Origin of the sequence: Vibrio sp. Sgm 5 (assembly GCF_026241575.1) — a bacterium.
GTDB lineage: Bacteria > Pseudomonadota > Gammaproteobacteria > Enterobacterales > Vibrionaceae > Vibrio > Vibrio jasicida.
Genome location: NZ_JAPHPY010000021.1, coordinates 1 through 93,443 on the forward strand (window position 1 = coordinate 1; position 93,443 = coordinate 93,443).

81 protein-coding genes and 3 pseudogenes are annotated in these 93,443 nt (G+C 45.0%); 49 read left to right on the top strand and 35 right to left on the bottom strand.

Annotation, left to right across the window (positions count from 1 at the left end):
- Positions 1 to 91 precede the first annotated feature (91 nt).
- Positions 92 to 454 carry a RidA family protein gene (locus OQJ86_RS13035; RefSeq protein WP_005534602.1) on the top strand — a complete coding sequence of 121 codons (363 nt, stop codon included), beginning with the start codon at positions 92 to 94 and terminating at the stop codon, positions 452 to 454.
- Between the two features lie 117 nt (positions 455 to 571).
- Here the strand turns inward: OQJ86_RS13035 and OQJ86_RS13040 are convergent, their stop codons facing one another.
- Positions 572 to 1,363, bottom strand: a complete 792-nt coding sequence (locus OQJ86_RS13040) for a PhzF family phenazine biosynthesis protein (protein ID WP_265988021.1) — start codon at positions 1,361 to 1,363, stop codon at positions 572 to 574.
- Positions 1,364 to 1,831: 468 nt separating this feature from the next.
- Here OQJ86_RS13040 and OQJ86_RS13045 point away from each other — a divergent pair, with 468 nt between their 5' ends.
- Positions 1,832 to 2,365, top strand: a complete 534-nt coding sequence (locus OQJ86_RS13045; protein WP_005435484.1) for a YbhB/YbcL family Raf kinase inhibitor-like protein — start codon at positions 1,832 to 1,834, stop codon at positions 2,363 to 2,365.
- Between the two features lie 37 nt (positions 2,366 to 2,402).
- The gene (locus tag OQJ86_RS13050; protein WP_265988022.1) at positions 2,403 to 3,185 is read left to right on the top strand and encodes an AraC family transcriptional regulator; all 783 of its coding nucleotides are present in this window, start codon (positions 2,403 to 2,405) and stop codon (positions 3,183 to 3,185) included.
- A gap of 16 nt (positions 3,186 to 3,201) precedes the next feature.
- On the opposite strand, the gene OQJ86_RS13055 is transcribed toward OQJ86_RS13050, so the two are convergent.
- The 4 genes from OQJ86_RS13055 to OQJ86_RS13070 form a co-directional block, all read right to left on the bottom strand.
- Positions 3,202 to 3,420, bottom strand: coding sequence for a hypothetical protein (locus tag OQJ86_RS13055; RefSeq protein ID WP_038875496.1), 219 nt, complete (start codon positions 3,418 to 3,420; stop codon positions 3,202 to 3,204).
- A gap of 154 nt (positions 3,421 to 3,574) precedes the next feature.
- Complete coding sequence (gene arsB / locus OQJ86_RS13060; RefSeq protein WP_102389474.1) at positions 3,575 to 4,630, bottom strand: ACR3 family arsenite efflux transporter; 1,056 nt, start codon at positions 4,628 to 4,630, stop codon at positions 3,575 to 3,577.
- Positions 4,631 to 4,716: 86 nt separating this feature from the next.
- Positions 4,717 to 5,058: an ArsR/SmtB family transcription factor gene (locus OQJ86_RS13065; protein ID WP_265988023.1), complete on the bottom strand. Its 342-nt coding sequence runs from the start codon at positions 5,056 to 5,058 to the stop codon at positions 4,717 to 4,719.
- Positions 5,059 to 5,286: 228 nt separating this feature from the next.
- Positions 5,287 to 5,418 (bottom strand): hypothetical protein, encoded by a 132-nt coding sequence (locus OQJ86_RS13070; protein ID WP_258070517.1) that lies wholly within the window; start codon positions 5,416 to 5,418, stop codon positions 5,287 to 5,289.
- Between the two features lie 227 nt (positions 5,419 to 5,645).
- Here OQJ86_RS13070 and OQJ86_RS13075 point away from each other — a divergent pair, with 227 nt between their 5' ends.
- The gene (locus tag OQJ86_RS13075) at positions 5,646 to 7,418 is read left to right on the top strand and encodes an SgrR family transcriptional regulator (RefSeq protein ID WP_042605684.1); all 1,773 of its coding nucleotides are present in this window, start codon (positions 5,646 to 5,648) and stop codon (positions 7,416 to 7,418) included.
- A gap of 9 nt (positions 7,419 to 7,427) precedes the next feature.
- Here OQJ86_RS13075 and OQJ86_RS13080 read toward each other — a convergent pair whose 3' ends face one another.
- Complete coding sequence (locus OQJ86_RS13080) at positions 7,428 to 8,303, bottom strand: LysR family transcriptional regulator (protein WP_265988026.1); 876 nt, start codon at positions 8,301 to 8,303, stop codon at positions 7,428 to 7,430.
- Between the two features lie 128 nt (positions 8,304 to 8,431).
- Between OQJ86_RS13080 and OQJ86_RS13085 the strand changes: the two are divergent.
- Both OQJ86_RS13085 and OQJ86_RS13090 read left to right on the top strand, forming a co-directional pair.
- Positions 8,432 to 9,400, top strand: a pseudogene (locus tag OQJ86_RS13085) (aldo/keto reductase).
- 9 nt (positions 9,401 to 9,409) lie between these two features.
- Positions 9,410 to 9,796: a GlcG/HbpS family heme-binding protein gene (locus tag OQJ86_RS13090; protein ID WP_265988027.1), complete on the top strand. Its 387-nt coding sequence runs from the start codon at positions 9,410 to 9,412 to the stop codon at positions 9,794 to 9,796.
- Between the two features lie 226 nt (positions 9,797 to 10,022).
- On the opposite strand, the gene manA is transcribed toward OQJ86_RS13090, so the two are convergent.
- The 3 genes from manA to mngA form a co-directional block, all read right to left on the bottom strand.
- Positions 10,023 to 11,216 carry a mannose-6-phosphate isomerase, class I gene (gene manA / locus OQJ86_RS13095; RefSeq protein WP_265988028.1) on the bottom strand — a complete coding sequence of 398 codons (1,194 nt, stop codon included), beginning with the start codon at positions 11,214 to 11,216 and terminating at the stop codon, positions 10,023 to 10,025.
- Between the two features lie 115 nt (positions 11,217 to 11,331).
- On the bottom strand, positions 11,332 to 13,986 hold the full coding sequence (mngB, locus tag OQJ86_RS13100) for a mannosylglycerate hydrolase (protein WP_265988029.1): 2,655 nt from the start codon (positions 13,984 to 13,986) through the stop codon (positions 11,332 to 11,334).
- 421 nt (positions 13,987 to 14,407) lie between these two features.
- Positions 14,408 to 16,342, bottom strand: a complete 1,935-nt coding sequence (mngA, locus tag OQJ86_RS13105; RefSeq protein ID WP_265988030.1) for a PTS 2-O-a-mannosyl-D-glycerate transporter subunit IIABC — start codon at positions 16,340 to 16,342, stop codon at positions 14,408 to 14,410.
- Positions 16,343 to 16,655: 313 nt separating this feature from the next.
- On the opposite strand from mngA, the gene OQJ86_RS13110 reads away from it, so the two are divergent.
- The 7 genes from OQJ86_RS13110 (at position 16,656) to OQJ86_RS13140 (ending at position 23,142) form a co-directional block, all read left to right on the top strand.
- A complete protein-coding gene (locus OQJ86_RS13110; protein ID WP_020194774.1) occupies positions 16,656 to 17,375 on the top strand; it encodes a GntR family transcriptional regulator in 720 nt (239 codons plus the stop codon).
- 475 nt (positions 17,376 to 17,850) lie between these two features.
- Positions 17,851 to 18,294, top strand: coding sequence for a PTS sugar transporter subunit IIA (locus OQJ86_RS13115; RefSeq protein ID WP_005425097.1), 444 nt, complete (start codon positions 17,851 to 17,853; stop codon positions 18,292 to 18,294).
- Positions 18,295 to 18,306: 12 nt separating this feature from the next.
- Positions 18,307 to 19,728 (top strand): PTS mannitol transporter subunit IICB, encoded by a 1,422-nt coding sequence (locus OQJ86_RS13120; protein ID WP_102848030.1) that lies wholly within the window; start codon positions 18,307 to 18,309, stop codon positions 19,726 to 19,728.
- A gap of 47 nt (positions 19,729 to 19,775) precedes the next feature.
- On the top strand, positions 19,776 to 21,047 hold the full coding sequence (locus OQJ86_RS13125; protein ID WP_265988031.1) for a zinc-binding dehydrogenase: 1,272 nt from the start codon (positions 19,776 to 19,778) through the stop codon (positions 21,045 to 21,047).
- Between the two features lie 59 nt (positions 21,048 to 21,106).
- The gene (locus OQJ86_RS13130; RefSeq protein ID WP_005435522.1) at positions 21,107 to 21,625 is read left to right on the top strand and encodes an MltR family transcriptional regulator; all 519 of its coding nucleotides are present in this window, start codon (positions 21,107 to 21,109) and stop codon (positions 21,623 to 21,625) included.
- Positions 21,626 to 21,634: 9 nt separating this feature from the next.
- Positions 21,635 to 22,369: a nucleoside/nucleotide kinase family protein gene (locus OQJ86_RS13135; protein WP_265988034.1), complete on the top strand. Its 735-nt coding sequence runs from the start codon at positions 21,635 to 21,637 to the stop codon at positions 22,367 to 22,369.
- A gap of 26 nt (positions 22,370 to 22,395) precedes the next feature.
- Positions 22,396 to 23,142, top strand: coding sequence for a phosphatase (locus tag OQJ86_RS13140; protein WP_265988035.1), 747 nt, complete (start codon positions 22,396 to 22,398; stop codon positions 23,140 to 23,142).
- Between the two features lie 86 nt (positions 23,143 to 23,228).
- On the opposite strand, the gene OQJ86_RS13145 is transcribed toward OQJ86_RS13140, so the two are convergent.
- Both OQJ86_RS13145 and OQJ86_RS13150 read right to left on the bottom strand, forming a co-directional pair.
- A complete protein-coding gene (locus OQJ86_RS13145; RefSeq protein ID WP_265988036.1) occupies positions 23,229 to 23,981 on the bottom strand; it encodes a hypothetical protein in 753 nt (250 codons plus the stop codon).
- An 87-nt stretch (positions 23,982 to 24,068) separates the two neighbouring features.
- Positions 24,069 to 24,404 (bottom strand): helix-turn-helix transcriptional regulator, encoded by a 336-nt coding sequence (locus tag OQJ86_RS13150; RefSeq protein WP_038875463.1) that lies wholly within the window; start codon positions 24,402 to 24,404, stop codon positions 24,069 to 24,071.
- 140 nt (positions 24,405 to 24,544) lie between these two features.
- On the opposite strand from OQJ86_RS13150, the gene OQJ86_RS13155 reads away from it, so the two are divergent.
- From OQJ86_RS13155 to OQJ86_RS13165, 3 genes are all read left to right on the top strand, one after another.
- Positions 24,545 to 24,856, top strand: a complete 312-nt coding sequence (locus OQJ86_RS13155; protein WP_038875460.1) for a hypothetical protein — start codon at positions 24,545 to 24,547, stop codon at positions 24,854 to 24,856.
- 719 nt (positions 24,857 to 25,575) lie between these two features.
- Positions 25,576 to 26,733 carry an amino acid permease gene (locus tag OQJ86_RS13160; RefSeq protein WP_265988037.1) on the top strand — a complete coding sequence of 386 codons (1,158 nt, stop codon included), beginning with the start codon at positions 25,576 to 25,578 and terminating at the stop codon, positions 26,731 to 26,733.
- A 237-nt stretch (positions 26,734 to 26,970) separates the two neighbouring features.
- A complete protein-coding gene (locus tag OQJ86_RS13165) occupies positions 26,971 to 27,294 on the top strand; it encodes a hypothetical protein (RefSeq protein WP_132696824.1) in 324 nt (107 codons plus the stop codon).
- Positions 27,295 to 27,375: 81 nt separating this feature from the next.
- Here the strand turns inward: OQJ86_RS13165 and OQJ86_RS13170 are convergent, their stop codons facing one another.
- The 4 genes from OQJ86_RS13170 to OQJ86_RS13185 form a co-directional block, all read right to left on the bottom strand.
- On the bottom strand, positions 27,376 to 29,247 hold the full coding sequence (locus OQJ86_RS13170) for a methyl-accepting chemotaxis protein (protein ID WP_005435536.1): 1,872 nt from the start codon (positions 29,245 to 29,247) through the stop codon (positions 27,376 to 27,378).
- A gap of 467 nt (positions 29,248 to 29,714) precedes the next feature.
- Entirely contained in the window at positions 29,715 to 31,079 is a 1,365-nt protein-coding gene (locus OQJ86_RS13175; RefSeq protein ID WP_005435537.1) for a YjiH family protein, read from the bottom strand.
- Between the two features lie 470 nt (positions 31,080 to 31,549).
- Positions 31,550 to 32,221 carry a YoaK family protein gene (locus OQJ86_RS13180; RefSeq protein WP_009706176.1) on the bottom strand — a complete coding sequence of 224 codons (672 nt, stop codon included), beginning with the start codon at positions 32,219 to 32,221 and terminating at the stop codon, positions 31,550 to 31,552.
- Between the two features lie 200 nt (positions 32,222 to 32,421).
- Positions 32,422 to 32,823, bottom strand: coding sequence for a GFA family protein (locus OQJ86_RS13185; protein WP_054822137.1), 402 nt, complete (start codon positions 32,821 to 32,823; stop codon positions 32,422 to 32,424).
- Between the two features lie 149 nt (positions 32,824 to 32,972).
- Here OQJ86_RS13185 and OQJ86_RS13190 point away from each other — a divergent pair, with 149 nt between their 5' ends.
- Entirely contained in the window at positions 32,973 to 33,602 is a 630-nt protein-coding gene (locus OQJ86_RS13190; RefSeq protein WP_265988038.1) for a hypothetical protein, read from the top strand.
- A 123-nt stretch (positions 33,603 to 33,725) separates the two neighbouring features.
- Positions 33,726 to 35,012, top strand: a complete 1,287-nt coding sequence (locus tag OQJ86_RS13195; RefSeq protein WP_027726583.1) for a peptidoglycan DD-metalloendopeptidase family protein — start codon at positions 33,726 to 33,728, stop codon at positions 35,010 to 35,012.
- Positions 35,013 to 35,046: 34 nt separating this feature from the next.
- Here OQJ86_RS13195 and OQJ86_RS13200 read toward each other — a convergent pair whose 3' ends face one another.
- The 3 genes from OQJ86_RS13200 to OQJ86_RS13210 all read right to left on the bottom strand — a co-directional run bounded on the left by OQJ86_RS13200 (position 35,047) and on the right by OQJ86_RS13210 (position 38,756).
- On the bottom strand, positions 35,047 to 36,867 hold the full coding sequence (locus tag OQJ86_RS13200; protein ID WP_041056977.1) for a putative bifunctional diguanylate cyclase/phosphodiesterase: 1,821 nt from the start codon (positions 36,865 to 36,867) through the stop codon (positions 35,047 to 35,049).
- Positions 36,868 to 37,132: 265 nt separating this feature from the next.
- On the bottom strand, positions 37,133 to 37,918 hold the full coding sequence (locus OQJ86_RS13205; RefSeq protein ID WP_265988039.1) for an ABC transporter ATP-binding protein: 786 nt from the start codon (positions 37,916 to 37,918) through the stop codon (positions 37,133 to 37,135).
- A 79-nt stretch (positions 37,919 to 37,997) separates the two neighbouring features.
- Positions 37,998 to 38,756, bottom strand: coding sequence for a siderophore ferric iron reductase (locus OQJ86_RS13210; protein ID WP_265988040.1), 759 nt, complete (start codon positions 38,754 to 38,756; stop codon positions 37,998 to 38,000).
- 219 nt (positions 38,757 to 38,975) lie between these two features.
- Between OQJ86_RS13210 and OQJ86_RS13215 the strand changes: the two genes are divergently transcribed.
- The 4 genes from OQJ86_RS13215 to fhuB all read left to right on the top strand — a co-directional run bounded on the left by OQJ86_RS13215 (position 38,976) and on the right by fhuB (position 45,254).
- Positions 38,976 to 39,884 carry an AraC family transcriptional regulator gene (locus tag OQJ86_RS13215; protein ID WP_045414631.1) on the top strand — a complete coding sequence of 303 codons (909 nt, stop codon included), beginning with the start codon at positions 38,976 to 38,978 and terminating at the stop codon, positions 39,882 to 39,884.
- Between the two features lie 207 nt (positions 39,885 to 40,091).
- Positions 40,092 to 42,215 carry a TonB-dependent siderophore receptor gene (locus tag OQJ86_RS13220; RefSeq protein ID WP_265988041.1) on the top strand — a complete coding sequence of 708 codons (2,124 nt, stop codon included), beginning with the start codon at positions 40,092 to 40,094 and terminating at the stop codon, positions 42,213 to 42,215.
- Between the two features lie 91 nt (positions 42,216 to 42,306).
- Positions 42,307 to 43,260 (top strand): iron-siderophore ABC transporter substrate-binding protein, encoded by a 954-nt coding sequence (locus OQJ86_RS13225; RefSeq protein ID WP_265988042.1) that lies wholly within the window; start codon positions 42,307 to 42,309, stop codon positions 43,258 to 43,260.
- Positions 43,260 to 45,254 (top strand): Fe(3+)-hydroxamate ABC transporter permease FhuB, encoded by a 1,995-nt coding sequence (fhuB, locus tag OQJ86_RS13230; RefSeq protein ID WP_265988043.1) that lies wholly within the window; start codon positions 43,260 to 43,262, stop codon positions 45,252 to 45,254. Before OQJ86_RS13225 ends, fhuB begins: the two co-directional genes overlap by 1 nt.
- Positions 45,255 to 45,412: 158 nt before the next feature.
- Here fhuB and OQJ86_RS13235 read toward each other — a convergent pair whose 3' ends face one another.
- Entirely contained in the window at positions 45,413 to 46,300 is an 888-nt protein-coding gene (locus OQJ86_RS13235) for a LysR family transcriptional regulator (RefSeq protein ID WP_265988044.1), read from the bottom strand.
- Positions 46,301 to 46,411: 111 nt separating this feature from the next.
- On the opposite strand from OQJ86_RS13235, the gene OQJ86_RS13240 reads away from it, so the two are divergent.
- The 3 genes from OQJ86_RS13240 (at position 46,412) to OQJ86_RS13250 (ending at position 48,334) form a co-directional block, all read left to right on the top strand.
- A complete protein-coding gene (locus OQJ86_RS13240; protein WP_265988045.1) occupies positions 46,412 to 47,605 on the top strand; it encodes a multidrug effflux MFS transporter in 1,194 nt (397 codons plus the stop codon).
- A gap of 113 nt (positions 47,606 to 47,718) precedes the next feature.
- A complete protein-coding gene (locus OQJ86_RS13245; RefSeq protein WP_038865307.1) occupies positions 47,719 to 48,066 on the top strand; it encodes a hypothetical protein in 348 nt (115 codons plus the stop codon).
- A 133-nt stretch (positions 48,067 to 48,199) separates the two neighbouring features.
- Positions 48,200 to 48,334 carry a hypothetical protein gene (locus tag OQJ86_RS13250; protein WP_095760458.1) on the top strand — a complete coding sequence of 45 codons (135 nt, stop codon included), beginning with the start codon at positions 48,200 to 48,202 and terminating at the stop codon, positions 48,332 to 48,334.
- Positions 48,335 to 48,405: 71 nt separating this feature from the next.
- On the opposite strand, the gene OQJ86_RS13255 is transcribed toward OQJ86_RS13250, so the two are convergent.
- The 3 genes from OQJ86_RS13255 to OQJ86_RS13265 all read right to left on the bottom strand — a co-directional run bounded on the left by OQJ86_RS13255 (position 48,406) and on the right by OQJ86_RS13265 (position 51,289).
- Positions 48,406 to 49,020: a glutaredoxin family protein gene (locus tag OQJ86_RS13255; RefSeq protein ID WP_038865309.1), complete on the bottom strand. Its 615-nt coding sequence runs from the start codon at positions 49,018 to 49,020 to the stop codon at positions 48,406 to 48,408.
- Between the two features lie 62 nt (positions 49,021 to 49,082).
- Positions 49,083 to 49,922: a DMT family transporter gene (locus tag OQJ86_RS13260; protein ID WP_265988068.1), complete on the bottom strand. Its 840-nt coding sequence runs from the start codon at positions 49,920 to 49,922 to the stop codon at positions 49,083 to 49,085.
- Positions 49,923 to 50,320: 398 nt separating this feature from the next.
- Positions 50,321 to 51,289 (bottom strand): porin, encoded by a 969-nt coding sequence (locus OQJ86_RS13265; protein WP_265988046.1) that lies wholly within the window; start codon positions 51,287 to 51,289, stop codon positions 50,321 to 50,323.
- A 567-nt stretch (positions 51,290 to 51,856) separates the two neighbouring features.
- Here OQJ86_RS13265 and OQJ86_RS13270 point away from each other — a divergent pair.
- Together OQJ86_RS13270 and OQJ86_RS13275 are read left to right on the top strand one after the other, a co-directional pair.
- Entirely contained in the window at positions 51,857 to 52,906 is a 1,050-nt protein-coding gene (locus tag OQJ86_RS13270) for a porin (protein WP_265988047.1), read from the top strand.
- Positions 52,907 to 53,112: 206 nt separating this feature from the next.
- Positions 53,113 to 53,727 carry a fumarylacetoacetate hydrolase family protein gene (locus tag OQJ86_RS13275; protein ID WP_265988048.1) on the top strand — a complete coding sequence of 205 codons (615 nt, stop codon included), beginning with the start codon at positions 53,113 to 53,115 and terminating at the stop codon, positions 53,725 to 53,727.
- 8 nt (positions 53,728 to 53,735) lie between these two features.
- On the opposite strand, the gene OQJ86_RS13280 is transcribed toward OQJ86_RS13275, so the two are convergent.
- The 3 genes from OQJ86_RS13280 to OQJ86_RS13290 form a co-directional block, all read right to left on the bottom strand.
- Positions 53,736 to 54,047 carry an AzlD domain-containing protein gene (locus OQJ86_RS13280; protein ID WP_005435565.1) on the bottom strand — a complete coding sequence of 104 codons (312 nt, stop codon included), beginning with the start codon at positions 54,045 to 54,047 and terminating at the stop codon, positions 53,736 to 53,738.
- Entirely contained in the window at positions 54,044 to 54,787 is a 744-nt protein-coding gene (locus tag OQJ86_RS13285) for an AzlC family ABC transporter permease (protein WP_186175520.1), read from the bottom strand. Before OQJ86_RS13285 ends, OQJ86_RS13280 begins: the two co-directional genes overlap by 4 nt.
- A 71-nt stretch (positions 54,788 to 54,858) precedes the next feature.
- Positions 54,859 to 55,686 (bottom strand): AraC family transcriptional regulator, encoded by an 828-nt coding sequence (locus OQJ86_RS13290; protein WP_009706163.1) that lies wholly within the window; start codon positions 55,684 to 55,686, stop codon positions 54,859 to 54,861.
- Between the two features lie 250 nt (positions 55,687 to 55,936).
- Between OQJ86_RS13290 and OQJ86_RS13295 the strand changes: the two genes are divergently transcribed.
- Together OQJ86_RS13295 and OQJ86_RS13300 are read left to right on the top strand one after the other, a co-directional pair.
- Positions 55,937 to 56,569: a LysE family translocator gene (locus OQJ86_RS13295; protein WP_265988049.1), complete on the top strand. Its 633-nt coding sequence runs from the start codon at positions 55,937 to 55,939 to the stop codon at positions 56,567 to 56,569.
- Between the two features lie 88 nt (positions 56,570 to 56,657).
- Entirely contained in the window at positions 56,658 to 57,077 is a 420-nt protein-coding gene (locus OQJ86_RS13300; protein ID WP_265988050.1) for a GNAT family N-acetyltransferase, read from the top strand.
- A 95-nt stretch (positions 57,078 to 57,172) separates the two neighbouring features.
- Here OQJ86_RS13300 and OQJ86_RS13305 read toward each other — a convergent pair whose 3' ends face one another.
- Positions 57,173 to 58,867, bottom strand: coding sequence for a phospho-sugar mutase (locus tag OQJ86_RS13305; RefSeq protein WP_265988051.1), 1,695 nt, complete (start codon positions 58,865 to 58,867; stop codon positions 57,173 to 57,175).
- Positions 58,868 to 59,196: 329 nt separating this feature from the next.
- On the opposite strand from OQJ86_RS13305, the gene coxB reads away from it, so the two are divergent.
- From coxB to OQJ86_RS13325, 4 genes are read left to right on the top strand one after another with little or no spacing between them, the layout of a single operon-like run.
- Complete coding sequence (gene coxB / locus OQJ86_RS13310; RefSeq protein WP_265988052.1) at positions 59,197 to 60,360, top strand: cytochrome c oxidase subunit II; 1,164 nt, start codon at positions 59,197 to 59,199, stop codon at positions 60,358 to 60,360.
- On the top strand, positions 60,357 to 61,997 hold the full coding sequence (gene ctaD / locus OQJ86_RS13315; RefSeq protein ID WP_265988053.1) for a cytochrome c oxidase subunit I: 1,641 nt from the start codon (positions 60,357 to 60,359) through the stop codon (positions 61,995 to 61,997). The genes coxB and ctaD overlap by 4 nt, the downstream gene beginning before the upstream one ends.
- Positions 61,998 to 62,018: 21 nt before the next feature.
- Entirely contained in the window at positions 62,019 to 62,624 is a 606-nt protein-coding gene (locus tag OQJ86_RS13320; RefSeq protein WP_265988054.1) for a cytochrome c oxidase assembly protein, read from the top strand.
- 11 nt (positions 62,625 to 62,635) lie between these two features.
- Complete coding sequence (locus OQJ86_RS13325; RefSeq protein ID WP_265988055.1) at positions 62,636 to 63,520, top strand: cytochrome c oxidase subunit 3; 885 nt, start codon at positions 62,636 to 62,638, stop codon at positions 63,518 to 63,520.
- A 2-nt stretch (positions 63,521 to 63,522) separates the two neighbouring features.
- Here the strand turns inward: OQJ86_RS13325 and OQJ86_RS13330 are convergent, their stop codons facing one another.
- Positions 63,523 to 63,759, bottom strand: a complete 237-nt coding sequence (locus OQJ86_RS13330) for a DUF2909 family protein (protein WP_005425979.1) — start codon at positions 63,757 to 63,759, stop codon at positions 63,523 to 63,525.
- On the opposite strand from OQJ86_RS13330, the gene OQJ86_RS13335 reads away from it, so the two are divergent.
- From OQJ86_RS13335 to cyoE, 4 genes are read left to right on the top strand one after another with little or no spacing between them, the layout of a single operon-like run.
- The gene (locus OQJ86_RS13335) at positions 63,758 to 64,525 is read left to right on the top strand and encodes an SURF1 family protein (RefSeq protein ID WP_265988069.1); all 768 of its coding nucleotides are present in this window, start codon (positions 63,758 to 63,760) and stop codon (positions 64,523 to 64,525) included. The two genes, OQJ86_RS13330 and OQJ86_RS13335, sit on opposite strands and share 2 nt — an antisense overlap.
- The gene (locus OQJ86_RS13340) at positions 64,522 to 65,058 is read left to right on the top strand and encodes a hypothetical protein (RefSeq protein ID WP_038865337.1); all 537 of its coding nucleotides are present in this window, start codon (positions 64,522 to 64,524) and stop codon (positions 65,056 to 65,058) included. Before OQJ86_RS13335 ends, OQJ86_RS13340 begins: the two co-directional genes overlap by 4 nt.
- Positions 65,059 to 65,070: 12 nt before the next feature.
- Positions 65,071 to 66,090 (top strand): COX15/CtaA family protein, encoded by a 1,020-nt coding sequence (locus OQJ86_RS13345; protein WP_038865339.1) that lies wholly within the window; start codon positions 65,071 to 65,073, stop codon positions 66,088 to 66,090.
- Positions 66,083 to 66,997, top strand: coding sequence for a heme o synthase (gene cyoE, locus OQJ86_RS13350; RefSeq protein WP_038865341.1), 915 nt, complete (start codon positions 66,083 to 66,085; stop codon positions 66,995 to 66,997). The genes OQJ86_RS13345 and cyoE overlap by 8 nt, the downstream gene beginning before the upstream one ends.
- Positions 66,998 to 67,434: 437 nt before the next feature.
- Here the strand turns inward: cyoE and OQJ86_RS13355 are convergent, their stop codons facing one another.
- Entirely contained in the window at positions 67,435 to 68,415 is a 981-nt protein-coding gene (locus OQJ86_RS13355; RefSeq protein WP_038865343.1) for an OmpA family protein, read from the bottom strand.
- 460 nt (positions 68,416 to 68,875) lie between these two features.
- On the opposite strand from OQJ86_RS13355, the gene aroG reads away from it, so the two are divergent.
- From aroG to OQJ86_RS13370, 3 genes are all read left to right on the top strand, one after another.
- Positions 68,876 to 69,928 carry a 3-deoxy-7-phosphoheptulonate synthase AroG gene (aroG, locus tag OQJ86_RS13360; RefSeq protein WP_038865345.1) on the top strand — a complete coding sequence of 351 codons (1,053 nt, stop codon included), beginning with the start codon at positions 68,876 to 68,878 and terminating at the stop codon, positions 69,926 to 69,928.
- Between the two features lie 184 nt (positions 69,929 to 70,112).
- Positions 70,113 to 71,285, top strand: a complete 1,173-nt coding sequence (locus OQJ86_RS13365; RefSeq protein ID WP_265988056.1) for an MFS transporter — start codon at positions 70,113 to 70,115, stop codon at positions 71,283 to 71,285.
- A gap of 218 nt (positions 71,286 to 71,503) precedes the next feature.
- Entirely contained in the window at positions 71,504 to 73,066 is a 1,563-nt protein-coding gene (locus OQJ86_RS13370) for a methyl-accepting chemotaxis protein (protein WP_042600362.1), read from the top strand.
- A gap of 115 nt (positions 73,067 to 73,181) precedes the next feature.
- On the opposite strand, the gene tkt is transcribed toward OQJ86_RS13370, so the two are convergent.
- On the bottom strand, positions 73,182 to 75,173 hold the full coding sequence (gene tkt, locus OQJ86_RS13375; RefSeq protein WP_265988057.1) for a transketolase: 1,992 nt from the start codon (positions 75,171 to 75,173) through the stop codon (positions 73,182 to 73,184).
- 80 nt (positions 75,174 to 75,253) lie between these two features.
- Entirely contained in the window at positions 75,254 to 76,204 is a 951-nt protein-coding gene (tal, locus tag OQJ86_RS13380; RefSeq protein ID WP_038873776.1) for a transaldolase, read from the bottom strand.
- A gap of 464 nt (positions 76,205 to 76,668) precedes the next feature.
- Between tal and OQJ86_RS13385 the strand changes: the two genes are divergently transcribed.
- Both OQJ86_RS13385 and OQJ86_RS13390 read left to right on the top strand, forming a co-directional pair.
- Positions 76,669 to 77,670 carry a sugar-binding transcriptional regulator gene (locus OQJ86_RS13385; protein ID WP_265988058.1) on the top strand — a complete coding sequence of 334 codons (1,002 nt, stop codon included), beginning with the start codon at positions 76,669 to 76,671 and terminating at the stop codon, positions 77,668 to 77,670.
- Between the two features lie 126 nt (positions 77,671 to 77,796).
- A complete protein-coding gene (locus OQJ86_RS13390) occupies positions 77,797 to 79,092 on the top strand; it encodes a glycoside hydrolase family 18 protein (RefSeq protein ID WP_265988059.1) in 1,296 nt (431 codons plus the stop codon).
- A gap of 66 nt (positions 79,093 to 79,158) precedes the next feature.
- Here the strand turns inward: OQJ86_RS13390 and OQJ86_RS13395 are convergent, their stop codons facing one another.
- The 5 genes from OQJ86_RS13395 to OQJ86_RS13415 all read right to left on the bottom strand — a co-directional run bounded on the left by OQJ86_RS13395 (position 79,159) and on the right by OQJ86_RS13415 (position 85,391).
- Positions 79,159 to 81,450 carry an EAL domain-containing protein gene (locus tag OQJ86_RS13395; RefSeq protein WP_265988060.1) on the bottom strand — a complete coding sequence of 764 codons (2,292 nt, stop codon included), beginning with the start codon at positions 81,448 to 81,450 and terminating at the stop codon, positions 79,159 to 79,161.
- A gap of 21 nt (positions 81,451 to 81,471) precedes the next feature.
- Positions 81,472 to 82,302, bottom strand: a complete 831-nt coding sequence (locus OQJ86_RS13400) for a sulfurtransferase (RefSeq protein WP_265988061.1) — start codon at positions 82,300 to 82,302, stop codon at positions 81,472 to 81,474.
- Positions 82,303 to 82,357: 55 nt separating this feature from the next.
- Positions 82,358 to 82,657: a hypothetical protein gene (locus tag OQJ86_RS13405; RefSeq protein WP_265988070.1), complete on the bottom strand. Its 300-nt coding sequence runs from the start codon at positions 82,655 to 82,657 to the stop codon at positions 82,358 to 82,360.
- Between the two features lie 151 nt (positions 82,658 to 82,808).
- The gene (locus tag OQJ86_RS13410) at positions 82,809 to 83,270 is read right to left on the bottom strand and encodes a hypothetical protein (RefSeq protein ID WP_265988062.1); all 462 of its coding nucleotides are present in this window, start codon (positions 83,268 to 83,270) and stop codon (positions 82,809 to 82,811) included.
- A 12-nt stretch (positions 83,271 to 83,282) separates the two neighbouring features.
- Complete coding sequence (locus OQJ86_RS13415) at positions 83,283 to 85,391, bottom strand: LruC domain-containing protein (protein ID WP_265988063.1); 2,109 nt, start codon at positions 85,389 to 85,391, stop codon at positions 83,283 to 83,285.
- Between the two features lie 662 nt (positions 85,392 to 86,053).
- Between OQJ86_RS13415 and OQJ86_RS13420 the strand changes: the two are divergent.
- The 7 genes and pseudogenes from OQJ86_RS13420 to ribB all read left to right on the top strand — a co-directional run bounded on the left by OQJ86_RS13420 (position 86,054) and on the right by ribB (position 93,163).
- A pseudogene (locus OQJ86_RS13420) lies at positions 86,054 to 87,486 on the top strand (aldehyde dehydrogenase family protein).
- A gap of 15 nt (positions 87,487 to 87,501) precedes the next feature.
- Complete coding sequence (locus OQJ86_RS13425) at positions 87,502 to 88,419, top strand: acyl transferase (RefSeq protein WP_265988064.1); 918 nt, start codon at positions 87,502 to 87,504, stop codon at positions 88,417 to 88,419.
- 35 nt (positions 88,420 to 88,454) lie between these two features.
- Positions 88,455 to 89,521: pseudogene (locus tag OQJ86_RS13430) on the top strand (alkanal monooxygenase).
- 26 nt (positions 89,522 to 89,547) lie between these two features.
- Positions 89,548 to 90,522, top strand: coding sequence for an alkanal monooxygenase (locus tag OQJ86_RS13435; protein WP_265988065.1), 975 nt, complete (start codon positions 89,548 to 89,550; stop codon positions 90,520 to 90,522).
- A gap of 85 nt (positions 90,523 to 90,607) precedes the next feature.
- Positions 90,608 to 91,741 carry a long-chain fatty acid--CoA ligase gene (locus OQJ86_RS13440; RefSeq protein ID WP_265988066.1) on the top strand — a complete coding sequence of 378 codons (1,134 nt, stop codon included), beginning with the start codon at positions 90,608 to 90,610 and terminating at the stop codon, positions 91,739 to 91,741.
- A gap of 5 nt (positions 91,742 to 91,746) precedes the next feature.
- A complete protein-coding gene (gene fre, locus OQJ86_RS13445; RefSeq protein WP_265988067.1) occupies positions 91,747 to 92,448 on the top strand; it encodes an NAD(P)H-flavin reductase in 702 nt (233 codons plus the stop codon).
- Positions 92,449 to 92,470: 22 nt separating this feature from the next.
- A complete protein-coding gene (ribB, locus tag OQJ86_RS13450; RefSeq protein ID WP_171374447.1) occupies positions 92,471 to 93,163 on the top strand; it encodes a 3,4-dihydroxy-2-butanone-4-phosphate synthase in 693 nt (230 codons plus the stop codon).
- The last annotated feature ends 280 nt before the right edge of the window (positions 93,164 to 93,443 follow it).

The window sequence follows — 93,443 nt, forward strand, 5'->3', positions numbered from 1 at the left end:
GTTCTCTCTTGGTTGAAAGATCTGATCGCAGAACCAGCTTTTAGTTCACTTCTATTTTTATCCCGAGTTCAGGTTAATTAAGAGAAATAACATGACAATTCATCGTATTAATCCATGTAAACGTTGGTCTGATGTAACGGTATTCAACGGTATTGCCAACTTTGTTGAGGTGGCAGAAGCAGATACAACTGCAGATATGAAAGGACAAGTACAACAGATTTTCGACCAAGCCGAGCAAATGCTAGCCAGTGTTGATAGCGATAAGTCGCGCATCTTATCTGTGACGATTTACGTGACAGATTTTGCTAACTTCGATGCCCTTAACGAAGTATGGGATGCGTGGTTCCCTGAGGGCTGCGCACCGAGCCGTGCTTGCGTCAAAGTTGAATTGGCGAATCCTGAACTATTGGTAGAAATGGCTTTTGTTGCTGCTGCAGGTGAGAAGTTCCAGTAGCTCGACGTCACTCCAGTCAAACCATCAAACCCAGCGTTATCCTCAAGCCCAGTGTTATATAGTTCAATAACGCCGGGCTTTGTTCTATTGGGCTAATGCTAAAGACAAGCTAAAGGTCTACACAAAAATCTTACCTTTCATGTAAAGCACGCCGTCGCCAGATACTCTTACTTGTTCGCCAATAACTTCGCAATGAAGAATACCTCCGCGCTGAGAAGCTTGGTAAGCGACCAGTGATGTTCTGCCTAATTCTTCTGCCCAGAACGGTGCTAATCCAGCGTGAATCGAGCCGGTTACGGGGTCTTCGTCGCCACCATTTGCAGGCCAAAAGTAACGCGATACAAAGTCTTGTTGATCGCCTTTCGCAGTAACGACCACATCGTAAGGAGCGAGAGTCTTGAGATGTTCTGAACGGTATTGAACCTCAAGTACCTCCTGTTGGCTGTCGACTACCACGAAGTACGCTTGGGGGCTAAGCAGTACGTGTTCCACATCGCAACTTAAGCCTTCAATTAATGCCGAGGGAATATCAGAAACGGCTTTTGGAGGACGAGCAGGGAACGTCATTTCAATCTTACCTTGCGCATTCTTTTCTACGGTGAGCGTTCCTACTTCCAGAGTATGAAATTCAATCGTGCCACTAATGCCAAGCTCATCAAACAGCACTAACGACGAGGCTAGCGTTGCGTGCCCACAAAAGTCGATTTCAGTAATCGGAGAGAACCAACGAATCTCATATTGGTTTGCGCCAATGGATTTTAGAAAGGCCGTTTCCGATAAGTTGTTTTCTGTCGCGATACTTTGCATCAACTCTGGAGCAAGCCATTCCTCTAACGGCACCACCGCTGCAGAGTTGCCTTTGAATTGCGTATCGGTGAAGGCGTCCACCACGTAGATATCCAGTTTCATTTACGCTTCCTTGTTTGCTTTGGGCTAATGAGCATATACCCAAGTAACCTCGAGATGCTAGGTTCAGCGAGAATGACTTGGTTTGTAGACGCGGCGGCGATTTAAAGGTCTAGTGGATCTAAATCAAGAATCGACAACAAAGTATACAAGCCAAATCCCTTACTATTTGCAAAGAGGTCCCTTTGGGAGCGTGTCATTGCCCCGATTGCTGCGTCAAACAACTTTGAAAGAGCTGGCTATTACGCTGCGTTGTTTTCCTTGAACTCGAGTCAATGACAGCGCTCTGAATCCTGCATCTTGAAGTCACTTGGGCAGACACCAAATAGGTCGCCAGTAAGCACGAATTTGAAAATATTACGAAAAGTATCACTGATTAGCTTAAAATGAATGCTATTGATACTTAATGATGGGTTGCTGTTTCTTTTTGGACATACACTTATTCCGAACTTAAGAAATAGGAGCATCATCATGAAAGCAATCACTACATCGGTTTTGGCATTAAGCTTATTGGCAGTTGGTTCAGCGCAAGCATTTGAGTTAACCAGTAAAGATATCCAAGAAGGTCATCCTATGGCGAAGACCTTCGAATACAACAGTTGGGGCTGTAATGGTGGCAACCAATCTCCACAATTGATGTGGAAGGATGCGCCAGCCGGAACTAAGAGTTTTGCAATCACGGCTTATGACCCTGATGCACCTACTGGCAGTGGTTTCTGGCACTGGGTTGCGTTTAACATTCCAGCTTCAGTTAGCGAACTGCCACGCGCAGTGAACATTGAAAAATTGGGCGGTAAAGAGTCACGTATTGACTACGGAACAGTTGGTTTTGGTGGCGTTTGCCCACCAGAAGCAGATGGCATGCACCGCTACCAATTCACGGTTTGGGCATTGCCAACAGAGAAGCTAAACCTAGATGAAAACACACCAGCTGCTGTGGTTGGTTTTACGCTTAACAGCATGGCGTTAGACAAAGCAAAACTGACGGCGACGTACACACGTTAAGCCGTAATAGATAGATGATAAAAAACGAGGGGAATAGATGAGCCATCAATATCGAGTCACGTTGTTTCGTGCCGAGCAGTTACAGAAACTGCGTAATGTGAAGATCCATTCCCCAAGTATTATTCAGATCATCACAGGCAGTAAGCGTCTTTTCTGGAAAGAATCGGCGCTGGATCTTTCCAATTCTGAGCTGCTGCTTTGTGAGGCTTCTGCATCGCTGAGTTTTGAGAACTTACCGCAAAAAGGTAAGTTTCTCTCTAGAATGTTCAGCTTTCACTGCTTGCCGTCAGAAGCAATGCTTGAACTGAGTGCAAGCATTGATAAGGGTGAAGAAAAGCCGACATTAGAAGCCGATAAAGCCTTGGAAGACACGCTCAATGCTCTGTTCTCGTTTGACCAACAAACCATGAGCAAAGATACCCAAACCTTCTGGGTAATGGGGTTATATCAACAACTTGCCGAGCGTGGTGTGTTGCATCATTTGTTTGCGAGTGCGAATACAACATTCAGCCAGAAGCTGAGCCGTTATTTGTCGTATTCCCCGGGAGAGGAACACACTTTAGAGCTGGTGGCTGAGCGTTTTGCCATGAGCCGTGCGACCATGATTCGTAAGCTCAAGCAAGAGGGTACTCAGTATCGGGAAGTGCTTGCAGAAGTTCGCTTAAATCATGCGCTGCACTTAATGCAAAACGGTCACTACAGCGTGGCGATGCTGGCGCAATTATGTGGATATCAATCTGAAGGGCGTTTTAGCCAGCGTTTTAAAGGTAAATTCGGCCTAACACCGAGTGATTACATCAAAACGGTGGTCGTCAATTAATGTGTCCTGAATAAAACTAAGCGCGTTTTACTGAGCTTAATGTGCTCGAAGACTTAGAATCCGCAATCGCAAGATCGGACAAGAGTTGTTGCAGTAGTTCTGCTGCATGAACGTTCGCGCGCACTTTGTCGACATCGGTCAAAGTTGTGCTGTCTTCCTCTTCTAGACATTTAATCGTCTGTTGTGAAAGCTTGAGAACAGCATGCCACTTCAGTTTTTTATATTCTAAATTCATTACTCAAACTCCTATATGAATTTCTAATTTAAAACATTGTTCAAAACTTTGAGTTAGCAAATTGGATTTTGTTGATCTCATCATGCCTAGCATGGAAAACAAAAAGCGCCCGTCGCTTTAACGACGGGCGCTTTCAAGTCACTATAACCTTTGGTTATTTGTAGTATTTCTTTTTCATTTTGAGTGCTACGTTTACCAAAGCAATCAATACAGGCACTTCGATCAGTGGACCAATGACACCAGCAAAAGCTTGGTCTGAGTTTAGGCCAAACACCGCGATAGAAACCGCAATTGCCAATTCAAAGTTGTTGCCCGTTGCCGTGAAAGCAATCGATGCGTTTTTGTCGTAGTCGATGCCCATTTTCTTACCAACGAAGAAGCTGACAAAGAACATCAACACAAAGTAGATAGCCAGTGGAATTGCTACACGGAATACATCCATTGGCAGTTCAAGAATCATTTCACCTTTCAAGCTGAACATCAGTACGATGGTCGCAAGCAGGGCGATAAGCGTAATTGGTGAAATGCGTGGGATGAACACGTCGTTGTACCACTGCTCACCTTTCGCAGCGACCAGCCATTTACGGCTTAGGAAGCCCGCTAGGAATGGGATACCAAGGTAAATCAAAACGCTTTCCGCGATGTCCATCATTGAGATATCAACCACGAAACCTTCGTAACCAAAGACTGGTGGTAATACAGTGATGAACAACCATGCCATCACACTGTAAGTCACGATTTGGAAAGCGCTGTTTAGTGCAACTAGGGCTGCGCCGTATTCTTTGTTACCGCCACCGATATCGTTCCATACCAATACCATCGCAATACAACGAGCAAGACCGATCAGAATGATACCAACCATGTAACCCGGATGATCACCTAGGAAAGTCAATGCAAGGATGAACATCAAAATAGGGCCGACAATCCAGTTCATGACCAAAGACAGCGTGATCGCTTTTCTGTCTTTAGTGACGGTACCTAATAGGTTGTAATTTACTTTTGCCAGAGGCGGGTACATCATTAAAATCAAACCAATCGCTAGTGGGATGTTTGTGCTGCCCACTGACATTGATTCATTCCATTCAGCAACCTGCGGAAAAGCAGCGCCAATACCTACACCGATTGCCATTGCCACAAAAATCCAAACCGTTAAATAACGATCGAGGAAGCTCATTTTGTTGCTGGCACTATTTAAAACTTGAGTAGTCATAGTGGTCTCTTTATTCGTTTATCGTCGAAAGGCGATAGTTAAAGGTATAGTTTATCTCTGCACACCTGACCAGTGTGCAAAGTCAATTAATCAAATAACTTGGAAAATCCTAGATTGAACTTATCAAACGCGTCGCGTTGAATGCGGTAACAAACCTTAGGTGGGTTTGGCTCCGCGCTGATAAAGCCTGCTTGCTTGAGAATACGCAAGTGCTCGGAAACAGTAGATTGTGCAAGACCCAGTTCAGAAACCAAATCACTGTTCAAACAACCGCCCATGGTATGGAGAGTGTGCAGGATATGCAGAATGCGCAAACGTGCTGGATGTGACAAAGCTTTTGCTTGTGCTGCTAGAGTTTGTTCTTTCTCGAGCTGTTGTTGTGTTGTCTGAAAAACAACTTCGCACGTGTCGTTGCACTTATCACTCATTCGCTGGCCTTAATAGTTAATCGTCGAATTGCGATAAAGTGTACGCCTGAAGAGCTAAGGATGCAACTACAGAATCGAAACTAAGTAAAAACGCAAGGCAAGTATGAATAATTTGCGGGGTTTAATTGCAAAGCTAGGTCATTGGCTTGAGGAAAAAGAAAAGCAGAACTTAAAGATACAACGAAGTGGGGGTGTAGTATCAGGAGCTAAGTTCTGCTTAAGGTTCGTTTACCAGTTGAAGAAATCGTTCATTGTTACCAGAGCCATTACTTCAAGCTTGTTGTCCGAATGCGCAACGCGCTCTCGGAAATAGGTTGCCATCGTAGGCATGTCTTTCGCTGATCGAAATCGGAATCGCATAGTGTTTCCTCCTTGTTGCTGACAGGGTCAGTATGCGAAGAAAAGAGGAGCTGAAAAAGAGAGTAGATTTCTGTGGTTTATTCCTAGTTAGCCCCAGAAGGTGCGCTAACTCACCGATTTTTGTGTTAGTGGGGGTAAAAAGGGGAACAAAGTGTTTGGAAGTTTTCTTATTTTCTCTCGGATAAGTTGAGTAAAATAAACCTATATCCACTTTTTGAGGGCGCGCGGTGTCTGATCTCAACTTGTTCCGCTACTACCAACGACTCACTCCCTTTGGCGTGGGGAGTGAAGCCAAAACCACATTGCAGGAAGTCGCTGACTTGCTGTTCACTTCTCCTCGCCATGCACGCAGCTTACTGTCGCAAATGCAGGAGCAAGCATGGTTGAGTTGGCTGCCAAAAGCGGGACGAAATCAGCGTTCAACGTTATTGCTGAACATCGAGTTGAGTGCGTTAAAAGAAAGCCTCGCACTGGAGCGAATCAAGCTGGGTAAATACGAAAAAGCGTTGGCGATTCTCGATGAAGATGAAGCTGCGTTTGGACGTTTGCTCAAAACCACTTCTGGGGCGTCTGTTCAAGAAGGTCGACTCAACATTCAGCTCACCTACAAACGTATGTTTGAGCGTATTGTTCCTCATCAACTGCACCGCAGCAGTGAGCGCTTCTTCTTGCGTCAAATCTACTGTTGTTTGGTATCCAGTGACTACAACGGAGTGGTGAAGCCAGAGCTTGCTCATCATTGGCGTTACGACGAGAAAAGTTACGAATGGACCTTTTATCTGCGCCCGGGCTTAACCTTTCACAATGGTGCACCGATTGATGCAGATACCGTTGTTAGCCTGTTTGCTAAGCTCAGTTCTCTTGAGTTGTATGAGAAAGAGCTCGCTCATGTCGATAACATTACCGCGCCAAACCCACTTAAGGTTGTGTTTACCCTCAGCAAGCCAGATTTGGGTTTTGCTGGGCTTATTTCGGGCGTGAAGTACGGCATCCAACCCGTTAGCCAAGTGAACGTTGCCAATAACAACTTGGTCGTTGGCAGTGGTCCTTTCTCTGTGATTGAACACAGTGCTCATCGATTAAAACTACAAGCTTTTGACGGCTATTACGCCTGTCGAGTTCTGACCGACATGGTGACAATCTGGATCGTCAATGATGAGAAAATGGAGAACCCATCCCTAGCTGCAAATACACCGCCGAAGCAGGTAGAGAAAGCGGACGACGAGCTTGCCGACAGCATGTGCGGGCACTATATGTCGACACAAGATGCGGAAGTGGCTCCGGCGAGTCAGCGCAGTCGCACCGAGGACGGCTGCTTGTTCGCCTTGTTCAATCAACATGCAAAGTATCCTCTGTCTCAAGCGCAGCGTCGTTACATCGCCGAGTTGATTCAACCGGAGCGCCTTGCTGATGTGATGCGCAAAGAAAAAATCGTGTTTGGCAGCGTGCCTGCTTACAACATGTTGCCAACGTGGAAGCCCGTATTAAGACCGTTTGGTGAAGAAAGCAAACTGCCTAAACATATCACCATCGCAGGATACAACTACACAGCATTGAGACGATGTGCGCGTGCAATTGCTAACCTACTTGAAGGGACGGGAAGCAAAGTCGGCATTGTGATGTATTCCTACCGAGAGCTAAGCGAAAAAGCCAAAAACGGCACGCTAGATGAAACCTTGGTGGTGACGAACATCAACTTGGATGACAACCGTCATGCATCGGCGTTTACCAACTTCTTTAGCAATACCGTGTTGCACCACACTTTGGGTGAAGAGAATGCGACTTGGTTGGATGAGCAATTAGAGAAAGTGCGCGCGTATACTTCGCTGGAAGGTTATCTCAAAGCGCTTGAACCTATTGCTTCCACACTCGTCAGCGAGTATTGGATTGCACCTATGTTCCACCATACGCAAACTTTGCGCTTCCAAGGCGTATTAGAAGACGTTGCACTAACTAACTGGGGATGGCCAGATATCCGCTCGGTGTGGTCAGCGGATTAACTGCCTTAGTTATCTAGCAAAGTGCTGCTTCACGAATTCAATGAAGGCCTTGGTTTTCGCCGATTGATAGATGAGTTGCGGATACACTAAGTAAACCGTGTTGTGCTGGTAGTCAGTTTCTTGCGATAGAACCTGTACTAGTCGGCCATTATCAACGTCTTGCTCGACAAAGTAACTTGCTAATCGCGCAACGCCATTGCCAGACAGGGCTGATTCTTTGAGTAAGCGGTTTTCATTGCTAGAAAGCCAACCTTGGGTTTGAACCGTTCCCGTTCTTAAAGGCCATTCTTTTTGATGCAACGTGGTTAAGCATTGATGGCTTTTTAAATCATCTAATGTCTCCGGCGTGCCTTGTTCGCGCAGATACAGAGGAGAGGCAACCAGCCAGTGGTGGTAGTCCAAAAGGTGATGCGCAATCATATTCTCGGGCGGCGTTCTTGTCGCTCGAAACGCAAAGTCGACGCTGGTTTCCGTCAGATTAAATGCTTGATAGCTAGAAAGGATCTCGAACTCTACGTTTGGATGTAGAGCGCGAAACGCCACGCATAAATCATGCAGCACCGCTTCAGCAAACATCTTGGGAGCGGTAAGACGAATCAGACCGTCTATTTGCTCAGATTGCTGACTTAAACTCTTTTCCATTTCCATTACGCGACGTTTGAGATCTTCCGCTTGTGCAAAGATCGACTCACCCTCTGCCGTCAATCTGACGCTGCGTGTGGTTCGAACAATCAAAGGCGTGGCGAGTTCCGATTCCAATCGCTTTATTTGTTCCGACAGGTAACTTTTAGAAATGCCAAGTTGCTCTGCTGCTCTAGAAAAGTTGAGTGTTTGAGCCACTTCGGCAAACAGCATCAGTTTTTCGATTCTCTTGTAATCTGCCATCTTGATTGTTCGTTAACGAGGATAATGAATTCGATTTTACGGTATTAAACTAATTTTTACGAACGGTAAGATGGTTCGAGTTAACTTAAGTAATTGAACATGCAGAAATCGGAAAAGTGAGAATAACGATGAACAATCCAACACTACCGCTCGCCAAAACCTTACCTAACGTTAGCCGCTTGGTCTTCGGCTGCATGGGGCTTGGAGGGGAGTGGAATCGCAACCCATTAACCGCCCAAGATGAAAACCAAGCTCATGCCGCTGTAGAGGCTGCATTAGAGGTGGGCATCAATCTCTTTGATCATGCGGATATCTACAAATTCGGTAAGGCAGAAGAAGTGTTTGGGCGTATCTTAGCCAATGACTCAACCTTACGAGAACGAATGTATCTGCAATCCAAGTGCGGCATCCGTCTAGGAGATGAGCAAGGTGTTAAGCAGTATGACTTCTCTGCTAAATGGGTGACGGCTTCTGTTGAGGGCATTCTTGAGCGCCTTGGCGTGGAGAATCTTGATGTTTTGATGCTGCATCGTCCTGATCCTTTGGTTGAATTTGAAGAACTTGGCACAGCGCTCCAAGCACTGAAACAAGCTGGCAAAGTTAACCACCTTGGTGTCTCTAACATGAACAGTGCTTAAATTGATCTTCTCCAACAAGCCACGGGTGAAGTTATCGTGGCGAACCAGTTGGAAATGAGTCTGGCTAAGTCTGAATTCATCAAGCAGGGCATGGGGCTTCCTTCGTCTGCATCTGACTACGTTGCGGGAACACTGGAACATGCTCGTAAGCACAATATCCAATTGCAAGCGTGGGGCAGTATGGCGCAGGGAAGATTCTCAGAGCGTGGCTTACATTCTGATGATCACAACACCAGACAGACGGCGGAGATGGTGATGGTGCTTGCAGCTGAATATGGCGTATCGTCTGAGGCGATTGTTTTAGCCTTCCTGACGCGTCATCCAAACCAAATTCAGCCTGTTATTGGTACTGCAAACCCACAACGTATTCGTGCTTGTGCTCAAGTAGAGAACGTCACGCTGTCGCGCAGCCATTGGTATGGATTGTTGGAGAAAACCCTTGGCCATGAGATTCCTTAGGAGAGAAAAATGAAATATGTACAAGTTCAAACTCTGATTCAAACGGCATTGGAAATTGCTGCTACTCGCAAGCAAAACATTGCGGTTGCCGTGGTTGATACGCATGGCGAATTGCTCGGTTTTGCCCGAATGGATGATGTGAGTGTGCAAGCAGGTTTGTTGGCACAAAATAAAGCCTACACCTCGGCTAGAGACCGTCAGCCTAGTGGAAATCTGGGCGCTTGGGCTCGTGAGACGGGTAAGCAGTTGAGCTATTGGACTGATCCAAAGATCACGGGCTTTATGGGCGGTGTACCTGTAGAACAAGAGGGGAAAGTCGTTGGTGCAATTGGTATCAGTGGGTTGGCTGAGCAAGACGATGAAGCACTTGCGATGGAAGTATTAAAAGCGCTGTAAACAAAAAATCCCACCAATGCTCTTCGCTAGACATTGGTGGGGATGGTCAAAATGATGGAGTTGACCACGAATATCAACGGTAAATGCCTGCTCGTCTTCGAAAAGCGTCATCGAATTGGAGCGTGACTGCTGACCACTGACAAAATCAGCGCAAACCTAGGTTAGGAGCGTGCTTACTGGATAACAGAAAGCTGCTATCCAATAAGCTGTCAGTTCATTTTGCCAATCAGTTAAAGGCGCGAGCTAAGGTGCCATGACCTTGGCAAACGTACTTTACTGAGTTGCTGCAGACGAATACCGATTCACCCGCTTTCAGTGTGATGTGCTCGTCTTGGCTAGAAACCGAGATTTCCCCTTCGATACAAAACAAAATCTCTGCGCTACGCACGAATTGAGTCGTTGCTGTACCTTCAACAGCCATCACTTCAAAACCGAAATCATCCACCGGAATTGGGTAACTAAGCTTGCCTTGTTTATGTACTGGCGCGAGCTTGATCTGCTCTGGGTCAATCGCGTTGAAGATGGTGTTGTCGATAAGCTCAGGAACGTCGATGTACTTAGGTGTTAAGCCAGCGCGCAACACGTTGTCTGAGTTCGCCATGATCTCCAAACCTGTCCCTTGAACGTATGCGTGTGGCGTTTCAGCATGGAGGAACATCGCTTCGCCCGGAGCCAGTTCAATCGTGTTCAACATCAATGGCGAAAACAGACCAATATCGTCCGCGTAATGCTGACGGAAGTCTTGAATATAGCCATAAGCTTCTCGTGCCATAGCGGTTTTTGCAGGGCGCTCTAGGCTTGCGTAAAGCTCATTCAAAGCCTGCTGTTTGCGCTCGCCTTCTAACGACATAATTGCTGAGAAGAACACTTTGAGACCTTCACTGTTTGGTGTGGTTTTCAGTGCGTTGATTTCTGTCTCTAGAGCAGAGATGTTCGCTTGCTCAAACAGAGATAAGATCTGCTCAATTGGACGGAAGCCGTTCATCGCTTTGTAAAACGTCAGCGCGTAAACCAACTCCGGTTTATGGTTTGGATCTTTGTAGTTACGGTTGGCAGCATTAAGTGGAATGCCTTGCTCGTTTTCACGAGCGAAGCCAATTTCCGCTTTGTGCTTACTAGGGTGCACTTGGATAGACAGCGGTGTTTCAGCGGCAAGCACTTTAAATAGGAATGGCAGTTCACCAAAACGTGCAGCGGTGTAATCACCCAGCGATTGCGTTTTGTTTTGGTTGATGACTTCTGACAACAGTTGTTTGGTGTCAGCAAGCTTTGAACAGCCGTTTGGATGAGCTCCCATCCAGATTTCTGCTTGTGGCTCGTTCGCTGGATTGTCGATGCCGAATAAATCATGAATCGAGGTGTGGCTGCCCCAAGCGTAGTTTTGAATCACATTGTCCAGTTTGAATAGAGCGTGTTGCATGGCGATATTCTCTTGATTGGAACGAAAGAAGAGGAGAGGCTTGCTCCACGATGAGAGCAAGCCTGAGTCGGTTTGGACGGGTTATCTAGTTGATGACCTTATCCTGAGAACCGGATTAGAACTTCACTTGGAAAGACTTAACCTGACACGGTTTCAGCGCGCCGAACGATGCAGTGTCCACTTCATTTGGTAGCACTTTCTCGTCTAGCTGTGTTTCTTTCCATGACGTTACTTCTGAAGTAAACGCCACGGTGTCGTTAATCACTTCGCTCTCTGATGGGTTGTAGACGCGCAGAATGAGTGCATCCTCGTCTTCCGCCTTCTTCAGTACGCTCAGTACTGCGCCTTCTAGCGATTTGTTTAGTAAGCTGTGCGTTAGCGGTAAATTTTGCTCGCCTACGTTCAGCTTCATCGCGTTGTAAGGGATCTTGTTGTAGCACTGGATTGGAGTCACGTTGTCACGCGCCGCTGCCATTACGTTTGCTTCGATGTGGTTGCCCGCGAAACCAAACAGTGCGAACTCACAAACGATCTTGCCGCGTACTTGTGAATCTGGCGTCGGGATCTTGATACCAGATGGACGACCCGGACGAAGCAACAACTCTTCTTTACCCAACACGCCGATACCACGCAGAAGGGTTAGGGCGAATGTGTCACGCTCTTCATTGCCTTGGCTTGAAATCACTTCAAACTCACGCAGACCGTTGCTCATCAACGCCATACCACCTTGTGCGTTCTCAACCGCAGCAAAGTTCATTAGCTGGTAAACCGGCACTGGTGCTTCTTTCCAGCCGTCTGCTTCCCAGTTCGCCATTTCTGGATCGTTCGTTGGACGAGTGATCAAACCGAACTGGTTGTCCGCTACTACGGTTTCAGACACAAACGGCGTTGGTACCAATACGCGAACGCGGTGGTCGTCAGCTTGGTTGTCCAGCTCCATGCGAACTTCAATACGGCGTGTACCTTGTTTTAGAACCACTTGGCAGTTCACGTCTAGGTAACCGTTTTGACCTGTGCGCTCTTCACGTTGCTGTAGGTTCTCAGGCAAGTTCATGCGCAGTTTGATGGTTGCCACAGATTGGAAACCTTCGTGCTTCACATTCACTTGTGCATCGAATTCGTCTGAGTACAGTAGCCACTCTTTACGCGAAGGTGAGTAGTCGTATTCGTCGCCATCGTCAGAGCCGTCTTCAATGCGCAGCGCTTGTTCGTAAAGGTGCTCTGTCTCTTTGTCGAAGATGTTCAGAGTGCCGTTTGCGTTTACGTTGATTCGGTAGAATTCGTTCTCTAGCAGGCTATTTTCATATGAGAAAGCTTTCTGCTCAGCCACTTTTTGCGTGCCTTTCTCATTCGCTTGAATGTGTAGGGTAGTGAAGCCCATCGCTGGCACAGTGTGCTTGATTTGAATATCGTATTCGATGAACGGGTCGTAGTTACCGTAGTGAACGATTTGACGGTCAATCTTACCTGGATCGATTACGCGTTGATCTTGGATGAAGTACTCAACTGGCGTGCCGTTTTCATCAAACAAGTTGAACTGTTCTGCACGGATAGTGATGGTGGTGTTTACCACTTCTTCACGAGCGTATGGCGATAGGTTGAATAGTGCTAGCTTGTCGCAACCTTCGCGTGCAGGCATGTGGTCAACAATCTTACGTTTGTAGAAGTTGATCAGGTTGGTCGCCATGTCGTCAGCAAGGATGTAACGGTTCAAGATCTCTGCGTGTACTTTGTCTGAACAGCAGCAGCCAATCGAGTCGTGAGCGTGGTTCTTCATGCTCTCTTTCCACATCTTCTCGATTAGACCGTGGTGGTATTCGAAACCTAGTGTCCATGCGATAGACGCCAGTGGCTCAAGAATGTTTACGATCTTGTTTTCTACTTCTGCGTGGATCAGTTTGATGTCCATACGCGTTGAAGAAATAGTACGGTGAACACGCATGTATTTACCGTCGTTGAACTCGCCTTTGATGGTATCAAGCTGATCGCGCTCGGCCTCAATACGCTCGAACACTTCTTCAAAGCGGCTCATTTTGAATTCTTTGTATGGGTAGATTTCACGTAGCTTATCCATCACCTCGAAGATGTCTTTTTGGATAGGCATTTGGTCGTGACCGTTTGGTAGTAAGATGTCTTTAGTTACCGACGGTTTTTCAAGCACTGGGAAGTACTTATCTAGACGTGCGCGCAGACCTTCTTCGTCTTGCGGTAGGTATTTACCAATCGCGTAGCCCAGTGGCAGTACCTGCGCAGAGACTTCGCTGCCATCGTTTGATTGCCACAAAAACTCGGTTTTATCTGTGCCGTGACGCTCTGAACAACCACGCCAGAATATCGCGCGATTGATGCCAAAACCGTTGTAGATAGCTGGTAGCTGAGAGCTCATAGAGAACGAATCTGGTAGGTAACCAATCTTCATTGGCTCGCCTAGCGCTAGACAGTCGCGCAATCCGTAAAGCATGTTACGTACGATAGATTCACCAGATACTTGCATCGTATCCGTTTGAGAGTACCAAGGGCCAACAATCAGTTTGCCTGCTTGTACTAGCTCACGTACGCGCTCTTTGTTTTCTGGCTTGATTGCGAAGTAATCTTCCAGAACTGCGGTTTGACCGTCTAGAACATAGTATTTGTAGTCTGGATCGTTTTCCAGACGAGTCATGATTTCTTCCATGTTGTTCACTAGCAGAATGCGAGACTCTTCTGTAGTGAAGTACCATTCACGATCCCAGTGCATGTGAGGAGTAATATGAACGCGAGATGTAGTCATAACTTTTACCGTCTTAGGCAATAATTGCCGTTAATTTGTTTTAAATTTGATTGTTTTCTATTCGTTTTTGCGGCATTTATGCTTGCCGACGAATATTTAGGGCGCAGAAATCCCACGCCCAAAGTTTGTGTTGAGCGAATCTATATACCCAAGTGATTTCAAACTGCAGGATTCAGAGCGTTGTCATTGATTCGAGTTCAAGGAAAACAATGCAGTGTAATAGCTCTCTATTTCCAAATTGTTTGAAGCAGAAATCGGGTCAATGACACGCTCCCAAAGGGCGAGTTGCCTTGGCATGTATACTTTGTTGCCGATTTTTGATTTAGACCCACTAGACCTTCAAATCGCCGCCGCGTCTACAAACCAAGTCATTCTCGCTGAACCAAGCAGCTTGAAGTTACTTGGGTATAAATAATTCGAATTAATGTTGAGCAGCAGCCTCAGTGACAAATTTGCCCTTTTTTACTGCGTGTGCTCGCCACATGATGAGAGTGATGGTCGAGATAGTTGCACCAATCAGCGCAGCGCCAAACCAGATTGCCGCAGCAGTGAATGCGCCTAGACCTGCATCGTGTAGTAGGAAGATTGAGAAGATACCTGCCCCCGGAGTCGATAGACCTACGCCAGCAGCACCTACCATTGCGCCTGTTACGACAGAGCCAAGTAGGAATGAGCCAATAACGCGGATTGGGTCTTCGATAGCCATCGGAATCGCACCTTCAGTGATGCCCGCTAGACCAAGCAACCAAGTTGATTTACCCGTCTCGATTTCGAAGTCTTTGAACAGGCGAGGTGCAAGCATGGTTGAAGCCGTTACTGTGAACGCAGAGACCATTTTCACCGAACCGAAGATAGCGTATGGGCCGTAAACACCGTTCGCCATTGCACCCAGACAGAATGCGTAAGCGGCTTTGTTAACTGGACCACCAAGGTCGAACGATACGAATAAACCAATTACTGCGCCTAGAAGTAGGGCGTTGGTGCCAGACATGCCGTTTAGCCAATCCGTCAAACCTTGGTTTAGCCAAGCAACAGGTTTACCGATAACGAACAGCATCAATGAGCCAGCAACCAAAGTACCGATAACCGGGTATAGGTAGAAAGTTAGGAAGCCATTGAACGCAGGGTTTAGACGTACGTTTTCTTTTACCCAACGCATGACGTAACCGGCAATCAAGCCACCGACAACACCACCAAGGAAGCCAGAGCCGATAAGGTTTGCTGCAATACCTGCGGCAAAGCCTGGACCAAGCGCTGGTTTATCTGCCAATGAGTAAGCGGTGTATGCCGCCAGTACAGGAACCATCAATGTACCCAGTAGACCACCACCTAGCTTGCGGTACATCCACAGCCAAGAGCCTTCTTCTGCATACAAATCTTGTAGGTTGAACATTTGTGCCAATAGCACGGCAACAGCAAGTACGGTACCGCCAGCAACGATAAGAGGAACTGCGTAAGAGATACCTGATAGAAGTGCTTGTTTTAGTTCAGTTTTAAGTGGTAGTTTCTTCGGTTTGTCGTTGGTTGCAACTGCAGCACCAGCGCTTCGACCTGCTTTACCTGCTTCAACCGCTTCGTTAAGAATGCGCTCAGAGTGCTTGATTGGCTCAGCAACTGGCACTTCTACACGAGGAATACCGTCAAAACGCTCTAACTCTTTGATTGCCACTTCAGCCGCGAAGACGACCGCAGTTGCACTGTTGAGCTGTTCAGCAGTCAGACGATCTTCAATCCCGTTTGCGCCTTGCTTTTCAACATGCACGTTGTAACCCAGCTTCTTACCTGTCTTCTCTAGGTATTCTGCTGCCATGTAAGTGTGCGCAATACCCGCAGGGCAAGCCGTCACACAAACGATGGTTGGTGCATTTGTATCTAATTGGTCTTGTTTTTCTTCTTGCTCTGCTTGACCATCAAGCAAAGCGAAAATTTGTTCTACATTTGTAGCATTTAACACTACTTCACGAACATCGTCATCCACTAGCGTTGTGGTCAGTTCGGTCAGCAGGTGCATGTGTGTTGAACCTGCTTCCGCATTTGGAATTGCGATTAGGAAGATCAGGTTTACGTCTTCGTCTTCATCCAGACCTTGCCACTTTAAGTCTTGTTTTAGTGTGGCTACGGCAAATGCCGCCTCTTTTACTGCATCTGTCTTACCGTGCGGTACTGCCAAGCCTTCGCCTAGCGCCGTCGGGCCTTGCTCTTCACGAGCAAACACTGCTTGTAGGTATTCTTCCTTGTTATGCAGTTTGCCTTGCTGGTCTAGCTGGTCGGCAAGTGCACGAATCGCTGCGTCACGACTTTCGAACGTCGTTTGTAGGTTTATCAGCGATGGGTTTGTAAGAGAGGTTAATTTCATAACTTTTGTCCCATTGTCACATTCGACATTGTTGTGCATTCAACAATGATGTGAATAATACCTTTTAAATACAAATGATCCGTGACCAGGATCGCAGTTGAATTAAAATATGTATTATTGTTGTATTGTTTTGGCTTGTTTTTGTATGCCGATATTCGAACAAGTGCTTGTCATGTTGACCTGAATTCGTATTATAGAGCCCATAAACCAAGTCTTTCTTGCAATGATAGTTCACTCCAGTGTGCTCGGTTCTTGAGTTGTCTCAAACAAGTTCACTTGAATGGTCATTTGTATTGTTTTTATAGAGGTAAACATGGCAAGACTGCCAATGTATCGCCAGATTGCGGATGCGATTCGCGAGAAGATCAGCGATGGCGAATACAAAGTAGGAACCGCTCTTCCTACCGAAGCTCAGTTACGCGAAGAATTTTCTTGTAGCCGAGTCACGGTTCGCCAAGCGTTAAAATTGCTGATTGAAAATGGTGAACTGGAGAGTGTGCAAGGTAGTGGTACCTATGTGAAAGAGAACAAGGTTAACTACGACATTTACCAGCAGACCAGCTTTGCAGAGAAGTGGGCGCACCTAAATGCAGTGACGCACAGTGATGTGGTCGCGTTCGAGATTACCAAAGCATCGCTCACGATGGCTGATGCGCTGAACATTAATGAAGATGACAAAGTCTTTTACGTGAAACGTGTTCGTTACCTTGATGACAACCCAATCACGGTAGAAGAAACTTGGCTGCCGACAGACATGTTCCCAGACCTCACCTACCAAGTGATGCAAGGTTCTAAGTACCACTTTATCGAGAAAGAGAAGGGCATGGTGATTGATCGCAGTGAGCAAGAAATCATCCCGGTATTGCCACCGCAAGACATTGCAGAGTTGCTAGATATTGATCCGGCCGAGCCGATCATTGAAAAGCGCACGCGTGGTTTCTTACAAGGAGATGTGGTGTTTGAATATAGCCGCAACTACTTTAAATCGACTGACTACAAGTTTACGCTGGTGGCAAAACGTCATAAGTCGTAAGCGCGATACTACGCATTTCATTTTAAACCCGCCACTCGGCGGGTTTTTTGTGTCTTTACTCTTCCGGCCTTCTGTTCGCTCTATGCTGAAACTAAGCAACGTTTCGATTTCTTTTAACAAACAAGTGTGATGATTATCCCTGTTTGAAACTCACTAGCGCCGAATTAGTGGAAAATGAAGTTTGAATTTAATCACGATAAATGGCGAGTCAAGAGTCGTAATGTGATCAAGATATATTATTGCGAATTTCTAGAAATGTTTGGATAGGTGCGGAGGTTCAAATTATGCCTATTGACATGTTGCTGAAAGAAAATTTGTTGCTAACTTTCTTCATCTATTTTTGAGCTACGTTCATTAAAACAAATTGACAGCCATTTAATTGTGATTTGTTGCACAAAAGAGGCGTGCTTGCGCGGTTCTACGACTCTTATTGATAATTAACCCATCGATACCGAACTGTTGATAGGGTTTAAAAATGCTGTATGAATTAATCGACCACGAACTAGTAGATGTTATTAATGACCGCGCTTACCAATGGCAAGACGCAGTTAAAAAGACAACGCAATACCTAGAAGACAAAGGTTATGTTTCTCAGCAATACGCGGATGCCATCATCCAATCGACCGAAGAAAATGGTCCTTACTATGTGTTGTGCCCTGGACTGGCGATGCCACATGCTCGCCCAGAAACCGGTGTCCTAAAAACGGGCTTGGGCATTCATATTTTCCCTTCACCAGTTGATTTTGGTTCGGACCTTGGTCCTGCCAACATTCTAATTACCCTAGCTGCAAAAGACTCTGATACCCACATTGAGGTGATTCAAGCGCTGAGCGAGATGTTTGTGGACGAAGAGAACATTGCAAAACTGGCACAAGCTTCATCTAAGGAACAAGTGCTAGACATAATAAAAGCATACTAAAAGGAACATAACGTGAAAGCAAACATGCGAGCTAATGTGCAAGCATTCGGGGGTCATTTGACCGCCATGGTGCTGCCAAATATCGGAGCCTTCATCGCTTGGGGCTTTATTACTGCACTCTTTATCCCAACAGGTTGGATGCCAAACGAAGCGTTTGGGGAACTTGTTGGTCCAATGATCACTTACTTATTACCACTGTTAATCGGTTATACCGGCGGTCAAATTGTTGGTGATAAACGCGGCGCGGTAGCCGGTGCCATCGGTACCATGGGGGTTATCGTTGGTGCGGACATCCCAATGTTTGTTGGCGCAATGATCATGGGCCCACTCAGTGCTTGGGTTGTGGTGCAAATGGATAAGCGAATCCAACACCGTATTCCTTCTGGTTTTGAGATGGTGGTGAACAACTTCTCACTAGGTATTGTGGGCATGATCCTGTGTCTGTTCGCCTACGAGATTGTTGGTCCTGCAGTAACAGCGGCAAACTTGTTTGTGAAATCAGGCATCGAAGCTTTGGTGGCGACGGGATTCCTTCCTCTGCTTGCGATCATCAACGAGCCGGCGAAAGTGCTGTTCCTCAACAACGCCATCGACCAAGGTATTTATTACCCACTAGGTCTGCAAGCGGCCGCTGAAACAGGTAAATCAATCTTCTTTATGGTGGCATCTAACCCAGGTCCGGGTCTTGGTATGCTGCTGGCTTACGCGAAGTTTGGTCAGGGTCTGTCCAAACGTTCTGCGCCAAGTGCCATCATCATTCACTTCTTCGGTGGTATTCATGAGCTGTACTTCCCGTACGTGTTAATGAAGCCAATCATGATCTTGGCAATGATTGCGGGTGCAGCGACAGGTATCGCAACCTTTAACTTACTTGATGCAGGTTTGGTTGCAGGTCCAAGTCCAGGTTCAATCTTCTCTTACCTAGCACTGACTCCGAAAGGCAGCTTCCTAGCGACCATCGCAGGCGTCACAACTGCAACGATTGTTTCGTTCCTTGTCGCAAGTGCGATTCTGAAGATGAGCAAAGCAGAAGACAAAGAAGACGAGTTTGAACAGTCTGTCTCTGATATGAAAGACATGAAAGCGGAAGGCACAATCAAACCAGTTGCTGCTGCAACACAAGAAGTAAACAAACCAATTGCATTTGTCGCATTCGCTTGTGATGCGGGTATGGGCTCAAGTGCGATGGGTGCTTCAACCTTCAAACGCAAGTTAGTTCAAGCCGGGATTGATATTGAAGTGAAGAACTTCGCCATCGAAAAAGTCCCAAGTGAAGCCGACATTGTCGTGACACACGAAAGCTTAGAAAGTCGAGCCATTAAAGCAACAGGCTTGCCGGTGGTAACGATTAAGAACTTCCTCAATGACCCAGCGCTCAATGAGCTGATGGATACGATTAAGCAACAAGCGGTCGCGACTGAGCAACCAGCCTAACAATGCAGTATGGGGTGGCACCTACCGCCCCATTTAGGAGAGAAATCATGGTACAAACAACGGCAGCGGTTATCTGTGGCGAGAAAGACGTTCAACTAAGAACCTTTGATTTGCCAAGCATTTCAGCCGATGAACTTCTGGTTAAAAACATTTCAAACAGCATTTGCCTGTCCACTTACAAAGCGGCATTGTTAGGTAGTAAACACAAACGCGTACCTGAGAACATCGATGAAGTGCCAGTGATGACGGGTCATGAATACGCAGGTGTGATTGTTGAAGTCGGTGAGAACCTAAAAGACCAATACAAAGCAGGCGATTACTTTGTTCTACAACCAGCAATGGGTTTGCCTACTGGTTACTCGGCGGGTTACAGCTACGAAACCTTTGGCGGCAACGCAACGTATTCCATCATTCCTAAAATTGCTATCGACTTAGGCTGTGTACTGCCTTACCACGGTGACTACTTTGCAGATGCGTCTTTGGCTGAGCCAATGTCATGCGTCATCGGTGCTTACCATGCGAGTTACCACACTACGCAATACGTGTACGAGCACGATATGGGCATCAAAGAGGGCGGAGCATTAGCGCTACTTGCGTGTGCTGGCCCAATGGGCATTGGCGCGATTGACTACGCGATTAACGGACCTGTGAAGCCAAAACTGATTGTGGTGACAGACATCGACGCTGCGCGCTTAGACCGAGCAGAGTGCTTAATCCCGGTTGAAAAAGCAAAAGAACAAGGCGTCGAACTGCATTACGTCAATACAGCTCAAGTCGATGATCCTGTGACTTATCTGAAAGCGCTGAACGATGGCAAAGGCTACGACGACGTGATGGTGTATGCAGCGGTATCGCAGGTGCTAGAACAAGCCGATGAGCTGTTGGGCAACGATGGCTGCTTGAACTTCTTCGCAGGCCCTACCGATAAAAAATTCAAAGTACCGTTTAACTTCTACAACGTGCATTACGAATCAACGCACATTGTTGGCACATCTGGTGGCTCGACCGGTGATATGGTGGAATCTATCGACTTGTCTTCACAAGGTAAGATCAATCCATCGTTCATGATCACCCACGTTGGTGGTCTGCAAGCTGCGCCACATACGATTCTGAATCAACTGGATATTCCGGGTGGTAAGAAGTTGATTTACCCACACATCGACCTGCCATTGACCGCGATTGATGATTTCCTATCGTTGGCAGACCAAGACCCATTCTTCGCCGAATTAGACGCAATTTTGAACGCGAATAACTATGTGTGGAACGCACATGCAGAAAAAGCGTTACTTGAGTTTTATGACGTGAGCTTAACGGTTTAGTTGCAACGAATTTGTGTGGTAGCCTTTGCGCTGCCACATAATGGAGAGGTCATAATACGTTGTCACGTGAAGACGAATTACTGGAGAAACTGGACGAGTGCGAAAATGCGACTGCGTTTCTTCAGGTTTCTAACAAAATAATTAACCTCAAGTTAAAAGCACTACTTCCGAGCGTGTTCGTCCAAGACGATCTAGTGAAGGAATATGCTGTGGATCCTTTATTGAAAGAAGATGGTCCGTTGGTGACGACCGATGTGGTATCGAAGCTGATGTTTGCGATGGGCAAAATCTCTTTGGAAACTTACGCCGATATCGGGTTGTACGATCAGGTCTTGGAGTACGTGGTTAGCCAACCGGAGAAAGTTGAATTTGCGGATGACGTGATTTACGACTTCATCAAAAACCAAGCGGTACTCTCTTCTCAGCAAGACAGCTTTTATCTTGAGTCGATCAATCAGCTTAAGTTCTCTTCGTTTGAGTCCTTTTCGCAAATGAGATACGAATCTCTCATCAAAACAGTGTTGAAGCTGTCATGTGAAATGTTGATAGAAAGAATCGAAGGGGAGATCAATCAATAAGGGTTCACCATGAAAGTGAATTTAAACGTCAGTGGTTTTGAAACCGAAGCTACCTTTCCCGATGCCGACGTAAAGCGAATCCATCAACCTCTTATCGAAAAATTTACCCGTCTTTATCATGAGAAGCAGGAACGCATTGTTGTGTTCTTGTGTGCCCCTCCGGGCAGCGGTAAGTCGACCCTAGCTGCGTTCTGGGAACACCTCTCTGAACAAGATGAAAACCAAGAGCCACTTCAGGTTCTGCCTTTTGATGGTTTTCACTACCCGAACGAAATCCTCGACAGCAACACCATTGAACGTAATGGTGAAATTGTTCCTCTGCGCAGCATTAAAGGCTCTTACGAGACGTTCAATCTCATTGAGCTTATCGATAAGCTGAAACAGCTTAAAGTGAAAGACAGCAAATGGCCTTACTACGACCGCAACTTACATGATCCGGTTGATGATGCCATTCAGGTTAACCGTAATATTGTCGTCGTCGAGGGCAACTGGTTGTTGCTAGATGAACCGGTATGGAAAGAACTGCATCGCTTGGCTGATTTTACGGTGTTTATTGATACTCAAGCGGAGTTTCTACAAGAGCGTTTAGTCAATCGTAAGATTCGTGGTGGCACAGACCCAGAAGTCGCCTTGGAGTTCTACTTGCGTTCGGATGCGGTCAACGTTGATAAAGTATTGAATCATTCGATTCCTGCAGACTTATCGTTGTTTCTTAATCAAAACGGTTCGTTCGAAATTCGATAGTTCGTCCACAATCTCAGGAGGTCACCATGGATATCGTGATTGATAGCCACACCCATACTATTGCCAGTGGACACGCTTACAGCACCATTTTAGAGAACGCTTTGTCTGCCAAGAATAAGGGGCTAAAACTTCTTTGTACCACCGATCATGCTCCCGAGATGCCAGGAGCCCCTCACTACTGGTATTTCAACAATCAAAGAATTTTGCCCCGCTTTTTACACGATGTAGGTATTCTTCGTGGCGTCGAAGCCAACACGCTGAATGTGAAAGGGGAGATAGACTTACCACCTTCCTCTGACCAACATCTTGACTGGGTGATTGCGAGTTTTCATGAACCCGTATTCAAGCCCGCAATCGAAGCTGAGCATACCACCGCCCTGATAAATGCGATTAAAAGCGGCAGAGTGGATGTTCTTGGTCACCTAGGTAACCCAAATTATCCATTCGATATGGAGCAGGTGCTGCGCTGTGCTAAAGAGTACAATGTTGCAATTGAAGTGAACAATACATCGTTGACAGGCAAAAGCCGCAAGGGCAGTGATTCCCGTTGTGATCGCATTGTCGAACTGGGCAAAGAGATTGGCGTTTACTTCAGCACAGGGTCGGATGCTCACTTCTGTGAAGAGATCTCTAAGTTAGACTTGGCGATTGCTTTGCTGGAAAAACATGGTGTGGAAGAAGAGAAGATACTCACTACATCGACGAGCCTATTTCTGAACTTCTTATTACTGAGAGGTAAAGCGAGGATTCCAGAGTTCGAAGCGCTCTATTGAAAAGCGAGCGACTCAAACGGCTATCTACAAACAAACATAAACCCGTGGAATGCGGGTTTAGTTCGTTTAGGGGGACACATAAAGCACTACAACGGTGATTCCACCACAACAAACTTACGCTCGGCTCTGAGTGGCGCAAACCAAGTATTTTTGTATTTGAAATAGCTCTGTCCGTCTACGACGACCGTTTCTTTCGTGTGAGGCAGTGAATCTACGATCTCTCCAAGTTTGTAAGGGCTAGGCTCAGGTTTTGTCGCCGGAACAACGTGGGTGACTCGCGGCGCGTTCGAACTTGGCGAAGAAGACACAATTTGCCCTGACGATGACGCATAGTTTGACGACGTTGAAGAAGACGTCGTGATGGTGTTTCCATTCACAATCGTGTAGTTACCACTTGGCGGGTAACGGACGTAATCATAGCGGTCTCCATTCCTGCGGTAATACGAGTCTTGAACGATTGCATAGGTGATGCCGGCAAAGATGGCGAAGGTCGCTATGCCAACGAGATCGCTATGATAATAGTAATAACGTCCGCGATAGGGTGGATACCAATACCCCGGTCTCACATAGATAAACGACGAATGATAACGCGGCGGCCTAACGACGTAAGGTGGTCGATGGTAATAGGGTGGTCTGTAGTAGGGCGGACGGTAATAAGGTGGCCGATTATAGTGGGGTGGCTTGATGGGCCTATGAGGGCGATTAACTGGTCGCAAATCGTGTTTATTGCCCGGCTGCGTGATCGGCTTTACCGCGGGTTTCACTTGCGGTTGTGCAGACAGACTTGTTGCTCCCAGCAAGCAGAGAATGGCGGTGATCATGACCCAGATGCTTCTCATAAGGCTTTTCCCCATGGTTGGAGTACCGAAGCTCTAATCTTTAAGTTTAGTTCACCTTAGCTTTGTTAAGGGCCTGAGTCTAGAGCACTACTTTTTGTTATCGTTTTTCTGTTGCTCTAGCACCAAAAAAATTAGCTTGGTCAGTAAAGATTGTGCTTCTGGAGACAGTAACCTTGCTGCAGAGGCAACATCTTCTGATGAGATATTACTGACACCTCTTGCATCCAGAGCAATATCCAGATCCGTTAAGTTGAGAGTTCGTAAAATCGAACGGTATTGGGATAGTTTCAAATCCGACTCGCCTCTCTCTATTCTCTGATAGGTTTTTTCGCTCATCCCCGCAACTTTTGCCATTTGTTCACGCGACATCCCTTTCTCTTTTCGTCGAGTAATCAGCACTTCAATCAATGGGTCTACATGCATAAGAGCTCCTTAAAGGACAGTTTTGTCCTGAAGCACGCAATAAACGGACCAGTTTAACCACCCCGTATTTACCCAAATTGATATAGCGATAAGAATGACGTTCCACAAAAAATTTACGTAATTTCAGTTAGTTTCAGAAAATGGAAAAACATCAGATTTATAAATCAATTTCTGGCAAGGTAGGTATTCGCAAAATGCAATGCGTTTTAGAACAACTGCTTGCTGAGATTCGTAATCGCAGCTGCGATATTCGATTGGACGTAACCTGGCTCACACGTGAATCGCAGAAACGACTAATGAAGTACAAAGAGCTCTTCTTGCATCGAGGTTATATTGAGCAAGCAGAATTGGAGCAAACCTATGAGAACCTGAGTCCGATGGAGCGTTCAGTGGCGGATATGGGCATTGCAGCCATGACATACATTATTGATGCGTTGGATAACGAACTCTGATTCTTAGACGACATAGTAGGTAAGCGGATATGTGCGCAAAATCATCAATTGTGCTTAGGGGACATAAAGGAATCTAATAGAAAGGATATAAATGCTGGGGAACCACTCCCAGCATTCAGAACACTCATTTACCAAAAGCTTCGAACCGTAAATCAGTGTTTGGAGGTATGTGAACCGAATCGTGCCAGTATGTAGCGAATAATAACGATATTGCTGAATCTAGGCTATGTTCTGCGATTCTAATGCCTTCCAACAAAGTGTACATTTTCATGTACACCTCAAAAAATGAGTTTGAACGCTCAAGTTTCATTCGCCAAGACAATAAAAGGCTAAATAACAAGCTATTTTGCAACATATCCGTTGCAATTACCGATAGTTGTTAAAATATATGGCTATAAGATGGAGCTTTTGCTTTTCAATCGTCCTATTTATGCCTTACAATCCTCTCGAACCAAATCCATTTAGCAGAGAATGGGATTGACGAAAAAGGATGTGCTGATTTTGCTTCGAACCCAAAATAAGACGTTCCGTGAATCAAAACTCTGCTCGGAAATGATTCCCCTTACACACAAATGCGCTTGCAGAGTCGAACCTGCGTGTGTTGTTTTTTGTGATCTGAATTTCAGTGACGTAAGGCGGGGACATTTCTGTTGATCGCGTTTCTAACCAAAACCGCGATAAGTGATAACTAAAACGGATTAAATTTAGAGGTATTAACCGTGAACCTAAAACTTGTCGGCAGCTCCCTGATCGTTGCAGGTACTGCTCTTGGCGCTGGTATGCTTGCTATACCAATGGTGCTTGCTCAATTCGGCCTCCTTTGGGGCACTCTTCTTATGCTGTTCATCTGGGCGGGGACAACTTACGCTGCACTTCTTCTGTTGGAAGCAAGCTGTAAAGTAGGTGGTGGCGTTAGCATGAACGCGATTGCTCGTGAAACCCTTGGTAAAGGCGGTCAGTTTGTAACGAATGGTCTTCTTTACGCCTTACTTGTGTGTTTGTTAATGGCTTACATCATTGGTGCTGGCGATCTTGTACAGAAAGTCACTGCATCAATGGGCATTCCTGTTTCTACTATTTCGAGCCAAGTTGGCTTTACTGTTCTTGTCGGTCTTATTGTATCAGCAGGTACAGGTGTCGTTGATAAACTCAACCGTGGCTTGTTTATCGGTATGATTGTCGCTCTGATTCTGACGCTTTTCTCCCTTGCTCCAAACGTATCGTTTGAAGGTCTAAGTGAAGTAGTGAACGCCGACAAAATGGCACTGATCAAGCAAAGCTCAGTTCTTTTCACAAGCTTTGGCTTCATGGTCGTGATTCCTTCTTTGGTGACTTACAACAAAGAAGCGAGTAAAAACCAACTGCGCAACATGATCATTGTGGGCTCGACGATTCCACTTGTGTGTTACCTACTATGGTTGTTTGCAGTCGTGGGTAACTTGCCACCACACGAACTTATCCAGTTCTCAAACGTGTCTGAGTTGATCTCTGTTCTCGGTCAACAGTACACCGGTCTTGAGTTCATTCTGTCTATGTTTACTGGCTTGGCCCTGCTGACGTCTTTCTTGGGTGTAGCAATGGCGCTTTACGACCAAAATGCAGACCTGCTAAAAGCAAGTAAGCCAGTGGTATTCGTGACGACGTTTATTCTGCCGTTGCTTGGCGCGGTATTTGCTCCAGAGCACTTCTTAGCGATCCTTAGCTACGCAGGTATCATCCTTGTATTCCTAGCGGTGTTTGTTCCACTATCGATGACCATGAAAGTGCGTCGTGTACCTGTAGAAAACAACAGTGTGTACGAAGCTGGTGGTGGTGCGATGGGTATGAGCATGATCTTCCTATTCGGCTGTTTCTTGCTGTTCGCTCAAGCAGTATAAATCGACTTTACGAACAAACAGCAATTGAATTTAGAAAGCCGCTTGTCCATAACTGGGCAAGCGGCTTTTTTGTGCAGAATTGTGAGGACTGCATCAGCGGCGTGTATGGCCTGACCGTTGCCTGATAAATCGTGATGATATTTGACCTTGAGGTGAAACTGTCTCGCCAGAGGCTGACATGGCTTGCGACTACTCTCTTTAAGATGACTAACAAGTTATAAAGTAAAGGGGAACCGAGTGTCGAAGCGATTTTCTTTCACAGTCGTTGGAATGATGCTTTCTTTGGGGATGTTCAGTGCTGAAGTAATGGCACACCCTAAACATCACCACAAACACGGACATCATCACGGGCATCACCACCATCATCATAAGCACAAACATAAGCATAAACACAAAAAAGTTGTGGTGGTGAAGCACAAGCGACCGAAGCATCACTACTACCATTACAAACACATTCCACCACGCAGCACCTACATTCAGATTGGCAATTTTACCTACCTAAAAGTGGATGACTTTTATTACAAGCGCTCGAAAGATCGCTATATACATGTGGTTTTGTAAGCAAACAAAAAACAGCGAGCACTTTGGCTCGCTGTTTTACTTGTTGGGTGATGAAGTTTGTTCTGAGTTAAAGAGGAGAAGTTAGACCGTAAAGCGGTTTAGAATCTCGTCTTGTTTACGAACGTCTTCATGTTGGGCTTGCATTGCATCGTTGGTGCGGTTCGCTGAATCAGCAACTTGGGTCGACAGATCTTTAATGTTAACTGTGTTGTTGTTGATTTCTTCTGCTACCAAGCTTTGTTCTTCTGCTGCTGATGCGATCTGCAAGTTCATGTCAGAGATACGTTGAATCGCATCGCGAATACGTTGCAGGGCGTCATTGGCGTGTTCTGCTTTCTCTACCGCTTCTACTGCACTGCCTTTACTTTGGTGCATAGCGCTAGCCACAGAAGAGGCGCCAGATTGAAGCTGTTCGATCATGCTGCGGATTTCGGTCGTGGATTCTTGAGTACGTTGCGCCAGAGTGCGAACTTCATCTGCTACGACTGCAAAGCCGCGACCAGATTCACCTGCACGTGCTGCTTCGATTGCTGCGTTCAATGCCAGTAGGTTGGTTTGGTCTGCGATGTCGTTGATTACTTTTAGAATCGTTTCGATATTTGCCGTCGCTGACTCAAGACCTTGTACTTCTTCAACCGCTTGATCGATGCTGTCTGAAAGCAGGTTAATCGTCTCTGTAGATTCATTCACGATAGAAGAACCTTGCACCGTTGCATCGTCTGCTTCTTTCGCTGCACTTGCCGCGCCTTGTGCGTTGTTCGCAACTTCTGTCGCAGTCACTGACATCTCGTGCATTGCGGTTGCGAGCTGTTCAAGTTCTTGCAGCTGAGTTTGAATCGCAGAAGCTGAATCACGAGCGCCTTCAGCGGTGATTTGCGTACCACTTAGGATCTGATCAGAAATGCTCTTCGATTCGATGATTTGATGCTGCAAGTTCTCCATAAAGGTATTGAAACCTTTTGCTAGCTCAGAGAATTCTTGATCGGTATTGGTGTCCAAACGCTGCGTCAAATCGCCTTTGCCTGATGCTACAGCTTGGATCGCTGTGTTTAGCTCATCAAGAGGGCGCATCAAGGTACGGATAAGGATAGTCAGCGCGATGATAGATGCAATAACGGCAATCAATGAGTAGATGATTGCGCTATTACGCAGCTTACCTACTGCAGCATAAGCAATGCTTTCGTCTACAACCGCGCCCACATACCAGTTCTCGCTCGCGATGTGCGTTAGGCTGACCATATATTTGTCGCCATTCATCTCGATGTGCTGAGCGCCAGACGTTAGTGATACTTGCGGTAGGTAGCTTGAAAGCTTCTCGCCGTTGTATTTTGCTTCTGGGTGCGCAATGGTTGTGCCATCCGCAGTCACTAGGAACAAGTAGCCAGCATCGAATAGGTTTACTTGGTTGACCAAGTCAGAAAGGGTCGTTAGCTCCATATCGTAGAACATGGCTGCTAAGAACTGGCCAGCTTCGCGCACTGGCGTACCGATAGAGATGATCACTTTCTTAGAAGAAACATCAACGTAAGGATCGGTGACTACAAGTTTGTTTTCTGCTTTTGCTGATACAAACCAAGGGCGAACTCGAGGATCGTAATCAGGGCCCGCTTCCCAACCGTCATCGTTTTCAATCACGAATCCGTTGCTGTCGTAAGCATAACCGATGGCCAAGAAGCTTGATTTTGGCATTGGCTTCTCTAGCACTTCTTTCACGTAATCGTGGTCGCTAGGGTTAATCTCAAGAATCTCGGTCATGGATTGAGCGAGTTCTTTTTTAGCGTTCATTTCGGATTCTACCGTGTTCCCCACACTGGATAGGATCTCACTCACGCTGGTGTCGATGTTTTCTTCGATCTGTGAACGAATGGTCATCACTTGTTGTGTCGACAGCAATGCCACAGTCACAAGCAATAAAATAGAAGAGGCGGTGACAACCTTATGTCTGAATTTCATACTTTTCCCTCTCGAGTCTCCCGGCTGGTTTACTCTGCTTGCACCTCTTTTTTGTCGGGCACATTCGGCAGAAGTGAACACATTATTGTGTTTGTTATTTTTGTTATCGACAGATTTGTCAGAAACCTGAAGGCTAATTAAGACTTTTGTTGGCGAAACGAGAACAAAAAGTCGCTTGTTTTATAAAGTTGTGAGATTGATCTAATTTGTTGAACTTCGTCATCAAACTGTTAAAAACATAAGAATAGTATCATTGAGCCTTATAGAAACAAGTCTGAGTTGTTGGTTTTCTGCAATTTAAATCAATGAATTTAAAGTTATATTTATAACTTATGTGTTTAAAGTGAGGCTATTCGAAAGCTGAATACATAAGGGGTGATGTGACAAAACAGGAGGGAAATTGCAAAACGAGTCAGCAGATACAAAAAAGGCCCCGACAGAGCGGAGCCTTTGTAAGATGCATGATTTTAGAAAATCAAATGAGCTATACCGGCAATAACTGGTAGCGTAATCAGCGTACGTAGAATGAAGATAACGAACAGTTCTACGATGTTTACTGGAATCTTACTACCTAGTAGCAGTGCGCCCACTTCTGACATGTAGATAAGCTGAGTAACTGACATAGCTGCAATCACGAAGCGAGTCATCTCGTTGTCGATTGATGCTGCTAGGATCGCAGGGATGAACATGTCCGCAAAGCCAACTACGATAGTTTGAGATGCTGCCGCTGCTTCAGGGATTTGTAGCAATTCTAGGTAAGGGATAAATGGCTGACCTAGGATTTCGAATACCGATGTGTATTCAGCAATGATCAGCGCAACAGTACCAAGACCCATAACTACTGGCAGTACGCCAAAGACCATGTCGATTGCGTTGTGTACGCCTTCTTTAAACACTGAGCGTACTGAAGTCACTTGACCAGCACGTTTTAGTGCGAGATCCATACCCCAAGAGAAAGTTGTGTGACCTGCAGGTACTGCGTCTGCGTCTTTCTTAGGTTCACTGCCGTCCATGTAGCGGTCTTTCTTTAAGCTCAATGGTGGAAGGCGAGGAATGATGATCGCTGCGATAACACCTGCCAAACAGATTGCGCCGTAGAAAGGCAGGAATAGGTGCTCTAATTGAACCTGAGCAAGTACCACCAAGCTGAACGTAATAGATACTGCAGAGAACGTCGTACCTACAACCGCTGCTTCACGCTGGGTGTAGAAGTTGTTTTCATACTGTTTACTGGTTAGCAGGATACCAACACTACCATCGCCCAACCATGAAGCCATACAGTCGATAGCACTACGGCCAGGGAGGTTGAATACAGGGCGCATTACTTTACTTAGAAGTGCACCGAACAGTTCTAGTAGACCGAAGTTAAGCAGTAGAGGCAGTAATAAGCCTGCAAAAATAAATACCGCAAACAGTGTTGGTAGAAGACCAGTAAGCACAAGGCCACCAGTGTTTTCTTCCCAAATCGCTTTTGGGCCCACTTGGAAGAAAGTCATCAGTACAGCTGCGCCACCAATTAGGCGAACCATTAACCAAAGTGGAGAAGGATTAAATAGGCCATTCAAGAAACCGTTACGTAGGATTGCTGCTGGCTTGAAAATTTTGCACAGAACAGAAGCTATAGCCATGAAAGCAACAATAGCGGTCACGATCGCAATTAAAGTATCGCCAAGAACCGCAGGAATGACTTTTGCCATTACCGCAACAGGGATTGTCAGGCCGCCATCGTAAGAGATTGGAGCCATGAAAAGTAGAAGACCGATCAGGGATGGGATGAAGAACATCCAAAAGTTGCCCTTAGGCGCTTCAGCAGCATTGGTGTTGTTATGCATTTTTTGTCTCGTGTTACTACTAGTCAATACTCGCCATATTCCATGACATAAATATTCACTAAACATCCGTATTTAATCACAGTGTGCGGAGATTACCCGCAAACTGTATCCTTTGCAATACTATTCATTAAATACATCTAGTTATTCAGCCGTTTTTTCGGTCAATTGAATCAAAACCAGAATCTTGTATATGAATTTGTTGCTCGTGTTAGAAAATTGTAGCACGCAAGCCCCTCTGAGCAGCTTGTTAAACGGCACAGTGTGACCAAAGCAATAAAAAGCCTAGCAAATGTGATTCGGATCTCAAGGCGAAAGCGGTGTTTTCTCCCAGTAGTGGCACAACTTTTAAGGGATTAAAGAACAAATAGCTGAATCAGAGCAATCGAAGGGATTCGTTCAAAGCAGAAAGGGTAGTAGGGAGAGTATAAGAGTGACGGCTTAAGTCGAATGCTTAAACCGTCATATTAGATTTAGGCTGTTTGATTACGATTGAGTAGGTACAAGTAGCACCAATATGCGATGGCGATAACAAATGCCAGAAGCGCAGGGAAGGCCAACGCATACAGCTCATAAACGTTAAACAATGCCGCGCCAGCAGTACCACCGAACAAGAAACCTAAAAAGATAAAGATGAACAGCTTGGCTTTACGTCGGTCAAATTGACGGCCACGTAAGCTCTCTCCAATCATAATACCTAGGTCGGTAATGATGCCGGTCATGTGTGTCGTTCGTACTACAGCGCCACTGAAGGTCGTGATCATCGCGTTCTGCAAACCACAAGCAGCAGAAGCGAGGTACTGACCATATACATTGCCTTGTACCAAAAAGCCTAAGCTCAACAGTAGCAAGCTGCCTTCAATACAAAGTGCAACACCGTAACGGCGGCCAAGTTTGAGGGCACTACTTTCAATAAAGAATCCGCTAAACGCGGAGCCTATTAAAAAGCTGAATACAATAAAGAGCAGGTGGATGGTTGAGTCCACACCTGTTAGTAAGCTGTTCCCTAGCTGAGTTACGGTTCCGGAAAGATGCGTTATCGCTTGATGTTGAAAGCCGAGAAGACCCACGGCATTGACGCAGCCTGCGAGAAGAGCAAGCAAAAACGCGCCATATTCCACCCAACGAGGAAGTCTGGAAATCACAATAAAACCTCACCAAATGTTAGGAGCAGATTATAGCGCTCGTGGCGCGGAACGAAAGTACTTCTGCTATTACGCGGTTGATCATTCTCAATAAAGTCTCAACTTTTGTTGAATGTTCTGTCCGTATCGAGCGTAAATAAGCGTATCGAAAGTAGATAGGTTGAGTGCTAAGTAACTTTTCAGATTGGAGCTGTTTGTGCTTAACCAATGTGTTCCATGGTGCAATCAAAGCTTACCCAGCCGTGTTTTCGTTGTTCGTAAATAGAGACCGTAGGTTCTGCAAATTCTTTATCGTTAAACAAACCCATCGGAATTACGGCGTAATCTGGTGCGTCCGACAAGAGTAAGCGCATGGTCGTGCCGCACGCAGGGCAAAACTCGTATTGAACTTGATTGCCTGAATCAGCAATGCGAATGTAACTGGTGACCTCACCATCGAGGATAACTTGGTCTTTGTTGAATCGAGCTTGAACGCCGAATACGCTGCCAGTTCGCTTTTGGCATTCGAAGCAGTGACAGATAGAAGTGCGAATGGGCTCCGCCGTGCAACGCAGTTGGACTAAGCCACAGGCACACTCGCATGTGTGGGTGATTTTTGTCATCGTTATTACCTATTGGTTGCCCACCAAACAGTTTAGTTTAATTTTGAAACACTTGAGTTAAATCGAACGAGTAGGCGTTGAGGTCTTCACGGGTGAATTGGTATATACTCCGAACATAATTAAGAGAACAAGAACACAAGGAAGTCTTCATGGCTCGTAAGAGAATCCTACCTATCCCCCTCATTCTACTGATCCCAATCGTACTGTTAGCCGTGGTGATCATTGCGGGCATTTATCGATTTAGTCTGTCCGATGAAGAAATTATGGCGAAGTTTCCTCAAGCGCAGGCACAATCTAATCCTATCGTGGCCGAAGTTCTGGGGATTCAGTCACGAAATCCGTGGACGGTTCAAGTTCCTGAGCAAGGTGCGGTAACGTTTCTAGAAGATTGGGATAAAGAGAACGGCTTTCTAAAAGGTCAATACGACGCAGGTGGCACCAGAGGTGAAGTGCTAGTTCCCACCGAATTTATTGCTCAACGCGACATCAATGAAACCCCTTGGATTGTCGCGCCGGTGATTGTGACCACACAAGGTTCAGGGGCGTTTTATTACATCGGTTTGTTCAAATTTGATGCTGTGCCAAGCCGAGTTGTGCTATTGAACAATGTTTTCATTGGTGACCGAATTCAGATGTCTTCTTTGAAGTGGGAGAGTGATACGCAAATTTCGCTTTCTTATCTTCAACATGGCGAAGATCAAGCGATGGCAGAACAACCAAATCAATTGAATTCAGCGACGCTTAAACGTGTAGGTAATAACCTACATATGCAACAGTAATGAATTTTTTTGTCTTCTGTAAAAAATAAGTGTTTTCTGCGCTAGATCTCGTAATTTCATAGTGATTTCTTATGCGGGAATGCATAAGCTATGAGCCTTGTTATAAAGGAGATAGTAATTCCCGTGTCTACAAATGAAATTACAACAAGACGGTTGCCGAATCTGACAAGTCGTAAAGCGCTACTGTTGTACTCCTTGCCAGTATTAGTTGCGATTGGTGTTTCCAACTCTCTCAAAGAGTCTTCCCTTACCAAAACCATCGCATTGAACCTGCCAGAATCGCAGGTTGTCGAAAATATTCTTGATGCGACAACAGCAGAAGTTGTCACGCCACCCAATTTTGAATACCAAATCCAAGCAGGTGATAACCTGAGTACCATTTTCAGCCAACTGGGCTTCGGCTACAGCTCGTTGATGAAAGTGATGGAAACGGATTTGAACTTCCTTGCTCTTGATACCCTGAAACCTGGCAATACATTGCGTTTCTGGCGTGATGAATCGACAGGCGAGCTACAAAAGATGGAGCTTCAGTTCTCCATTGCCGATAAAGTGGTTTACCACCGTAATGACGATGGCAGCTACGATTTCTCAGACATCTCAATTCCTGGTGTGTGGCAACAAGAGCCATTGGTTGGTGTGATTCGAGGCAGTTTCTCGTCATCCGCAAATCGCTTAGGCTTGAGCTCAGCTGAAATCAGCCAAGTGGTTAACCTGCTAAAAGAGCAAGTGAACTTCGGTAAAGATTTACGTGCTGGTGACCGATTTGAAGTGGTTCGCCGATCTCAAAGCATTGATGGCGTACCAACTGGCAAGAACGAAATAGAAGCAATCAAAATTTATAACCGTGGTCGTGAAGTTACCGCTTACCTTCATACCGATGGTCAATTCTATAACGCGAAAGGCGAGAGCCTACAGCGTGCCTTCCAACGTTATCCTGTCAGTCGTAGCTGGCGTATCAGCTCTGGCTTTAATCCGACACGTCTTCACCCTGTAACAGGTCGCGTTGCACCGCACAACGGTACGGACTGGGCTGTGCCTATTGGTACACCAGTAGAAGCGACCGGTGACGGTACTGTTATCATGACGCGTAAACACCCATATGCGGGCAACTACGTGGTGATTGAGCACGGTAGCAAGTACAAAACGCGTTACCTGCACCTTAGTAAGATCCTCGTGAAGAAAGGCCAAAAGGTTTCTCGTGGTCAGCGTATTGGTCTATCTGGTAAAACAGGGCGTGTGACAGGTCCGCATCTTCATTACGAGTTGATCGAATACGGTCGTCCGGTGAACGCAATGCGTGCCAATATTCCGATGGCGAGCTCAGTGCCGAAGAAGGAAATGGCGAGCTTTGTCGCTAACCGAGACGAGATGGACAAGCTGCTGAAAGACAAAGAAAAAGCAGTTTTATAAAATACAAAAAAGACCAAACATTGTTTGGTCTTTTTTATGCGCTTTTCACTTGTTTTTCGTTGATGATACTTATCAGTTCATTGACGTTGTGTGGCCTCGAATAGAAATAACCTTGGATATGATGGCACCCCATCTCTATCAGTTTCTGTAAGGCTCTGTCGTCTTCAACCCCTTCCGCAATCAAATCGACTTCTAACAGTTGTGCTAATTGAGCAATGAGCAGCACCACTTGTTCTGACGTGGTATTCGCCAACATATTTCTCACAAAGGTGGCATCAATTTTAATGCTGTCGATAGGATAGTTATGGATGTAGTTCAAACTCGAATAACCCGTACCGAAATCATCCAGTGCAACTTTAAACCCGAGATAACGAAGTGAGTTCAGAACCATCTGCTCGCGGCCACTTTGCGACAATAAAACCGTTTCGGTGAGCTCAATAACAAAGTCAGTCGCTTGGTGATCGTATTTCTCTAAAATACGCGTCAAAAAGTTCATGTAACGGTTTGAATCGACCAGTTCGTGTGCAGAACAGTTAATAGAAAGCTTCACCTTGTAGCCAAGCTGTCGTTCAAGATCTTGTTTCGCACGGCAAGCCAGTTCAACAATTCGTTCGCCCAGCTCTATGATCAACCCAGATTGTTCGGCGGCTTCAATAAACTCTACGGGAGAGACACTGCCGTAAACGCTGCTGTTCCATCGCGCTAGGATTTCAAAGTAATCCCAGCGGTCACTGGTGATGTCCACAATCGGTTGAACGACGACGTATAACTCTTCGTTTTCATCGATACTCAAACGTAGCTGTTCGCGCAGTGCTTCAATCAACTGTGTTTGGCGATGATAGAGCGCACTTAAATGGGTGTCGTAGTGCTGTATGCGTGTATCCCGGTGCTTTTTACAATCTTTGAGCGCCAGGCTGGCATTGAGAATTAGGTCGTCGCTGTTGAGCATATGGACAGGAGCACGAGCAATACCAATGCTAACCGTAAAGGAAATACGGTTGGATTTGTCTGAATAACCCGCTTCAATCTTATCTAGAATCTCCTGACAAACTGCGACTGGGTCTTCATCATAAGTGATGAAGGCAAACTCGTCGCCTGCAACACGGAACGCATTATTTGGTGACGTTAAGCTCTGTTGAATCGCATTTGCGGTGAACTTGATAATTTGGTCGCCAATGTAGTTACCGTTAATGTCGTTAATCGATTTGAAATTATCGATATCCAAATAGGCGAGGCTAAAAGGGCGCGTAGCTTGTTGTGTGAGTGTTTCTAGCGTGTCTGCCAAGCAACTGCGATTGAGCAAGCCAGTGAGGTTGTCATGGGAGACTTCATAACTCAGCTGGTTAAGCAGTTTGTCAGAGCGTTCGCTGATCCACTTCTCTCTTAAGCTGTGGATTATCACGTTGGACAAGAAACGGTGATAAAAGATGATCTCCTTTGCCTCTTGCTCATTGATGGCGCGAGGAAAGGTTGAAAGTAAGATACCAAGCACTTCCCCATTGTGTGTTTTCAATGGAAGGCCGATGTAAGCTTGAATGCCAGCATCTTGGAATAGCTGGTCTTTAGGGTAGAGACGGTAGACCTCATCTTGATAGAAAATAATCTCACCGATGTCTTGTGCCACCTTTTCGCAAGGTGTGCCTTCTAATCCATAACACATGCTGTCAGCAATGGTGCCACCACTTGAATTGGAAAGTGTTACGGCACAGTGCTGTAGGTGCGCTATTTCTACTACACATGTGCAGTAGCTTTGAAACTGTTGATGGAGCTCCAGCGTTACTCTATCGAGTAATGCACTACCGTTAAGTTTTAGAATCTCATCAAGCAATTGGATACTGTTTTGTTCATGATCCATTGAACATTTCACCCGACGTTGTGTTTTGCCATATCGTGTTTATGTTGGTTTTGTTACACGATCTTTTCTCATTTAATCGATATGCATCACGTTAACTATTGTTTACTTCACGTGATTTTTCAAACTCTGATTGCTTAAGAAAGGCATTTTTCAACTAATGGGTTAGTAAGGACTGAATCAGCCTCTCACAAAAGTGGCAGTCTCCTTGGTAGTGACTAGATACTAGAGACTGCGCTATGTCGGTCTTTTGTGAGAGTTTCCTAAGCTATTCACAGACGACGGCGACTTTTTCACTTGCGGCGGTGTTGGCTGGTACAGGATGGTCGATCAGTCGGATAGGGGATTCATACAGTGCAGACAACGCTTGTTCGTCGAGTAACTTATCTGCGTTACCTTCAAATGCGATATGACCTCTCTTTAAAGCAACGATGTGTGTCGCGTAGCGCAGTGCGAGGTTCAAGTCATGCAGGATGACAATCACACCCACATCTTCTTTTTTGTTCAGTTCAGACAGCAAACCCATCAGTTGAAATTGGTGATGAACATCCAGTGCTGACGTTGGCTCATCGAGAATTAATGCTGGTGACTGCTGAGCGAGCAACATTGATACCCAAGCTCGCTGGCGTTCACCACCGGACAAATCGTCCGCTAGTGCCTGCGAGAACTCAGCAACGCCTGTTCTTTCCATCGCTTGTTGGATAATGGATTGATCTTCTGAGTTCCAAAGACCAAAGGTGCCTCGCCAAGGAAAACGCCCTAGACGAACCAGCTCTTCTACCGTTAAGCCAGCAGAAGCTGGGAGCTTTTGCGGTAGATACGCGACCTTCTTGGCTAGGTTTCTGCTTTTGAAAGAGGAGAGAGAAGCACCATTTAACTCTACCGTACCGTGATCCGGTGCCATTTGCCCTGAGAGCAAGTTAACCAATGTCGATTTTCCTGAACCGTTGTGACCAAGAACCACGGTGAGTTCATTCGTTGGAATGGAAAGCTCATCAATTGAGAGAATGGTTCGTTCTTCACGAACGATTTTGATGTTTGAAAGTTGAAACATGTCAGTACTGCCTCGACCATCAAAGTCACTTGATAAAAGCAAATGCACCTTTAATAGCCTTTAAAATTAGATGGTGGTGTTAAGCGCTCTTCTTGTTGTCTGGATGCCTAGGGCAATCGTCACAATATTTCCCAGAGTCACACTTATAAACTAAGCAACAGCTGACCCTAACGAGCTTAAGCATTCCAGAAGTATCGTCGATTTTGAGGCTGTCTAAATGACGGTTTGGCAGTTGGCATGCCGCTAACCATAGTTTCGCTTGCTCGGTTATATACTCATTGGTGAGGCTTTGCTCGTGCTGTTGCAGTTTGATTAAACAACCCAATAATAGATCCGCGAGTAAATGGTTGGTAAAGCCCGGGCGGATGCGTGTCCACTCACTAATCTGATCGCGGAAAAACTCAGTGAGTTCAAGTATGGCTTTACCAGCGTGTGGGATTAACTCTTCTGGTGTGCCGTGCTGATGGTCACCATTGAAGAAGCGGTATCCTGTGACGAACTCTTTATACCTAAATTGACCAATATTCTTGATATCGGGCAGCGAATGAAGGCCGTAGATTGAAACAAAGGTGACATAGACAGGTTGCCAGCATACTAGGTCCCAAGTTCGTGTTAGCCAGTAGGCTTTCCCCGCTTCTGGTTGATTCTTTGCAAGGCCATCGTATACGCGCTTGATTTCGATATGGCTTTTATCATTCGTAATAGCGATACTTTTGCTGCTCAGAGAACCATAACTTCCGCTAAGATAAGGCGTAATTTGTTTAGAGTAAGCGAAGATTTTTTGGTGTAGAGAAGGGGCTCTCCGACGAGTGAAAACATTGTGCAGCTGGGAAAGCATCTTAAACCATTAAATGAGAATTAGTTGCGTTATCATAGCGAACATTGTCGATGATAACCATACAAAATGGGGCATCTCCTCGGCGAAATTGCAATGAGAGGGAAGGATGAATTGGGTGCGCTTTAGCCATTTTTAAGTGATAAAAGCGCCTTTAAATGATAAAAGTATCTCTGACATCTAATACGTTATGACCACTACCGGAAATTTAATTGCTTGACTATGAACACACCTGCATTTGACCGTATCAGCCGTGTTTTGGCTTATATCCATGCGAACCTCAGCTCGACACTATCATTAGAAGATATTGCGAAGCAGAGTTGCTGGTCACGATGGCAACTGCAAAGAGTGTTTCAAGCTGAAACCGGACTGACTGTTGCAAACTACGTGAGAGAACTTAAGTTAAGCCAAGCGGCTGAAGAACTGTTGGACAGCAAAGAGCGAGTGATCGATATCGCCCTTGGGCTCGGATTCAATTCAGAAATTAGTTTTAGCCGTTCGTTTAAGCAGATGTTTGGGGCAAGCCCTAGTCAGTACAGGAAGGCGGGGAAAAGAGTAGGGCTAAGAAAGCCGATACAAGTGTCTGAAACGGTAAGCGCTGAAGAAAAGGGCGCGCTAAGTTTTGTTAATGTGCGTATCGACGAAAGAGAGCCTTTCTTGGTTAAGGGGATTACCTCAGAAATCAGTGGTTTGTTTTCACTGACGCAAGATTTTGCCCAGAAAGTCCCTCAACTTTGGTCGCGTTTAGAAGGAGAAGTGACGCTTCCTGATGAGAATGCCTTTCAATTTATTGGCGTTGTCGACCTTACTCAATCGAGTTTTGATGGTACGAATATCCGCTATTGGGCTGGGGTCGAACTTAAAGACGAGATCTCAATCCCTCAATTGCCAAGCATTATCTCTGATAAATTAGAGGTCTTATCCGTTCCTAAACAAACCTACGCAGTGGTTAAGCACTGTGGCCCGATTGAGAATCTTCGATACACTCTGAGCTGGTTCGTACTTAATTGGTTGCCGAAATCTGGTTATCGAGGTGTCGATGGTTACGAACTTGAAGTGTACCCATCAGCCTATAAATCTAATGCCGCAGATGCCGTAATGGAATACTGGGTGCCTATTATTAAATCGTAGTCATATCTTCTTCCTGCGTACTCCCTGCAAAGCCTCTCAATCAATAAGGTTAATTGTATTTTTAATCATCAATTGACCTAACTCTTCTCAAAATTGGCCAAGTTCTTTTGGAATTTGCACCAAATTGTTAATTATCCCTTTTATAGATACATACAATGCAAATGAGATTTATTACTATTTAAGTTAAGCATTGGTACCGAGGGAATCATGACCACTCACGTTCGTTTTAAGTATTCATCACTGGCAGTTGCGTTGTTGACTGCATTTTCCACGCAGGCTTTAGCAGAAGACGCTGTTACAGCGACAGATTCGAATATAGAAACTATCACTGTTTTAGGAAAAGCTTACCGTAATACCGCAACTAAGTCGGCACTTGAGCCAGAAGAAACGCCTCAAGGTATTACCGTTATTGATGAAGAACAGTTAGAGCAACGAGGTGTTCAATCTTTGAATCAAGCCCTTCGCTATGCACCGGGTGTTGTAACTGAAAACCGTGGTAGTTCGGTAGCCATGTTTGATTCGTACTCTATCCGTGGTTTTGCGACCAACAACGTTAACTACTACGATGGTCTTTCGCTTCAATTCTTAAATGGTTGGAACCTACAACCACAGATTGACCCGATTGCAATGCAGCAAGTCGAGATCTTTAAAGGACCAACTTCTGTACTTTATGGTGCAATGCCACCGGGTGGTATGGTGAATATGATAGCGAAAGCCCCGCAAACAGAGCAATTTACTAAGGTTGGCGTTGCGACGGGATCACGTAATTTACAGGAAGCTTCTATCGATACCACTGGTCAGTTTGGCGACAGTGATTTTTCTTACCGTTTGATCGCGCTTGCTCGTAAACAAGATAGCCAAGTTGATAATGCAGAAGAAGAGCGATACCTAATTGCACCTTCAGTGGACTGGCAGGTAACGGACAGCACACTAATCAACTTTAACCTTTACTACCAAAACGATCCTTCAATGGGCATCAACTCGGCAATGCCGTTAGATGTGCTGAAAGCAAGCGAACCATCTGTTTCTATGGGTGACAAGAACTGGAGCACGTTTGAGCGTGAAGTTCTTATGGTCGGCTATAAAATCAACCATGAGTTTAATAGCAACTGGACATTCCTACAGAATGCTCGCTATACCGATGCATCTCTGTACCAAGAAAATACTTACCATGTGAGCTACGACCCAAGCACACCAAACCAATTGGCTCGAGCTCTATACTCAACAGATGAAAGCTTTAAAGGTTTTGTTATTGATAACCAATTGAGTGGTATTGTTGATGTTGGTTCAGTAGAGCATAACTTATTGCTTGGTATCGATTATCAAGACCTAGACGGTAATGTTAACTACTCATCTTACAGTGCGAATGGCAGTGGCTTTAATAGCTTTGACCCATTAAACCCTAATAATGATTTACTGGATCGTAGTGATGTGACTAAGACGGGTGAATATCTAGATGATACGACGTCAAGTCAGTTGGGTTTTTATGTTCAAGACCAAATTCGTCTAGACGCATTGGTGCTGATTGCAGGTGGACGATTTGACCACTACAAATCAGAGAGTGATTACTACGCCCATGAGTCTGATCATAAGCAGTTTACTTACCGTTTAGGTGGCTTGTATCAGTTTGACAATGGGCTTGCACCATTCGCAAGTTACGCGACGAGTTTTGAACCAGCTCCAGGTGTTGATAAAGCGGGTAATGAATTCGACCCAGAGACGGCACAACAAGCAGAGATTGGTGTGAAATACCTGTCTGACGATATGTCCAAAGAAGCAACAGTTTCTTTATTCCATATTGTTAAGCAAGACATGTTGATGACCGATCCTAACGACGTTTATGGCCCTAGAATCCAAGTCGGTGAAGTAGTGTCGCAGGGTGCTGAACTATCAGGACGTTGGTTTGCGACAGAAAACTTTGATATTGCGGCTTCATACACGTATGTCGATATGGAAATTACCGAAGACTCTAGCAACGGTTTAGAAGGTACGACGCCAATCTATGTACCTGAGCACACAGCTAATATGTGGGCTAACTACAACGTATTTAACGGCATGTTAGCGGGCTCTCGATTTAGCGTAGGTGCTCGTTACGTTGGTGAGATGCAAATGGATGCGAGTAATACACAAGGGAAAGTTCCGTCATACACTTTAGTCGATTTATCTGTTGGCTATGATCTGGGTGAAGCAAGTGAAACGCTATCTGGCGCGACAGCTAACCTAGCCGTGAACAATATATTCAACGAAGAATATTACGCGTGTTACGATCAATCGAACTGTTGGTTTGGTGCCGAGCAGTCAGTTGAGTTAAGCGTAAACTATGAATTCTAACTAAGTTAGCGTTCCCAATTTTAAAGCAGCCTTTTCTGGGCTGCTTTTGTCGTTTGTAGAAATCTCGAATTTAGATGAAGTAGGCAAATATATGAGCTTAAAATCAATCGCTTCCCATTTTTCTAAAGTAAAAAAGTTGAATACAAAACTCGCTCTGTCTGTTTTAGCGAGTGCTTTATCGTTTAATGCGATGGCGGATTTCAAAGTAGAAGACAGTGAGGGGATTAAAACACTTGAAGCTCAACCTGTCAGAGTAGCAGCGCTTAACTGGGACGTCGCTGAGCAAGTGATTGAACTCGGTGTAACACCAGTAGCAGTACCTGATATTGCAGGGTATAGCGATTGGGTTGTTCAACCTGCGATTCCAGAAGGCGTGGCGGACATTGGCACTCGAACTGAGCCTAACTTTTCTGCTTTGAAGAAGCTAAACCCAGATGTAATTCTTATCGCTTCACCTCAGAAAGATCTGCAAGAGCGACTTTCAGAAATCGCGCCGGTACTTTACTACCAAACGTACAGTGAAGAGCACAGTAATGCGGCGGCGGCTATCGATAACTTCAAGAAGATAGGCCAATTGCTTGGTAAAGAAGAGCAAGCGAACAAGAAACTGGCTGCGATGGATCAGCGTCTTGAGGTTCTTAAGGCTGAATTAGATAAAGCGTACCCGGGAGACAAGCCAAAAGTCACTTCATTCCGTTTTGCCAGCACCACTTCGGTATACGTTTATGGTGATAACTCGATCCCGCAATATGCGCTTGAGCAGTTAGGTTTTGAAAATTCAATGGATCTTCCTGCGAGTCAGTGGGGTATCAGCCAAAAGCGTATGACTGAGCTTAAGAAGGTGAAGAATGGCATTGCGCTTTACTTCGAACCTTTCCCATACCAAGACAAATTAAATCAGTCCCCAATCTGGAAGAGTATGCCTTTCGTGCGTAATGGCCAATTTAGCCCAGTAGAGGCAAGTTGGAGCTACGGCGGTGCCATGTCGATTTTGTATAACGCTGAAGCCATGGCGCAATCGTTGTTGATGCTAGCGGAGCAGTAATGAGATTCAGTGGTTTAATGATGGGGGCGGTGTTATTGCTCGCTGCCTCTGTTCATTTATGGCTAGGTCAGTCTGAATTTGGTCCCGTTGATGAGTTGTTCCGGCAAATCTCACAAATTAGCGACACCGCTTCGTTCGAACGAATGGTCGATGATTCATTCGAGTTGATGGCGCTAGCCTATGTAAACTTACCTCGTCTGGTAATGGCGATTTTGGTTGGTGGAACACTTGGCACGATAGGTAGCCTGTTTCAACAGCTAACACAGAATCGCATGATGTCTCCGCTTACACTCGGCACATCATCAGGAGCTTGGCTTGGCCTAGTCATTCTGAATGTGGTTGCGCCGATGCTGGTCGCGCAATATTCCGTTTGGTTTGCGCTGATAGGCGCGCTGCTTGCAATGGGTCTGATTGTCTCCATTGTTGGCATCAAAAACATGAGCGGCTTGCCAATTGTTTTGGCAGGTATGGCGGTTAACTTACTGCTCGGCGCATTTGCAACTGCAATTATTTTGCTCAACGACCAATATGCTCAGAACTTGTTCGTATGGGGAGCGGGTGATCTCGGGCAAAATGGTTGGGAGCAAGTGCTTTGGTTGATGCCTAAGTTACTGCCAATCTTTGCTATTTTCCTGTTGGCTCCACGAGTTTTGACTCTGCTTTCGATTGGTACTGAAGGGGCTGTTGCGCGTGGTCTCAACATCGGTACGACTTTCTTTGTACTCATGGCGCTTGGCGTTTGGTTGGTTTCCGTGTCGATTACCTCGGTGGGTGTAATCAGCTTTATTGGTTTGATTGCGCCAAACATCGCGAGACATTTGGGCTTTTTAAAGGCGAAATATGAACTCATCGCAAGCTGTGTGTTAGGCGCGTTGTTGCTTTGTGTGACCGACAGCTTGGCGATTTTCTTAGCGCAATGGTCTTTGGATATGATTCCAACAGGAACGGCAACCGCGGTGATTGGTGCTCCAGCTTTGATCATTATTGCTCGCAAGCAGATGTCGGCCCAAGATCAGCTATTTTTCTCAATGCCTAAAGGGCCAAAGTTTATTTCACCTTTGGCTTATTTCTTGTTGGGTGCGATGATCTCCGGTTTACTGGCGTTAAGTGCATTGTCACAACCTTCTTCAGATATGAGTTATTTCATTATCCCAGATGCGTTTGAGTGGTCTATTCGCTGGCCTAGAATGTTAACCGCAATATTTGCTGGTGGCGGTTTGGCAGTGGCAGGTGTGATTTTACAAAGGCTCGTTTACAACCCGCTTGCGAGCCCAGACATTCTTGGCGTATCGGCAGGTGCGGTGTTAGCGCTGATTTTCAGTAGCCTGTTTATGGGATACTCGATTCACTCGCTAAGCCCTTGGGTTGCGTTTTTGGGCAGTGCGATTGCACTATGTTTGTTGCTGTTCCTTGGTAAGAAGCATCAGTTCGCTCCGTCTATCCTAATTCTGACCGGTATCTCGCTGACCGCGGTGTTAGAGGCTCTAGTGCAATTCTCTTTAACACGAGTGGGTGAGGGGAAATACACCTTATTGGCTTGGTTGGCAGGCTCTACGTATCGTGTTGAACCTGATGCAGCAATGATTATGGCTATCGTGATCACCGTTTGTATTGGCGTAGCTTTACTGTTGAGTCGTTGGGTTACATTAATTGCTACTGGTCGTCAGTTTGCAAGTGCAAGAGGGCTGAACATCAACATCGCCTATGTGGCTCTATTGTGTATCGTCGCGATTTTATGTTCAATGGTCACAACCACCATGGGGCCGGTCGCTTTTGTTGGTTTACTGGCTCCACATATTGCAGCTATGGTTGGTGCTCGCTTGGTTCGAGAGCAGATCTTATTGTCTTTCTTAATCGGTGCAGCCCTAATGTTGTTTGCTGATTGGCTAGGGCAAGTCGTGGTGTTCCCCGCTCAACTTGCTGCAGGTACGTTAGTTTCGATTATCGGAGGCAGCTATTTTATCTTTCTTTTGTTGAAATCTCGAAGTGCTTAGGATTGTATCTTAGCAGATGGTTTTTGCATGATTAGACGTTGTGATTTGTTTTTAATAAGCAACGTTATAACGTCTTATCATATCACTCAAAACATTCACGACAGACCAACGCGCCCCTTGTGACTCTCCACTATCTTTGTTATCAAAGAGTGAGTAGATTAGGCGCGTTTTTCTTCATCTAAGCGTGATTTAAGGTAGTCGAGAAACAGCTGAGTTCGGGTGTGTTGATAATCCAGTTTTGGATAGTAAGCGTAGACCGTCGCCTCATCAGCAGTGACATCAGGAAGTATCGGTATTAATGCTCCGGACTTAAGCTCTTCTTTGATCATCACATTATTGGACAGTAAAATTCCCATTCCGCGTTTAGCGCCATGGAAAAGAGCTTCAGGGTTCGTGGTCGCGAAATTTCCTGAAAGGCTAATACGCTTTCCACGGTTGGTTTTGAGCTCTCTTGTTGGCTTTTCACCCCAAATCAACATGTTATGTTGTGATAGTTCTTCAACCGTTTGTGGGGTTCCGTGTTTTTCAAGGTAACTAGGCGAGGCATAAAATTGGGCTTTGTGTTCGAACAATGGCGTTGCTTTAAAACTTAAAGAATTGAGATGTTCCAACTCCCTGCTGATGAATAAATCTAAGCTCAGTTCGGGGATTTGACCTGGTAGCGTTGTGATAAGTTGAAGTTTAATGTCGGGGTATTTTTCAAGAAAATCGTCCAGATAATGAACAAGGAACTTAGAGCCAACGGCCAGCGTTGCTCCAATCTTAAGTAAGCCTGCTGGAGATTGATTCACTGAGCGTGTTTCGTCTAGCACAGATTGCCAAGAGTCTAGCTGTACTTTGGCTCGTTCGTAGAATAGGGCGCCAGCTTCTGTTTGGCTGATGGAGCGTGTTGTTCGCTTGAGCAGTTGTACACCAATCTTATCTTCTAGCCACTGGATACGCTTACTAATGGCTGAGCTGGTGGTATTGAGCTTTCTGGCTGCCGCATTGAAGCTTCCTTCTTCTACTACACGAATATAGCTATTGACACTTTGAATCCAATCCATTTTATTCCATCCCCATAGGAAATAATTCTTTTCCATTTTGGTTTATTATCATCTTAGAGTAACAAATATACACTGTCTGTCGTGAAACTGTCATGATGTAAGGAGGGTATATTGCGTAAAACACCATTATTATTGGCGATGATGATCATCGCGACCGGTCAAGTTGGCGTCAGCATTTATCTTCCATCTTTGCCAATGATCGGACATGACCTTGAGCTTCCGCAGCATGCGATTCAAAATCTTGTCACGTTATTCCTTGTTGGCTTTGGTGTCTCTCAGCTTTTTTATGGCCCGCTATCCGACTCAATAGGGCGTAGGCCAGTATTCATTCTTGGTCAAAGCGTTTATCTCGTAGGTACGGTCATATGTATTGCGTTTGCAGACCATATTGTCGCTTTGGAAGCTGGAAGGCTATTACAAGGTTTAGGTGCGGGAAGCGCCTCTGTTCTTGGGCGCTCAGTATTACGAGACAGTTACGATGGCTCACAACTGACCAAGGCCCTTTCCTATATTTCGGTCACAGCATCAGTGATGCCGATAGTTGCGCCTTTGTTTGGTGGTTGGATCGCTTATCATTTAAGTTGGCATGCGGTGTTTGTCTTCGTATTGTTTTACTTAATCGCGATTTTTACGCTGGGCTTAATCGTTCTTCCAGAAACATTGCCTTATCCCAAGCGCCGTTTTGAACCTAAACGAGTCATATTGAATTACTTAACGCTGTTGACTAATAAACAAGTGATTGGCAGCGCGAGTTACAACTGGCTCAGTTATCTTTCTGCTCTGGTGACGTTGTCCTTATATCCATTTTTGATGCAGCAAGAGCTTGGATTAACTGCTGCAGACTATGGCTCGTTGATGATTGTCCCTTCAGCAGGGTTGTTAATGGGTAGTTTGGTGCTTAACTTCATCAATTCGCGCTACAAAGAGCAGCAGATCCTATTGATGAGTTTTGTTGTCGTTGCTGCATCAGGAGTGATGCTACTGATTTTACCATTTACGGTTACGTCACTATTAGTTGGCTTCACTTGCTTGAGTTTTGCGCAAGGAATGTCGTTCCCGGTTTCAATCAGTTTGTTGTTATCCCCACACAAACAACAAGCAGGCGCGGTTTCTGCATTATCTGGGTCGATACAAATGTGTCTCGCAGGCTTGTTTGGCGGATATTTGGTGGAGTATTGGGTAACGAGCCAATATCAATTAGGTGTCTTCTATGTGTTGATTGCAGGGTTAAGCTGTGTTGTTTTGGCACTGAGTCAAATTCAGACGCCTACCAGTGGTTTGGCTCAACCAGAAAGCTCGCGTTGAATCTGCTTGCAAGCTTACGTGCTCCTTTCTAAAATGCGCAGCAAATTAGGCTCGCAGATGCTGACTCAAAAGCGTTGTGCGAGGAAAACGCCCGTTAATCGTTAGGTGAACCCATGCAACAAAACGAATTTGAAGCGCTATTAAAAGAAATTGGCGAAAAAGAGAACTTGCCTCAGGCTCTTGAACTACTAAAAGCATCTGAAGAAGAAGAGGTCGCTCAAGCAGCGGAATCACTAAGTGGTCAATTTGGCCTTGCGGAGGTCGATGGTGAAAAACGTATTTACCACATTACCTTCCAAGCTGACGAGTCTGGTGAAGAGAAAGAATTTGTTGAGCATGTCATGAATGAAGGCGATCACCTGATCAAATTTGCGGCTTGGTTCTTTGAAACTTTCTTTGAAATTAAACAAAAAGATACTTACAAAGCGGCAGGCAAAACGTACCAACAGCCCAAGCGTTAATCACTTTTTTGATTCGCTAGGATTAAATTTATTGCAATTAAATTACAGTCATTTGTGATCTTTATCTTGTTTTTGGTGGTTTGTGGTGTAAAATTACAACATAAACCAGTCAATTACTTCTTAGGAGAAGGTCATGGGTTACGAACTTGGTGGCGTTTACATTGGTCAAATGATCGCAAAAGACGCGATGCACAAAGCGCTTTACGGTAAAACAAAGAAGAAGAAACCTTCAATGTTTGCTCGAGTAATGAAAAAGCTAGCGAATTAATAGGAAAAGCCCTGATTTGATATCAGGGCTTTTTGCTTTGTTAGAGATGTCGTGTTTCTGCTAGGTGATAATTATGCGCTTTGACTTGGGATCTCAACAACGTTGTTAGGCACTTTATCTAATCCCTTTTCCGCTAACCACTTTTCCAAGTTGTCTGCGCCTCCTATGTACTCTCCATCTAACCAAATTTGCGGCACCGTTACAGGTGTTTTCTCGCCAATGATGGCTTTCACTTCAGGTATCATTCGGTAAAGGGCTGCACTGTCTTTGACGACGTCATAGTACGTATATTCTATACCCGTCTCATCCAGCAACTTTTTGGCTTTAACGCAGTAAGGACATGTCGCTTTGCCGTAGACAATATTGCCTTTAAGTTGATCGCGTTTAGTCCACTCAGCAATAACTGATTGAACAAGCACGCCTCGGTTTAGCGCTTCCCCTTGGCTGACGACTTTTCCTTCAACAACTAGGATAGGGGCGTGCCAAGCACCAAGTTTTAGTGGTTCCCACCAATGGGACAGCCAATCTTTCACTTCTAGCTCTACGGGGACACCCGCTAATTCGTTTTCAAAAGTATCGGCAAGAATGTCTTTAGTTAGGGTGCATTCGCCACATGGAATATTAACCTTGAATGGTCCCCAGCTGCCTGCCCAACGATAAAGTGTCATTTTGATTGGCTGTGTCATACGATAATCCTCATTTCCTTTCCTGAAAATATAGAACTCAAAACCAAAGAAATTCTTTCAATTTACTTTCTTTTTTTTGCTTCCCAATGAGTGATGAAAGCAATTGAGCCAACGATAATCGCGGCACCCAACCATAATCGACCTGGTGGAACCCAGCTGAACACTAACCAACCGGCAAAGACATTAAGTGGTAATTTCGCGTGGTCAAAAGGTTGAACGAAAGACGCATCTGCTACGGCATAAGCTTTTACGACCGCCCATTGAGCTAAGGCGGTTAACACGCCAGCCGCAATGAGAATACCCCAAACATTCCACCCTTCTGGCATCACGAATGTTGGCACCGCAAGCATGATATTAAATGGTGTGATCAATAACAGTAGATAAACCACCATTGTTGACGGTGGATCATTGACTGATAATTTTTTCACCATCAGAGAGTAAGAAGCCCAGAAAAAAGCAGCGCCAACTGGCAACAGTGTCGCCCAGGTAAAAGAGTCAGACCAAGGCTCAAGGATGATCATCGCGCCAATAAAGCCAGTTAAGGTAGCGATCCAACGCGCCACCCCAACGTTCTCTTTAAGTATCAGACCTGAGCCTATAGTAGCAAACAGAGGCGAGGTCATTAACAACGCAATACCTTGCCAAATTGGCACTGGATACGCGAGTGCCCACAGCCATAGTTGGATCCCGATAACGGCAAGGAAAATACGTAGAGCGTGCCAACCAAAGTGGTTTGTGCGCAGTGATTGACGAATGCCTAGGGTGCGTAGATAAGGCAAGATCGCAAAAAAGGCAATCGCGTATTGGAATAACGCAAAGGTCGTGGACGACACCCCAAAGTGTATACTCGCAACTTGAGCAAAACTATTAACGACGGCGAATGCTAAACCCGCGGTGAGCATCCAAGATGCACCTTGGACAGGATGATGATTCAATTGGATATTTCCGTTTTTAAAGAATGGCCAGAATCATACGTTCTATTCATAGGGTAGCCAATAAAAAAATGCCTCCCAGAGGGAGGCGACATTACCAATTTAAAGGACGTGCCTACCGAAGTAGGTACAAAGAACGAGAAGCACAAACGCTGCCATGCATTTGCTCGATTTAGTTATTGCAGCTAGTGTGCCAACTTTTAATTGGTTGATTTTAAAGGCCTAGATGAACATAGCTTGAGAAAGCCTAGAGGGAATGCACTAACTTCGGGATTCGGTGCATTAAAAGAGGGCAGGTTAGTGAGTACGATCAAAAAAGCCGACACAAGAGTGCCGGCCAAAAGACTCGCTATTAGGACAAGTTTTTATTAGAAGTCGTAACGTACGCCTAGACGTAGTGTGTCTTCACCTTCAGTTACCTTGCCTTCTCCATTCTTTTCTTCATCCAGCTGGTTCATGTAGTAAGAAAGGTAAGTACGGAAGTTGCTGTTAAGTTTGTAGTAACCAACCAGCTCAAAACCATCAACCGCGTCATATTTTGCTGCGCCATTTGGATCGTTCTCTTGGAAAGTGTATAGGCCAGCAACAGTAAACTTACTTGCTAATTTGTAGCTTGCTACAAGCTCGTAAGCGGTAAAGTCTTCAGAGTCATCAATGGCACCTTGAGAGTAAGTTCCTGCAAGGTATAAGTTTTCAAGAGAGTAGGCGATACCACCAAGAATTTGGTCTTCTGAGTTATCTTTATCTATATCGCCACCAGAGTAAGCAAGACCTAGGTCTAGACCCATTGGTAGAGAATAAAGGCCAGAGATGCCGTATTTGTCTTGGCTGTCACCAGAGTTGGCTTGGTAAGTTGCTTGAACTTGTAGAGCATCAAATTCGCCACGGTAAGCGAATACGCTGTCTTGCTTATCAGAGGATGAATCAATAACTTGTTGAACACCTGAGAACTCAGTGATATCCGTCATATCAGAGATGATAACAGCAGCCATGTCTTGGCGACCTACCGAAAAATCACCTACATCAGCACTTACACCAGCGTACATGTAACGGTTTTTAAACTCGCTTTTACCTGTTTTTTGTTCAGCTTCGTAAACACCAAAAGCAGATAGGCCATTACCGATATCTGTTTTACCTTTTAGATTTAGACGTGCACGAGATGCATCTTCCATAGTACCGTCAACTTCTGCACCGTCAGAACCGATGAAGTCGCCACGAAACTCCACGCGACCGCCAACTTTCAATTCAGTCCCGTCGTCTTTATACACGGTTGCTGCAAATGATGGTGCTGATACCAATGCTGTTAGAATCGCGGTAGTTAGTGCTGCCTTTTTCATTTTCTTATTACCCTAGTTGTAATCGATGAGCTTTCTTGCTCGATTTGTGTCGATGACGCTTAAGGTAAACCGCGAAAATGAAAGATAGATTTCTGTTACGTGATGATTCTATTGCATTTTTATTTCAAATGAGTGACAGGGGAGATATTGATGAAACCTTATAGAAAACAGGTTTTAGGTTTTTTTATGTTTCTGCTCCTTTAAGTGGACAGCCTAATTTTAAAAAAGTTCCTAATCATAATTTTCTTTTTGAAATGTAACAAAAATCCTCGTTAAACTATGCGTTAATCACACAATTACAATAGCTTAGATAGTGATTTAGGCTTAAATGTAACAAAGTGTTTCTGTTTTTGGGTGTTGTTTTCTTAAATTGTTGTCTGCTTATGGGTAAACGTTTGCCATTTTTCTTTTTTATTACATCTTTTCACTCTGCTCTTGGGAACTTCTGAAATACAGTGAGCAACAGTTGTTAAGCAAAAGTGACGCGACATTGGTGGAAGAGATGCCCCAATCCACTTTTGTATAAGACTGACTTATAAACTAATGAATAAATACATGGATTTTATAATGAACAAAAAATTCCTAGCAGCAGCGATTGTTGCAGCAACATTCGGTACACAAGCAGTAGCAGTGGAACTTTACAACAACGACGGCACTACTTTCGCTATCGGTGGTCACGTATCTGTTAACCTAAACGGTTCAGAGCAAGGCGACACAGATGTAGGTACTAACTCTCCACGTATCAACTTCACAGCAACTCAAGACCTAGGCAACGGCTTCACAGCTGACGCTCGTGGTGAGTGGGCTCTAAACTACCTAGACGGCGGTGAGGAAACATTCACTACTCGTCTTGGCTACCTAGGCCTAACTCACGACGTATACGGCCGTGCAGTTGGTGGTACTCAATGGGCACCTTACTACGATGTAGCTGGCGTTGCTGATATGCCAATCGCGTTTGCGAACGACTTTATCTACGATGACCACGGTAACCTAGGTACTGGTCGTGCGGACAAGATGCTTTCTTACCGCAACGCAATCGAGCTAGGTGAAGCTGGTGCAATCAACTTCGGTCTAGGTTGGCAAGGTTCTAAAGACGAGTTCGCTCGTGACGAGAACAACCAAATTGTTGGCGGCGCAGACTACGATGATCGTCTACAAGTAGCTCTTTCATACTCAATCATGGGTGCGAAAATCGGTTACACGTACAACGGTGGCGATATCAACCAAGGTCTACGTACAGAGTCAGCTGAATCCCACCTAGTATCTGCGGCATACGGTTCATACGGTCAAGGCCTATACGTTGCAGCAGTATACGGTTCAAACGAAAACATGAACTTCAACGGTTCACAACGTCTAGCTGAAAGCGATGCGTACGAAGCGCTTCTGGCATACGCTCTACCAAGCAGCCTAAACCTAAGCATCAACTACGAAATGGTTGAAGGTAAAGTACGCAGCGGTGCTAAGACTGAAACAGCACGTGAAGAGATGGCTGTTCAAGCTGAATACAACTTCACTTCTAAGTTCGTTGGTTACGCTGGTTACCAGTTCGACCTAAACGATGCTGAAGGTCGTGACACAGACGACAAATGGGCACTTGGTGCTCGTTACTACCTATAATAGTAACCTGTCCTAGTTACTATGAAAGCCAGCTTCGTGCTGGCTTTTTTCATATCTAGTGTTTGATAAACGAAAGAGTTTCGCCTTGAAGAGTGCAAGAGCAAAACGGGCTGAATGTCTTGTTTTTAACAATCCAGAGCGGGAACTAGTGTGGGCAACTCAAGTTGTTAGATTATCATGTGCGTTTTGTTTTGCAGGGAAGAGCAATGAGCGTCATTCAGGTTGAAGAGAAGAAAGTCAAAGTTGGTAAAGTTCTGTGTGTTGGGCGTAACTACGTTGAGCATATTCAAGAACTCAACAATGCCATGCCAGAGCAAATGGTCGTGTTTAATAAACCGGCGACTTCCGTTTCAACCAAACTCACCTCATTTCATCAAGAGCCTTTGCATTACGAAGCAGAAATCTGTTTTCTGATCAAAAATGGTCAATACAGTGCGGTTGGGCTCGGTCTGGATCTGACCAAACGCGGCTTACAATCTACCCTCAAAGAAAAAGGATTACCTTGGGAACGTGCTAAAGCGTTTGACGGCTCAGCGGTATTCAGTCGATTCCACTCTGTTCAAGGTGTCGATATAGACGATCTCAACTTAGAGCTTTTGATTAACTGTGTTCATGTTCAAAAAGGGCACGTTAAACAGATGCTTTACCCACCAATAAATATTCTCGATGAGCTGAAGAGCTATACAACACTAGAAGATGGCGATGTCGTGATGACAGGCACACCAAAGGGCGTGGGAGAAGTGCATCAAGGCGATGTCTTCCTTGGGCGTTTGAAGTGTGGAGACATCACCTTGTTAGAGATTGAGTGGGTAGCTGCTTAGTCGTGAGCTTACAACCAAATTCGAAGCAATAAGAACGCGACCATACTCACTATGGTGGTGAGCAAAACATTCTTGGTGAGATACGCAATCGCAGCGGCCAATAGAGCAGCCAATAGAAATGGATTTTGCCATGTGACGCTCAGTTCACCCTCTGGCATAAATACAATTGGAGCCCAAATTGCGGTGAGTACTGCAGGGCTTGCGTAGCTCAACACTTTCTGAGTTCTTACGCCTAACCTAAGCGGTAACTTAGGTTCTAAGAACAGATAACGGCTGGTGAACACCAAGGCTGTCATGGCTAAGATAGACAAAAAGATCATTGGCGTTCCTCCTGTGTACTCTCAAGGTTTGGTGCTTTCGTCGTAAATTGTTCCACAAAATAGCCCGTCAACATGGCGAGAATGCTCGCGAACATCAAGCTTCCTTCTACTTGGTAGTAGTTCAGCGCCACTGAGCTAACTAATGCCACCAAGACACTGCATAACACGGGAATGCTTTTTATCGTTGGCACCACAATCGCGATAAAAGTGGCAGCAACGGCAAATTCCAATCCGAGCTCATTCAATTCAGGTATCAAACTGCCGGCAACGATGCCAGCAAGCGTTGCGAAGTTCCAAAATAAGTAGAAGCTTAATCCAGCGCCAAGGGCGTACCATCGATCAAATTGTTTATCGGATTGGTGCCCGACGATGGCAAATAGCTCATCAGTGAGCAAGAAGCCAAGTGAAAGACGCCACTTTAATGGCAATGGCGAAATTTTACTGCGCATTGAAACGCTATAAAGAAAATGGCGAGAGGTAATAAAAAAGGTAGTCAGCAACATAGTCGTCAAGCCAGCGCCTGCTTTAATCATCCCCATAGCCACGAGCTGTGCGGAGCCTGCAAACAGAATGGCGGAAAGCGCCTGACCTTCCAAAGGGTGTAAGCCAGTATCAATGGCAAATGAGCCGGCTAGTAATCCCCAAGGCAATACAGCGATGCTCAATGGCATCATAGCGACGGTGCCTTGTAAAAAGAGCGAGGATTTTGAATTTTGATGAGTTGGCAAAGTAGTATCCATAACTTCAACTTAAATAGAAAAACATGCTGTTAAGGTAGGCTGACCTCAGCACGCTGCCTTGTACAAAATTGCTAACAATGCTTGATGTACTGCCCAGGCGTTACGCCCATGGCTTTTTTAAAGTGACGATGCAAATGGCTTTGATCGTGAAAGCCACACTCTTGAGCAACATCAGAAATCTTTTGTCCTAACTTGAGCAGTTTTTTCGCCATTCGGAGTCTCTGCTGAATTTGAAACGCGTGCGGCGGAAAGCCGAATTGTTTTTGAAACTCGCGCAACAAATGAAAAGGGCTTAATCCCGCCAATTTCGCAAGTTCTTCTAAAGAGACATCGGCTTGAGGGAAGTCTTCAAGAAACTCTTTGACCAGATGTACTTGCTTTTGCGCTTTGGTCGCATCTTGAAGAGGGGCTCGATGTGTACTGTGCTTGCTGGCAAGTTTGACCAACGTACCGTAGACAAGTGTCTCTCTTAGCAAGCGGTTATCGGATTTCTCTAGCGTATCGAATACCAGCCGCAGTTGATTAGCGAGTTCTGGATCATAAACAACGGGTTGGGGGAAGTAGGGCTGAGCTACATTGGGTGCGCCGAGTTCTTCCCCGAGCGTTTGAAACTGCTCAGGTACGGGATACATGGCTTTGTATTCCCAACCGCCTTCTGACGCTGAGTGACCGTTATGCACCTCGTCGGCGTTGACAAGAATGATGCTGTCTTGCGGTGCAATATGATTTCCGCCAGTACGAAAGAACTGTTGCGCACCTTTTTCAATCACGCCAATGGTGTAGCCTTCATGGCTATGACGAGAGAAATTCTGTTTTTCGTACTTTGCGTCGAGCAGCTCCAAGCCACCGAGCTCTTGAGCAATCTTAAAAGTCGCGATTTCCTTATTCTTTTCTTTCATCTTGTTCCGAACTGCGCAAGCATTAATCGTGGCATCACATCATTTGGAGTCTACCGGATCCATCCTGCTTATTTTTGTACAAAATTGCTATCGGTATTAAAAATAAACACCAAAAAGGTTAATTGTTTTTAAATTGAACATTAAACCTTTTCTATTTTCTGAATTTTACTCCTTGGTTAGATATTTGGTCTGGTTGTTATCTACTCATTGGTATAAGATCCGCCGCCTGTTTTAGAAAGCCAGTTCCACCATGATCGATTTATCTGTACTCCCTGTTTATCTCACTGCTGTTGTTGCACTTCTTTTGTTACCTGGGCCTGACATGTTGCTGATTGCCAGTTCTAGCATGAGCTATGGTAAGAAAGTTGGTCTGTTTGCGAGCTTGGGCAACGCGACATCCGGTGTGATCTTAACCTTATTGGCCGCAATGGGCGTGTCGACCTTGATTGCGATGAGCCCAATCGCGTTAAAATTACTTCATCTACTGGGGGGCGCGTACTTGCTCAAAATGGGTTGGGACTGTTTGCGAGCGGACGTTTCTGCTGCACCAGAGCTTGACCAAAAGAATAAAATGGCATCGACTTACTATCAACGCGCTTTGATGAGTAACCTGCTGAACCCGAAAGCCTTGGTGTTCTTCGTGATGTTTTTACCTCAGTTCGTTTCTAGCAACATTACCGCATCGTCGGGTGAGCAAATGCTCGCACTTGGTTTGCTGCTGAACGTATTAGGTTTGCTATTCAATATCTTGCTGGTTGCCTTGGCGGGGACATTGGGTAAAGGATTATTGGAAAACGATAAATTCCGCATGTACCAAGGTAAACTGATGGGCTTGGTGTTCGTTATTCTTGCGGTATGGATGCTCAGTAGTTTCGCAATGTAAAGTGTAGGAACAATCAGATTTTTAAACAAAAGCCAGCACTCGCTGGTTTTTTGTTTTAGTATCACTCTGATTTCCAAGGAGTGGCAGTATGAAACTTGAATTTAAACTCAACTCAGAACAAAACGATCTTGACTTTATCCGTGATGGCATCCGAGCATATAACCGCATGCATTTACCGGATGGTGATGTAAATGCAATTGGCTGTTTTGTCCGTAATGACGAGGGTAAAGTAATTGGTGGACTTACGGGAGAGATGTTCAATAACACCGTGTTCGTTGAATATCTTTGGGTAGATGCAGAGGCACGCACTTCGGGATTGGGAAGCAAACTGATTTCTCTACTGGAAGAACAAGTGAAACCGCGTGGAGTAACGCATTTGTACCTCGATACTTATAGCTTTCAAGCACTCGATTTTTACTTGAAATTGGGTTTTGAAAAAGTAGGGCAGTATTCAGGTTACCCAGCAGCAGGCATTGATAAACATTTCCTGCAAAAACAGATTGCTTGATTTGGTTTGAATTGAACAAAAAAAGAGGCGCTCGATGCGCCTCTTTTACTATTTGCTATTTGCTGTTGTCACAGAGTCAATGTTTCAAACCCGAATTACAAGCTTTGTTGATGTGCTTCGATCAATGCGTTCATCTTCGCTTCTGCTGCTTGGTTGGCTTGCGCGTAATCCATCTCTGCAGGGAAGTCGCTGATCACTTCGTAGTAACACTTTAACTTCGGTTCAGTACCAGAAGGGCGAACAATCACGCGTGATTTGTCTTCTAGGTGGTAAACCAATACGTCACTTGCAGGCAAGTCAATCGCTTCTGTTGGACCATCGGTCACAAAGCGAAGTGATGACTTCAGATCTTCGGTCACTTCAATGCGTTTACCCGCGATCTCTTTCGGTGGGTTTGCGCGCAGTTTGTCACCGATTGGTGGTGATTTAGGGTCAAGCGCAATGCTGCGTTGCGCGTTGAAGTAGAAACCGTGTTGGCGGTATAACTCTTCTAACTTATCCCACAGCGTTTTGCCTTGTGCTTTCAACTTACCTGTTAATTGAGAGAAAGCGACCAGTGCTGACAAGCCATCTTTATCCCAAACCTTGTTGCCTACCGTGTAGCCTAGTGCTTCTTCGTAAGCGAATAGGAACGGATTTGCATCTGTCTCTTGTGTCATTGCTACGTTGGTTAGCCATTTAAAGCCAGTTAACGTTTGGTAGTATTCTGCGCCATGTGCTTTCGCAATACTGCTCAATAGACGAGAAGACACAATGGTATTCCCAACAAGCGCGTTTGGTTGACCTTGCAGTAAGTAGTCACCAAACAATGAACCCACTTGGTCACCCGTTAGCATTTGGTATTCGCCATCTGGGCGTTTTACTGCCACGGCAAAGCGGTCTGCGTCAGGATCGTTCGCGCAAGCTATGTCGGCATTAACAGATTTACCCAGTGCCATCACCATATCCATTGCGCCCGCTTCTTCCGGGTTCGGGAAGTTTACAGTAGGGAACGTGCCGTCCGGTTCGCACTGCTCTGGAACACTTGCCACTTTTTCAAAGCCAGCATCTGCGAGCAACGTTTCTGCCATGTCCGCACCGACACCGTGCATTGCCGTGTAAACAATCGAGATATCTGTGTTGCTGTCCGGTGTTAGCAAGGTATTGTCGTTCATTGTTTTGCGGTACGTTTGGTAGTACTCGTCTTCAAGCCAAACTAACAGACCTTTTTGCTTCGCGTCGTCGAGTGACATTAGAGGAAGCGGTTTTGTTGTCGCATCATCAATCTTGGCTGCAATACCAGAATCGTGTGGTGGAATGATTTGCGCGCCATTTTCCCAGTAGACTTTAAATCCATTGTACTCAGGTGGGTTATGGCTTGCGGTAACGACGACAGCCGCTGCTGCATTCAATTCACGCACACCAAAAGCAACAATTGGCGTTGCCGCTACTTTATAGGTTAGATAAACCTTGATACCTAAAGCAGTAAGAACGGAGGCTGTATCGTGTGCGAACTGCTTGGAATCTGGACGACCATCATAGCCAATCACGACTCCGCGAGAAGCGGCGTCTTTTACTTGTTCAATCAGGTAGTGACCGAGACCAGTTGCCGTTTCTTGAATCACTAAGCGGTTCATGCGGTTTGGACCAGCACCAACTTTACCGCGCAGACCTGCCGTACCAAATGCTAAGCGTGAGCCAAATCGATCTGTCAGTTCTTGTTCATTATTTGTATCGACTAGATGCTGGAGCTCTTCGCGGGTTTTAGGGTCAGGGTCTCGTGCTAGCCACTGAGTAATTTGTGTTGTCATATTCATCTTTCCTTAGCAGGGGGAACCTACTTGTTTAGACACTTTAATTCGGAAAGTGTCCCAATGTTTTCTTTTTACTAATGTAAATGGTTCTCAATTACATTTCAAAGAGGGCAATCGATAAACCGAATTTATTTTTCTCTCTACACGAAATTTATTCACGGTTAATTTCTTGAAGAACTATTGAACTATAACTAGCCTTTTAACATAAATATAACAAAGAGTGCTGAAATCGTAGTTTTTATGATTTTTTGTAAATTTGTTCGATATTTGCATCGGGAAGCAAGGAAGCTCGCGCAAGCGCAGCGGCTGAGCAGAGGAGAGATCTTTTGAAAAGATTAGCAACTACTCTAGCCTTATTAGCGAATGTGATTTTTATCACATTTTCTTCGTCCAGTTGGTCAGAGCAAAATGATTACAACATGACACGGGGTGTTACGGGGATCAGTGAGCAAGTGTATGAATTACATATGCTGATCTTCTACATTTGCTGTGCCATCGCCTTCGTTGTGTTTGGCGTAATGTTCTACTCCATCTTCCGGCACCGAAAGTCAAAAGGAGCAGTTGCGGCAAATTTCCATGAAAGCACCAAAGTGGAGATTATCTGGACCATCATCCCCGTCATCATACTCATTGCGATGGCAATTCCGGCGACCAAAACGCTGGTGGCCATGGAAGACACCAGCCAATCTGACCTCACGATTAAGATCACCGGCTCACAATGGAAATGGCACTACAGCTACTTCGGCGAGGACGTCGAATTCTTCAGCCTTCTTGCTACCAGTCAGAAAGAAATAGATGGCATCGAAGCGAAAGGGGCACACTACTTACTCGAAGTGGATAACCCGCTCGTTTTACCAATCAACCGTAAAGTTCGTTTCTTAATGACGTCTGATGACGTAATCCACTCTTGGTGGGTGCCTGATTTCGCAGTTAAGAAAGATACGATTCCAGGCTTTATCAATGAAGCGTGGACCAAGATTGATGAGCTGGGTGTTTATCGTGGTCAGTGCGCAGAACTTTGTGGCCGAGCACATGGGTTTATGCCAGTTGTCGTACACGCGATGGCGGAAGATGATTTCGAACAGTGGATGACAGACAAGAAACAAGAAATTGCTCTGCAGAAAGCTGTTGCACAAGAGGCATTGACGCAAGACCTTTCAATAGAAGATTTGATGGGACAAGGTGAATCGATTTACACCGCGCGCTGTGCCGTATGTCATCAAGCTAACGGTGAAGGTATCCCGGGGGCGTTCCCTGCGATTAAAGGCAGCGAGATCGCCAAAGGTCCGGTCATTGCTCACATCGACGTACTGGTAAATGGTCGCGCAGGTACAGCGATGCAAGCTTTTGCGAACCAACTTAGCGATCAAGAGATCGCTGCGGTTATCACCTATCAACGTAATGCTTGGGGAAATGACACCGGCGATGCCGTTCAAGCATCCGATGTTAACGCCTTTAAGGCACAAGAAAGTGCCAAGGAGGAAATATGAGTAAGCCAATTGAAAAAGCGGTGAAGTCTGCTCCTGCAGAAGCGCAAACTACTGCAAATACCACCATTGCGATTGAAGACGACCACGATCATCATCACGCACCGAAAGGGCTATCACGTTGGCTTTATTCCACCAGTCATAAAGACATCGGTACGCTGTATTTGTGGTTTAGCTTTGCCATGTTCCTCACGGGCGGCGCGATGGCGATGATCATTCGCGCTGAGTTATTCCAGCCGGGTTTGCAATTGGTCGATCCTCAGTTCTTTAACCAAATGACGACCGTGCATGGTTTGGTGATGGTATTTGGGGCAGTCATGCCTGCGTTTACCGGCTTAGCCAACTGGATGATTCCAATGATGATTGGCGCGCCGGATATGGCATTACCGCGAATGAACAACTTGAGTTTTTGGATCTTACCTTTTGCTTTCCTCATTTTGATCGGCTCTTTGTTCTTACCCGGTGGTGGTCCTGATTTTGGGTGGACTTTCTACGCGCCACTTTCTACAACCTACGGCCCTGACAGTACGGCGTTGTTTGTTTTCTCAGTCCATATCATGGGTATCAGTTCCATCATGGGTGCCATCAACGTCATCGTGACTATCGTAAACATGCGTGCACCAGGCATGACTTGGTTCAAGCTGCCAATGTTCGTCTGGACTTGGCTAATTACGGCGTTCTTGTTGATCGCGGTGATGCCCGTACTAGCCGGTGCGGTCACCATGGTTTTGACCGACAAATACTTCGGTACCAGCTTCTTTGATGCCGCTGGTGGCGGTGACCCGGTGATGTTCCAACACATCTTCTGGTTCTTTGGTCACCCAGAGGTGTACATCATGATCTTGCCTTCGTTTGGTATTGTTTCGGCAATCATCCCTGCGTTTAGTGGCAAGAAGTTGTTCGGTTACCATTCGATGGTTTACGCAACTTGTAGTATCGCGCTGCTTTCATTCCTAGTGTGGGCGCATCATATGTTTACCACAGGGATGCCAGTATTCGCCGAACTTTTCTTCATGTACTGCACCATGTTAATAGCAGTGCCAACCGGGGTGAAAGTGTTTAACTGGGTAGCGACCATGTGGCGTGGTGCCATGACGTTCGAAACACCGATGTTATTTGCCATCGCCTTTATTGTCCTATTCACGATAGGTGGCTTTTCAGGCTTGATGCTGGCAATTGTCCCTGCGGACTTCCAATACCATGACACTTACTTTGTTGTCGCGCATTTTCATTATGTATTGGTATCTGGTGCGGTGTTCTCGATTATGGCGGCGGCTTATTACTGGCTGCCTAAGTGGACAGGCAATATGTATGACCACAAGCTGAGTCTGTGGCATTTCTGGTGTTCCATCATCTCGGTCAACGTATTGTTCTTCCCAATGCACTTCTTGGGTTTAGCGGGGATGCCAAGACGTATTCCTGATTACGCCATCCAGTTTGCGGACATTAACCAAATCGTATCGATAGGTGGCTTTGCCTTTGGCCTCTCTCAACTGATCTTCTTGTGGTTAGTGATTAAATGCATCTGTGGTGGTGAAAAAGCACCGGCCAAGCCATGGGAGAGGGCGGAAGGTCTAGAGTGGACAGTACCAAGTCCAGCGCCACATCACACGTTCACAACGCCGCCAACAGTCGATTAAGAAAAGAGTGAGGTGAGCGAGATGCAAGGTGATTCATCTAATAAGAAACTCACTATCAAGTTGCTGTTAGCGACAGCAATGATGTTCGGCTTTGGTTTTGCCCTCGTACCACTCTACGACATTATGTGCGATGCATTGGGTATTAACGGTAAAACCAGTGAGGTCGCAGCGATTCAACCAACAGGCATGCAAGCCGATATCAGCAGAACGATTCGTGTGGAATTTATGGCGCACGTCAGTCCAGACATGCCTTGGGAATTCAAACCAAAAGTTGTATCTATGGATGTTCATCCTGGCGAAGTGATTCAAACGGAATATCTTGCTTTTAATCAAAGCGGTGAAGATTTAGTAGGACAAGCTGTGCCCTCCGTATCGCCGGGTACTGGTGCGGCTTACTTCAATAAGATCGAGTGTTTTTGCTTTAATCAACAACCATTGGAAGGAAAGCAACAAGCGAGTATGCCTCTGATTTTCTACATTGAGCCGGACGTGCCGGATTCAATTCATACATTGACCTTGTCTTACACACTCTACAAATTTCCTCCTCAATCGGGCGAGTCTTCGACTGCTCGCCTCTCAGGGAGTGAGAAACAGACCTTAACGCCTCAAACCAAAGCGCGTCTGTAAGGAGAGAACTCATGAGTAACAAGCCTGACACCTATTATGTTCCCGCACAAAGCAGTTGGCCTATTGTAGGGGCATTTGCGTTATTCCTTGTCGCTGTCGGTGCTGGAATGACCGTTCAAGGCACTCAAAGTGACGGTGCGGTTGGGACGCTAGGCGGCATTATTCTTGCGGTTGGTATGCTGTTTTTGCTTTACATGTTGGCCGGGTGGTTCAGTAACGTCATCACCGAATCCCTTACCGGAAAGTACAGCGCGCAAATTACTCGTTCATTTCGACAAGGGATGAGCTGGTTTATCTTTTCAGAAATCATGTTCTTTTGTGCGTTCTTTGGTGCTCTGTTCTACGCAAGAATGATTTCCGTGCCTTGGTTAGGTGGCGCAGATAACAATGCCATGACTCATGAAGTGTTGTGGCCAGCTTTCGAGGCGATATGGCCGCTAACTACCACGCCAGGTGGTGATACGACCCAAGCAATGCCGTGGCAAGGCATTCCATTAACCAATGCGATTTTGTTGCTATTGTCTTCGATTACGTTACATATGGCACACATCAGCTTAGAACAGGATAAGCGAACGGCGCTCATTGTCTGGTTGGAGATCACCATCGTTTTAGCGGGTTTCTTCCTTTATTACCAAGCGGTTGAGTATGCCCACGCTTATCAAGATATTGGGCTGACACTGCAATCGGGCGTTTATGGCAATACCTTTTTTATGCTAACGGGCTTTCATGGATTGCACGTTTGTCTCGGCACCATTTTTCTCATTGTATTGCTGTTGCGCATCGCCAAAGACCATTTCTCGCCGAAAGACCATTTTGCATTCCAAGCGGGTAGTTGGTATTGGCACTTCGTTGATGTGGTTTGGCTATGCTTGTTTGTTTTCGTTTATGTGCTGTAAAGCTAGTAAGGACGAGGGTTAGGGGCAATCCATCCCGCCCCTAGAGCAATTAGAAGGAGTATCACGACTAACGCAGAAAACATGACACGACGACCGAGGTAATGGCTCATTGGTTTACCTTTTTTCGATGAGTCCTCAGGGTCTTCGCGAACCATTTCGATAAGCGCTTTTGCGAGGTTAAAGATGATGAAAAGCAGCAAAAGGACAAGCGTTAATTTGAACAGAAATACGGTGGACATGGCACCTCCGGTTTCGTTTTTGATGTTATCGAAATGGGTTTGGATTGCTGTTTGTTTAACTGTGGTCGTGTTTTCTCTATTGGTCAAACTGGGCTTCTGGCAGCTCGAACGCGGTAACGAAAAGCAGCTTTTAGAACAAGCTATTTTGGCAAGAGCGAATGCACCTTATCAAGATATACGCACTGTACTGGAGAACAATGATTGGCGTGAGGAGAGTGTGATTGGCATTAAGGTGAAAGCCAATGTGACTCCGGAGGCACTTCCGGTCATCCTTTTAGATAACCAGACGTTTGAGGGGACAGTGGGTTATTTAGCGTTTCAAGTCGTTTCCTTGACACAAGACCCAACCACATTGACCCTCCTAGAGTTAGGGTTTGTTAAAGGGGGCGCGTCACGCTCTGTATTACCTAAAGTGGAAACTTTACAAGCTCCTTACGAGGTTACTGGGCGTTTATATCGTAAATCGATGAACCCTTTGAGTTCCGACTTAATGGCAGAAGTTGGCGATACGATACGCGTCCAAAACCTCAACATCAATCAACTGAGCCAGTTACTCAATGTCGAATTAATGCCGACCGTCGTACAGCCAAACAATTTAATCCGATGGCCGTATTCTTTCCCATGGAATCCTTTGCCATTAACCAGTGCTAAGCATTTTGGTTACTCCTTTCAATGGTTTGCTATGGCGGGTGTATTTCTGCTTATCACTGTAATGATCTTCATTCGATGGTTCAAAAGTTCACGGTCACAAGGAGGTGAGGTATGACATCAGCGGTCACGAGAGGAAGAATTGTACTGTTGTCGCTAATTGTCCTTTTTGCTCTCCCGGCAATTATTGCCAAAGTAGTGCTTAGTCAAGGCTGGTATGAAACGGGTGTGACTAATAGAGGTGAGCTGGTGGAGCCCTATACCACATTTGAACAATTGGGGCAGACATCGCCTCTGAGTGAAAAAGGGTGGCAATTGGCTTATGTGTTGCCTTCTGATTGCCAAGAACAGTGTCAGCAACAACTTCACCTCATGCAGCAGAGTCATATTGCGTTGGGCAAGTACCAAGAGCGAGTCGTCCCAGTTATCTGGACATCAAAGCAGTCAGCAAGTGCGAGCGAAACGATGATAGTGATGCAAATGAATGATTCGTTGTCGGAAAAAGTCCAAGCAGGGCAAATGCTTATCGTTGATCCATTAGGGCAACTTGTGATGGCCTATACACCGGAAGCCAACGAGGATTTGGTTCAGTTAAGTAAAGACGTTTTGGCGGATCTACGAAAACTATTGAAGCTATCACGTGTAGGTTAGGGAGAGAGTGATATGGCGTTAGAACGTTTAGTTAAGTTCAGTCTTTGTCTTACCCTCGTTGTCATTATGCTGGGCGCATACACACGCCTTGCTGATGCAGGTTTAGGGTGCCCAGATTGGCCGGGATGTTACGGTCAACTACTCGTTCCTCAAACCGATGCTGAAGTTTCTCGAGCGAATGCGTTATTTCCAGAACGTGCAGTGGAGCACGGAAAGGCTTGGCTGGAGATGATTCATCGTTATTTTGCGGGCACCTTAGGGCTCGTAATTTTGATGATGGCGATTGTTGCCGTTAGGGCTGAACGTGTTGATGCGACGATTCCGATTCTACTCTGCGTCTTAGTTATTGGTCAGGCAGCATTGGGAATGTGGACCGTAACTTTAAAACTCATGCCAGTGATTGTTATGCTGCACCTACTGGGCGGATTTACATTGCTTGCTCTCCAAGCGGTGTTCTATTGTCAGATTAAATCTCAGAACAGCCTCTACTTTTCGCCATCTTCAAAAAACGTGAGAACCTTTTCCTTGATCGCTTTTGGCGTAGTGTTAACACAGGTCCTGCTTGGTGGTTGGACATCATCCAACTACGCTGCTCTTATGTGCACCGCTTTACCGATTTGTGAGGGGAACTGGACCAGTTACTTATCTTGGAAAGAGGCGTTTTCTTTCTGGCAAACAGGGTTTGATAACTATGAGTTTGGTGTTCTAGATTACCCAGCTCGAATGACAATTCATGTCAGCCATCGTATTGGTGCCATCATTACTGCATGTGTTGTGCTGATTTACTGCGTATTACTATTAAAACAAGACTCACACCATTCTCAGCGCTTGGGTGTATGGATTGGCTTAGCTTTGGTTTGCCAAATCCTATTGGGCGTAAGCAATGTTGTGTTCCAACTTCCTATCTATGTGGCAGTTGCGCACAATTTAGGCGCAGCGGTCATGCTTTCACTTATCTGTGTTAGTCAGTTCTACCTATGGCAGGGTAAAGCTCGTTGGAGTCATCAAGCGAAAGGAGTTCGCTATGAGTAAAGAAATCGCGTTACCGCTAGAAAGTGGTAAGAAGAAGCTCGGTTCAACTTATTTAAAACTAACAAAGCCCAAAGTCGTTGCGCTTATGTTGATTACCGCCATTGTCGGAATGAGTTTAGCGCCGGTGGCTAGTTTTCCTTGGCTACAAGCGGCGATTGGCCTTATCGGAATTGGCTTAATGGCTGGCTCCGCGGCAGCGTTTAATCACCTCATTGATCGCCGAATTGATGCGCGAATGGCTCGAACTCATAAGCGTCCTCTGCCTTCTGGTGACACGAATCCGTTATCAGTCGCGTTGTTTGCTGTTACGTTAGGTGTTGTTGGCTTCGTACTTCTGTATGCACTGGTTAATCCGTTAACAGCTTGGATGACGTTTTTAAGCTTGCTCGGTTACGCGGTGGTTTACACCATGTATCTTAAACGAGCGACTCCACAAAACATTGTAATTGCCGGAATTGCGGGCGCAATGCCGCCTTTGTTAGGGTGGACAGCGGTTACTGGCGAATTACATGCCAACGCGTGGCTGCTCGTGATGATCATTTTTATATGGACTCCACCCCATTTTTGGGCATTGGCAATACATCGGGTAGAAGATTATCGAAAAGTGGATATCCCGATGTTGCCTGTCACTCATGGTATTGAATACACCAAAACTTCGATCCTTCTGTATACTGTGTTGTTGACGTTAGTTTGTATATTACCGGTCCTAGTCGGCATGGTCGGCTTTGTCTATCTATTCTCCTCTTTATTACTCAATGCGGGCTTTGTGTACCACGCGTGGAAGCTGAAGTTTTCTCCACAGCCTAATAGTGCGATGGAAACGTTCAAATTCTCTATCTACCATTTGCTTGCTCTGTTCGTTGCACTATTAGCTGACCATTACTTAGGTTCATTGTTCTCTGTGTAAAACTCTTCTTCTAACGACTGACTGACCGCACCAATCTTCGGTGCTGCGGTACTTCTACTACGTTGTTGACTTCTTATGTAGGGCAGCTACATAAGAAGTCTCTGTCTTGTATAAACAGCAAACCATTCTCTGCAAAAAATTAGCTCGAAAGGTCAATAGAACCTAAAAAAAGAATATCGAAAAGAGAGCTCTAGGCCATCTTGACAGTATAAGTTCGTTTGGAATCGAGGTGAGAGATAAAGAGTGTTGAGGGTTGTTTAAGTCTTGAGTTGTTCAGACGACAAAGCTGTTCAAGAAGAGGGTTTTAAAATGGTTAAGGCTAGAGAGCTATGTGGTGCCTGATTAGTGTCGTTAACATGAGACGCATAAAGCGAGGAATTGAAGCAAGTAAAAAGGGATGCCGAAGCATCCCTTAGACTAAATCAGAGTATGAACTCTTATTCAGGTTGAGACAGTTCTTCGTATTGGAACTCAGGTACATGTACCACAACACGACGGTTCTGTTCGCGACCTTCATGAGTACTGTTGTCCGCTACTGGATCTTCTTCACCCATACCAGTTACTGTGAAGCGATCTGCATCGATACCTGCTGCGATTAGGTAATCAGCAACCGCTTGAGCACGACGCTCAGACAGTTTTTGGTTGTAAGCTGCTGGACCAGAGCTATCTGTGTAACCAGTAATTTCAACTTGAGCTTGTGGGTATTCGTTCAAGAAATTAACGAAGTTATCTAGACGCTCAGACACTGAATCAGTCAGTGTTGCACTGTCGAATTCAAACGTACCTGTACCGTACTCTTCTTGGTGCGTCTTCGTCATCATTACTGGTTCTTCTTCCATCACCTCTTCTGTTACTACTGCCGCTACAACTGGTGCTGCTGCGAATTTGTAGTTAACACCGATGCCGAAGAAGTTAGCATCCATATCATCTAGAACGTCGTCTGAGATGTCTTGGTAGCGTTGGTATTCCGCACGAACGCTCCAGTTACGGTCAATGGTGTATTCCGCACCAAGTGAACCTGTAGGCACGATGTCTTTTTCGTCACCAGAAATCATGTAAGCACCACCAACTTTCGCGAATAGGTTCCACGTGTCGTTTAGATGCCAGTTGAATTTAGGTGCAAGTGTTAGTGCCCATAGATCGCCGTCGATAGTATCTACAGCATTAGCCCCTGACTTGAAGTTAGCTTTGTAGTCACCCAAGTAATCAACGCCATACTCAAGTGCAATGATATCGGTGAAATCGTAACCGATGTGCATTCCGGCACCGAAAGCATCATCATCACAAGGGCTGTTTAGATAACAAGCATCATCTAAAGTAGTCATGCCTACTTTGCCCCCGATATACATCTCAGCATGAGCAGAGCTCATTAAACCACCAGCTACCACTGCTGCTACTGCAATTGCTACTTTGTTCATAATGTTTCCTTGTATTGATTGCATATTAACTTCTACTTTGTTTTAACAATTTGAGTAAAACTAGGTAGTTATAAGAAATTAGTTTAATAGTCATTTAATTTAACATCAAGCAACAATATCTTAGATCTTGCTACACTTTTAGTCGCGAACTCCCTCACAAACTTCTGATATTTCTTACATTGTAGACAAGATTTTTAAATTTTTAAGAAAATAACTAATTTTATTGAACTTTTTTCGTAAACTTAAATGTACGCTGTGTTTTGAAATGAACGTTAGGTGTTAATTTGCATTTTTTTAGAAAAAGTGATTGCAAGTCTGCTGTGAAGTCGATAAGTTACTTCCATCGACACAATTAAATGAGCCTACAGCCCTTGTTATTGCTTGCTTTGTGAACAATGTTGCACTGAGTAAAGTTGGGTCAAAATAGTGGGTCAGGGATAGTAACTAGGAAGTAGAAGTAATGTTTCAAACTGATGATGTAAGAATTAATAAAGTAAAAGAGCTATTGCCACCCGTTGCAGTATTAGAAAAATTTCCGGCAACTGAAACTGCTTCTTCGACTACTTTTGAATGCCGAAATGCCATTCACAACATTCTGGAAGGCAAAGACGACCGTTTACTTGTCATTGTTGGCCCTTGTTCAATTCATGATCCAGAAGCGGCGGTAGAGTACGGTAAAAAGTTAAAAGTGTTGCGTGATGAACTCGGCGACCAACTAGAAATCGTGATGCGTGTTTACTTTGAGAAACCACGTACAACGGTAGGTTGGAAAGGACTTATTAACGACCCGTACTTAGACGACACATTTAAGTTAAATGACGGATTACGCATTGGCCGTAAGCTTCTTCTTGATCTGACCGATATGGGCTTACCGACCGCGAGCGAATTCCTTGATATGATCACGCCACAATACGTTGCGGATCTTATCAGCTGGGGTGCGATTGGTGCGCGAACGACAGAGTCTCAGGTTCACCGCGAACTTGCTTCTGGCCTGTCTTGCCCTGTTGGCTTTAAGAATGGTACAGATGGCAACATTAAGATCGCGAGCGATGCGATTCGCTCAGCAAGCGCTTCTCACCACTTCTTATCTGTTACTAAATACGGCCATTCTGCAATCGTAGAAACAGCAGGTAACCCAGACTGTCATATCATCCTTCGTGGTGGTAAAGAGCCGAATTATAGCGCGGCGCACGTTGCTCAAATTAAGGATGAACTGGATGCTGCGGGTCTACCTAAGAAAGTGATGATTGATTTTAGTCACGCCAACAGCTCTAAGCAGTTCAAACGTCAGATGTTGGTTTCTGATGATGTATCAGAACAGATCGCTGGTGGTGAAGACGCGATCTTCGGTGTGATGATTGAATCGCATCTTGTTGAAGGTCGTCAGGATCTTGTGGATGGTAAGGTCGCAAATTATGGCCAATCGATTACCGATGCTTGTATTGGTTGGGAAGATACTGAGACGGTTCTACGCCAGCTATCAGACTCTATTAAAGCTCGTCGAGCAAAATAAGCCAATAAGCTTGAAATGAATGAAAGCCAGCACAGCGCTGGCTTTTTTTATTTCTGAGCGCTTTGGAGTTATTGGTTGTCATAATTGCGCGTTCATTGTACTTAACCGTATGCAACTATCTCATGTATTTATGGACCAAATCCGCTACTGTATTTGCATAGATTAGAATTACTCAAGGAATGAGATGAACAGAAACGTCTGGTTACTGTCACTTTGCCAAGCTTTGCTCATGACAGGAAACATCTTACTGATTTCAGTTATTGCCCTGATCGGTAAACAAATTGCCCCGTCATCAAGCATGATTACTCTACCTGTCGCGTTGCAATTTTTAGGGTTAATGTCAGCAACGATTCCCGCTTCTTTAATTATGGGGAAACTGGGACGACGACTGGGCTTTAGCCTCGGTAACGTCATTGGTATTCTTGGTGCTTCGTTGGCGACTTACGCATTGTCACAACAAAGCTTCACTCTTTTTTGTACTGCTACCTTTTTGTTGGGTATTGGCATCGGTTTTGGCACTTTATATCGGTTCGCTGCCATTGAAGTATGTGATGAATCTGCAAGGCATAGAGCAATTTCTATATCGATGGCTGGTGGCGTATTGGCGGCTGTATTAGGACCAAACTTAGCGGTTTATTCACAACAATGGTCGGATGGCGGGCTCTATATCAGTGCTTTTGCTGTTTTGATTGTGCTCTATGTTACGGCCTTAATATTGCTACAAACTATTCAGTTCCCTCCGGCTCACGAACAGTCAATTGATACTAAGCCAGATTCGATTACTGCGATCATTAGAAAGCCAAACTTCATGATTGCCGTGATGGCAGCCATGGTGGCTTATGCAGTAATGAACATTCTTATGACCGCGACACCACTTGCGATGATTGGTTGTGGTTTCGATTTCACGAGAGCGGCAGGTGTTATTGAATGGCACGTATTAGGCATGTTTGTGCCGGCTTTCTTCACCGGAAGTTTGATTGAGAAGTTTGGGGCTAAGAAGTTGATATTAGCTGGTGGCGTTTTGTTTATTGCGTGTATTGCGATCAACATGCATGGCCTTTCAATCTGGCACTTCAGCACGGCGTTGATTTTACTTGGGGTTGGCTGGAATTTTATGTTTATCGCCGCAACAAGCTTATTTAGCCAAAGTTATGAGGCTAAGAACAAAAGCAAAGCTCAGGCATTCAATGAGTTCTTTGTATTCAGTTGCGTGACGATTACTGCATTGCTCTCTGGTTGGTTGGAGTCGACGGTGGGATGGCAAAATCTAAACCTATATGTACTTCCGTTCGTTATTTTCGTGATGGTGGTGTTCGTGCTTAAAGCGAATAACGATACTCAGTCTCAAGCTGCGTAACCGTTAATAGAAATTTATAAGACCCGGTCATTATAACCGGGTCTTTTTTGTCTAGAAGTTCACATTGTTTAGATTTGCTGGTTAATTATTGTTATCTAAGTAAGTTTTTTAGGCTTGAAATGTCGCATCGGTAAGATTTTTTCTCTAGCATTTTGTAATAAAAACAACATTCGTGTATACAACCTGTCGCAATTAATAATAATTATAGAAGTCTATCTATGTCAGCCCAATCTTCTCTCAAAGCTCAAGAAACGCTCTTCTCAGAAACCGATGAATTGGTTTCTACCACAAACTTAAAAGGTGTGATCACTTATTGCAACGATGCGTTTTGCCGAATTGCTGAATACACCTCTGAAGAATTACTCGGTCAAAACCATAACATTGTGCGCCATAGTGATATGCCTAAAGCGGCATTCGGCGATATGTGGACACGTTTGAAACAAGGAAAAGCTTGGCGAGGTATTGTGAAAAACAAAACTAAGTCAGGCGGTTATTATTGGGTGGATGCCTATGTAACGCCAATCTATGAAGGACACGAAGTTGTAGGTTACCAATCGGTTCGAGTGAAACCTAAGCGAGAATGGGTAGATATTGCGGCTAAAGCGTATCAGGGGCTGTTGAAAGCAGAGAAGTCTGGCAGAACTTGGTCGTTAAAGCTCAATGAAACACTGCGTTATGGCATTCTTTTAGGTGCACTTGTTGCGCCAATGACGAGCTTCGCTTTAGCTCTAGATGGTCCCCTAGCTTGGCTGGCGTCATTACTGCCTGCAGGGGTTCTGGCATTGCTCTTCCGTCAAGAACTCATTGATACGCCACAACAGTTTAAGAAACTTCAGTTGCAATACGACAGTGTAAGTCGTTTGGTGTATTCAGGTAATAAGCCGTTTTCTATCGCTGATTTTCATATCAAAATGCTGTCGGCTCGTATTCGTACGGTACTTGGTCGAATGACCGATTCAGCAATGCCATTACAAAATTGCGCAGAAGAGCTGAGTCATACTACGGCAGAAGTACTCACAGCATTGACACAGCAAAATAAAGACATTCATGAAGTTCGCGATGCGGCGGATTCGATGGAAGCGTCTGCCAATTCAGTGTCATCGAGCACCCATGATGCGCACCTATTGATTGATGACACACTGAAGTCTTGTCTAATGGCGAAAGAAACCATCGATCAAACTCATACCAATTTGTCACAGTTGAGCTTACAAGCAGAAAAAGCCACGGAGACCACTTATCAGTTGAGTGACCAAGCTCAGAAGGTAAGCCAATTGATGGAAGAGATTGGCGGGATTGCTGACCAAACTAACTTACTTGCGTTGAATGCAGCCATTGAAGCAGCAAGAGCGGGTGAGCAAGGACGTGGATTTGCCGTCGTTGCTGACGAGGTGAGAGCCCTTTCCGGACGGACTTCCAATGCGACGGATCAAATTCAAGCTTCCATTGAAGCGATGCTGGCAACGATTCAAAGCTGGCAAAAAGACATTATCGCCAATAAAGATCAAACGGACACGTGCTCACAGGTCGCTGAACAGAGCGCATTACGCCTGTCTGAAGTTGAGCAAATGATGCAGAGTATGAGCGGATTAATGGTCAACGTTGCTGATTCCGCGAATAAGCAGCTCCAGTTATCTAGCGATGTGAATCAGCACATTCATTCGATTGCTTCTACCGCAGAGCAGAACTTAGCAGCGACGCACTCCGTTGAGCAAAACAGCCAACAATTGAAAGAGCAAGTACAAGACTTCTATCGAATTGCGATTCAGTTTGAAGAGAAGTAATTTGGATTAGATGCTTTAGGATTCGTTATCGATAGATAAAATAAAGCCCCGCTGCAGAGAGCGGGGCTTTTCAGTTTTCACATTCGCAATAGAGAAAACTGATAATACTAAGCGATTAAGCTAGCAGTTCTTTTGCTGTGTTTACTGCGTTTTCTACAGTAAAGCCAAACATTTCGAACAGCTGGTCAGCTGGTGCAGATTCACCGAAGCTTGTCATACCGATGATACGACCATCGAAGCCAACGTACTTGTACCAGAAGTCAGCAATGCCCGCTTCAATAGCGATACGTGCTGTTACGTCTGATGGCAATACTGATTCACGGTAAGCCGCGTCTTGCTTGTCGAAGGTGTCTGTCGCAGGCATTGATACAACACGTACTTTCTTACCTTCAGCCGTTAGTTGCTCAGCTGCTTTCACTGCTAGTTCAACTTCAGAACCTGTCGCAATAAGGATCAGCTCAGGTTTGCCATCGCTGTCTTTCAGGATGTAACCACCTTTCGCGATATCTGCAACTTGCTCAGCTGTACGTTCTTGTTGCGCTAGGTTTTGACGAGAGAAAATAAGAGCCGACGGACCATCTTTACGTTCAATCGCAAGTTTCCAAGCTACCGCAGACTCAACTTGGTCACATGGGCGCCATGTGCTCATGTTTGGCGTTAGGCGTAGAGATGCAATTTGCTCAACTGGTTGGTGAGTTGGACCATCTTCGCCAAGACCGATAGAGTCGTGCGTGTAAACTTGGATGTTCTGAATTTTCATCAGAGCAGCCATACGCATTGCGTTACGAGCGTATTCCATAAACATTAGGAACGTTGCGCCGTAAGGAACAAAACCGCCGTGTAGTGCGATACCGTTCATGATCGCTGTCATACCGAATTCACGTACACCGTAGTGAATGTAGTTACCAGAGAAGTTGCTTGCTTCTAGAGATTTAGAACCTGACCACATGGTTAGGTTAGAAGGCGCTAGGTCAGCTGAGCCACCCATGAATTCTGGAAGCATTTGACCAAACGCTTCTAGTGCGTTTTGAGATGCTTTACGTGATGCGATGTTCGCTGGGTTAGCTTGAAGATCAGCAATGATTGCGTTTGCTTTCTCTTCCCATTCCGCTGGTAGGTCGCCGTTTACTCGTCTCTTAAACTCAGCCGCCAACTCGGGGTATGCTGCTTCATAAGCAGAAAGTTTCTCGTTCCACGCTGCTTCCTTAGCTGCGCCTGCTTCTTTCGCATCCCACTCTGCGTAGACTTCCGACGGAATTTCAAAAGGACCGTGCTCCCAACCAAGTTGTTTACGTGTCGCTGCAATTTCTTCAGCGCCTAGTGGTGCACCATGACAGTCGTGCGAACCAGATTTATTTGGTGAACCAAAACCGATGATGGTTTTAGTACAGATCAGCGTAGGGCGAGGATCTGCTTTTGCCGCTTCAATAGCATCATTGATTGCTTCAGTATCGTGACCATCTACTGCTGGGATAACGTGCCAGCCGTAAGATTCAAAACGCTTAGGCGTGTCGTCAGAGAACCAACCTTCAACGTGACCGTCGATAGAGATGCCGTTGTCATCCCAGAATGCGATCAGTTTACCTAGGCCTAGCGTACCAGCAAGAGAACATGCCTCATGCGAGATACCTTCCATTAGACAGCCGTCGCCCATGAACACGTAAGTGAAGTGATCAACGATGTCGTGGCCTTCTTTATTAAACTGTGCCGCTAGCGCTTTCTCAGCCATCGCCATACCAACTGCGTTAGTGATGCCTTGACCTAGAGGACCAGTTGTTGTCTCGATACCTGGTGCGTAGCCGTACTCTGGGTGACCAGGAGTTTTAGAGTGAAGCTGACGGAAGTTCTTAAGATCATCGATAGACAACTCGTAGCCTGCTAAGTGCAGTAGAGAGTAGATCAGCATAGAGCCGTGACCGTTAGATAGCACGAAACGGTCACGATCAGCCCACTCTGGGTTCGATGGGTTGTGGTTCAGGTGAGAGCGCCAAAGTACTTCAGCGATGTCAGCCATACCCATAGGTGCGCCTGGGTGGCCAGAGTTTGCTTGTTGTACACCATCCATGCTTAGTGCACGAATAGCATTAGCTAGATTTTTACGGTCCATAATAACTACCAGTCTTTCAATATTGGAATTGGAAATTGAAAGGGGAACGCAAACGTTCCCCCTTTTTTAATTCTGTGTGATTACAGCTTAGCTGCGATCATGTCTTCTAGTTTGCCTTGGTCAACGGCGAAGTTGCGGATACCTTCTGCAACTTTCTCAACTGCCATAGCGTCTAGGTTGTGCTCCCATAGGAACTCAGCATGAGTCATTGGCGCTGGGCGCTCTTTCGAGCCCTTAGAGTCAACCAACTTCTCAACTACTTCACCTTCAGCCGCTTCTAGTTCAGCTAGAAGAGCAGGAGCGATAGTTAGACGGTCACAACCAGCAAGTTCTAGGATCTCGCCGATGTTACGGAAACTTGCGCCCATAACAACCGTGTTGTAGCCGTGCTCTTTGTAGTAGTTGTAGATGTCAGTTACTGAAATTACGCCTGGATCTTCAGATGCTTCGAAGTCACGACCTTCTTTCGCTTTGTACCAGTCCATGATACGACCAACGAATGGAGAGATTAGGAATACGCCAGCTTCAGCACATGCGCGAGCCTGTGCGAATGAGAATAGAAGTGTTAGGTTACAGTTGATGCCTTCTTTCTCTAGGATTTCAGCAGCACGAATACCTTCCCAAGTAGAAGCTAGTTTGATTAGGATGCGATCGTTAGTGATGCCTGCATCGTTGTACATTTTCACAAGTTGGCGAGCTTTAGCCACGCTGCCTTCTGTATCGTAAGAAAGACGAGCGTCTACTTCTGTTGAGATTCGACCTGGAATCGTTGTCAGAATTTCTTTACCGATGTTTACAGCAAGCATGTCACAAGTGTCTTGAACTTGTTGTGCTTTATCATTGCTTTGCGCTTTTGCGTACTCGATAGAAGCATCGATCAGAGGCGCGTACTCTTCGATTTGAGCCGCTTTTAGGATAAGAGATGGGTTAGTTGTCGCATCTTCTGGTTGGTACTTTTTGATTGCGTCAATTTCACCAGTGTCCGCTACTACAGTCGTTAGTTTACGAAGTTGCTCTAACTTGTTGCTCATAATCGATCATCCTATATAAATTGGCTTAAGTGTGGTTATCTGAACCACAGCTTGTGCATTTGCAAGCGAGTCGGCCAATCGTCTCATCATAATTAACGAGACATCTGCTCAACCAACTACGGAAAATTTCGGTACCGAACATTTGCTCTGAACATATGATCGGTAGCTGAGTAAATGATGTGTCCATATTTATCCTATCCATGCTGAAAGTCAATCGGGGAAGCTGACTTATAGTGAGCTTCATCAACGTTTTTTTCTTGGATGTTTAGTCGTTGAACGAATTAAACGTTTGCCCTTATTGTTCAAGGCTTGAACAGTCATCTAAAAGTGATAAATCGCCACTGAGAAAATGTTATTGCAGTGAGCAAATGTAACGTTAAAATTGCTAGGTAACATATGCTAAGTCAATGAGCAGATGCTCACTACCGCATACAATGTCGATCCTCTAAAAGGGCGAGAAAACCATGAGCAGTTCTAACCAAGATATTTCTATTGAAAGCACAGACTTGTTGACGGAGATCTCCGTTGCTTATTATCAGGATGGTGCGACGCAAGAAGAAATATCAAAAAAATTCGCGATTTCACGTGCCAAAGTTGGCCGAATGCTAAAGCAGGCACGTGATGAAGGCATTGTCGAAATTACCGTAAAGTATCACCCAGTATTTAGCGCCAAAATTGAACAACGTCTAATGGAACGATTTGGTGTTAAGCGAGCATTGGTTGCGCTCGACCAGCCGAATGAAGAAGCACAACGATTGCAGGTTTCGGGCTTGGTTTCTAACTATTTAACCAGCACGCTCAAAAATGGCATGGTGGTGTCTGTAGGGCAGGGGCGAAACGTGTCTTCTGTCGCACATCACGTTGGTGTAATTACCCCGCGAGATTGTAAATTCGTGTGTGGCATCGGTGGTATTCACCCGCGTGGTGGTATGTTTAACGCCGACCATATTTGCCGACAGTTTGCGAAGAAATACGGTGGCACTTCTGAAACCTTGTACGCACCAGCTTATGCAGAAAACCGAGAGCAAAAAGTTGCATTTATGCAAAACGCGACGGTCAAACAAACGCTAGATCTTGCACGTAAAGCCGATGTCGCTTTGGTCGGCATCGGTGATATGAGTGAAAACAGTTACATGGTTGACCTTGGTTGGTTTACTCCAGATGAAGTCGTGCAATCACGATTGATGCAAGGTGTTGTCGGAGACTTTGCTGGATATGATTTCTTTGATATTCATGGGAACGTGGCAAACACTGTCATGAGCGATCGAGTGATAGGTTTAGGGATTGATGAATTCCGCCCCATTGCTGAAGTCATCGCCATTGCTGCAGAAAACAGTAAACCTCTTGCGCTACTAGGAGCACTGAGAACTGGAGTTATTGATGTTATCGCGACGAGTGTGAGTAACGCACTTACCGTTTTGAACTTAGATGAGCAAATGCACGATAGCGAAGCATCAGAGGTTTAGCACAAATAATATGCAACTTATGTAATCAGGCTGCGAGGATTTATAGATCACTCGCAGCCTGATTTCGTTTGCAAGTTAAAAATATTCCTCAGGAGTAATTTGGAATTGATTACTCTGGAGGAAACCATGAAAAAAACACTTCTCGCAGCTGCACTATTTACGGGGTTAACTGGGGTTGCTCAAGCTGAGCAAAAGGTCGTTGCAGGCTACTTCGCTGATTGGCAATACGCGAATGCTGAAAACCCATACACAGTGAAAGACATCCCAGCGGACAACCTTACCCATATTATTTACGCATTTTTAAGCATGTGTGGTCCTCATACTGGCGCGTCAGAAACGGTTCAAAAGCTCGTTGCCAAACAATGCGAAGGCAAAGAACCTTACACCGCGATTCTTGTTGATACCGAAGCCGCGCTTGAGAAAGATTTTGGCCCAGTTTCTGTCAAAGTGCCTTACAAGGGGCATTTTGCTCAACTCGCCGAGCTTAAGAAGCAATATCCTGATTTAACAATTCTGCCTTCTTTTGGTGGCTGGACCATGTCTGAACCGTTTCACGCAATGGCGAAGAACAAGCAAGCGATGGATCAGTTCTCAAAAACGGCCGTCGAGTTAATTGCTCAATACGATTTCTTCGATGGGATCGATCTTGACTGGGAATACCCAGGTGGCGGCGGTTTAACCACATCGCCTTGGAACCCTGATACCAAACTGACCGATGAGCAGAAAGCGTTAGAACGTGATGCATTCACTTATCTTGTAAAAACCATGCGTGGTGACTTAGATACATTAGCGAAACAAACAAAACGCGAATATGAGCTTTCTACGGCAGTGGGCGTTGGTTCAAAAGCGGCAGGCATTGATTGGAAAGCGGCACAACCTTACCTAACGAATATGTTCGCAATGACTTACGACTTCCTAGGTGGTTGGGGTCAACAAACTGGACATACGACTAACTTGCACGCTACCGAACGCAGCTGGTGGGGCATGGGCGCAGATGTTTTCATTAACCAGATGATTGAACTGGGTATCCCTAGTGAGAAGTTGGTGATTGGTGCTGCTTTCTATGGACGCGGCTGGCAAGGGACTAAAGACTTCTCAGGTGATTTGCCGACACAGGATTTGGTTTCAGAACAAGGTGCGCAGTTTGGTACTGGTGAGAATGGCTATTTCATGTTCTGGGATTTGATGAAGAACTACAGTGCTAAGCAAGGTTACGAATACAAATATGACGAGCAATCACAAGCTCCTTATTTGTGGAATCCAGATAAGAAAGTTTTTATTTCGTTTGAAGATCAGCGTTCAATTAAAGCCAAAGCAGATTGGGCTAAACAAGCAAAACTCGGCGGTATTTTTACTTGGGAGCTGTCTGGCGATCCGAAAGGTGAGCTCGTCGAAGTGATGTATAAAGAAATGCAGAAGTAAGCATTCGAAGGCATCTTTTTCGCTGGTTTACGATGACACTAACGTAATAATGAAAACAAGCCGTTGTTATTCTGCGACGGCTTTTTCATTGCTGCTTTGTTGTGCAAATTCTATCAACGCCTCAAAAAGCAGTGGTTTGGAATAGAAGTAGCCTTGGATTAGATCGCAACCACAAACAGCAAGCTGATCACGTTGTTGCTTTGTTTCTACACCTTCCGCTAAGACCTTCATACCAAAATTCTTACCAATGGCGATGATGTTTTGCACCATGTTGAGGGCTTTTTCATCCTCTTCGATGTTATCGACAAAGCTTTTATCAATCTTTACCTCATCAATTGGAAGGGCTTTCAGCATACTCAAAGAAGAGTAACCCGTACCGAAGTCATCCAGTGAAATTTTAAAGCCTAATTGGTGTAAGCGTTCGCAAATCGGTGCGAACTTGTCCAAATCCTCAATGAACAAGTTTTCGGTTATCTCCAACGTAATTCGATTTTGGTCAACACCATATTTTTCAATCGATGCAAGGAGATTGTCGACGAAGTTCACCTGAATAAATTGCTTGACCGATATGTTGATCGACATTTGAATCGGTTGGTGTGAAGTTGCCATCAACCTTGCCATATCAATAAGGCTTTTTTCTATTATCAACTCTCCCAGACGAACCATTAAACCAGAGCTTTCGGCCAAAGGAATAAATTCATTGGGTGGTACAAAACCAAGCTCTTCGTCTTGCCAGCGAATCAACGCTTCCACGCCATAAACCTGCCCATTTACGTTCAGTTGAGGCTGATAAACCATAAACAGGCTTTGTCTCTCGATGGCTAGTCTTAAACGCTGTTCGATGCGCATTTTGTGCAAGTGCTTTACATGCATCTGTTGGTCAAACAAGCTGTAGGTGTTTCGCTCTTTTTTCGCTTGGTACATCGCAATATCGGCTGAGCGAAGCAGTGCATCTAGGTTGTTGCCATGGGATGGGTAAAGTGCAATACCAATGCTGCAACTGAGTAAGAATTGGTTGTCTTTAACAATGTAAGGTTCGGATAAATAAGCGATGAGATCGCTAGCAAGCGTATTGATGCTGGCTTTATCTACGAGATTGACAAGAAGGATGAACTCATCACTGGCTTCTCGGATAATCAATCGTCCTTCCGCTTCAAACGTTTTTAGGCGCTGAGCGATTTGTTTTAACACTTCGTCGCCAAATTCATGGCCGTGTGTGTCGTTGACCGATTTAAAGTTATCGACATCAATAAACATCAGAGTAAAAGGGTTGGAAGCCCCTCCTAGCCAGCGACCGATGTGGGTTCGCAAATATTCACGATTGGGCAGGAGAGTGAGGTGGTCATGGTGCGCTTGATATAAGAGTTTCTCTCGCGTCGCCAATTCGTTGTTCGCAATGGAGCGGACGAGCGCATAAAAACCAGCTTGAATGAAAATGAATACGATGGAATAAAGAGCGAATTGCTCAAAGAATCCACTTTGGATATATCTGAGATCAGTAGATGAAGAAGCCCAAAGTTTATAGTCAGGCAAATACTTTAACGTCACGAGTTGATTGATTCTAGGGTCATCTGCAACAATATTTACCGCGCTCGCTAGTGATTTGACAGTATCTCGGCTCCAGCCATATTTTTTGTCTACTTGCTCAAAAACGATTGATTTTTTATGGCCATCAGCAGGATGGTTATAACTGTAAACCGTCGCCTGCTCTGCGGATGTAAACGTTAAGTAGCCATCTTCACGTACTAGGGAAACGCGATTGTGCTCGTTGGCATGAATATCATTTCTAAAGACCAAGGAAGAATTCATTTTGAAGCCTGCCGTCATTACAGCAGTGACTCGTCCCTGTTTATCACGAATTGCTTTTCTAATTGGGATCACCAATGAATCGAGAGCAGGCATAAAATACGTGCGTCCAACGACCATATGATTAGATTCAAGTGCGGCAATGAATGTGTCTTTGGTTTGCGGATTTTGATTGAGGTTCTTTAGTTTTTGCAAATCTAAGTTGGAGCTTATTGCAAGGTAATCTCCTTGAGGGTTTGTTAAACCAAATGCAGCGATTGCTGGGTGGATACTCATAAGATTGTCTAGCAGCGGACGCATCTGAAGGGAGGCGGTGCGCGTGAAGTCATTTTGCTCAACAAGCTGATGACCGACAACTTCAAGAAGGGTTTCTTGTGCTTTAAAGAGTGAATCGACCGATGAAGCAAACAGCTCCAATTGTAAGAGCTGTTTGTCTTTGTATTTATCGAGGGTGGATTCGTAGTGATAATGACCAAATAAAGAAAACAAACCGACGCTAATTGCGAAAAGCGTTATGTACAGCGTCCAAATGTTCTTCTTTAATCCGATCATATTATTTTGATGACTCCTAAATTAGCACTCGATAGGTAGGGATTGGTCTGCGCCCCATTCTGTCCATGACCCGTCATAAACCGATAGTTTTTGCATGCCTAATTGATACGCTGCTAGTAATAAAATGCACGCAGTGACACCAGAACCACAACTGAAAATGATTGATTTGTCATTATTTATTGTTAGTTCGCTAAATATCTGTTGCAACTCTGAATTTGGCTTAATGTGACCGTCCGTTAATAGTTCTTGAAACGGCAAGCAAACCGCATGCGGAATGTGCCCACTGCGTAGACCTTCTCGAGGTTCTGGCACTTCACCTAAAAAACGAGCCTTGGAACGAGCATCAATAATATTTGCACTTTGGTGATTTGAGTGGCCAAGAACCGCTTGGGCATCCAAAAATGCCTTTTTATCCAATTTGCCAGAAAAATCACCTTGCTCTTTGGGTTGTACAAGCGTCTCTACGACAGGGAAACCCGCGTCAATCCAAGCGGGTAAACCGCCATTCAAAACACGAACATTGTTATGCCCCATTGCTTTTAACATCCACCATGCTCTTGGTGCTGCTAGCGTGCCTGAGTTGTCATAGATCACGATGAGATCATCGTTATTCAGCCCCAACTGTTGTGCGCGGTTATTGAAGTCAGCTTCCGTTGGCATCATGTGGGGAAGGGGGGAATTCGGTAAACAAAAGTTATTGTCATAATCAAAACGCTGCGTACCAGAAATCCATTGGTTCTGAATTTTCGTTGTTTCGGATGGAATTTGAAAAGCAATGCTCGCATCTAAGAGCTTAAGGTTTGGTTTACCTAAGAGTGGTTGTAATTCATTGACAGTAATCAGTGCTTGCATGTTTTGTGCTTCCTTACCATGGCATGAAGCCGTTGTATAAATGAGCAGAATAGGCTTATTCGCATTTCAAAAATGTGAGCGGCTGCTCGAAGAGAGAACCTGTGGTTTGGTTGAATGTCACCGTTGAACCTACTGGGCAATCTACCGTTACAGGGACCGAGATAGGTGCTTGACCTTGTTCAGGTAAATCGATGGTTAAGTATCGGCGTTGTCCGTCAAGCGATTGAGTTAATGTATTACTTATCACCGTTGTAGTGACGGTTTGGTTTTTCTCTGATGATGTTAACCAAAGCACAAAAACTAACAGCAGTATGGTACCTGAAAAGACAAAAATGTAGGTTTTGGGGTTGTCCAACGTGTTTTCCCGCATCTTCAGTAATCCTTCTGTTTTACAATAAAAAAATCGCATGTTCAAAAGAACGATGCGATTTTTAAGTTAAAGTATGGACAATTATGCGGTAAAGCTTGTTGTTCGTACCGTTATTACCTTTCGGTTTGGTCAGAGACTACAACGTTAAGCTCGTATCGCTGGTGGAAATAACTCGTCGAATTGGGTCAGTGCCATCGTAAAACCAAATCTCGACCAGTAAATCACCTTGGCTGTCAGAGATATTGAAATCAAAATCTGCTTGGCCATTGCTCAAGGGTATAGAAGCCACTTTGCTGGGGTAACTGGCTTTGTAGTTACCTGCGCTGTCTTCTTGGAAGTCCTTATACAAGCTTAAATGCGCACGTTGAGAAGAGAAACCACTGATATCGACACTAAGTGTGCCTTCTTTCACTGGATTGTAGTTAAAGCCTTCTGGTACCACTAAATCCTGCATGGTGGTCTCTTCTTCCGGAACCGTCACTGTTGTTGGAGGTGGTGCTGGTGGTGGTGTTGAACTATCATCGTCGCTGCTACCGCCGCCTCCACCGCCACATGCCGTTAGTGCTAATCCCATAATGATTGTGGTTAAGTATTTCATAATATTATCTCCCTATGGACGGTTGTAGCACTTGTCGGCTGTTGGTGATTGGTGCCAGGTTTCGCTCTCTGTACCTCCAGACTCAGCCCAAGTTTGGAATGCAGGGTAGGCTTCAACCATGTCAATTCGTTCTAAAGGCCACTCCCAGTCTTCTACAATAAGTAGAGCCCAAGGAAGGTAAGTGGCTGTTTTGAAGTAGTTGTTTGAGCCATTCAAACTTGCATCGACACCTCGACCATATAAGGATGTATCGAATTGCTCAGTTGGTGCTTGTCCAGGTAAGTGCACTTCCCATTTACGACCTGGTTGGAAAGTGATGCCGTCGCCATGGTATGTATTTGGTGTTGCAAAGATGAACGGGTCGTATGGCATATCGGTTATCGCAGAGCGATCAGAACCTTCTGTAAAGTAGATGTTGAGGGTAAAATCCAACAGTGCAGTATTGGTATCACAGTCAGATTCGGTTCTAAAGAAAGTACATCCACCGCTGCTGGCGGCGTGAACACTCATGTCTTCACCAATGATAAATATTGCTTCATCAGAGATGCTTTCCAGTCCGTTTGACGCTTGCTCAACACCATCAAATGTCAGTGTTGTCAACGCGGTTTCGATACTGCTTCGTGATACACTAGGTAATCGAATAGCAAAGCCATTTTTATAGGTGGCACCGTAAGCGACCAATTTGCCCGAGATTTTGATGTTTTCGACATGACCAGCCAACGTGGTTTCTGTGATTTGTAGGTCAACAACGACATCATTCATGTCATAGTCCGCTGTATATGGCCAGTTGTCTTCATAAGCAACGGATGCGTAATCGTCTACTGCTGGGAAGTGCTCCACAGCGTAACCATTAGCCGTTATTGTGATTGGGTGATCTTCCACCTCGCCTGATGTTGAACCACCATCGTAGTTAAGGTCAGTTTGTTGACTAAAACGGAAACGACTCCAGCTTGAACCGGCGGTCGCAGCGGCAGAAACAACAAATGGAAGGGAGTTGCTACCCGCAGCGAGAAGCTCATTGGTGAAGACTTGCTCGCCATCATCATCAAAGTCACCATCGCGGTTCCAGTCAAACCAAGCGGATAGATAGCCTGTTGTTGATGCGGTTACTTCGATAACGGAACTCAAGCCTGGGTCGAGAGCAGCAACAAAACCAACGCCATCTTCATCGGCTGTGTCAACCGCGTTATCATCCGCTTGCCCACCAACGTCACCGTCTGGAGCAATTGAACCAAGCCAAGTAATGCCATCAACTTCGTGACGTGGACCATTCGAAGCCAGTGTTGTGTGGTAGGTGTCTGGAGCATCACCGAAATCGATAGGTTCTTCAGGGTCAATGATGGGAGCGTTAGCACAACGAGCGCCATCATTTTGATTAGATGCAGGGCCGTTAGATACAAATTCAACAGCGGTGACAGTACCTGCAGCTACGTTTTCTGCGGTTAAGCTGACGCGGAAAATCTTACCATCAGAATTACGTGACATGTAGTAGTTACCATCAACATCAAAGTAACCTGCCCCAAATACACCAGTAACGCCAATGTTGCCGATCAGTGTTGTCGCTCCACTTGTTCTATCGAATTGGTAGAGCTTACCGGTGTTGTTGTCTACGCCGTACAAAGCACCATCATCAGGGTGGAATGCAAAGTCGGTAAGATTTACGGTAGCGGTTGACGTTATTTGTACCAATGACAATTGGGCTGTTGGGTCAGTGTCAAGTGGTGACAGGTCAATCTTGTATAAGCCTTTGTTTTTTCGATAAAGGTAGTACACATGATCATAAACATCGCCAACGAAAAAGTGATTACCCATACCAAGCAGTCCGCTGACGTTTAGTATTTCAGCCTGGAAATCTTGCCCGAGTCGGACCACGCGGTTCTCAGTTGTATCATATCCGTAGATATAACGGTCGGTGAAATCGAATCCGACGGCATTTATGTTGCTGGAGATTCCTGTATCCCCTTGCAATAGCGTTGTTGAGCCCGTAACTAGGTTAATACCGTAAACCTGAGTTGGTGTCGATTGGAACAAATATGCCTTGCTTGGGCAGGTATCAAACGGTGCAGCGTTGACGTATGCGCTTACCAGAAGAGACCCGAGTAGTAGTGATGTCCTTTTCATGATTCGCCCTCTCATTGATTTGTAATATATGCAATGAAAGGAATGTGCCACTTTTAAGTTGTTGATATATAAGAATTAAGTTTTCCGCTTTTTGCAATTTCTAATCTGAAAGTCAAAATGAAAATTTAATTGATGTCGATTTCTGAAAATTTAAAACCACTCTGGGGCAATCGTTAAATGTAGCGATGCTTAAGTTTAGGTTTTAATGCGTGGCGGGGTAATTTTGAACAAACTTTCCACCTAAGCCCCTTTTTTATGCATGGTCTTTTCGGTGTGTATGGTGTGATTTTGTGTATCTAATTTTATAGATTATGCATTGTTTTGCATATTTTCCATATGTGCTTTTGTTTAAGCGCCTGAGCTAACTTGGCCTAGATTGCTTTACAAGAAAAGATTCTAATTAAAGTATGTTGTATTTATGCATGAGTTAATGGTTATCATTATCAAACATTTGATGAGTCTAACAATAGAAATAACTGAAATTTATAACCTATTTAAATTTCATGAATAACTATAATCAATATAAACTATAATGCCATCAGTTTATATAAAACCTAATTAGTTTGATTGATGTAATATTATTTGTATTTTGACATGAAATTTCTTTCAATCTCAAATTCTAAGAACTAATGTTTTTCCAAATTAGAAGGAGAGCTTTTGATATGGAAAAACACTTACCATTGATTATAAATGGTCAAATAGTTTCTACTGAAGGAAAAGGTTATGAGATCACTTTTGAAGAAAAAAAGTAAAGATAGATTCTCTGAACCATGAAGTTTTGTCACAAATACTTCATTATGACTTTTTGAGTGATCTAAATGTAAATAATATTATCAATTTTCTTTATACAGTGGGTCAACGTTGGAAGAATGAAGAATATTCAAGAAGAAGGGCATATATTAGGACTCTAATTACTTATTTAGGTTACTCACCACAAATGGCGAAGTTAGAGGCAAATTGGATCGCGATGATTCTCTGCTCTAAAAGTGCCTTGTACGACATTATTAATACAGAACTTGGGTCTGCTCATATTCAGGATGAATGGTTGCCTCAAGGAGAGTGCTATGTAAAAGCCTTTCCGAAAGGACGAGTCATGCATTTGCTTGCGGGTAATGTCCCTCTCTCTGGTGTGACATCGATATTGCGCGGCATCTTGACCAAGAATCAATGTATCGTTCGAATGTCGGCTTCTGATCCGTTTACTGCCCATGCGCTAGCAATGAGCTTCATTGATGTGAACCCAGAACACCCGATTTCCAAGTCACTCTCCGTCGTCTATTGGCCCCATAAGGCAGATACGACAATTGCGGAAGAGCTAATTAGTCATATGGATGCAGTTGTTGCTTGGGGCGGGCAGGATGCAATTGATTGGGCCGTTAAGCATTCGCCTTCACACATTGATGTTTTGAAGTTTGGTCCTAAAAAAAGTTTTACCATTTTAGATGAACCGACCAACTTAGATGAGGCCGCTTCCGGCGTCGCTCATGATATTTGCTTTTATGACCAAAATGCTTGCTTCTCTACTCAAAATATATATTTTTGTGGGAATAACTACGAAGCTTTTAAAGATAAGTTAGTAGAAAAACTATGTCTTTATGAAAATATACTCCCTAAGTCCAAGCAAAGCTTTGATGAAGAGGCTTTATTTTCCTTTACTCGGCTAGAGTGTCAATTCTCAGGTCTCAATGTTATATCGGAACCAGATAATAAGTGGATGATTATAGAATCAGAAGCTGGTGTTGAATATAACCAGCCTTTAAGTCGTTGTGTTTATATTCACAAAATAAACAAGGTTGAAGATGTTGTTGATTATATCGCTAAGCATAAAACTCAAACAATTTCGTTTTACCCTTGGGATGCATCAATTAAATACCGAGATATATTTGCTCAAAAAGGTGTTGAGCGAATAGTTGAATCCGGAATGAACAATATATTTAGAGCAGGCGGCGCACATGATGCGATGCGACCACTACAACGTTTAGTTCGATTTGTGTCTCATGAAAGGCCATATAGTTTCACCACCAAGGATGTATCTGTAGAAATAGAGCAAACCCGATTTCTTGAAGAAGATAAGTTCTTGGTTTTCGTCCCTTAAATAAGGAAATTTATAATGAAAAACCAATGCAAGACTATTTCTCACGTGCTGAGCGTGAATAATGGTCAGGAAATTCATGTCTGGGAAACACTACCGAATGAAAGTGTGCCCCAAAAAAATAATACCATTCTTATTGCTTCTGGGTTTGCCAGAAGAATGGATCATTTCGCAGGTCTCGCAGAATACTTGTCTGAAAATGGGTTCCATGTTTTCCGTTATGACTCACTTCACCATGTCGGTTTGAGTTCAGGTACCATCGATGAGTTTACGATGACCACCGGAAAAAACAGTTTATGCACGGTCTATCACTGGCTGCAACAAAAGGGCATGTCGAACATCGGCCTTATTGCGGCAAGTTTGTCAGCTCGTGTGGTGTATGAGGTCATTGCTGATCTTGAACTGTCTTTCCTCATTACTGCTGTTGGTGTCGTCAATCTGCGTGACACGCTGGAAAAAGCACTTGGGTTTGATTATCTCAGCTTACCTATCGATGAGCTGCCAAACGATCTTGATTTCGAAGGGCACAAGCTTGGCTCTGAAGTGTTTGTTCGAGATTGTTTTGAACATCATTGGGATACATTGGAATCTACGCTTGCCAAGGTGGCCAATACGTCCGTTCCGTTAATTGCTTTTACTGCCAACAACGATGATTGGGTAGAGCAAGAGGAAGTGTACGGTATGCTCGGAAAGATCAGTAGTGGCAATTGCAAACTGTACTCCCTGCTTGGGAGCTCCCACGACTTAGGTGAGAACTTAGTCGTCCTCCGCAACTTTTATCAATCCGTGACGAAAGCCGCGATCGCGATGGATGGCGGTCGTTTAGAAATCGATGTTGATTTTGTCGAGCCTGACTTCGAGCAGCTCACCATCGCGACGGTCAATGAGCGCCGTCTAAAAGCAGAAATCGAAAGTCGCTCGCCAGAAATGGCTTAACGCTTACCCGTTACACCAATAAATAAGGAAACGTTATGAAATTTGGAAATTTCCTTCTCACTTACCAACCACCTGAGTTAGATCAGACAGAAGTGATGAAGCGATTGGTTAATCTTGGCAAAGCCTCTGAAGGTTGTGGTTTCGATACCGTTTGGCTACTAGAGCATCATTTACCGAGTTCGGGTTATTAGGTAACCCATATGTGGCTGCCGCGCACTTACTTGGTGCGACTCAAAACCTTAATGTTGGTACCGCTGCGATTGTATTACCAACGGCACATCCTGTTCGACAAGCTGAAGACGTGAACTTGCTTGATCAAATGTCGAAAGGGCGATTCCGCTTTGGTATTTGTCGCGGGTTGTACGATAAAGACTTTCGTGTATTTGGTACTGACATGGATAACAGCCGTGCGTTGATGGATTGTTGGTATGACTTAATGAAGGAAGGTTTTAACGAAGGCTACATGGCGGCAGATAACGAGCATATCAAGTTTCCCAGAGTCCAACTGAATCCAGCAGCACATACTAAAGGCGGAGCTCCAGTTTATGTGGTAGCAGAGTCAGCATCTACAACGGAATGGGCAGCACAACGCGGTCTACCGATGATTTTAAGTTGGATCATCAACACGCATGAAAAGAAAGCCCAGCTCGATCTTTACAATGAAATCGCGGCGGAGCATGGCTACGACGTTACCCAAATTGACCACTGCCTGTCTTACATTACTTCGGTTGATCATGACTCAGAGAAAGCCAAAGACATTTGCCGAAACTTCCTTGGCCATTGGTATGACTCTTACGTGAATGCCACCACCATTTTTGACGACTCCAATCAGACCAAAGGGTACGACTTTAACAAAGGCCAATGGCGCGATTTTGTTTTGAAAGGTCATAAAGACACGAATCGTCGTATTGATTACAGCTACGAAATCAATCCAGTAGGCACGCCTGAAGAATGCATCGCAATTATCCAGCAGGATATTGATGCTACGGGCATCAACAACATTTGCTGCGGCTTTGAAGCTAACGGTTCAGAAGAAGAAATCATCGCATCTATGAAGCTCTTTCAATCTGATGTGATGCCATACCTCAAAGAGAAACAGTAATAATTATTTTCGATAAGGAAAGGGACATGAAATTTGGATTATTCTTCCTCAATTTTTTGAACTCAAAACGCTCTTCAGACCAAGTCATTGAAGAGATGTTAGATACCGCTCATTACGCCGACCAGCTTCGCTTTGATACTGTTGCTGTGTATGAAAATCATTTTTCGAACTATGGAGCCGTTGGGGCACCGTTGACGGTTGCGGGTTTTTTACTTGGTATGACTCAACATCTCAAAGTCGCTTCTTTGAATCATGTCATCACCACTCATCATCCTGTCCGCGTTGCCGAAGAGGCTTGCTTGCTTGATCAAATGAGTGAAGGGCGCTTTGTTTTTGGATTTAGTGATTGCGAAAAAAGTACTGATATGCGTTTCTTCAATCGTCCGACCGATGCGCAGTTTAAGGTGTTTGAAGCATGTTATGAAATCATCAATGATGCTTTTTCAACGGGTTATTGCCACCCAGACAACGATTTTTTCAGTTTTCCAAAAATTTCTGTAAATCCGCATGCTTATACCGAAGGCGGTCCCGCTCAGTTTGTGAATGCCACAAGTAAAGAAGTGGTTGAATGGGCAGCGAAGCGAGGTCTCGCCCTTGTGTTTAAGTGGGATGACTCCAATGCACTACGCCAAGAATACGCGATGCTTTACAACGATATTGCAAACGAACACGGTGTGGATATTGCGAGCGTACGTCATAAGCTGACTCTTTTAGTCAACCAGAATCCTGATGGTGACAAAGCAAGAGCAGAAACGCATGAGTACTTAGCAGAGTATGTTCGCGAATCTTACCCAAATAGTGACTTCTCCACAAAAATGTCCGAATTGTTGTCTGAAAATGCAATTGGTACTTATGAAGAAAGTACACAAGCAGCACGTATCGCAATCGAATGCTGTGGTGCTTCTGATGTATTGATGTCATTTGAGTCAATCGCAGATAAGACGCAGCAAAGAGCGGTCATCGATGTTGTGAATGCCAATATTGTGAAATACCACGCTTAAGATCATACCAACGCATAAAGGGGCTACATTGACGCCCCTTTCTCCATCTCTATGCGCAATCGCGCTTATGTATATAGGCATTTATATGGACGTACTTTCAGCGGTCAAGCAGGAAAATATCGCGGCAAGCACAGAAATCGATGACTTGATTTTTATGGGTACACCGCAGCAGTGGTCTTTGCAGCAACAAAAGCAATTGACTTCTCGCCTCGTCAAAGAGGCTTACCGACATCATTACCAGAATAACGAGGAATATCGCCATTTTTGTCAATCATTAGGCGTGACAAGCGATATCTCTGACCTTAATGATATTCCCGTTTTCCCAACTTCAATTTTTAAACTAAGAACGTTGCTTACGATTGATGACACTGACGTTGAAAATCGATTCACAAGCAGTGGTACCAGTGGAATAAAAAGTGTGGTTGCTAGAGACCGACTGAGCATAGAGCGCCTGCTTGGTTCGGTCAATTTCGGTATGAACTATGTCGGTGACTGGTTCGATCATCAAATGGAACTGGTCAACTTAGGCCCTGACCGTTTTAGCGCCAATAATATTTGGTTTAAATACGTGATGAGCTTGGTGGAGCTGCTCTATCCGACGGCTTTTACGGTGAATGAAGATGAAATCGATTTCGAAGCCACGTTAGCAAATATGGCGCGGATTAAAGAAAAGGGTAAGACAATCTGTCTTATTGGTCCTCCTTATTTTATCTACTTGCTTTGCCACTTCATGCGTGAACAAGGGCAGGATTTCAATGGTGGCAGTGAGCTCTATATTATTACCGGTGGGGGCTGGAAGAAGCACCAAGACCAATCACTCGACCGAGAGGCCTTTAATCAGCTTCTGCTAGACACTTTTGGCTTAGATAGCGCGCAGCAGATCCGAGATACCTTCAACCAAGTGGAGCTAAATACCTGCTTTTTTGAAGACAACGAACATAAAAAGAGAGTGCCTCCTTGGGTGTTCGCTAGAGCGTTGAACCCTATTACGCTCAAACCCGTGTCTAATGGAGAGCCGGGCCTAATGAGTTATATGGATGCATCAGCGGTGAGCTACCCTTGTTTTTTGGTCACTGATGATATCGGAATTGTAAGAGAAGAGCAGGGTGACAGGCCTGGCACAACGGTTGAGATCGTCAGACGGGTTAATACTAGAGGGCTAAAGGGATGTGCACTTAGCCTGTCTCAAGCCATTACAGTGAAGGACGTGAAGGAATAAATGCCATGTTATGTACGATAGAAAAGATAGAACCACTGACTAGCTGTATCTTCCGTGTGGTTTTAAAACCGGACCAACCTTTTGATTTTAAAGCAGGCCAATACATTAACGTCAGCTTAAGCTTCGGCAGCCTGCCGTTTTCTATCGCCTCTTGCCCGTCTGAAGGTGGGTTTCTGGAACTTCATATTGGAGGCTCAGAACCGCGCAATAAGAATATTCTCGTAATGGAAGAGCTGACTAATGCTTGGTTCAGCGGTAAAAAGTTAGAAGTGAGTGAAGTAAGAGGCGAAGCTTGGCTGCGAAGCCAAAGTGTAAAACCACTGTTACTTGTGGCTGGTGGGACGGGCATGTCATACACGCTGAGCATTTTAAGAAACAGTCTGCAGCGCGGGTTTACCCAACCGATCTATGTCTATTGGGGAGCAAAGGACATGGACAATCTCTACGTGCATGATGAGCTCGTTGATATTGCGCTAGAAAACAAAAATGTCAGCTATGTCCCTATTACTGAAGTTTCAAATTCACCTCAATATGCAAAGCATGGACAAGTGCTCGATTGCGTGATGAATGATTTTCGCAATCTATCTGAGTTCGATATCTACTTATGTGGTCCCGGGAAAATGGTGGAAGTCGCTCGAAATTGGTTTTGTAAGGAAAGAGGCGCGGAACTCGACCAACTTTACGCTGACGCATTCGCTTACTTATAACAAGTTTCAAGGAGAAGAAATCATGAGTTCTACATCACTTTTAGAAGAGTTTGGTAATCCGCTGCAAAGAGTCGAAAGGGCGATTGAGGCATTGAAAAATGGAAACGGTGTTTTATTAATGGATGATGAGAACCGAGAAAACGAAGGTGACCTCATTTTTTCAGCGCAGCACCTTACTGATCAACAAATGGCGTTAATGATAAGAGAGTGCAGTGGTATTGTGTGTCTATGCTTAACTCAAGAACGAGCGAACTGGCTGGAATTGCCTCCTATGGTCGAAGATAACCGAAGTAAAAACCAAACAGCTTTTACGGTGTCTATTGAGGCGAAACAAGGTGTGACAACCGGTGTATCAGCAAAAGACCGTGTGACAACGGTAAAAACAGCGATCTACTTTGACGCTCAACCAGATGATCTTGCAAGGCCTGGGCACGTGTTTCCTTTGGTTGCCAAAACCAATGGTGTATTGACTCGTCGGGGGCATACTGAAGGGACGATTGACTTAATGTATCTTGCTAACCTTGTTCCTGCCGGTGTGCTATGCGAACTGACCAACTCAGACGGCACTATGGCAAAGCTTCCTGAAACCATTGCTTTTGCAAAACGTCATGAGATGCCAGTTTTGACGATAGAAGACATTGTTGAATATCGGACGGGGATAGACCTACGAAATGAATATGAAAGCAGCCCAATGAATGAGGTGAGCCTAACGTAGTCAAATTTAATCCTTAACGCTCCTTTTGTTCAGTGCCTACGCTGACTTTTCCGCCCTTCCTCGGGCGGCTTTTTCGTTTTAGGGCGATAAAAATTAACCCGCAATGAGCCTGTCTCTTATACACAAATCCCCAAGCTTGTAGTTTGGGGATTTTTTTTGAACTCTTTCACGTGTGTGCGATCTGAGCACTTAGTATTCCTCATTGAAACACTAAGATGACACATTCAGACGCTAAACTTTGGGCACAAGAACAATTTGGACAAGCACAACTTAAAGACCC

Excerpts from the sequence above, each read along its gene's own strand:
- OQJ86_RS13045 (WP_005435484.1), top strand. The coding sequence starts at position 1,832 with ATGAAAGCAATCACTACATCGGTTTTGGCATTAAGCTTATTGGCAGTT.
- mngA (WP_265988030.1), bottom strand. The coding sequence starts at position 16,342 with ATGAAATTAACCTCTCTTACAAACCCATCGCTGATAAACCTACAAACG.
- manA (WP_265988028.1), bottom strand. The coding sequence starts at position 11,216 with ATGCAACACGCTCTATTCAAACTGGACAATGTGATTCAAAACTACGCT.
- OQJ86_RS13335 (WP_265988069.1), top strand. The coding sequence starts at position 63,758 with ATGGCACCTCCGGTTTCGTTTTTGATGTTATCGAAATGGGTTTGGATT.
- tal (WP_038873776.1), bottom strand. The coding sequence starts at position 76,204 with ATGAGCAACAAGTTAGAGCAACTTCGTAAACTAACGACTGTAGTAGCG.
- OQJ86_RS13265 (WP_265988046.1), bottom strand. The coding sequence starts at position 51,289 with ATGAAAAAGGCAGCACTAACTACCGCGATTCTAACAGCATTGGTATCA.
- fre (WP_265988067.1), top strand. The coding sequence starts at position 91,747 with ATGTTATGTACGATAGAAAAGATAGAACCACTGACTAGCTGTATCTTC.
- OQJ86_RS13055 (WP_038875496.1), bottom strand. The coding sequence starts at position 3,420 with ATGAATTTAGAATATAAAAAACTGAAGTGGCATGCTGTTCTCAAGCTT.
- OQJ86_RS13235 (WP_265988044.1), bottom strand. The coding sequence starts at position 46,300 with ATGGATTGGATTCAAAGTGTCAATAGCTATATTCGTGTAGTAGAAGAA.
- ribB (WP_171374447.1), top strand. The coding sequence starts at position 92,471 with ATGAGTTCTACATCACTTTTAGAAGAGTTTGGTAATCCGCTGCAAAGA.
- OQJ86_RS13175 (WP_005435537.1), bottom strand. The coding sequence starts at position 31,079 with ATGCATAACAACACCAATGCTGCTGAAGCGCCTAAGGGCAACTTTTGG.
- OQJ86_RS13040 (WP_265988021.1), bottom strand. The coding sequence starts at position 1,363 with ATGAAACTGGATATCTACGTGGTGGACGCCTTCACCGATACGCAATTC.
- cyoE (WP_038865341.1), top strand. The coding sequence starts at position 66,083 with ATGAGTAAAGAAATCGCGTTACCGCTAGAAAGTGGTAAGAAGAAGCTC.
- fhuB (WP_265988043.1), top strand. The coding sequence starts at position 43,260 with ATGAGATTCAGTGGTTTAATGATGGGGGCGGTGTTATTGCTCGCTGCC.
- tkt (WP_265988057.1), bottom strand. The coding sequence starts at position 75,173 with ATGGACCGTAAAAATCTAGCTAATGCTATTCGTGCACTAAGCATGGAT.
- OQJ86_RS13390 (WP_265988059.1), top strand. The coding sequence starts at position 77,797 with ATGAAAAAAACACTTCTCGCAGCTGCACTATTTACGGGGTTAACTGGG.
- OQJ86_RS13395 (WP_265988060.1), bottom strand. The coding sequence starts at position 81,450 with ATGATCGGATTAAAGAAGAACATTTGGACGCTGTACATAACGCTTTTC.
- OQJ86_RS13150 (WP_038875463.1), bottom strand. The coding sequence starts at position 24,404 with ATGCATGTAGACCCATTGATTGAAGTGCTGATTACTCGACGAAAAGAG.
- OQJ86_RS13140 (WP_265988035.1), top strand. The coding sequence starts at position 22,396 with ATGGATATCGTGATTGATAGCCACACCCATACTATTGCCAGTGGACAC.
- OQJ86_RS13410 (WP_265988062.1), bottom strand. The coding sequence starts at position 83,270 with ATGAAATACTTAACCACAATCATTATGGGATTAGCACTAACGGCATGT.
- OQJ86_RS13210 (WP_265988040.1), bottom strand. The coding sequence starts at position 38,756 with ATGCTTTCCCAGCTGCACAATGTTTTCACTCGTCGGAGAGCCCCTTCT.
- mngB (WP_265988029.1), bottom strand. The coding sequence starts at position 13,986 with ATGACTACATCTCGCGTTCATATTACTCCTCACATGCACTGGGATCGT.
- OQJ86_RS13325 (WP_265988055.1), top strand. The coding sequence starts at position 62,636 with ATGAGTAACAAGCCTGACACCTATTATGTTCCCGCACAAAGCAGTTGG.
- OQJ86_RS13110 (WP_020194774.1), top strand. The coding sequence starts at position 16,656 with ATGGCAAGACTGCCAATGTATCGCCAGATTGCGGATGCGATTCGCGAG.
- OQJ86_RS13050 (WP_265988022.1), top strand. The coding sequence starts at position 2,403 with ATGAGCCATCAATATCGAGTCACGTTGTTTCGTGCCGAGCAGTTACAG.
- OQJ86_RS13280 (WP_005435565.1), bottom strand. The coding sequence starts at position 54,047 with ATGATCTTTTTGTCTATCTTAGCCATGACAGCCTTGGTGTTCACCAGC.
- OQJ86_RS13250 (WP_095760458.1), top strand. The coding sequence starts at position 48,200 with ATGGGTTACGAACTTGGTGGCGTTTACATTGGTCAAATGATCGCAAAA.
- OQJ86_RS13425 (WP_265988064.1), top strand. The coding sequence starts at position 87,502 with ATGAAAAACCAATGCAAGACTATTTCTCACGTGCTGAGCGTGAATAAT.
- OQJ86_RS13300 (WP_265988050.1), top strand. The coding sequence starts at position 56,658 with ATGAAACTTGAATTTAAACTCAACTCAGAACAAAACGATCTTGACTTT.
- OQJ86_RS13435 (WP_265988065.1), top strand. The coding sequence starts at position 89,548 with ATGAAATTTGGATTATTCTTCCTCAATTTTTTGAACTCAAAACGCTCT.
- OQJ86_RS13215 (WP_045414631.1), top strand. The coding sequence starts at position 38,976 with ATGAACACACCTGCATTTGACCGTATCAGCCGTGTTTTGGCTTATATC.
- OQJ86_RS13270 (WP_265988047.1), top strand. The coding sequence starts at position 51,857 with ATGAACAAAAAATTCCTAGCAGCAGCGATTGTTGCAGCAACATTCGGT.
- OQJ86_RS13260 (WP_265988068.1), bottom strand. The coding sequence starts at position 49,922 with ATGCTCACCGCGGGTTTAGCATTCGCCGTCGTTAATAGTTTTGCTCAA.
- OQJ86_RS13125 (WP_265988031.1), top strand. The coding sequence starts at position 19,776 with ATGGTACAAACAACGGCAGCGGTTATCTGTGGCGAGAAAGACGTTCAA.
- OQJ86_RS13340 (WP_038865337.1), top strand. The coding sequence starts at position 64,522 with ATGACATCAGCGGTCACGAGAGGAAGAATTGTACTGTTGTCGCTAATT.
- OQJ86_RS13135 (WP_265988034.1), top strand. The coding sequence starts at position 21,635 with ATGAAAGTGAATTTAAACGTCAGTGGTTTTGAAACCGAAGCTACCTTT.
- OQJ86_RS13155 (WP_038875460.1), top strand. The coding sequence starts at position 24,545 with ATGGAAAAACATCAGATTTATAAATCAATTTCTGGCAAGGTAGGTATT.
- OQJ86_RS13035 (WP_005534602.1), top strand. The coding sequence starts at position 92 with ATGACAATTCATCGTATTAATCCATGTAAACGTTGGTCTGATGTAACG.
- OQJ86_RS13145 (WP_265988036.1), bottom strand. The coding sequence starts at position 23,981 with ATGAGAAGCATCTGGGTCATGATCACCGCCATTCTCTGCTTGCTGGGA.
- aroG (WP_038865345.1), top strand. The coding sequence starts at position 68,876 with ATGTTTCAAACTGATGATGTAAGAATTAATAAAGTAAAAGAGCTATTG.
- OQJ86_RS13065 (WP_265988023.1), bottom strand. The coding sequence starts at position 5,058 with ATGAGTGATAAGTGCAACGACACGTGCGAAGTTGTTTTTCAGACAACA.
- OQJ86_RS13285 (WP_186175520.1), bottom strand. The coding sequence starts at position 54,787 with ATGGATACTACTTTGCCAACTCATCAAAATTCAAAATCCTCGCTCTTT.
- OQJ86_RS13440 (WP_265988066.1), top strand. The coding sequence starts at position 90,608 with ATGGACGTACTTTCAGCGGTCAAGCAGGAAAATATCGCGGCAAGCACA.
- OQJ86_RS13190 (WP_265988038.1), top strand. The coding sequence starts at position 32,973 with ATGGCTCGTAAGAGAATCCTACCTATCCCCCTCATTCTACTGATCCCA.
- OQJ86_RS13090 (WP_265988027.1), top strand. The coding sequence starts at position 9,410 with ATGAAATATGTACAAGTTCAAACTCTGATTCAAACGGCATTGGAAATT.
- OQJ86_RS13220 (WP_265988041.1), top strand. The coding sequence starts at position 40,092 with ATGACCACTCACGTTCGTTTTAAGTATTCATCACTGGCAGTTGCGTTG.
- ctaD (WP_265988053.1), top strand. The coding sequence starts at position 60,357 with ATGAGTAAGCCAATTGAAAAAGCGGTGAAGTCTGCTCCTGCAGAAGCG.
- OQJ86_RS13200 (WP_041056977.1), bottom strand. The coding sequence starts at position 36,867 with ATGGATCATGAACAAAACAGTATCCAATTGCTTGATGAGATTCTAAAA.
- OQJ86_RS13385 (WP_265988058.1), top strand. The coding sequence starts at position 76,669 with ATGAGCAGTTCTAACCAAGATATTTCTATTGAAAGCACAGACTTGTTG.
- OQJ86_RS13370 (WP_042600362.1), top strand. The coding sequence starts at position 71,504 with ATGTCAGCCCAATCTTCTCTCAAAGCTCAAGAAACGCTCTTCTCAGAA.
- OQJ86_RS13115 (WP_005425097.1), top strand. The coding sequence starts at position 17,851 with ATGCTGTATGAATTAATCGACCACGAACTAGTAGATGTTATTAATGAC.
- OQJ86_RS13365 (WP_265988056.1), top strand. The coding sequence starts at position 70,113 with ATGAACAGAAACGTCTGGTTACTGTCACTTTGCCAAGCTTTGCTCATG.
- OQJ86_RS13330 (WP_005425979.1), bottom strand. The coding sequence starts at position 63,759 with ATGTCCACCGTATTTCTGTTCAAATTAACGCTTGTCCTTTTGCTGCTT.
- OQJ86_RS13295 (WP_265988049.1), top strand. The coding sequence starts at position 55,937 with ATGATCGATTTATCTGTACTCCCTGTTTATCTCACTGCTGTTGTTGCA.
- OQJ86_RS13205 (WP_265988039.1), bottom strand. The coding sequence starts at position 37,918 with ATGTTTCAACTTTCAAACATCAAAATCGTTCGTGAAGAACGAACCATT.
- OQJ86_RS13245 (WP_038865307.1), top strand. The coding sequence starts at position 47,719 with ATGCAACAAAACGAATTTGAAGCGCTATTAAAAGAAATTGGCGAAAAA.
- arsB (WP_102389474.1), bottom strand. The coding sequence starts at position 4,630 with ATGACTACTCAAGTTTTAAATAGTGCCAGCAACAAAATGAGCTTCCTC.
- OQJ86_RS13080 (WP_265988026.1), bottom strand. The coding sequence starts at position 8,303 with ATGGCAGATTACAAGAGAATCGAAAAACTGATGCTGTTTGCCGAAGTG.
- OQJ86_RS13355 (WP_038865343.1), bottom strand. The coding sequence starts at position 68,415 with ATGAACAAAGTAGCAATTGCAGTAGCAGCAGTGGTAGCTGGTGGTTTA.
- OQJ86_RS13320 (WP_265988054.1), top strand. The coding sequence starts at position 62,019 with ATGCAAGGTGATTCATCTAATAAGAAACTCACTATCAAGTTGCTGTTA.
- OQJ86_RS13345 (WP_038865339.1), top strand. The coding sequence starts at position 65,071 with ATGGCGTTAGAACGTTTAGTTAAGTTCAGTCTTTGTCTTACCCTCGTT.
- OQJ86_RS13170 (WP_005435536.1), bottom strand. The coding sequence starts at position 29,247 with ATGAAATTCAGACATAAGGTTGTCACCGCCTCTTCTATTTTATTGCTT.
- OQJ86_RS13290 (WP_009706163.1), bottom strand. The coding sequence starts at position 55,686 with ATGAAAGAAAAGAATAAGGAAATCGCGACTTTTAAGATTGCTCAAGAG.
- OQJ86_RS13400 (WP_265988061.1), bottom strand. The coding sequence starts at position 82,302 with ATGCAAGCACTGATTACTGTCAATGAATTACAACCACTCTTAGGTAAA.
- OQJ86_RS13185 (WP_054822137.1), bottom strand. The coding sequence starts at position 32,823 with ATGACAAAAATCACCCACACATGCGAGTGTGCCTGTGGCTTAGTCCAA.
- OQJ86_RS13415 (WP_265988063.1), bottom strand. The coding sequence starts at position 85,391 with ATGAAAAGGACATCACTACTACTCGGGTCTCTTCTGGTAAGCGCATAC.
- OQJ86_RS13305 (WP_265988051.1), bottom strand. The coding sequence starts at position 58,867 with ATGACAACACAAATTACTCAGTGGCTAGCACGAGACCCTGACCCTAAA.
- OQJ86_RS13275 (WP_265988048.1), top strand. The coding sequence starts at position 53,113 with ATGAGCGTCATTCAGGTTGAAGAGAAGAAAGTCAAAGTTGGTAAAGTT.
- OQJ86_RS13255 (WP_038865309.1), bottom strand. The coding sequence starts at position 49,020 with ATGACACAGCCAATCAAAATGACACTTTATCGTTGGGCAGGCAGCTGG.
- OQJ86_RS13070 (WP_258070517.1), bottom strand. The coding sequence starts at position 5,418 with ATGCGATTCCGATTTCGATCAGCGAAAGACATGCCTACGATGGCAACC.
- OQJ86_RS13225 (WP_265988042.1), top strand. The coding sequence starts at position 42,307 with ATGAGCTTAAAATCAATCGCTTCCCATTTTTCTAAAGTAAAAAAGTTG.